Origin of the sequence: Terriglobus sp. 2YAB30_2 (assembly GCF_052114765.1) — a bacterium.
GTDB lineage: Bacteria > Acidobacteriota > Terriglobia > Terriglobales > Acidobacteriaceae > Terriglobus.
Genome location: NZ_JBFRFJ010000010.1, coordinates 1 through 115,343, shown reverse-complemented (window position 1 = coordinate 115,343; position 115,343 = coordinate 1). Strand labels below are relative to the sequence as shown.

The following is a 115,343-nucleotide window of genomic DNA, read 5'->3' as shown; positions in this document are numbered from 1 at the left end:
AGTTACCGATGTAGATCTGGTCGCCACCGGTGTAAGCAACACCCGGCTGCAGGCCGACGAGCTGTTCGTAGTTACGGGTTGAGAGAACCAGCTCACGCATTTGCGTACCGTCCACCACAGACTGCTGGGCTCCGCTCTCCAGATTGATGGCCTGAGCTTCCGCAGCCACGTCAATGCTGACTGCCGCAGCGCCCGGCTTGAGCTCGCGGTTAAAAGTAAGTGTGTCATTCGCGTGCAGGACGATGTCCTTGAGGCTAAGGTCACCGAAACCGGAAGCCGAGATCGCTATTTGATAGCGGCCCAGCGGCAGAGAGGTTGCGGTATAAAAGCCGGCGCTGTTCGTGGTTACGGTACGGACGACCAGCCCCTGGTCGACATAGGTCATGGTGACCTTCGCTCCGCTGACCGCTGCTCCGGTTGGATCGGTCACGGTACCGCTGATACTACCTGTCACGGACTGTGCCAAGGCGGGCATACCGGTCAGCAGCAGTACAGCCGCGACGGTACACAAATACTGCAAAATGCGCTTCATAGTGGAACTGCCTCCTCAAAATGGCGAACAAAAGAGGAATCGCCAAACAACAATTTGGTTGGAAATGGGGGGTGCTGACGCGCCCCTTTAAAAGAGTTGGCTGCGCCGCGTGGATGGCCTTTGTGTTGCAAGCAGTTGAATATGCTGCAACAGGATTGTCAACGAAGATTTTGTGCAGCTGACGGGCAAACGATCATTCCATCTGATCAAAGACGGCGGTTAAGCAGATACCATGCCAGCGCTGCCAGGAACAGGAAAACGAGCCCCATCAGCGCAACCCCGGCCCAACGCAACCGGATCGCGGGGTCGGCTGCCTGGTCAGAGTTCGCCATATTTTCGGTAAATGCGAGCCAGTCGGCGTCATCGTGCTTTAGAGAGCCACTACTGCGATAGCTCTCTATAAAGCGGTCATGCCATTCCTGCTCATCGAGTCCGACGACGCGAGCATAGCTACGCACCATGCCGCGGTTGAATACCCCGCCGGGCAGATCTTTGAAGCGTTCCTCTTCCAGGGATTCCAGATGACGGACAGCAATTTTTGTCCTCTCCGAGATCATCTCCAGCGATATCCCACGCTCCGCACGTGCGCGCCGCAGTTGCTCTCCGAATCCAGCCATGGATCCGTTCACCATGGTCTCCCCGTCACCCGAATATTATTTTCTTGAGCATAGAGACAGAATCCTATCGCGTCAAAGACAAGTACCCCGCTCTATCGACTAGACTAGCAGTAACGTGCGACTCCCCTTCCCAACCAAGTTTCCCCTGTGGGGCGCAATCCTATTTGCCATCGTGCTCTGCCTCTTGGAAGTACTTCAGGGCACATCGACCTTTTTCACGCTGGGCGTATTTGCATACGTCATCGTCTCGACCCTGGCCTTCAATGCAGCGGGTGGCCTGTCGACGCCCAGCGGAGGCTACATCTTCTTCCAGGTCGTCCTGACAGCTTTGCTTGGCTTTGTGATGAAGGCCGTCTTGTGGGAGGCGGCAGACAGCAGGCTGCGCGTACCTGAAACCACCATCCTGGCCAACGTCGGCTTCAGCCTGATCATGCTGATCGCCGTTTATGTGAAGCGGCCGTTGACCAAAAAACCTGCCCTTCTCAGCGGCCTCCTTACACCCGCCAGCACACGACAGGCGACCCTCGGTTGCATCATCATCGCCATCGTCATTGATATTTACGGAGCCATTGAGGGCTTAGGAGAAGGTTCTCTTGCAAGCGCACTGAACCGAGCGAATATCTTTCTTCCTCTCGCCATCCTGATTGGTACGTTCGACACAGTCAGGCGTAGCGGAGGGCGCAAGAATGTGAGCTTAATCGCAGTCTTCGCGGGTGTTTACTCCTTTTTGGTCGTCGGTATCCTGAGGTACTCCAAGGAAGCAATGCTGGCGAGCCTTGTCGCCTGGCTGATCGCTGTGGCCGCCAGTGGCGGCAGGCTCTCTCTCCGGCAGATTGCCTTCATTCTCGTAGCAGGTGCAGGAATCGTGTACTTCCTGGTGCCATATGCGCAGGGAGGCCGGGTTGACAGAGCTACCCCAGGCAATCAGATCGACAAGGCGATAACTAACCTTTCCCGTATCGACGAGTTTCGTGCCCAAATGGCTTCAGAAGCAGCGGACGCGGAGCACCAGCCAAACGAACCGCTGTTCTATGACGCGAAGGTGGGATTTCTCGAGCGTTTCCAGATGATCAGTTGGGATGACGCGTTGATAGAAACGGCCGTTAACCAGAGCAAACTCGGCTACACCCCGCTTGTGACGTACATTTACAACGTAGTGCCCCACTTCCTATGGCCCGATAAACCCGTGACAATTTGGGGGAATTTTTACGCCCATCGCATCGGTCTACTCGCCGACGACGACCTCTTTACAGGCGTCTCGTTTTCGCCAGTAGCAGAGGTATTTCTGATGGACGGCTGGAACAGTCTCTTCTTCGTCTCTCCTTTTGTTTACATCATCGTCTTTGCGGTCATCGATTCGGTAGGGGGCGACGTTCGCTATAGCCCCTGGGGCCTCTTTTTCACAATGATCTCATCCCATAATGCCAATGAAGGCGTACTTGCTACCCCTATCACGATGGCAACATTCCTGGCGCCTCTGCTGATCGGGCTCGCCTATTTCACGGTATATGTACTTCCTCTCATCGGCGCCCTGCTGCTGCCGCGCAGCCGCGCAGCAATCATGCAGGGCCGCACCCAGCCAAGACTCGTCCGTGAAACGCAAAGCTAGAGCGGATGCCCTGCGGGTGTCGTGCAGGGCATCCGCATCTATGGGCGTTTTCCGCAATGAAAACGCCGCTGTACGGCTCTTCCGGAATACCCGGTAACAGGGAAAATGCTCTAAAGCATTTCCCTGCGGGTGTCGTGCAGGGCATCCGCATCTATGGGCGTTTTTCGCAATGAAAACGCCGTTGCACGCCTCTTTTGGGATACCCAGCAACAGGGAAAATGCCCTAAGGCGATACACTGCAAAAGCATGAATAAGCTGGTTATTGGAAACCTCGTCCACCGGCCGCTACGCTCGCTGATCAGCGTCTTCGCCGTGGCCATTGAAGTCATCATGATCTTGTCCATTGCGGCAATCATGTTCGGCATGCTGAACGGACAGAAGGTAAGGACCAGCGGCATCGGCGCTGACATGATCACGCACCCCGGCGCGGCATCGAATCTGATAGGCGTCAGCGGCGCCGCAGCTTCCATCAAAGTTGCAGATGTGCTGCGCCCCCTGCCTCATGTCACCGTGGTATCCCCCGTCAACATCAAGCTCTCGTCAGGCGCCACACTAGAGAACATCTACGGCATCGATTTCAAGAGCTTTCAGGATCTTCGCCCCTTCATATTTATCTCCGGTGGTCCCTTCCAGGCTCCTGACGATGCCATCATCGATGACTATGAAGCGGCTCGGGGGACCGGGAAGAAAGTAGGCGACCCCATTCAGATCCTCAACCATACCTTCCGCATTGCGGGTATCGTTGAGCACGGGCGCGGAGGCCGCAAGTTCATCCCGATCGACACCATGGGACAGTTGATTGGTACCGAGGGAAAGGCCAGCTACTTTTATCTCAAGCTTGACGACATCAAAAACAGTGACGCCGTTCGCGCTGAAATCAAGGCGACTCCGGGCATGGAACAGTATGACGTTCAGACCATGGAAGAACTGCTCTCCAGTCTGACACCCGATAAGATGCCTGGGTTCAATGTAGGCCTCCGTACTGTCATCGGCATCGCCATCATCATCGGCTTCCTCGTGATCTTTCAATCCATGTACACCGCGGTCATGGAACGCACCCGTGAGATCGGCATTCTGAAGTCACTCGGCGCCACCAAAGCCGCCATCGTTGGCGTCGTCCTTCGTGAGAGCGGCCTGCTAGCCGTCTGCGGCATCGCGTTGGGAATTGCTGCGACATTCGGCATTCGCGCCGCCCTGCACGCAAAGTTTCCTACGATGGATTTCGAGCTGACCGGACGTTGGATCGCCATTGCAACCCTTCTGGCTCTTGCCGGAGCTCTCTTCGGTGCGCTCTATCCTGCGCTGAAAGCTGCGGCAAAAGATCCTATCGAAGCACTCGCATACGAATAGAGGCATTTTCCCCTGTAGGTCTAGTGTTGGGCTTCCGCATCGATGAGCGTTTTCCGCAAATGAAAATCCCGCCCTTTCTGGGATACCCAGCAACAGGAAAATGTTCTAGACGTATCGGTTACCCGGACAAAAGGGTTATTCGAGCGAAGCTCGAATAACCCTTTTGCCATTTCATAGGACCGGGGTCCCCGGCCAGCTCGCTGGTTGGGGTGGATCGACCACCAGAAGCGAAGAAATCTGCTTCTTGCGTTTGGTTCCAAGAACCCCACCCAGTTCAGAGGCGATCCGTTACTGATAACTTCTAGAGCATTTTCCCTGTTGCTGGGTATTCCGACGGCGGAAGCCCTACTCTACGCCTACAGGGAAAATGTTCTTATCCCAGAAAACCTAACGTACTCTTCGAGAAGTTACTCAGCTCCGGAAACACATTGCTGAGATCCTTGCTCTGCACCCCCAGCCACTGCGCCAGCGTGGCGGCATATTGCGAGCCGGAGGTTGTCGGAATCCAGAGTCCGTTCGTCGCAAAGTCGTCATCGCCCCCGATGACAAGGCTCGGAAAGGTGCCATACATATCACCGCCTTTGACTGCGCCGCCGACGATGAGGTGATGATTGCCCCAGGCGTGGTCGGTGCCACCGCCGCTGTTCACCAGGTGCGAGCGTGCGAAGTCGGTCATGGTGAAGAGCGTCACCTGATCGAACATGTTGATCTCCTGCATGGCAGCCGCAAAGGCGCCGACTGCGCCATCAAGATCTGCGAGGTTCGATGCCTGCATCGGGAGCTGCAGCGTGTGCGTGTCATAGCCTGACACGCTGGAGAGGAAGATCTGCCGGTTGACATCGAAGCGTGAGCGGCCATTGATCATCTGTGCGATGACCTGCAACTGCTGGCCAATATCCGTGTTGGGAAACTTCGTCTGGATGCTGGAGCCTGTGGAAGCGGCATCCAGAAGCAACTTCGTTGTGGACAGGTGGCCACTCTGCATCTCGGAGATCGCATTCGACAACGAGTTAGAGCCCTGTGTCGAGTCCATCTGATTCAGGGAAGGTGTCAAAGACTGCAACGCATTCAGAACAGCCACAGCCCCGTTGCCGGCGCCGATGGAGGCGAGCTCGGTCGTTGTGCCGCTGCCGAGCAACTGCCATCCGCTGGTAGAGACCACGATGGGCGAGCTCGAAAGATTCTGCTTAGCGAGAAGGTCGGCAAGACGTCCGGCCCATCCATTGCTACTGTCAGCCTGTGTAAGCGCGGACTGCCACTCGGCGGCCTGTGCGGTGTGCGAGAACAAGTTGAGCGGGATTTTGCCCGTGGTCTGTCCCTTCTTATAGGGCGTAGTCAATGGACCCGCATTGCATAGCCATGTAGCGTGACCCTGGTTGTAGAGTGAGGCTACATTCTTCAGGCTGGGATGCAGACCGAACAGACGTCCACCACTGGTAGCCTGCAGGCTGGCAAGGCTGGTTCGATCGAGAGCCAGTGCGCCTCTACCGGTGGCGTACTGCGAATAGTACGAGTCGGCAGGAATGACAGTGTTATTTCCATCGTTGCCGCCATCGAGATACACACAGACGATCGCTCGGTAGCCGCTGTTGCTGCTGGTAGCCTGCGCCAGAAGAGGTGCTGAGATCAACCGCGGAATGAGCGGTGCTGCACTCGCTCCCAGTGCAAATTTTGAAGTGTGTTTAAGAAATTCACGCCGATTCATCGTTTGTCCTCTAACTTGTGTTGTGTACTTTACCTATTGAATGGTCTGGTATGCCGCGCTTGAAACCGCCATAAACATCAGGTCGGGGAGCATGGAATTAATCGATGATCCGGTGTTAGCGGCGATGTAATTGGTCAGTGTTGTGCGAACGCTATCGGGCATCTGGCCGTGATACAGGATGTGATTGACGCGCGAAAGAAAATCATCCGTGGAGGTGCAGTTAGAGAACGGTGATGTTCTCCAATCGACCTGGAAGCCCGGTTGCTTGTTGGTGAAGATACTGTAGATCAGGCCAAGCTTGGTGACACCGTTCGCACTGGTAAGCAATTGCGCTTCAGGAGCATAGGTCCCATTGGGAAGCATGTGATCGGGGCTGTAATAGCTGAAGACCGAGGACGGACTGTAGAGGGGTTGTCCCATGGCGGCGTCGACCTTGCGCACCTGGTCGTCCGTATAGACGCCCTGCACTGAGTTCATAACATTCGCCAGGTAGAGAGCGGGATCCATGAAGTGTCCCGTGGCGGGGTCGGCCTGTGCGGCGTCATCGCCTTTGCGGGCTTCTTTATCGAGCAGGATTGCCTTAACCACCGCACCAAGATTGCCACGGACGCCGTTGCCATCATCCGCGAAGACCGCAGCGACGCGAGTGATGTATGCAGGCGAAGGATTGCTGGTTACCAGATGCTGAATCAAACGACGCGAGAGAAATGGACCGTAGTTCGGATGATTGAAGAGCGTATCGACGACCGCATCGAGATCGACCTCCCCTTTTTGCCCCGCCGGCAGTGTGATACCGGGCAAAATATTCTTGGCGCTCTGGTTGTGCCATCCTTCCGCCATGGTCATAGGGACCTGTACCTGGGGGAGAAGCTCTCCCGCACGGGCGTATTTCCATCCACTCAGTGCATTTGCCATGTCCGCGATGTTCGACTGCGTGTAGGTCGGTACTGGCTGTCCATTCGCATCGAGAACGGCTGTTCCATCCTGGTTGAGCTGCACGGTTCCAATCGTCATCAGCTGCATGAACTCGCGAGCGAAGTTCTGGTTGGGCACGATGCCGTTGTAAGCGGCATTATTGGCATTGTCGAGATACGAGCCCATCAAGGGGTTAACCGCAACATCTTTCAGAAGCGTGTGCGCATTGCCAAAGGCATCGTTCTCCAGCAGTGCTTCCCAGTAAGGTCCGCAATCCGTGGAGACACAGGCGCTGCTGCCACTGGCGACATAGACATGTGAGAGCGCGGATGAGACACGCTGACGCAGTGAGTACTGTAGCGACTGGGTATTGCGATAGTACTGTCCGTACGAGAGCCCGGCAATGCTGGTGTAGTCATAAGCCGGATTCTTCAGTTGCTGATCGATCCAACTACTCATGCCCATCTGCTGTACCTGTTGCACAGCGGCCGGCGTCGCTCCGTAGGCAGCCTGCTGCAGGAAACGCACGGCGGCATCGTAGGAGACCGGTAGTCCTTTGACTGAGAGCTGGAGTGTGCCGGTGCTTCCACCGTCGGAGCCGCTCATGCTTCCCTTGATGGCCAGCGTTCCCGAGTCCCATGCCTGCATGGCGGCCTGCACGGAGATCTGTGTATCGCTGATCTTGGTAAAGGTCTGCGACTTGCCGTTGATGGTCAACTGCGAAAGATTCGAGAGGTGGGTCCCGGTAATCGTAAGTGTGGTGGTGGCCCCGGCATCGATCTGCGAGGGCGTGCTACCGGTAAGTATTGGCAGCGCGCGACCTATGGGGAGAGCCAGTGTCGCGGTGACGGAGGGAGTAGCGATCAGAGATACAGTGATATGCGCGGTGGTGCTCGCGGCAATGTTGCTGCCGGCGGTATAAACTCCGTCCGTCGTGACCGAGCCTGAATCAGTACGCCATGTGACAAGCTGTGTTGTCGAGGTGCCGTTGAGCTGTGCCGTAAGCTGCGTGCTCTCTCCTTCGCGAAGAGAGGTCGCAGCGGTGCTGATGGTCAGTGTCTGCGAAATGCCCTTGCCGGAGGCGGTAACAATCAGCGAGCCGGTGCTGGTGGCGAAGGTGATGCCTCCGGTCAAAGTACCGGACTGATCCGGCGTAAACTGCACCGCCAGCGTGCACTTTTCATTGGCAGCAAGTGTGCCAAGACAGAGAGAAGTATCCGAGTGAAAGCTGCCGCTGACGTTGACGCTCTGTACGGTTGCTGCGGCGGTGCCGGTGTTGCTGAGCGTAATGTTCTGTGCGGCGCTGGTGACGCCTACTGAAGTGTCAGGAAAGGCGAGCTGTGTCCCRCTCAGCGTCAATAGTGGCACACCCGGTGATCCGGAGCCGGATGTCGAAGTCCCGGAGGTCGAACCGGATCCTGAAGATGAGCCCGAAATGGACGTACCCGACGGACTACTGCCGCACCCATACAGAGCGATCGATGCGCCAAGTGCAAGGTGGAGAACTACGTTTCCTGTGTGCTTTCTAAAAATACGATTCCACTGCCGCTCAGCCATCGTTCCGCTCCTTCCCGGCTTATCGGCGGTGAGCAGGAATATCGGTGCGCTGTTGCAAAATCGGGCAGTGCTGGTTGCGGCACATAACGCCAAAAAGCCGACGCCAGGACTGCACTTCTGGAAACCGCTGTGTGGACTGCCGGGATGATCCGTTAAAATCCGATATGTGAACGGAAATTACCGTGTTCTTCGTGGAACCCTGCTGGCAGTCGCGGCAATGTTCTTCGCGTTGCACGCCGTACACCTGACTGCTGACTTCCCCAATCACTCCCCTTGGATGGATTGGGCCAAGTACACGGACGAAGGCTGGTACGGCGATGCCGCTATCCGCTACTTTCTGCGGGGCAACTGGTACGTCTCAGGCGACTTCAATCCTGCCGTCGCGCTCCCCGTCTGGCCGCTCCTGGAAGCCATCGTGTTCTCCATCTTCGGCGTCAGCCTGGCCACGGCACGCGGCCTGGCCATCGGGGTCTTCGGCGGCATTCTGCTCGTGACCTATCTGCTGCTTCGCCGCATGCGCCAGGGCTCGCTGGTGCCTGCCGTAGCGGTTTTGTTATTGGCCGTAAGCCCGTTCATCTACGCATTCACCCGGCTCGCCATCCTGGAGCCATTGCTCATCTTGCTGACCCTGCTCGGCTTATACGCAGGATCCTTTCTGCAACCGGCAGCGACCGGACGCGCGAGATGGCTGCCGGTGATTGCTCTTGGCATCATTCTGCCCCTCATGGTGCTGACTAAGACGACGGCGGTCTTTCTGCTACCCGCCATCTTCTGGATGGTCTTCGCGCAGTCTGAATACAACTGGCGAGCGGCACTGCGGTTTGCCCTGCCGGCAGGCGTGATTGCCGCCGCGATCTGGGGCGGATACTTCCTGCTCTTCGTCCGGCCGCATTACCTGGCTGACTACCGCTACCTGTTCAGCGCAAATTCGTACACCAGCTTCGGCAAAGAGCCTTTATGGAAGGTGATCGCCAATACCTTCCGCGATGGCATGTGGATGGGACGAGCCTCCTACTCCCTGGTTGCCATCGCGCTTGGGGCGGTCGTTTTAACCCATCGGAGGGCCTGGCGCAACCCGCTCTATGTCTCGCTTCTGCTATGGGTAGGCGGCTACTTCTTTTTCCTGGCATATCACAACAATCTTCAGCCCAGGTATTACCTGGTGATCGCGGTTCCGCTGACGATCCTGCTGGCCATCTCGCTGACGTTGCTCTCTGAGGACCGCGCGATGGTGCGCGGCGCGGCTGCTGCGGCATTAACAATCGTCGCAGTGCTGCACGCGGCAGAGACCGTCCACTACGTACGCAATCCGGAGTACACCTACCTGAATGCGGCCCGCCAGATCCGCTCCCTCATCGATGCGGACCCGCGCGGCAATCACCTGGTCCTCTCCATCTCCGGATCGAACCTGGCTCTGATGACCGGACTGCCGGCCATTTGTGACGACTTCGGCACCATGGCTTTGGACCAGCGAGTCGCCGCCTACAAGCCCGGATGGTTCATCACCTGGAACCTGGTGGAAGACGACAAAATGGATGCCCTGGCGCCGCTGTATAAGCTGACGCGGGTCGCCGAATATCCAGCACTCGACGACCCGGAGCGCAATCTGCTTATCGTCTACCGCCTTGACCCGAAGCCTGCTACACCCGCCCCCACGAAAAAGAAAACACGCAGGCGGCCACAGTTCATGGCCACCTCGCTCCGCGATGGAGAGGCAAAGGTCTCGCTCGACGACGAATAACTTAGAGCATTTTCCCTGTTGCTGGGTATCCCGGGAGCAGCGTGCAGCGGCGTTTTCATTGAGGAAAACGCCCATAGATGCACAAGCCCTACACGACACCTACAGGAAAAATGCTCTAGGCCTTTTTCGGCTCCCAGAGGGCAAACATCGCGCCAGTGGGATCAAGCAGGATCGAGAAGGCCCCCATCCCTTCCACCGTATCGCCATGCAGGAGCTTCGCACCGAGAGAGACGGCTTGATCGGTCGACTCTTTCAGATTCTCAACGCCGACGTACGGAGTCCACTGGGTGGGAGCTCCCGGCATCGTGAACATGCCGCCACCCGGGCCGGAGTCGGTCTGGAAGATGGAGTAAACCCCTACGGGCATCTGGTGATCCTGGTAGGTCCATCCGCATAACTCGCCGTAGAAGGCCTTTGCTGCGGCCAGATCCGGCGTCGTCAGTTCAAGGTGTACGAAAGGTAGCTTTGCCATGCGGGAAGAGTGCTCTCGCCCTACCGCCGCGAGCAAGTTAATTCTCGATCAAGCCTTGGGGGCTTTCGCTCTTACCTGCTTCACAGCCTTGGTCGATGTGGATTTCGCCGGCCGCGATTTCACCACCATCGCCGTCTTGATCGCCCTGGCTGGTCTGGCGGTCTTTGCATTCTTCGCGACACGCAGGCGGTGTGCCGTCATAAGCGCCCCACGGACCTGGTCTTCGCTGGCTGCTGCCAGCACCATGTGGGTGGCTCCGTTGCGTCCCCAGCCGCCAGGGACGGGCAGGAAGATCTCCGGCAGCTCTTCCACCAAGGGCTGCTGTGTCTCTGGATCGAGCATCAGGTTGCCATAGCCTTTGGCCTCGGCGGCGAGTGTCGCAAAAATACGTCCACCGACGCGAAAATCGGCCGCACCCATGTGCGAACCCTCTTCGGCGCCGGGAAGTGAGAGTGCGATCCTGCGAAAGTCAGCGGGAGTCATCGGCCAACATTTTAGGACCTATCGAGAAATTCGGTTTGCGTTAATTCGTTTTTGTGGGATTTGGGTATTCCTAACCCACTCTCGCGTTGCGAGCGTTCACCTCAGTGTGCGCCCGCCGGCGGGCCTTTTCCTTTGACCTTCTGGAAGGCCCAGACGATGGCCACAGACGCCAGACATAGCAGCGCTAATAGACGGAAGACATCAACGAATGCCCAGTACAACGACTGCCGGATAAGTTGTTGATAGAGATTGGCGTTCGCTCCGGCGGCGGCATTGGCCGGGCCGAGAAAAGAGCCCGCCAGGTACAGCCGCGTCGTCTGCACGGCCTGCTGGAAGGCGGCACCAGTGATGGGCACGGAGTTCGTGATCTCGTTCTGATGAAGTGCGGCCCGGCGTACCAGCAGGGTCTGCGCGATCGAAATTCCAATGGAGCCGCCAACGTTGCGCATCAGGTTGAAAAGGCCAGAGGCATTGCCGATCTGGTCGTTGCGCAAAGTACCGTAGGCCATGGTACTGATGGGCACAAAAACGAAGGCCAGAGCCACACCGGTGATCACGATGGGCCAGAAGAGGGTCGTCGGCGAGATATCCAGCGTGATGTTGCCGAAATAAAGCGTCGTAAGCCCGAAGACAAGGAAGCCGAGCGCAAGCAGAATGCGGTTGTCAATCTTCGCCGAGACCTGGCCCACCAGAACCGAGCCAAAGATCGCGCCTAGTCCGCGAGGAGCCACCACCAGGCCGGCGGTGAAGGCTGTGTAACCGAGCAACTCCTGGTAGAAGAGCGGAAGGACCGTCACCGTCGAGTAGATAGCCATGCCGAAGAGCAGAATCAGCAGGCAGCCCACACCGAAGTTACGATTCTTCAGGATCTGCAGACAGACCAGTGGATCACGCGATCGCCACGAATGGATGATGAACCAGATCAGCGAGACCACCAGGAACGTCGCAGCCCAGCGAATCCAGGTAGCTCCGAACCAATCATCTTCCTGCCCCTTATCGAGGATGATCTGCAGGCAGCCGGTCCAGACGCAGAGAGTGCCGAAGCCAATCATGTCGAATGCCGGCACCTTCGCTTTGGCGATATAAGGGGGGTCCTTCACGAAACGGCCAATCATGAAGACAGCCAGAAGGCCGACCGGGATGTTGATGTAGAAGGCGTATCGCCAGGAGTAGGTATCGGTTAGCCAGCCGCCAAGCGTAGGGCCGATAACGGGAGCGACGACCACACCGAGCGCAAAGACGGCCATCGCCGCGCCTCGTTTGGCCGGCGGGAATGACTCGAGCAGAATGGCCTGTGACAAGGGCTGCAGCGCTCCTCCGCCGGCGCCCTGGATCACACGAGCCAGAAGCATGAGCGCAAGACTCGGGGCTGCTCCACAGAAGAAGCTGGCAATGGTGAAGATGATCACACAGGAGATAAGAAACCGCTTGCGACCGAAGCGCAGGCTGCACCAATTCGAAGCCGGCAGGACGATCGCATTCGAGACCAGGTAGCTGGTCAGCACCCAGGTTGCTTCATCGTTCGAAGCCGAGAGCGAGCCTGCGATGTATGGCAGCGCGACGGCGGCGATGGAGGTGTCCAAAACCTCCATAAAGGTGGCCAGCATCACCGACGCAGCAATGAGCCACGGGTTTACACCCTGGGTAACGGCGCTGGATTGATCCACCGCGGCGGCGGCTGAAGCCATGCTTCCCTCTCGTTGTGGTTAGGGTGAAAACAGGCGCGTTTGATCTCGTTAGAAGCCAGCCGCGGCGAAGAGGATGCACCTAAAGCATTTTCCCTGTTGCTGGGTACCCCGAAAGGGCGTACAGCGGCGTTTTCATTACGGAAAACGCCCATGGATGCTTCATTTCTCGACCGTCACCAGAAGCAGAGCATTTGGCGCGAGTTGCAGACGAAGGGCGCCGTTTGCCAACCGCAAACGCTCAGGTTCTTCCAGAGCGGTTTTGCTGTTAAGCTCTGCAGCCTGAGCGGCCGTAGGGCTTATGGGACTTCCCATCGCTTTGTAGAAGGGCGCAACGTTGCTATGCGTCTCATCGACACGCTGGATGCGGACCTCGGCGTTTGCGCTGACATTCTGAAGCTGCAGCGTAATGGTGCTATTTTGTGGTTGCGCTTCGGGATCGATCAGATTCCACAGAGCGATGGCCAGCCGTCCGTCCGCGAGCCGAGTCACGATGGCGTTCTTCGATGGGTTGGCGATGCGCTGCTCACCGAGCTTATGCAGCAGAGCAAAGTCATAGAAAGCGGGTTTGTTAATCCCGCCCATCGCGCGGATGCCGAACTGCGTAAAGGGAGCGCGTGCCGGGCCTCCCTCTTCGAAGACCTCTGAGAAGGTCCAGAAGGAAAGATAGTCGACATTGCCATCGCTCTCGCGGATGGTGTTCGCCAGCGCCGGGCCTACATATGGCGTTTCGCGGGCATCGTGAGCGGGATAGACGTTCCATTCGGTCCAGAGCAAGGGAAGATGCGGCGTCGGTGAGGAATCGATCTGACGTCGCACTTTTGCGACAACGGCAGCGACGCGGTCTTCCGGCGCGATCACCTCATCGGTGCCCAGCAGGCGTTTCACGGGCTCGTCGGCGTAGCCGTGGGTCGAGACGAAATCCACCGGAACGTGATTCCGGGCACAGAAGGCGAGGAACCCGGGAATCCAGGCAGCGGCGGCAGTGGCCGGGCCGCCGACACGAAGGCGTGAATTGACGGCTTTCAGAGACCGGGCGGTGTTGGCGTAAAGACCGAAGTAGGTCTCGCCACGGGGAACGCCACCCCAGAAGTCGATGTTCGGCTCGTTCCACACCTCGAAGTACCACTGCGCCACCTCGTCAATGCCGTAACGCTCTACAAGATGCCGGGCGAGCGCCGTCATCAGGTCGTTCCAGAGCTTGATGTCTTTGGGCGGAGAGACGTTCTGCTTGTACCAGAAGGGATGCAGTGCGTCAGGGTTGAAGGCCAGCTTCTTCGGCATGAAGCTAAGCTCGACCACGGGACGAACCCCCGCGGCGCGCAGGCCGTCGTAGACCTGGTCAATGTAGTTGAAGTTATAGACCGGATTGCCCTGCCTGTCCTCGTCGTAGACGCCCAGTTCGTCGTGCAGGATGGCATGGAAGCGGATGTACTTCACCCCGGTCGCAGCGTGGACGGCGGCGAGATCGTCACGGTAGCTCTGGCGAAGCGAAAGAATCGCGCGGCCGGAGCCGAACATCTCTTCCCAGAAGTGAGGAAAGGGCTTGGCCTCGGCATGGGCATCGACACGCACCGTCTCTTCCCGTTGCGCCCCGACGGGAAGTACGGCACACCACAACAGTACGGTGAGAACAACTCTGCGGCTCATATTGCGCGATTAGATGCCAGGGAATGTCCGAGACTTTGCCGGCAAGAACCGGGATGTGGCCATCTGGCTAACCGTTGCAGGATACTGACATGAACCTTGCTATGGCACTTCGCCCCTCCATCCCGGCCGCGATTCCAACCGTGATCGAAGACACCCGCTGGAAGCAGGTGCTCGACCGCGATGCTGCCGCCGGCTTTGTCTACGGCGTGCAGTCGACCGGAATCTTCTGCCGCCCGTCCTGCCCCAGCCGCAGGCCTAACCGCACGCAGGTCCGCTTCTTTGACACCACTGCAGAGGCTGCGGCGGCGGGCTTCCGCGCCTGCAAGCGCTGCCGGCCGACGGAACGTCCTCATGATCGCTTTGCCGAGCCGGTGAGCCGCGCTGCGGCGTATCTTGCCGCCCACAGCGATGAGACGGTCACACTGGACGAACTCGCCCGGATGACCAAAACCAGCCCCTTCTCGCTGCAGAAGAACTTCAAGCGCATCCTCGGGGTAACCCCGAAGGAGTTCGCGGCTGCAAAGAAGCTGGAGCGCCTGCGCAAGCATCTGCCCCAGGGGCGGGTCACAGATGCAACGTATGAAGCAGGCTTCTCTTCGCCGAGCCGCATGTATAAGGCAGCGGAGGCTCTGGGTATGACGCCGGGTGAGGCTGGACGAGGCGCTCATGGGCTAACGATCCGCTTTACCACCAGCGAGTGCTCTCTCGGCCGGGTGCTGGTGGCGGCAACCGACAAGGGCATCTGCTCCATCGCTTTTGGAGATTCGCCATACCAGCTGGAGATCGACCTTCGCGCCCGGTTTCCCCATGCGGAGATTGAGCCGACGGAAGACGATCCACTGTTGACACAGGGCGTTCGCTTTGTACTGGCGCAGCTACGGTCGGCTCCGCATGAGCTCGACCTGCCGCTCGATCTGCGCGCAACCGTCTTTCAGCAGCGTGTGTGGAAGGCGCTACGTGAGATTCCTCGCGGAGAGACACGCACGTATGCCGAGGTGGCGAAGTCGATGGGACAGCCCACAGCGACACGCGCGGTAGCGCGTGCCTGCGCGACCAATCCGGTAGCCGTAGCGATTCCCTGCCATCGCGTGATTGGGAGTGATGGCAAGCTTACTGGTTATCACTGGGGAGTTGAGAGGAAGAAGCGGCTGTTGGAGATGGAAAGCCGGTAAGAGTTAAAGGTTAAAAGTTAAGGCATGGGTGGGGTTGTTGGGTAGAGAAGCAGATTTCTTGCTTTCGCTCCGAAATGACAAACGAAAAGACGGTTCGAGATCCGCTCGAATACCCGAGTCCCTGAGGGGACATGGGCACCCGGTGCATGGGCTAGTCCAGACGCGGTTCGAAGCGGAAGATGTCGGGACGGCTGTAGTGACCGGCGACATCGAGATCGAACTTGCCGCGCTGGATCTCGTCCATATCGAGATCGGCGAAGAGGAGGTCGGGTTCTGCCATTGGCCCTGCGAGCAGTTCGCCGCGTGGGGAGACGATAAGACTTCGGCCGTGGATCTCTCCGCCGATTCCCTGCAAATCTCCAGGCCAGTCGGAGATAGCCAATTGCTGGCAGGCGCTAAGTACGAAACAGCGGCCCTCATAGGCGATGTGTTTCATGCTGGTCTGCCACATCTCGCGCGCATCCACAGTCGGTGCGCACCATAGCTCCACGCTCTGGTTGTAGAGGTGTTGCCGGTAGAGCGGCATGTAGTTCTCCCAGCAGATCGCCATACCGATGCGGCCGATCTCTGTCTGAACCACCTGCATGGTGTCGCCTCCACCGAAGCCCCAGATCAGCCGTTCACTGCCTGTCGGCATAAGCTTTCGGTGTTTCGCCACAACGCCGCCGTTCGGTGTGATGACCAGCGAGATGCAGTAGAGCGTATTGCCGTCGCGTTCGACTGCGCCGGTGACGATATGCAGATTGAGCTCACGCGAGAGAGATTCGAGATGCACGGTCTCCGGCCCGGGACAACGGATCGCAGCTTCCATGTAGCGGCGGAAGAGCTCGCGGCCCTCGTCGGTGCGATTGCCCACGGTGGCTCCGAAGGTGAGACCTTTGGGATAACCGCCGAGCATCGCCTCGGGAAGCACGAGCAATTGTGCGCCTTGCGCGGCTGCCTTGCGGCAGAGCGATTCGACGCGATCGAGAGTGCGAGGTGTATCGAAGAGGATGCTACCGGCTTGAGCAACAGCGACTTTCAGCATGGAGACGACTCCTCAACACCATTCAATCATCCGGTTCGCCGGGGACCTCGGCCTTCAGCGCTTCATCCTCGGCGTTCCCGGACAAATTGCCGATAGTCCAGTCCTGTTTATCAAGTTCGCGACATACATCATTAAGAGCTTTCGGCGTCCGAAGCGCCACAAAAACAGGTCCTTCACTACGTTCAGGATGACAACATTTATTAAGAACGTTCAGAGTGACAACTTTTTGACCAGAACTTTGTCGGGCCGGCGACATCTATTGGATATGCGGGTGTTGATCTTTGGAGCGAGTGGAATGGTGGGGCAGGGCATCCTGCTGGAGTGTTTGCGGGCTGTCGATGTAGCAGAGGTTGTCTCCGTCGGGCGGTCACCGCTACCGCAAAAGCACCCGAAGCTCAAAGAGATTCTGCTGCCGAACCTCTTCGACATCCCTACCGTAACCGACGATCTCACCAACTTCGACGCGGTCTTCTTTCCGTTGGGCGTCTCGTCATTTCGTATGTCTGAAGCGGACTACCGTTACATCACCTACGACCTGACGATGAAGATCGCCTCTCTGGTAGCTAAACAAAGCCCGCAAGCGACCTTCTGCTACGTCTCCGGCCGCGGAACAGACATCAACAGCCGCACCATGTGGGCGCGGGTGAAGGGCGAGCTGGAGGAGGCCCTGCTGCGGCTGCCGTTTGCCGATGCCTTCATGTTCCGCCCCGGGGCGATCCGGCCGATGGACGGCATCAAGACCAAAACCCCTCTCTATAACGCGATCTACCTTCTTTTCAGTCCAATTGTCCCGCTGCTGGCACGGCTGTTTCCAGAACAGATCACCACGACGCGCGAAGTGGGCAATGCCATGCTGGCGGTGGCGCGGAAAGGATATCCCAGCCCGATTCTGGAACCGATCGATATCCGACGTGCCGCGGGAGTCGCCATTTAGAGCATTTTCCCTGTTGCTGGGTATCCCGTAAGAAGTGCGCAGCGGCGTTTTCATTGCGGAAAACGCCCATAGGATGTAGGTGCCCTGGACTACACCGACAGGGAAATGCTCCAGGGGCTGTTTCCCTCGTGGGGGGCCTGTGATACGTTGCCCCCATATGTCCTATACGGAAAGTTACGAATGTGACGTTTGCGGCAATAAGAAGGGAGAGCGCGATCTGTGGTGGCTCTCATTCGCTGACTGTATCCCTGGCTCCTCACCCGACGACACCATCCCGGTCATCAAGTTCTCCCGCTTCGATGTTAGCCATTCCCATGACAAGACGGTGAAGCACCTCTGCGGCGCCCAGTGCGCGGCGACGCTGATGAACCGCTGGATGAGCGATCAGCACGAGGATCCAGACCAGCACTGTGCTCGATAGAGCACAGCCCTGTAAGGCGGCAACACGCTCCGTACAGCGCGCGGCAGAGCATTTCTCCTGTAGGTGTAGTGCAGGGGGTGTGCATCTATGGGCGTTTTCCTCGATGAAAACGCCGCTGCACACTCTCACGGGATACCCAGCAACAGGAGAAAGGCTCTAATCTATAAGGGCGCTTGAATGCGTGGTTTTACCGCTCGCTGCACGGATTCCCCGTTCCCGCAGGTTGCACGAAAAGTGGTGCAATCTGGGTGCTATTCTGAGGCGGGAATTTTTCTATCCCAATTTTTCTAAGAGGTACCTATGTCCACAGCCACTCTGGAACAGACACTGCCCTACAAAGTCGCCGACATCTCGCTGGCCGACTGGGGACGCAAGGAGATCACCATCGCCGAGCAGGAGATGCCCGGCCTGATGTCGATCCGCGCGAAGTATGCCCCGGCTAAGCCGCTGAAGGGCGTGCGCGTTACCGGATCGCTGCACATGACCATCCAGACCGCCGTGCTGATCGAGACGCTGGTAGAGCTGGGTGCCGATGTGCGCTGGGCAAGCTGCAACATCTTCTCCACGCAGGACCACGCCGCCGCTGCCATTGCCGCTGCCGGCGTACCCGTTTTTGCCTGGAAGGGCGAGACGCTGGAAGAGTACTGGTGGTGCACGGACCAGGCGCTAAGCTTCCCCGGCAGCCTGGGACCGCAGCTTGTCGTCGATGACGGCGGCGATGTGACCCTGCTGATCCACAAGGGCTATGACCTGGAGAACGGTGACCGCTCGTTTGTCGACTCCGAGGGCGGCAGCGAAGAAGAGCGCGTGATCAAGGCTCTGCTGAAGAAGGTCCTGGCGCAGAGCCCGAACCGCTGGCATGATGTGGCCAAGGAGTGGCGCGGCGTCTCCGAGGAGACCACCACTGGCGTTCACCGCCTGTACAAGATGCTGGAGCAGGGCAATCTGCTGGTGCCGGCCATCAACGTGAACGACTCCGTCACCAAGTCGAAATTCGACAACCTCTACGGCTGCCGCGAGTCACTGGCTGACGGCATCAAGCGCGCCACCGACGTGATGGTGGCCGGCAAGGTCGCCGTGATCTGCGGCTATGGCGATGTGGGCAAGGGCTCAGCGCATTCGCTGCGCGGTATGGGCGCTCGCGTGATCGTCACCGAGATCGATCCCATCAATGCGCTGCAGGCAGCAATGGAAGGCTTCGAGGTCACAACCCTCGAGGAAACCCTCGGCCGCGGCGATATCTACGTCACCTGCACCGGCAACGTGGACATCATCACCTTCGAGCACATGGAGCAGATGAAGGATCAGGCCATCGTTTGCAACATCGGCCACTTCGATAACGAGATCCAGATGGACCGCCTGAATGGTGCTGCCGGCGTCACCAAGCTGAACATCAAGCCGCAGGTCGACAAGTACACCTTCCCCTCCGGCAGCTCGATCTTCGTACTCGCCGAGGGCCGCCTAGTGAACCTGGGTTGCGCAACCGGCCACCCCAGCTTCGTGATGTCAAACAGTTTCTCCAACCAGACGCTGGCGCAGCTCGACCTCTGGAAGAACAAGGACACCTACGAAGTTGGCGTGTATGTCCTGCCGAAGAAGCTGGACGAAGAAGTCGCCCGCCTGCACCTGGAGAAGATCGGCGTGAAGCTCACGACGCTCTCGCCGAAGCAGGCCGACTACATCGGTGTACCGGTGGAAGGCCCGTTCAAGGCCGAGCACTATCGGTACTAAGTTCGTTGAATGGTTCAATCGTTGAATAGTTGAATGGTGAAAAAGCCCCTCGAATATTGAGGGGCTTTCTGTTTGGGAGATAGATGGGTCTCAAAGACCCAGAATAATCGGGTGCCCCATATCTGGCGGCTTTATCGCCAGATGTGGGTTGAGAGTCACCAAAATCCTGCAAACCCACATCTCGGCGTAGCCGAGATATGGGGCACCCAGTTGTTGTGGGATTAGCAGCTTGAGAGCCGAAGTTTATCTTTCGCTCTTCAGCGCGACATCCGCGTTACTGGGTCGCCGTAGCCGAATCGTAGTCGTTGGCCACAATGACGTTCAGCGCGGGAGTGGTGACGAGCTGGCGATCGAGGATCACGATCGTGCGGGCCGATCCCTGCGGATAAGCCGTCGCTGCGCCGGTATACAGCGTCGTGGTTGTGGTGGTGAGTGCCGTTCCGTTGCTGACGATGTAGAGCGTGTAGGTGCCGACCGGAATGTTCAGATAGCCGGTATTGGTACCGAAGCTGATGTTGCTCTGCAACGATGAGACGGCAGTGACAGCCGTCCCTGACGGAACCATGTAGATATCGATATTGCCGATCGCCGTGGACTGGTCGAGGAAGCGGATGGCGATCTGACCCGAGGGAGCGGGCTGCGACTGATCCGTAAGCACCGTTGCACTCAGGCTGGCGGCGACGTTGCCGACCAGGACGGTGTACTGCTTGCTGTTGGCAAGGGTCGAACGGGCAGTGGCCAGGGCCTGCTTGGTACCGGCGGTGTTCGCGGTAATGACGTAGGTGGCCGGCGTGGCCGGAACGTAGGAAGTAGTCGTGCCGAAACCGAGGTTGTATGCCACGGCAGTGTTGCCCATATACATATCCAGACCGCCGGCATCGATGGAGGCATCAATGAAACGGACCTGCGAGGTGCTGGTGCTGCCGGTGACACCCTGGCAACCACCGAAACCAAGCGTCGCGGCGGCCAGAGCGGTCGCAGCGGCGACTCGCTTAAAGAACTGTGCAACGTCTGCTTTCATTGGCCTGTCTAAGTCGTGTGGACTACTTGCAACAGAGTACCTGATTCCGTGTTATCAACCTAGGGCGAAAGTCGTTACTCCCTGGAACGAAAGTCGTATGGTGAAGCTTCCCGCATATCTGGCATGGCCACTCGCTCTCTCTACCGCCGTCCTGGCGCAACAACAGGAGACGCCGCAGCAACGCGTCATTGCGATTCCCAGCATGCGAGCAAAGCAGGGGACGCAGCCCCTTCCCCAACGCAAATCCTCCTATAGTTTTACGCTCGCCAACACCACATGGCTGGATACCGGCGTGACTGTGGCCGCGGGCGAACACCTGAAACTGAGTGCAAAGGGCAGCTTTCAGCTTGCGGATGGGCGTAAGTCGGGTCCCGCGGGCGTCGACCGCGGATGGCGTGACCTGCTTGCCAGCTTTCCCATGAACGCCGCGCCCGTGGGCTCCCTGATCGGACGAGTGAGCGATGCGGGCGCCTCCATCCCCTTCCCCATCGGCGAAGCTGACACCGTCACCGCGCCCACCACCGGTCATCTTTACCTTGGAGTTAACCTTCCCGACAGCATCTCGGCCTCGGGCAGCTTTACCGTCAAGCTGGAATTTCCCAAGCCGGAGGCAGTCGCGCCGAAGGCCCTGGCAGCGGCGCCGATGCAGGACCTCACCTCGATGATCTCTCCTGATACCTTCGCCGAGGTACCCCGCCGCGTGAGCGACCAGCAAGGCAACGTCGGCGACATGGTGAACTTCGCCCTGGTGGGCACACGCGGACAGGTGGAGCAGGCCTTCAAGGCAGCCGGCTGGGTGCAGGTAGACCAGACCGTCGATGCCGCCATCGTGCACGGCATCATGTCCACGCTGTCACATGAGGCCTACCTGGAGATGCCGATGAGCGCACTGTACCTCTTCGACCGGCCGCAAGACCTGTCGTATGCGCGGGCGGAGGCGATCAGCGTCGTCGCCGTGCGGCATCATCTCCGTGTGTGGAACAGCGGGAAGACGATCAACGGCGTGCCACTGTGGGTCGGATCGGCGACGCATGACAACGGCTTCGAGAAAGACAAGCGCAATGGACAGGTGACCCACCATATCGATCCTGATATCGACCTCGAGCGGAAGTTCATCCTCGACAGCTTTGATGCCGCGGGCGTGTTTTCGTCTGCCGCCTATGTGTTGCCGGATGATCCGTTCTCCAGTGGAAAGACCGCGACAGGTGGAGAGTTCCATTCGGATGGACGGATTCTGGTGATGATGCTGAAGTAGCGAGGAAGAGTTAAAAGTTGAAAGTTAAAAGTTGAAGCGTTAAGGCATGGGCGGGAAGAATTGAAAGTTGAAGATGTACCGCATGGGCGCGGTACGTGATTCTTCACATTCGGCCGCACTATTCAACCATTCAACTATTCCACCATTCAACCAATCAGTTGACTCTCATTACCACCAGAGTCATATCGTCATGTTGCGGAGCGCCGTTGACGAACTCGTCGGCACGGCGATAGAGCGCGCGTAACAGGCCTTCGGCGGTGAGCGCTCCGCGGGCGCGTTCCTGTTGGGTTGCGGCGACCATGCGGCGCTCGCCCCATTCTTCGTCGTCTCCGTCCATCGCTTCGGAGATGCCGTCGGTGAAGAGCAGAAGGATGTCACCGGGTTCGAGATAGATATCGCGCTGTTCGTAGGCAGCGTCTTCAGTAATACCAACAACCATGCCGGTCACTTCGAGCTCAAGTACCTGATCGCCGCGCAGGATTACTGGCGGATTATGCCCGCCATTGGCGTAGCAGAGGCGGCGGGTTGCGGGATCGTACTCGGCATAGAAGAAGGTGGCGTAGCGGTTGGCGGTGCTGCCGTCGTAGACCAGCTTGTTGACGTGCCCCATCAGCTCGCCGAGATCGGAGGAACCGACCAGCGTGAGACCGCGCAGGCTGGCACGGAGACTTGCCATCAGCAACGCAGCCGAGATGCCTTTGCCGGAGACGTCTCCGATGGCCAGGCCGAGCAAACGCGGCTGCGGCGGTCCATCGTCGCTCGCGCGCTTCACTTCCATCACATCGTAGTAGTCGCCGCCGATCTCCTGCGCCGGGCGGCAGTAGCCAGCAACGTCGACGCCCTCGAACTCCGGATAGCTCTGCGGAAAGAGACGCTCCTGCACCTCGCGTGCGATTTCGATGTCGCGGGTGACACGCTCGCGTTGCGCAGCTTCGTGCGCGAGAGACTGGAGCAGCTCAGCGTTTTCAAGAGCGAGGCCGGTCTGCGAGGCGACGCTCTCCAGCAGACGGCGATCCATGCGGGAGTACGGCTCTTCGCTGCGCTTGGGACCGAGAGCCATGACACCGATCAAGCGTCCACGACCGGGCAGAGGCACCAGAAGCTCGGTCTGGAACTCGCTGAGAGCGGCACGCTCGGTATCGCTGGCTTCAAGCAGCCAGTGAGAACTGTCGTCGATGCGCATCGCCGCAGGCCGCTTCTCGCGGGAGAGTGTGTTGACCGTCGCCGAATGCGCCGGTAATAGGACAGGTGAGGTCAGATCCACACCCGTGGCTGTCTGCAGGCGAAAGACATCGCCGCTGCCGCGGAGGAAGACCGCCATGCGCTCAATGTGCAGCGTATCACTGATGCGCTGGGTGATGGTGCTGAGCAGCGGACCTGTTTCGGTGAAGTTGTGCGCCTGCTCTGACAGCTCGCTCAGTACCTGTTCGGTGGAGTACGCTTCGCGGAAGAAACGGCGGTCGATCTCCTGTTGCAGCCTTCCGGAGAGGACCATGCGGAAGCCAAAGAACAGGACAAGAAGAACGAAGATGAGGACAACGTCGACCGGTCTGCGATGGGATTCCGGATCGGCGAAGAAGATCGTAAGCCTCCAGGAGAAGAGAACGCCGAGCAGAGCCCTGATACCGAAGAGGGTGTAGCGCGCGAAGGCGTACCTGGTGCCCTGGCGGACGATCAGGCGAATATCCATGGCGCGCTGTACGACCATGGCATAGGCGAGAGAGAGCGGAAAGATCGCCAGGACGAGGACGATGCCAAAGCTGAGCCACTGCGGGAAGGTTTCGCTGACGTCTTCACCCGTAAGGAGCGTGTAGATCACCATGCCGCCAAAAGGGGTAAGACCGATGAGCGATCCCCAGAAGAGCAGGCGCAGGCGGCGGCCGGAGTCGGCGCCGACCTTTTCGCGGAAGATCTTGTGGCTGAACAGAACGAAGAAGTAGGCGACACAGAGGATGCTGAGAAACCTCTCGATGCGATCGATGGGCAGGAACCACGGGCTCATGGCGCGATCGAGCGACAGGTTCCAGAGGCGTGCATAGCTGTGCAGCAGGTTGAAGGGCAACAGGGCCAGCAGAGAGATGCTCAGCAGCCACTTGATCCACGGAGCCCGGCGATCGAGACCGGCACGCTCCGGAAAGAGAACACCAAACCACATCAGGCAGATAGGCATGGCCATCTGTGCGGTCTCATTCCAGAAAGGGGCAAACCAGATGGTCCAATCTCCCTGCGGATTAGCCGGTGAAAGTAGCGCCTCAAAGTAGGGGAGGATGCCAAGGACCAGCCATGCGCTGAGGTCATGCGGTTTGGCGAGCACCACCCAGAGGCCGACGAGAAGAAAGGCCAAGGGGAGGATGACAAGCAGCAGCAGCGGGCCGATCCAGCCTGCGGGCCTGCCTCCACCACGGCGACGCTGCGGTGTGATGAGCTGCCAGCTTACCGTCTGATGTTTCCCGTCGGGGTGCTGCACCTCCACCTTGATGGTGTCGCCGAGATGCTCGTGGGCGAGCTCCCGCAGCAGAACGGCCTCGCCGGTCAGCTCGTGACCGTTGACGGCGAGCAGGCGGTCGCCGACCTGCAGACCCGTATGACGAAGAAAGGGACTCATCCCCTCCACGACACCGTTGCTGAGGCTGAAAGGCGCTCGGATACCGCGCTCAGCGCCGAAGATGCCTCGCACCATGCGATAGGCAGTATTCCCCCATTGGCCGAGGGCCATGGCGGCGATGAGCAGAAGCAGTAGATATTGCACGACGGCGGGGCGGTACCTGGGCCGTGATGGGGAAAATGTATGCATCCGTGTCGGTGCTCATCCTAGCATCGGAGACGAACGAGCAGACCGAATGGTTTACGAACCAGTTACTGCTGTTTGGAGTGATGCGCGACCAGGCGCTCTTTGATGAGCTCGTACGCGTCCTGCGGCAGAACACCGCGGCTTATCAGCTGATTCTTCGCCGTGTAGGGACGACCCGCGATGACGCGGCGAACGTAGTTCTCGCCCAATCCCAGCGATCTCAGCTGTTCGGGTGTTGCGGCATTGATATCCAGCTTTGCGGGAGCGGTTTCGGTTCCATCGACGTCAATCTGCTGAGCCTGTACGGGGGGTAAAGCGGCATCGGTGAGGCAGACGAAGGCGGATAGCCCGAGCGCCAACAGATATGGCAGCAGTTTCCGGGGAGAGATCATTACTCAACAGTCTCCAAGAATCTAGAGAAGGGTAGCATGAGGGACATGCCTCAGACAGCACCTTTTTTGCGGCAGGTTTTCGCTGTGCCGGCATCCTTTCCCACAGGATGGGGGATATCCGTTCGATCTTCCATGGGTCCAGGGACTGGACCTAACGTTCACCAGCTCGGTGACTTTTCTGGTCGGGAAAACGGGTAACAACCGCATCACATCGGCATGCGGGTGCTGTGAAAAAACACAATCAGCCACTTGCCACCCTGCTTTTCCAATTGAGCTGATTCCAGCCATTTCATTGGAACGGTCTGTCCGTCTTTTCCTGTTCGCGAACCGACGTTCGTATAGGCAATCCACGCGGTGTTGCTGGTACGGTGCACCTCAGGCTCCGTCACCTGCCAGACGTAAACAACACCAGCCTCGTGGGCCTGGCGGATCAACAGGGGAAGCGCATCACCGTCAAAACGCTTGCCGCCATCAAAGGCGTGGAAGCGGGCCGAGACAACGGAGTGGAAAAGATCGAGATCGTCTTTGGTGGCTGCACGGTACATAGTGCGGACAGCATCGACCACGGCGGCATCCTCATCGGCCTGCGGTGCCTGTGCCGGAGAGGAGACATACGGAGGAAGAAGCAGGGCCGCAACACAGCTCGCCATTAAGAACTGCCGAAACCAGCTTTGCCGCACCTGTCCCCCCTCCGATCTACTTGTGATGAGATTTACTTCTTCGCCTGTTTGGCGATGATCTTGTCCTTCACCTTGTCATAGACGCCCTGCGGAAGGATGTTTTTGCTGACGAGCTGCGTCTTGTTGGCATAGGGACGGCCGTCGATGATCTTTTTGGAGTAGACATCGCCGATGCCAGGGATAGCCTTGAGCTGATCGGCGGTTGCGCTGTTGATATCGATCAGGCTGGATGCAGACGCTGCGCTGGAAGCAGCCGCGGCCGGCTTCGCAGGGGTGTTTGCAGCGGGCTTAGCCGTCGCGGCAGCAGCAGGCTTAGCAGGCTTGGCGGCCTGCGCTGGTGCAACGGGGGAATACAACAGAGGGATCAGTGCCAGTAACAGCGCGATGCGATGAAACTTCAACATACTCTTGCCTCCTCCCAAACGGGCCGCCAGAGTAACACAGGGGCAGCGAAACTCGCATTGCGAGTTTCGCGTTGAAAGTTGAAGCGTGGACTGATTATGTCTGGGTGCCCCATATCTGGCAGCTTTATCGCCAGATGTGGGTGTGGTTCCACGACAGGCCGGTCGTACCATCACGTAGGCATGGCGTTCTGCAAACCCACATCTCGGCTTTGCCGAGATATGGGGCACCCAATTGTTCGGGGGTAAAGGAATCCTTGCGAGGGATGGGAATGAGTAGTCAGACAATTCGGTCGCTTCTCTGCTTCTGTATTGGGCTGTTGTGGGTTCTTCCATTGGCGGCAGCGCCGGTGGTGGGATATCGCGTGGTTGCGAGCTATCCGCATGCGACGGACAACTACACCGAGGGCCTCTTCTACCGGGACGGCATGTTCTATGAGGGTACGGGACGTGAAGGCGACTCGCGGCTTGTGGTGACCGATCCCGCAACCGGCAAGGTGCTGCAGCAGACCGCTCTGCCGTCACAATTTTTCGGAGAAGGCATTGTGGACTGGGGTGCGAACCTCTACCAGTGGACCTGGGAGACGCATACCGGCTTCGTCTACGACCGGTTCTCCCTCAGGCCGATACGGCAGTTCACCTACGAGGGAGAGGGATGGGGCATGACCCGGTCCGAGCGGGAGATCATCACCAGCGACGGCTCGGCGATGCTATCCTTTCGCGATCCGGTCACCTTCAAGGTGCGGCACACGATTACGGTCAGGGATGACGGTCACCCGGTGAAGCAGCTTAACGAGCTGGAATACATCAAGGGCGAGATCTATGCCAACGTCTGGCATTCGGATCGCATCGCCCGCCTTTCACCCACGACCGGCCGGGTTCTTGGCTGGATCGACCTGACCGGTATTCTGCCTGCGGATCAGCGACGGGATGGTGAGTCAGTCCTGAACGGTATTGCCTACGATGCGAAGCAGAACCGCATCTTTGTGACCGGCAAAAACTGGCCGAAGATCTTCGAGATTAAAGCCGTTCCCAGGGCGGCTGCGACGGGTGCAAAACACAAGAGAAATTGACAAAACGGAGCCCCCTTCGGTACTTTCGAAGGTAGAGATATGCGCTTTGTGCACCATCATGGCCACCATCACCATCACGCAATCAGCGTGTCGGCGGCGGTGTCAGGTGCGGTAGAGAAGTAAGCACAGAGACACTCAAGAGATTCAAAGCCCGCTGATGCGCAAAGCCAGCGGGCTTTGTTGTGTCTGCGGCTGATGCGCACGGCAAGAAACGGAAAACAGGACATGGCAGAACCCATAAAGCTCGACTTCGCAAAAGAAAACGGACTCGTCCCCGGCATTGTGCAGGACGCGAACACCGGCCAGGTGCTGATGCTTGGCTTTTTGAATGAGACCAGCTACCAGAAGACACTGGAGAGCGGCTTCGTCACCTTCTGGTCGCGCACGCGGCAGAAGCTGTGGATGAAGGGCGAAACCAGCGGTAACCGCCTGCGTATTGTGTCGATCTCGACCGACTGCGACAGCGATGCGCTGCTCTTCAAGGTGACCGTCGACGGCGACGGCCTGGTGTGCCACGAGGGCACGGTAAGCTGCTTCACCAAACCGATTCAGCAGGAGACGAAGTAAGTCATGGCGAACAAACTGAAGCTTGGCATTCCGAAGGGCAGCCTGCAGGACGCAACCATTGCGCTGTTCCAGCGCGCGGGCTGGGAGATTTACGCGAGCGGCCGCTCCTACTTCCCCACCATCAACGACGGAGACATCGAGTGCATGCTGGTGCGTGCGCAGGAGATGGCCCGCTATGTGGAGCATGGCGCCCTCGATGCCGGCCTGACCGGCAATGACTGGGTGCTGGAAAACCTGTCGGATGTAGAGCGTGTCACCTCGCTGACCTACTCCAAGCAGAGCCGCCAGAAGGTGAAGTGGGTGCTCGCGGTTCCGGAGGATTCGCCCTTCCAGAAGCCCGAGGACCTGGCCGGAAAGATCATCGCCACCGAGCTGGTGGAGTTCACCAAGCGCTACTTCGCCGAGAAGAACATCCCCGTCAAGGTGGAGTTCAGCTGGGGCGCCACCGAGGTGAAGCCTCCGATGCTGGCTGACGCCATCGTCGAGGTAACCGAGACCGGAAGCTCGCTGCGCGCCAACCGTCTGCGCATCATCGAGACCCTGATGGAGAGCGAGACCCAGCTCATCGCCAATAAGACCGCGTGGCAGGACGACTGGAAGCGCGAGAAGATCCAGAACATCAGCCTGATGCTCAACGGCGCGATGGCCGCACAGACACAGGTCGGCCTGATGCTGAACGTAAAGAACGAGAGCCTGAAGGATGTACTGGCGGTACTACCGGCGCTGAACTCGCCGACCATCTCGCACCTGTCGAACTCGGAGTGGGTGGCTGTGAATACCATCCTGGATGAGTCGACCGTGCGCGAAGTGATTCCCAAACTCAAGGCCGCGGGCGGCACCGGGATTGTCGAGTATCCGCTGAGCAAGGTGGTCCTGTAATGAAGCTGATCCGCACCTTCGGCAAATCGGCGGCTGAGGCTACGGCTGTTATCCAGGAGATCGCGGCGCGTGGAGCAACCTCCACCGCCTCGGTCGCTCCCGCGGTAAAGAAGATCGTCACCGATGTGAAGCGCAAGGGTGACAAGGCTGTGCGCGAGTTTGCCGAGCAGTTCGACGGCCTGCAGCCGGAGCAGGACATCCTGGTCGATCCCGCCGAGATGGAAGCCGCATGGAACGCCCTGCCGAAGCATCTGAAGGCCGCAATGAAAGAGGCTGCGGCCAACATCCATGCCTTTGCCGAGGCGCAGATGCCCGAGGAGTGGATCATTGAACCCGCAACCGGAGTGCGCACCGGACAGGCCGTGCGCCCGCTTGACGCCGTCGGCTGCTATGTTCCCGGGGGCCGCTATCCTTTGCCCTCCACACTGCTGATGACCACACTTCCGGCGCAAGTCGCAGGCGTGGAGCGCATCGTTGTCTGCTCTCCCAAGCCCGGGCAGGAGACGCTGGCAGCCGCGCACCTCTGCGGTGTAAGTGAGTTCTACCGTGTGGGTGGAGCGCAGGCGATTGCGATGATGGCCTACGGCACCGACTCCACACCGCCGGTCACGCGCATCGTCGGCCCTGGCAATCTGTACGTCACCGCTGCCAAGCAGTTTGTCTCGCAGGATTGCGGCATCGATATGCCTGCCGGCCCGACGGAGATCGTCGTCACCAGCGATCTGGGCGATGCCCTGGGCATTGCAACCGATCTGGTAGCGCAGGCCGAGCACGATCCGGAGACGCTGGCCATCTTCATCACGACCAATGAGCCGCTGGCCAAAGAGGTGTTGAAGCAGGCCAAGGCTCTGGCGCGGAAGAACAAGCTGGCCAAGGAGTCGCTGGAGGCGCGCGGAACCATCTTCGTCTGCGAGACGCCGATGGAGGCCCAGGCGCTGACCAATCTGCTGGCGCCGGAGCACCTGACCGTGGATCGGCCCGAGGATCTGCAGTGGGTCCGCAACGCCGGGTCGGTCTTCATCGGGCCCCATTCCCCGCAGTCGATGGGTGACTACGTCTCCGGTCCGAACCATGTGCTGCCGACAGGCCGCACCGGCAGACTGCGCGGCGGGCTTTCCGTAATGGACTTCGTGAAGCTGATCACAGTGCAGCAGTACACCGCCAAGGGATTGGCCAAGCTTGGTCCGCACGCCATTGCGATGGCAGAGGCCGAAGGTTTGGTTGGTCACGCCGAAAGTGTCCGTGTGAGGTTGAAGCCATGAGTGCAGCCCTCAAGTCGCAGGTAAAGCCGCGTAAGGCCATCGAAGAGATGCCGGAGTATCACCCGCCGCTGGCGGGACGCAACGCGTTGCGCCTGGACTTCAACGAGAACACCTTCGCTCCCTCGCCGAAGGTGCTGGAACGCATCCGCTCGCTCTCGGCAGAGAGCTTCACCATCTATCCCGAGCGCATGCCGGTAGAGCGCAAGCTTGCGAAGCACCTCGGCCTGCCTCCAAATCAAGTCCTTTTGACCAATGCTGTCGATGAGGCGATCCACCTGGTGACCTTCACATTTCTGAACGAAGGTGATGAGGCAGTGGTCGCGGTCCCCAGCTTCTTCATGTACGACGTCAACGTGCTGGCCATGGGCGCGAAGCTGCATCGCATTCAGGCAGACAAGACACTGGCCTTTCCGTATGAGCGGTTTGTCGCCGCTATCAATGAGAAGACCAGGCTGATCATTCTGTGCTCGCCGAACAATCCGACGGGCACGACGATGACGAAGGAACAGATCCGCAACATCGCGAATATGGCTCCGCGGGCGGCTGTGCTGGTGGATGAGGCCTACTACCATTTCTTCGGCGAGACCATTCTGGACGAGCTTGCCTCGCTGCCGAACGTGATCGTCGCGCGCACTTTCTCGAAGGCCTATGGCCTGGCGAATCTGCGCGCCGGAGCGCTGATTACGTCTGCCGAGTTGATGACGCATCTGCGTAAGGCCGCTTCTCCGTACAACGTGAATGGTGTAGCACTGGCGGCGCTGGAGGCATCGCTCGATGACGATGTGTATCTCGACTGGTATGCGGACCAGATCCGCCTTGGCCGCGAGCGTATGGCCAAAGGTTTGGACGAGTTGGGGATTCCGTACTACCCCTCGCACGCCAACTTTATCCTGATGCGGATTGGGCCGCGCCACAAGCAGTTCGTCGCCGACGCACGGGCGCATGGCGTGCTGCTGCGTGACCGGTCGAACGATCCCGGACTCTCCGGATGTGTGCGCATCACCATCGGACCCAACGATCATGTAGAGCGCGGCCTGGCTGCACTGAAACTGGCGATCCACGCCATGAACTGGACGCCGGCCGAGGCCGGCCTGAGCAAAGGAACAACCGGAGAAGAACATGAGTACGAGTAAGACCACGAAGAAGTCCGTTGCAGCCGCCGCCCCGGCGCCTGCCGTAAAGCCGCTGAAGGCCCGCACGGGATCGGTCAAGCGCGATACGACCGAGACGCAGATTGCGCTGAAGCTGAACATCGACGGCACCGGTATCTACAAGGTCACAACCGGCATCCGCTTCTTCGATCACATGCTGGAGCTCTTTACCCGCCACGGCGGCTTCGATTTGACCCTGACCTGCAACGGAGATCTGGATGTCGACCAGCACCACACGGTGGAAGATGTAGGCATCGCTCTGGGTGAGGCGTTCGATAAGGCTCTGGGCAATAAAAAGGGCATCCTGCGCGCCGGCTACTTCGTGATGGCGATGGATGAGACGCTGGCGGTAGCGGCAGTCGATCTTTCGGGTCGTGTGGCTTATGTAGTCGATGACAAGGTGAAGACACGCCTCGTAGGTGACTTCCAGGCTGAACTGCTGGCCGACTTCTTCGACGGCTTCGCTCGCGGAGCGCGCGCGAATGTGCATGTGAAGACCATGTATGGCCGCAGCAACCACCACAAGATCGAGGCGATCTTCAAGGCTTTTGCTCGCGCGCTACGCGGAGCCTGCAGCCGCGATGAGCGCATGGCCGAGATCCTGCCCAGCACGAAGGGATTGCTTTAGGTGGCAGCGTTGTCCCCATGGCGAAGGTACATCTTCAAAGCTGGTATCGGCGTGCTTGCCTGCGACGCTCTTATTCAGCTTGTAGCGTTCCTTCGCTATCTCTCCCTCCATCGCTTTATTGGAGTGATAGAGGGGACGACGTGGCTCGAATACATCACCTCTGCTTGGTTCATAGGCTTCGTCTTAGTTTTGTTCGGCAAAGGAAAGCCGAGACTAGCCGCCCTGGCAATCGGCATAGCGCTCGCAATGCCCTTCACCCTCATCAATTGGTAAAGCCATGATTGCTGTGATTGACTACAAAGCCGGAAACCTCACTAGCGTTGTCAAAGCGCTGAACTACCTTGGCGCACAAACTGAGGTCACGCAATCGCCTGACGTTGTTCGTCGCGCACAAAAGATCGTGCTTCCTGGCGTGGGGCACTTTCAGGCGACCCAACTACTACATGACCTGAAGCTGACGGAAGCAACGCGCGAGGCGGCCACCAAGGGAACTCCCTTCCTCGGCATCTGCGTAGGACTCCAATGGCTCTATGTCGGTTCGACCGAAGCACCGTCGACCGATGGTTTGTGCCATTTCAATGGACGCTGCGAGCGCTTCCCCGCGACGTCGGAAGGCGCGGAGCTGAAGAGCCCGCACGTCGGCTGGAACTCGTTGGAGCAGATTCGACCGGACTCGCGGCTGCTACGCGGTATCCCCGATGGCAGCTTTGTGTACTACACACACTCCTGGCGTGCCCCGCTGAGCGAAGACACGGCTGCGGTGACGAACTATGGCGGAGCCTTCACCGCTGCGGTCGAACGGGACAACGTGATGGGCGTACAGTTCCATCCGGAGAAATCCAGTGAGACTGGCCTGCAGTTGTTGAAGAACTTTCTGGGGATCTAACGATGAATCTTCCGGAAGCCCGAACCATCGAAAGAGCCCATACCCCGGGTGCCCCATATCTGCGTAGCAGATGTGGGATATTCGCGCTCTGCGCGAACCGCTTTCTCTGTGATCTAGCTATCCAGTCGAAGGGCGACGTTCAGACCGCCGGGGTGCCCCACCCTCACGGAGTTAGGGTGGGCAAGGAAGCCACGAAATTCCGAACAGCACGCAGAATCAATTCTTTCGATGTACCTCAATTCTTTGTGAAGACATCATCTACGAACCAGCAACCTCTTACGAAAGCAAACGCATGCTGACCAAACGCATCATCGCCTGCCTCGACGTCCGTGATGGACGCGTCGTCAAAGGCATCCAGTTTGTCGATATCATCGACGCCGGCGATCCGGCGGAACTGGCGCATCGCCACGCCGCTGCCGGAGCGGACGAGATCGTGTTGCTCGACATAACTGCTACGCACGAAGGCCGCGCCACGCTGATCGACACGGTGCGCCGCGCCGCTTCGCAGCTCTTCATTCCCTTCACCGTCGGTGGCGGCATTCGTTCTGCCCAGGAAGCAGAAGCCGTCTTCACCGCGGGCGCGRATAAGATCAGCATCAACTCTGCCGCCATCGCGCGGCCGGAGCTGATCGGCGAGATCGGCGGAGCCTTCGGTGCACAGGCGGTCGTCGTTGCTATCGATGCTCGCCGCGCTGCTGATTCGACCGATCCAGTACGCAATGCCGAGGTCTACGTCGCCGGTGGACGCAAGCCAACGGGACGCAAGGTCGTCGACTGGGCGCGTGAAGCGGAAGACCGCGGCGCGGGTGAGATTCTGCTGACCAGCATGGACTCCGACGGTACTCGCGCGGGCTTTGATTGCGAGCTGACCGCCGCGGTCTCCGAGGCGGTACAGATCCCCGTCATCGCCAGTGGCGGCGCCGGAACCGCGCAGCACTTCGCCGATGTCTTCACACGAGGCAAGGCTGATGCAGCCCTGGCCGCCAGCATCTTCCACTTCGGCGTCACCTCAAGCCGCGCCCTCAAGGAAGAACTGGCCAAGAGCAATATCCCAATGAGACTTCCTTGCTGACGGCAAGAGTTAAAAGTTGAAAGTTAAAAGTTGAAGCGTTAAGGCATGGGAGAGGTTGAGTGTTTGCCCGCTTCAAGCAAAAGACGAGAAGCAGATCCCTCCGCTTACGCTGCGGGATGACAAAAGATTTGAGAAAGATTCAACGTTAGAAAGGTTGTCGTGACGTGCTGATTCCATCCATTGACCTGATGAACGGAAAGATTGTGCAGCTTCGCCAGGGAGCGGAGCTGAAGCTGAGCTTCGATGACTTCGATTACTGGATCAATCGCTTCAGCAAGTATCCGCTGGTGCAGTTGATCGATCTCGATGCCGCTATGCGCAAAGGCGACAACCGCGCGCTCATTCACGACATCGCGAAGCGTCTGCCGGTGCAGGTGGGCGGCGGCATCCGTACCGCCGACGATGCCCGCGCGCTGCTCGACAGCGGAGCCAAGCGTGTGATCTTTGGCAGCTCGCTCTTCAACACCGAGCCTGACGCCAAGCCCGACCAGCTGATCCGCAAGGACTTCGCCGCCTCGCTGCAGAAGGAAGTTGGCGAAGAGAATCTGGTCTTCTCCGTCGATACCAAGAACGGGAAGGTTGCGGTGCGCGGATGGCAGGCCAACGTCGACCTGACTCCGGAAGAGGCCATCACCTGGCTGGAGCCGTACTGCACCGCCTTCCTCTACACCCATGTCGATACCGAAGGCACCATGCAGGGCTTCCCCATCGACACCGCCGCCATTCTGCGCGCCACGACGACGAAGCAGCTGATCGTCGCCGGCGGTATCCGCTCGAAGCAGGAGGTCGATGATCTCGATGCCTTCGGTGTGGACGCAGTGGTCGGTATGGCCGTCTACTCGGGAGCGATGGACGCCTGAGACTCGCGGTGGACCGGCACGCCGGTCTATGATCGAGACACGGTTGTGTCATGAAGAAGCTCTACTCCAGCGTCTTTCAGACTCCGCTCGGACTGATGATCGCGATGGCCGAAGACAACGGCCTCGTGTTGCTGGAGTTCTACGACCGGCCTGCTTTGCCCACCGAAGAGCATGAGTTGCAGAAGCGCTACGGCTACACCATTCTGCCTGGGCGGACACCGCATCACGATGCCATTGAGCGTGAGATAGCGGAGTACTTCGCCTGCACTCTGCAGGAGTTCACCGTCCCTCTGATTACGCCGGGCACTAGCTTTCAGCTTCGTGTGTGGAATGCTCTGCGGCAGGTTCCCTACGGTACAACCGCGAGCTACGGCGAGCTTGCAATCGCTGCCGGTACAACCATTGGCGCCTCGCGCGCGATCGGCGCGGCCAACGGACAGAACCGCCTGGCGGTGGTGATTCCGTGCCATCGGGTGATTGGCGCCGATGGATCGCTTACCGGATACGGCGGCGGGAAGCATCGCAAGGAGGCGCTGTTGAGGCTGGAGCGTGCGACCAGCTTCGATGGTCCTCCGGCAGAACAGGCATCGTTGTTTCCGGAGTAGCGGAAACAAAAGTTGAAAGTTGAAAGTTAAAAGTTGAAGCGTTAAGGCATGGGTGACTTTGAGCGCTTTGCCCCTTCGAACAAAAAGCAGAAGCGATCCCTACGGGATGACGAGCAAAAACGCGGTCGTTCCTAATCCTTCGCAGCTTCGTCGATGGCGTAGTAACCGCGGCGGGCCTGGATCTTCAACCCTTTGCCACAGTCGATCTCCTGCTTGCGGAAGGTGCCGTCGAGCTTCAGGTTGCTAGGCGTATAGCTCATCAGGTATTGCGTACGGAGCTCGTCGCTGATCTGCGTGAAGGCGTCCTTCAACTTTTTGCCGTTGGAGCCGACATCGATCATGCGGCCGCCACTCTCTTCCGCCAGCTTCTTCATGTAGCCGCCGCCACCGCCGCCAAACGCAATGCCGCCGTTGGCGTAGAAGCTGCGGTCTTCCACCAGGATGACGTAGACGATGGCATTGGCCTTCTGTGCTGTCTCAATGGAGGACTTCAGCGTCTCCTGACTGCCCTGGTCGACGCCGTCGGTCAGCATGACGATCACCTTGCGGCCTGCTTCGGGACGCAGCTTATCGTGCGCTGCCAGATATACCGCGTCATAGAGCAGCGTGCCGCGCGGGTTGCTGGTCGGTACCGGGCCGCCGCCGATGCCGGGGATACCGCCGGAGGAGGACGAAGTGTTGATACGGGCTTTGCGGATCTGACGGTCAAGCTCGCGTTGATTGTTGGTGTAGTCCGCCAGCAGGTCGACATTCACATCGAAGGTGATGAGGAAGGCCTCGTCCTTCGGCGTGAGGACATCTTTCAGAAACTCCGCGCCGGCGTCCTGCTCCATCGGCAGCATGCGCTCCATGCTGCCCGAGGTATCGAGCAGGATACCGATCGTCAGCGGAAGGCTCTTTTCCGTGGTGAAGTTCTTGATGGTCTGCGGGTTGCCGTCTTCGCGAACGGTGCAAGCGTCCTTGGTCAGGTCGGTCACGAATCCGCTCTTATCCCGGACGGAGAAGTAGGTGTTGACCAGGTTGACGTTCACCCGAAGAGTGGGCTGGGCGTCAGTGACCTCCTGTGCCGCGTTCGGGGCAGAGCTCATGGGTGGAGCGCCGCCGGGGGACGGGGCCTCCTGGGCGAGCGCCGCGGCGCACGCCAGGCTTAACACTGCTGCAACACACCACTTCGTTCGCTGCATATCATCCTTTTAGACGCCGTTTCCGCCCATTGGTGCACGTTAGGGCGCGTCATCAAACTCCTGACGCCGCAACCCAAAGGACCGGGGCAGGACTTTTGATGACATGCCCCAGCAACCCCAACCATACTCCAGCGTCAAAAACTATAGAAAGCGGTGACTCTGAATCACCGCGCTGGTAGTCTTCTATAGGTAGGAAAGCGAGGCAAGATCTAGTGAAACTGGGACTTATGGCGGGCGTCATGGCAGTTGCCCTGGCGGGGCAACAGTCGACGCAGCAATCGGCACAGCAGCAGGCCATCCCGGACGCTCCTTCGGCCGCGCCCTCACCGATCTTTTCGGGCATTGCGCCCGGCAAAGGTACGGTGCCCGACGCTCCCAAGCCGGCGAACGAAAACCAGATTCCGCAGGCGGCAAAGCCAGCTGTTCCGGACGACAACCCAGGCCCCCCGCCGGATCTTCCGGCGCCGGGTGAGGCTCCGCAGTACGTTCTGCGTACGAACGTCAACTTCGTGCAGGTGCCCTTTACCGTCAAAGACAAAAAGGGAAATCTGGTCTACGGCCTGACCTGGCGCGACGTACGCGTCTATGAAAACAATCTTCGTCAGGACCCGAAGCTCTTTACCGTGGATCCCTTTCCGCTCTCCATCGCCCTGGTCATCGACCAGAGCCTGCCCTACAACGTCATGGAGAAGGTGAACGCATCGCTCGGAGCTCTGCCGGGTGCCTTTACCCCCCAGGACGAGGTGGCGGTCTTTACCTATAACAACGGAACCAAGAAACAGACGGACTTTACCGGATCACAGTCGGCTCGCCTGCCCGCGATTCTGGAACGGTCGAAGTCAAAGGGCCGCGAGGTCGATCTCTACGACAACAGCGGTCCGCTGGCTCAGACCACGACCATCAATGGCCGCCAGTTCGATCCCAATACCTCACCCCGGCGCAACCAGCAGGGCATGACGCTGACCATTCCGAAGGAACAGCACACCCTGAACGACGCGATCTTCGCCGCGGCGCAGGAGCTTTCTACACGTCCGAAAGACCGTCACCGGGTAATTTATGTCATTACTGACGGCAAGGAGTATGGCTCCAACGCCAAGTTCACCGAGGTTCGCCGCTATCTGCAGACTAACCAGATCTCGGTCTGGGGCACGCTGGTAGGCGACTCGGCCGCCTGGGGCCTGGGATGGGTGGAGAAGTTCCACATGCCGCTGATGATGCAGGACAACATCCTACCCAAGTACGTCAATGCCACCGGCGGAACGATGTATTCCGAGTGGAGGCAGCGCGCCATCGAAGACAGCTTTGCCGAGATCGGCCGCACCATGCGCGCCCAATACACCATTGGCTATTACAGCAAGAACTTTATCGATGGAAAGTACCGTTCCATCGATGTGCGTGTGATGCGTCCGAACCTGACCGTCACCGCGAAGGAAGGTTACATTCCGAGCCTCCGCGATGCCCGGGAGAACATCCCGACCCGCGTTCGATAACACCAAAAGGCTCAGTTCCCGGCCACACAATTGGCCATGGGAACTGAGCCTTTTTGTTTGCAGCAACTTACGCACCTCAAGACGGTGCTGCCGCATCAGTATCACTGACGACCCAAATGCAAGCTCTCCTTCACTCGAATGCCATCTTCGGTCTGCTGGCCGCCATCTTCTGGGGTGGCGGAGATTTCTGCGGCGGCCTGGCGTCGAAGCACTCCGGTGGAACGGTGCCCGCAGCCCTGCGGGTGGTGTTGCTGTCGCACACCATCTCCATGACGGCAGTCTGTTTGATCGCCTGGTCCCTGGGCGACCCGATCCCGGGCAGGATGGCCATTCTTTGGGGACTTGTCGCGGGTATAGCCAACGGCTTGGCGTTGGCGGTCTTTTACGTCTCGCTCTCAGGCGGAGCGATGGGCGCTGCGGCCGCGATCAGCGGCTTGCTGGCTGCGGCACTGCCGGCGGTGATTTCGGCCTTTACCGAGGGATCGTCGGGCTGGCGACGCTATCTGGGTTTTCTGCTGGCAGCAGTGGCGATCTGGTTCATTGCCGGAGCGGAAGGCGAACACGAGCTGGCAGAGGCGGCGCATGCCCATGCCAAGCGGTCGACTTGGCTGGCGCTGGCGGCCGGCCTGGGCTTCGGCATCTTTTTTACGGCAATCAAGTGGGCTGGCGAGGGAAGCAAAGGAGTTCTGCTGCCGATGGCCACCACCCGTGTGGGATCGCTGGCAACCTGCGCCATCACCCTTGCCCTGATCAGCGCCGCCGGTCGCCGGAAGGGCGCACCGGCGGGCGAGTTTTCGCTGTCGCGGAAGTCGGTTTACTGGGTACTGGCCGGGTGCGTTGTCGATACCTCCGGCAACCTGTTCTATATCGCGGCAACGCAGGCGGGGCGGCTGGATGTGGCAGCCGTGCTGGGGTCACTCTACCCGGCGTCCACCATCATTCTGGCCAGCCGAATTCTGAAAGAACGCACCACGGCGCGGCAGAATTTCGGCTTCGCACTTGCGGTAGCCGCGGCAGTGCTGATTACGCTGTAACACAGCGTCAATTGCTCCGAGCCGCCTGGCGTGCTACGGTCGAAGATGACGAGGTGACCTGTTTTGCCCCTTTCACAGCCCAGCCGTGTGCATGAGCTCTCTTCCGAAGAGATGGCTATCTACCGCACGCTGGACCCCGCCCGTATTCCTGAGCACGTTGCGATCATCATGGACGGCAATGGACGCTGGGCCGGTAAACGGCTGTTAAAGCGATTCTTCGGCCACAAGCAAGGCGCCGAGTCCGTGCAGTTTGTCGTCGAGACAGCGACGCGTATCAACCTCCCGTGGTTGACGCTCTACGCCTTTTCCATCGAGAACAACCTCCGCCGGCCGAAGTCGGAGGTCAACTTCCTGATGAAGCTGCTGAAGAGCTATCTGGTCTCGAATTTGAAGCGGATGAACGACAACAACGTCCGCATGAACTACATCGGCCGCCTGACCGAGCTTCCTGCCGAAGTGCAGGAGAGCATGCAGTGGGCGCAGGAACAGACAGCGAAGAATACCGGCACCACGCTGACCCTGGCGCTGAACTACGGCTCGCGTTCAGAGATCGTGGATAGCTGCCGCGCCATTCTGCGTGAGGCGATCGCCGCCGGCAAGACTGGCGAAGAGCTGCTCAACGCCATCAATGAAGAGACGATCGGACCGCGGCTGTACACCGGCCAGATGCCTGACCCGGATCTGCTGGTACGCACCTCAGGCGAGATGCGCATCTCGAACTTCCTGCTGTGGCAGATCGCCTACTCTGAGATCTTCGTGACACCACGCCTATGGCCTGACTTCCGCGGAGCGCATCTGCTGGAAGCCATCGCTGCCTATCAGGGACGCGAGCGCCGCTATGGTGGCCTGGGCGATTCCACGACTGATGAAGAAACGCTTGAGGGCACAGCAGCTGAAGCCGAAGCACTTGTTAAATAGTTGAATGGTTGAATTGTTGAATGGTGTGAAGCTGACGCCGTGCGCTGGGCTTTTACTATTCAACGATTCAACTATTCAACCAGCTTTTCTTGCTCCTTACGCCCCGCACCTAGTACCTTCCCTTTAGCACTCATGCAACGGATTCTTACCGCCACAGTTTTAATTCTCGCCGTCGCGGCTTTGCTGTGGTTCGGCAATCACTATCCATGGCTTCTGCTGTTGGCGGGATCACTGGTCGCATTGCTTGCGGGGTTTGAGTACACCAGCCTGGTCAATCTCTCCGGAGCGAAGATTCCCTACTGGTGGACCGGCGTCGCCATCCTCACCTTCTTCGCGGCGACGTTCTTCAGACCCGACCTGCAGTTGCCGGTGCTGACACTACTGGCGTTTTCGCTCTTCGTGATCTCGCTGTTTGCTGAGCCTACGGCGCGTGTATTGAAAGACGCTGCTGCCGGAGCGTTTGGCCTGCTATACATTGCCTGGCCGCTCTCGCTGCTGTATCTGCTGGCCTCCCAGTCGACCGGGCTGCTGATCTTCCTCTTCGTCTGCGTGTGGTCTGGCGATATCGCTGCTCTGTATATCGGGCGGGCGATCGGCGGAAAGAAACTGGCGCCGTCGATCTCACCAGGCAAGACATGGTCGGGATCGATCGCTTCGGTCGTTGCGTCCGTTCTGCTGGGGCTGTTGCTTACGTGGTTCGGACAGTGGCTTGCGGCGCATGGGCAGTCGATTCTGGATGTCGGTCTGAGCCTGCTGCAGGTACCGGTCTTCGCGGCGCTGATCAATGTCGCGGCACAGATCGGCGACCTGTTGGAGTCAGCCATCAAACGCGGTGCCGGTGTAAAAGACTCCGGCAATCTTCTGCCCGGGCACGGCGGTATTCTGGATCGCATCGATGCACTGCTGTTTGCGGCCCCGGTGCTGTACTACGCGCTGCTACTGCAGTCTTTCTAGTTGCTGGTTGCTAGTTCCTGGTTGCTGGATGGAAACATCGACATACTCGTTCTGGCGGTGTTTGGCATTCGAGCGGCGCTCAAATGTGTCGGGTGTTTCCCCGCCGGGGTGCCCGTCCTCGCGGAGCTAGGGCGGGCAAGGAAGCCCAGAATTCCAACAAACCCATACACCGGGTGCCCCACATACGCGAAGCTTATGTGGGATATCGCGCTACGCGCGACCGCTTTTCTCTGTCACACGATTCAGTCTCGAATCACACTCACTGCTACCCTAATCGTGCATGTTGGTGATCGTCGAAATTCCGGATGAATTCGCCTCCCAGATCATTCCTACTGGAATCAGTGGCCCCCGTTTTCTTCTGGAAGAATCTGTGGCCGGTGCTTATCGGGAACATCGGCTGACGATGGAACAAGTCCGTCAGGTGCTTGGCTTCGAAACCCGCCTGCAGGTAGATGGATTCCTGCAGCAACACGGAGTCTTCGACTACACCATTGACGATCTGGACCACGACCTTCGCATTCTGATTTAGCTGCCACCACCGATACTCGATCTTTTTGCCATCCCGTAGGGATCTGCTTCTTCGTCTGATTCTCCCCCCACTCTTGAGGTAGAAAAGCAGATTTCTCCGCTGCGCTGCGAAATGACAAACAAAATGACAAAGTCATAGCCGCAAAACGCTAAACGCTAGAATTGAGGAGCAATGTCCGTAAAGAAGATCGCTATCCTCGGCTCTACCGGATCCATCGGCACCAGCACCCTTTCTATCTGCGAAAGCTTTCCGGATCGATTTCAGCCCGTCTCGCTTGCTGCCGGACGCAACCTCGATGTAGCCGTTGCGCAGTGCAAGCAGTGGCGGCCGCGGCTGGTCTCCGTGGCGACCGAAGAACTGGCTGACCAGCTTGCCGCGCGGCTGCGCGCGGAAGGCGTGACTGGTGTTGATGTATTGCATGGCACCGCCGGGACCATTGCCGTGGCGACGCTGCCAGAGGTCGACTTTGTTGTCTCTGCTATCGTCGGCGTCTCAGGGCTCGAGGCTACATATGAGGCGGTCAAAGCCGGCAAGGACATTGGCCTGGCGAACAAAGAGGCTCTGGTCGCCGCGGGCGAGCTGATCATCGCCGAGGCGCGGCGGAACAACGTTGCTCTGCTGCCGATCGATTCCGAGCACAATGCCATTCATCAGTGCATGCGCGGTGGTGCTCCGGCCGAGGTAAAGCAGATCTGGCTGACGGCCTCCGGCGGCCCTTTCCGAAACACACCTCTGGATCTGTTCGCGTCCATCACGCCGGCGCAGGCGTTGAAGCACCCGACCTGGGTGATGGGTCAGCGGATCACCATCGATTCGGCAACCATGTTGAACAAAGGCCTGGAGATCATTGAGGCCTGCCGGCTCTTCGATCTGCCTGCTGCAAAGGTCCAGGTGACGATTCACCCCCAGTCGACCATTCACTCGTTGGTGGAGTATGTGGATGGCAGCATCCTGGCGCAGCTTTCGGTTACCGACATGCGGCTGCCGATTCTGTACGCCATGGCCTTCCCGGAGCGAATTCCTTCCGACCTGACCTTCGACATGAAGTTATTGAGCCAGTTGGACTTCCAGCAGCCTGACTTTGCCCGGTTCCCCTGTCTGCGGCTGGCTTATGAGGCCGCCGAGGCCGGTCCCGCGCATTGCATCGCCCTGAATGCGGCGGACGAAATCGCGGTCGCAGCATTCCTGGAAGGACGTATTCCCTTCCTTGGGATTCCTCGTACAATAGAATCAGTGCTCCAGCTAACCAAGCCCGGCCATCCCGCGTCCATTCAAGCGGTGCTTACGGCAGACCATGAGGCTCGACAGCTTGCACGCGAGGTAGCCCTGAGCCAGGCTGCCACCCACTGAGGTCACCGACACACTCCCAATGACAACCATTATTTATCTCGCCATCGTGCTGGGCATTATGGTGCTCGTGCATGAGCTCGGCCACTTCCTTGCCGCCAAGTGGTGTGGTGTTCGCGTTGAAACCTTCTCCATCGGCTTTGGCCGCCGACTTATCGGCTTCCGCCGCGGAGACACGGATTACCGGCTCTCTCTGTTGCCCTTTGGTGGCTATGTGAAGATGGCAGGCGATAATCCCGGCGAAGAACCGTCCGGTGATCCCGGTGAGTTCAATGCGCATCCCCGCTGGCAACGCGTGATCATTGCGCTGGCAGGACCGGTTGCGAACTTCATCCTGGCCTTCGCCATCATGACTTTCGTGTTCCACTTCCATAACGAGGTGGATGAGTACATCTCCGGACCGGCGCGTGTGAACTACGTTGTGAAGGGCTCTCCGGCAGACGCCGCAGGCCTGCGTAGCGGTGACACGATTGTCCACTTCGACAACGCCGAGAATCCGGACTGGGAAGGCGTCCTGCGCCGCGCCGCGTTGAACATGAACCAGACCGTGGCGATGAGCTACCTGCATGACGGGCAGCGCGTGAATACCCGCTTCAACGTCAACGTTGGCAAGACTACCGAGTTCAACGCCGAAGCGATGCAGAGCCTGGGCATGGTTCCGACGATGCAGGATGCACCGATCGGCGTCAATGAGGTGGATGGAGGAACTCCGGCGCAGCGTGCCGGTCTGCAGCCGGGCGACAAGATTCTCGCGATTGACGGCCTGCAGCTTCGCTCTGTTCCCGCACTGCTGGCTTATCTGAGCGACCAGGCCGGAAAGACCTCAACGCTGCAGGTCCTGCGCGACGGCAAGACACTGACAACGAACGTCACGCCGGAGATCGGCGACATCGGCAACGGCATCAAGAAGTATCGCCTTGGCTTCCGCCCGGCACAGATGCCTCTCCGTATCTCGCAGTTGCCGTGGGGCGAGGCGGTCGTGCAGTCGGTCCAGGAAAACTGGAAAGACTCAACCATGATCGTCGAGGTGCTGAAGCGGATGTTCACCCACCAGGTCTCGGTCAAGAGCCTCTCCGGGCCGATTGGTATCGGCCAGCAGATCGGCGCGGCCGCGCGCGACTCAGTGTGGACGGTCTTCCGCCTGATGGCGATGATCTCGATCAACCTCGGCATCTTCAACCTGCTGCCGATTCCGATTCTGGATGGCGGCATGATCCTGATGCTGATTGTGGAATCTGTCATCCGCCGCGACCTGAACCAGCAGCTCAAGGAGCGGGTCTACCAGGTAGCTTTCGTCTGCCTGCTGCTCTTCGCGGCCATGGTGATCTTCAATGACATCTCGAAGCTGGGATGGTTTGCGAAGCTGAAACCGTAGTTTGTCTTTATGGCATTGCAAAGCCCGGCGTATAACGCCGGGCTTTTGCTTTTTGGGCGTTGCCAGGGTAAACCTGATTACACAGATTTACTTCTTGAGTGCTACCGCCTCCGCCTCGTAGCAAGCGGCCGGGTCCCCCGAGTACTGCTCGTAAAGTTGGCGCAGTTCACACTCTCCTTCTCCCACCACCTTGAGGAACTGCTGCACCAACTCGATTGCCTCTTCCTTCGAGTCCGCCTTCAACAGAGCAAATCCACCCACCACCTCTTTCGCCTCGGTGAAAGGCCCATCCGTTACGCTGATCTTGTCGTCAGAGCGCCGAATCCGCACACCAAGAGCCGAAGGCAGGCAGCCCTCGGTGGCGAGAAGCCAGCCCTTGGTAAAACCTTCCTCGATCAGCGTGCCCATGGTTGCCATCTCTTCCGGGGAGGGAGGGGTGTTTCGTTCAGGCGCCTTGTAGATGCTTAGAAATTTCATCGTTGTCTCCTTAGAAACGTTCGGGTTGCGAGCTGGGCTATTCGAGGCCATCAGTCTGCGAAGTCCGAGCTCTATCTATGCGTCGAATCAGGGTTCCCTTATTCGACAAAAGAATTAGAAAAATGTTTATTTTTCTTTTGCGATCATCTCGGACAGGTCCCAGTACCGCTCCGTCACCTCAGGCCGAATTTATCGATGCAATCGGTTGCCGGCCCCACCACAGGGCGAACCCTCCTTTGCCGTGCCCCTTACATCGCTCCACGATATTGTTGTCCTGAGGATGGCAACTCGCCTCCTTGCAAGGAGCATCAAAAATCTGTTGGAATTATTTCTCCAAGCGCATCCATTCATCTGCCGGAGCCCCTCTTGAAGAAGACAGTACTGTCTACGGAACTCTTCGGGAAAGAAAGTGTATTTACCGAAACAGGGAAGAATTTTCTTGCTGCCATCATTGCATCGTCGGAGGACGCAATCATCACCAAAGATCTGGATGGAATCATCACAAGCTGGAACGAAGGGGCCCGTCGCATCTTTGGTTACCAAGCAGAAGAGATCGTGGGTCAGTCCATCCGGCGCCTTATCCCCGAAGAGTTGCAGCATGAAGAAGATGCGATTCTGGCCAAACTCCGCGCTGGAGAGCGCATCCGGCATTTCGAAACCACGCGGGTCAGGAAGAATGGGGAGCGATTCCCCATCTCGGTCACGATCTCGCCGGTTAAGGACGACTCTGGAGTCATCATCGGAGCATCCAAAATCGCCCGGGATATCTCGGACCGGCGGCGCGCCGAAGAGAACCGTTTCCGGCTCGCTGCGATTGTCGATTCGGCAGATGATGCCATCATCAGCAAGGACCTGAACGGCATTGTCACCAGCTGGAATAAAGGAGCGCAGCGCCTTTTCGGTTACCTGGAAGAAGAGATGATAGGACAGCCGATCCTGCGTCTGATTCCGGAAGAGCTTCAGTATGAGGAAAAAGAGATCCTGGAGAAGTTACACGCCGGCGAGAAGGTAGAGCATTACGAGACCACTCGTCTCAGCAAGAACGGCGATCTGCGCCAAGTCTCCATCACCATCTCGCCCATCCGCAATGACGCAGGTAAAGTGATTGGGGCCTCCAAGATTGCCCGCGATATCTCTGAACGCAAGAAGATGGAATTTTTACTGGTCCAGGCCGAAAAACTTGCGGCTACGGGCCGCATGGCGGCAGCCATCGCCCACGAGATCAATAACCCGCTCGCCTCGGTGTTGAACCTTATCTTCCTTGCCCGCCAGAGCAGTGCTTCCAGAGCGGAGATCCAGGAGTATCTCGGCACAGCCGAGAGCGAGCTTGAACGCGTCTCTCACATTGCGAGGCAGACACTCGGTTATTACCGCGATAACGCATCGCCCTGCGAGGTCCACCTCCACGATCTGGTCCAGAATGTCCTCTCGGTCTACCGGACCCGGCTCCAGGCGCACAACATTGTGCTGGAAACGACGTTCAACGATCTGAGAAAGATTAAGGTCCGGCCCGGAGAGATGATTCAGGTGTTGTCAAATGTCATTTCTAATGCAATGGACGCGATGCCCCTCGGCGGCTCCATGTCGATTACGGTTGCACCGACCAAGAAGGTAGATCGTAATGGAGTTCAAATCACAGTCCGGGATACGGGCAGTGGTATTCCCCGCGAGCATCTCGACAAGGTCTTTGAACCGTTCTTTACCACGAAGGGAAACCTCGGAACCGGTATTGGTCTATGGGTAGCGAACCAGCTTGTCCAACGTCATCATGGCCAGATCTCCATCTCCAGCAGTACGGAGCGAGGCGACAGCGGAACAACGGTAACAATCTACCTGCCATTTGGCAGTTTTGAAGGGACAACAACGAAACCCAATGGTGCTCAGCGTGATAGCTAACCGGCATGCTATAGAGCGATATTTGCAACCAGTCGTCCGTCTGGCAGACGGTTCAGAGCCTGCTCTCTCTGTTTTTAGCCTGTCGAAATCGGATCAAAAAGGATCTTCGCCGGCAAGGATTCGGGTTCTGGTAGTCGATGACGAGAAACTTCTGGCCGATACGACCGCGGCAATTCTTCGCGGAGCCGGTTTCGACGCAAAGCCGGTATACGGCGGATGGCAGGCTGTGGAGACAGCTCGATCCTTTGAGCCGGACTGCCTTCTTACCGATGTCAAGATGCCGGAGATGAATGGCATCGAACTCGCGCTCGTTATCTCCAAGATGCTTCCCGCCACAACGATTGTGCTTTTTTCCGGGCAAGCAGGAATCACGGATCTCCTCGATGACGCTCGTGACAACGGTTACGAGTTTCCATTGCTGGCCAAACCCGTGCATCCGCTGGCGCTCATAGAAAGGTTGAAGGACCTGACCCGCCAGAAATAATGCTTTCCGCAGAGGATCCAGCCTGGCTGGCTGGCAAAAGGTCCAGGCGCCATTTCCGTCGTGTTAGAGCAATTCTCCTAACGCTGTGTTGCTGGGCATCCCGGTAGAGAAAGTGCAGCGGGGGGGGGTCATTGTGGAAAACGCCGATAGATGCGGAATCCCTACATTACATCTACAGGAAAAATCCTCTAGGCCAGCGGAAGTTCCAGGTGAAAAACGGTCGCAAAGGGCGCGGCATAATTTCCAAGGACAAGACGTCCACCACACCGGATTGCGAGCTCTCTGGCCATCCAAAGACCGACGCCTGTGCCGATGTCCGTTTTGGTGGTGAAGAAGGGCTCGAAGAGATGACTGAGCACCTCGGCCGGGATGCCCGGCCCGTTGTCCAGAATCCGGATACAGGCAACCTCTCCCTGAGAACAGACCTCGACCACGATCTCTCCCATACCTTCTCCTACGGCATCGCAGGAGTTATTCAGGAGGTTGATCAGGATCTGGGTTACATCTTCTTTTGGAGCGCTGGTCCTCGCCGGGCTCTTCTCAACCATCCTGATCTGGCACCCCTTGGATGCGCACCGCGCTGCGAATAAATCGACGGCCTCCTTCGCAATCTCGTGAAGATCGGCGGGGCCTCCCTGAGCGAACGCCCGCTGCGTCGGGAGATGTCTCGCAACCGTGCTCAAGCGTCTGATCTGGGTGTGCGCTACTGCAAGGTATTCGCGAGACTCTTCCGACAAGGCCGGATCAGACAGCGCGAGATAAATCAGGTTCGTCAGCGCCGCCAGCGGATTATTGAGTTCGTGCGCAATGGTGGAAGAAAGGCGGCCGATTGCTGCCAGTTTTTCCGACCGGATCAACGCTTGCTCCGACCGCTTCCTGCTGTCTACGTTGCTTGTGATGCCGATCCAGGTATGCGGTCTTGTGGTCGATGGTTTCCCGCGGGCCTCAAGCCAGTGCATCTCGCCATTGGGCCATAGACACCGGAACTCAATCTCGAAGGGCGCGTTTTTTGCCAGCGCGTCCTGGTACAACTGCGACACGCGATTACGATCGTCCTCATAGACAAGCTCCAATGAGGTCTGAGGAGTGGATGCATCGAGGAGCGATCGCCCAAAGACATCCAGGCCATCCTCTTCCCATGTCATACGGGTGGTCGAAAGATTGTAGGACCACGCTACGGCCTTTGAAGCTCTCTGTGCCTCGGTCAGAACTTCTCTGCGCGCGCTGAGCTCTGATAAAGCAAAGGCCAGGCGATCACGATTCCGTCTCTGCCACTCCCAGCCGGCAGCAAAGGCACAACCAACTCCAAAGGTTACGGTTGCTCGCAGCACAGCTCGCACCGGATGGTCGCCATGATCCAGCTCGATGAATTTCCTCCATGCACCCAAACCCATCGAGAAGGAAGCCACGATCCCGGCAGGGATTCGCTGCCAGAGAGTAATCGCCCCAACAAAGAGCAGGGCCAGCGCAAACGGTACGTGCTTCAGGACCTCAACATGCAGACTGACACGTGTGAGGAGAAAAGGGAAAAAAATAGCCGCGATCAGCCCGCCAATCGTTCGCAGGGAAAGGACCTTACCGCGGGGTATCGAGCCGAAGCGAGAAGACATGCGCATTCAAATTCTCAGATATCGGCGCAAGTTTCTCCGATAAAGAGACAATATATCGATTCAATCAGGCTGAAGTGGTTTAAAGATAGCCTCTTTCTTTCGCGACGATCATTGAATTTATTCGATTCGGGGTTACGGTTTCCCGAAAAGTTATCCGGTTTACTTCCATGCAACATAACAGCATTTCGGATTATTACCTTTGTTTATTCCTCTGGTAATCATGGGGCGGACGATAAACGCACCCAGGAGAGATGACGGAGAGAGGCGGCAGAAAAGTCAGTAGGTCGAGAAGCAGATTTCTCCGCTCCCTTCGGTCACTACGAAATGACAAAAATACAGTCGCGCGAAGCGCAATACCCCACGCTAGAGCATTTCTCCTGTAGGTGTAGTGCGGGGCTGATGCATCTATGGGCGTTTTCCTCAATGAAAACGCCGCTGCACGTTCCTCGCGGGATACCCAGCAACAGGAGAAATGCTCTAGACCCCACCCTTTCGCACCGCGAAAGAATGGGGCAACGGGAGTTTGGGCACTACTAACCGCCAATAACAAGGTGAGGCGACTACGTTATGCGGCGGTCTGAGGCTCACCCCTCATGCGTGGTTTGCAGCTCTTCCACGATCACCTTTGCGGCTTCGCGGGCATCGGACTCTTTGTCGGGCGGAAAGCTGATGGCGCCGACACGGGCGTGGCCGCCGCCTCCGTAACGCTCGCAGATTGCGGCCAGGTTCACCAGTTTCTCCACCGGAACCTTTGTCCATGGGTTCGTGCCCACGGCTACTTTCGTACGGAACGATGATTTGCTAAGGCCGATGTTGTAGACGCCATCGGGGAAGAGATAGTACGGGATGAACTTGTTGTAGCCCTCGGTTGGCTGGTCGGTGATATCGAATGTAATCACACCGCGCTCACAGGTCGCGCGCGATCCGATCAACTCGACCGATGCCTGATGCTTGGCCAGCAATGGCTCCAGCAGATCGGCAACGAACGGCTGCTTCAGAATCTCTTCCAGCGGCATCTCGGTCAGCATCGGGATCAGGCGCGGAATCAGCGTATCGTCCTGCGTGGACTCAATCACCATGGTCAGGCGCATGGCTGCTTCCTTCATGCCGACGGCCGCCTCAGCGCTCTCATACTTGGCGCCGTCCACGATATTGGCCCAATAGATAAGGTCCTTCAAGCCACTGACATCCATCCCGAACTTCGTGCTGGCGATATGCGCGATGAAGCTGGTGCACGAGGTGTAGGTGGGATCGAAGAAGTGCCGCATCGTCTTCGAGCCATCATGCTGGCCCGCCTCAAAGGCAGCTTGATCTTCTTTGGTGAGAAAGGCCGACTGATGGTGGTCAAACCACCAGGTCAGCTTTGGCGAGGGTGAGTACTTGAAATCGACAATGGCATTCTCATCCCCGACGAACTCGTCGCCGTCGAACAAAGCTCCGGCACGATGCACCAGGCCCTGGTACTGATACTCCGTCGCTGTGCCGATGCACTCCCGGTGGAAGCGTGTAAACAGGGACGCGGAGCATGCTCCATCAAAACATCTGTCGTGATAAAAGACGCGGCAGTTCAAATGCGGGCAAGACCTCACTCGATCGCAGCCTGTTTTCACTGCGAAATTCTAAGCATAGAGCATTTTCCCTGTCGGTGTAGTGTAGGGGCTCCGCATCCTATGGGCGTTTTCCGTAATGAAAACGCCACTGCACACCCCTTCCGGAATACCCGGCAACAGGGAAAATGCTCTAGTGATCGGGCGGGAGGTGTCAGGCAAGCTGCATACCGCGGAAGCTGATATTCCTGGTGTGGGTGAAGCCCAGCCGCTCGTAGATCGCAATGGCACGGTGGTTTGCGGCAGCCGCGTGGAGGTAGCTTTCCGCGCCCGCATGGCGGTGTTCGGCCATCACATGACGGATCAACGTAGCGGCATATCCCTTCCCGGTATGTTGCGGATGGGTACATACAGCGCTGATCTCCCGCCAGCCCGGCAGCGAGACCCGCACCCCGGCCATGGCAATCAACTCTCCCTCGACACGAAGGCCGTAATACTGCCCTAGCTTCCAGGTCGCGGGACGGAAATAGCCGGGAAAGGCCACATCGGTCAGGGCAACCATCTCATGCGCCTCTGCTTCGCCCAGGGGAAGAACCTGGTCGCTGAAGGCCGCTACAGAAGCATCGCCGGCGAAGTGCATCTGCACGCCCGGCAGGTGAACACTCTCCACCAGGCCATCCACCGCGGCCAGATCGTCGCCAGTGAGATAGACCCTTTCGCCGGGATGCAGCAGGTCGCGGAAGGCAGCCATGCAGGCAGGGTCACGGACATCCGCAACGCCGCCGAAGGGGATCACCTCAGCCGGGTAGCGGCGCGCGAGATCGCCGCCAATGGCGAGTGGGGCATTCGCGGTAACCAGACCGCTCCAGAAGGGATTGGTAAAGTCAGGGTGACTCATAGTGGTGACTCTCTGCGGGCTTCGCTCAGATCGAGCTCACGCTCGATCTTGCGCTGCACCTCGTCGCTGATGCGTCCCTCGTCGCGCAGACGGAGAAGCGCATTGCGCTCCGTATGGATGGCGGCGAGAGCGACCTCGCGATAGCGATGCGAATGACCTTCGTTGGTCTCCGGCGCGCCGCAGTCGGCTACCGCCTCCAGGCGATGCTCGTATTGATGGATCAGATCCTCATAGGCGTGTCCGGCATGGTTCCCGGCACGATCCCGGCTCTCCTGCAGATAGGCCAGCGCCTCTTCCAGCACAAGCTTGCGGGCCTCGTTCTCTTCACAGTCGGGGCCGCTCTGATTATCGAGACCGAGCGCATGGATGACCTTCGGCAGCGTAAGTCCCTGCAGGACCAGCGTGACAAAGATGACGCAGAAAGTAAGGAAGACGATGAGGTTCTTCTGCTGGATCTGCTCCGGCAGCGAGAGCGCGGCGGCCAGAGCCACGACACCGCGCATGCCCGTCCAGCCCACAACAAACGATGCCTTCATGGCCGGATAAGGAACATGCTGCCTGAGCAGACGCCGGCGGATAAAGTAGGCCACACGCGAACCAGGAGCGACCCAGACCAGCCGAAGGATGATCAGAGCAACAGAGAGAATGATGCCGTTGCGGATCATCTCCATGTGGCTGTAACCCTTGATTCCCGCCAGCACGGTAGGCAGTTGCAGCCCGATGAGAACGAAGACCAGGCCGTTGAGGGTGAACTCCAACGTGCCCCATACCGCATAGGCCTGCATGCGAACCTGCGGCGAGAAGATACGCGCCGACTGCTGGCCGAGGTAGAGACCGCAGGCCACCACGGCGAGAACTCCGGAGGCCTTGACCTCTTCCGCCGCAAGATAGGCGCCATAGGGAACCACGAGCCCGAGAGCGATCTCAACCGGCCCATCGTCGATCCAGTGCTCCAGCCGGGTGAAGACGGCGCCGAGCAGCAGGCCTACTCCCACACCGCCGACCACTAGCCAGAGCAGCCGGAGAAGTCCGCCCGTAACCGTAGGGGTTGTACCGTGCAACATGAGGTCCAGGCCGAACTCAAGGGCTAGAAGGCCGGTGGCGTCATTCAAAAGGCTCTCGCCTTCGAGCACGTCTACGATGCGGCGAGGCAGCCCCAGGCGCTTGGCGATGGCGCTGGCGGCAATAGCGTCGGTCGGCGAGACCACCGCTCCCAGAAGCACACCGGCACGCCAGTCGAACTCCTTCAAAAGCCAACGGTTAGCCACCCAGGCGACGCCAATGACAGTAAATCCGACCAGCCCTACGGCAAGCATGGCAATGCTGGTGAAATTGAAACGGAAGTCGCGCCACGAGGTCTGCCATGCAGCCGAATAGAGTAGCGGTGGCAGGAAAACCAGAAAGACGATATCCGGATTCAGAGGAATTGCCGGAAGGTGCGGTACAAAACTGAGCAGCAGGCCGCCGATCACCAAAACAATGGGATACGGCTTCTGCCACCGCCGGGCCACACCCGCGATCGACGCGACGAAGGCCAGCAGAAGCATCAGCACCAATTCCAACGAGTGCAGATTTCCACCCATCTCAGCAGCATACCGGAGCGTCGGTTAGACTCAAGCTGACCATGGAAGTGACCGACCTCCAGGCTGTTGCGACCTCCCCGGAGCGCACACGCCGGATTTTGAAGTTCGTTGGCATCAGCGCCGGCGTTGTTCTGGTTCTAGTGCTGATCGCCGGCGTCTCATTGCGGCTGTGGCTGTCACATGCTCTCAATGCGAGTCTGCCGCAGGTGGACGGAACTGTGCATACGCGCGGGCTTACCGCGTCCGTCAAGGTAGAACGAACAGCAGAGGGAATGCCTGCGATCCACGCGGGCAATCTGCACGATCTCGCCTTCGCGCAGGGATATGTCACCGCGCAGGACCGCCTGTGGCAGATGGACATGTTGCGGCGTTATGCCGAAGGGCGTCTGTCGGAGATTCTCGGCTCGATGACGCTCGAACACGACCGGACACAGCGCTATTTGCAACTGGGAGCCGCAGCCGATGCCGCCCTGCCGCATGTCGCTCCGGACCAGATGCAGTTGCTGAACGCGTATGCCGATGGTGTGAACGCGTTCATCGCCGAGAGCGAGGGTCATCTGCCGCTGGAGTTCCGGCTGCTGCACTATTCGCCGGCGAAGTGGACACCGCATGATTCGTTGCTGGTGGGTCTGTCGATGAGCCAGGAGCTCTCCACCTCATTCCCCACCAAGCTGGCCCGCGAGACGCTCACGGCGCGGCTGTCGCCTGAGCTGCTTGCCGATCTCTATCCTGTCGGCTCCTGGCGCGATCATCCTCCCGTGGATGGTCATCCGAGCCTCTCCGCACCCAATCAGGACCCTCCTGACGCTCCGCTGGATGAGACGCAGACGAAGCTGACGCTTCCGGCATCTTCCATCGAAGAGCTGCAGCATGTCCTTCATCCCTTCACCTGCGAGGGCTGCGTCTCCGGATCGAACAACTGGGCGGTGAGCGGGGCGCACACGGCAACAGGCAAGCCACTGCTGTCGAACGATATGCACCTGGGGCTCGACATTCCAGGCATCTGGTACGAAAGCTCGCTGGAGTCGCCTGAGCTGCACGCCACCGGCGTCGCCCTGCCCGGCGTGCCCTTCATCATCGTGGGCCACAATCAGCACATCGCCTGGGGCTTCACGGCATCGCTCGCTGACGTGCAGGATCTCTATATCGAAAAGCTGCGGGCCTCCGCCGCCAATCCAAAGCAGCGCGAGTTCCAGACGCATGATGGTAACTGGCTGCCCGTGGCGATCCGTCAGGAAGTGATCCACGTCCGCGGCGGGAAAGATGTGCCGCTGGAGATCAGCCTGACTACCCACGGCGGACATCCTACGCCGATCATTAGCCCGATGATTCCACGGGAGCAGCGGTCGCTGGCGCTGGCATGGACCGTCTATGATCCTGAGGTCACCGCCAGCCTCCCCTTCCAGGCCGTGAATCAGGCAAGCAACTACGAACAGTTCGTCACGGCCTTCCGCACCTTCGGAGGACCATCGCTCTCAGCCGTCTATGCGGACGACCAGGGGCATATCGGCTATCACGCTATCGGCAAGGTGCCGGTGCGTGGCGATGCACAGCATCCTTCCGGCCTGTCTCCGGTCCCGGTGACCGACGGCTCGTATGAGTGGAGCGGCTATATAAGCTACGACCTGATGCCGCAGGCGCTCGATCCAGAGTCCGGTGTACTGGCTACGGCCAATGCCCGCATCACGGCGGACGATGCTCCGTATACGCTGGCGCTCGACTGGGAGAACCCTTATCGCAATGAGCGCATCTGGAAGCAGCTTCTGCCTTCGAAGGGGCTGACCGCAGCCGACATGATAAAGCTGCAACTCGACGTCTACTCTGACGGCGACCGTGTTATCGCACAGAAGCTGGCATATGCCATCGACCACTCGAAGACCAAAGACAAGCGGCTGCACCAGGCCGCGGATCTGCTGCGCGTATGGAACGGCAACATGGAGACCAGCTCCCCGGCAGCAGCAATCGTGAGTGCGACGCGCACAGCGCTGTGGCCCATGCTACTGCGGCCTCTGCTGGGCAACGATTGGAGGCTATACCGTTGGAACTCCCGTTCGTTCGTACAGGAGGAGCTGATTTCGCATGCCCCGGCACGGTGGCTTCCGAGCCAGTACAGTGACTGGAACGATCTGTTGACGGCTGCTGTCCAGGAAGGCCTGCGCGATGCGAATGCTCCCAGAGACCTGTCGCACTGGAGCTATGGCGCCATGCACCGCATCGACCTGCAGCATCCTCTCTACGGAACGAACCGGATCTTCCGCCGCATCTTCCCTGCCGCGGCCGGCCCTGGCAACTTCCCGCTGCCCGGCGACACCATTACCGTGCGTGCAGGTTCTGCGACCTTCGGCTCCAGCGAACGTTTCACCGCCGATCTTGCCGACTGGGAGAACTCGAATCTCAACGTGCCTGTCGGTCAGTCCGGCAATCCGCGCAGCGCAAACTTCCGCGACCAGTGGACTAACTGGTATGACGGTAAGCCTCTGCCGCTTCCCTGGAATACGGTGAAGGCGCAGCACACCCTTACGCTGGAACCATGAGTCCACCGGCGTGGAAACGACAGCTTGCACCCGCAGCCGTAGTCGCGGTGGCGGCATTCCTTGCCGTGCTGCCGCTGGTGCTGCATGGCTGCTCCTGCGGCCATGACTTCGACTTCCACCTGGTGAACTGGCTTGAGGTGCACGCGCAGTTTCAGCGCGGTGTACTGCATCCGCAGTGGGCTTTCACTGCAGCCTGGGGAACGGGAGAACCGCGCTTCGTCTTCTATCCCCCGCTTTCATGGATCATCGGAGGCCTGCTTGGCTTCCTGATGCCGTACACGGCCGCTCCGATTGTCTACACCTGGCTCTGCCTCTTCCTTGCGGGTGTGGCGTGTCTGCGCATGGTGTCGGCAATAGGCGGTGACGCTGTAAGCAGTCATCGCTGGATACCGGCGGCCATTGCCGTAGCGTACCTGGCGAATCCCTATCTTCTGTTCACGGCCTATGAGCGCACTGCCTACGCCGAACTGCTTGCGGCGGCATGGATGCCGCTGCTGCTGACAGCATTGCTGCGCGAGAGACCACGATGGCTGGAGATCGCCATCCCTGTGACTCTGCTGTGGCTGACAAATGCGCCTGCTGCGGTGCTGGGATGCTATGGACTCCTGATGCTTGGCATGCTGCGGCTGGTGCTGTGGCCGCGTGCGCTACGCCGCGAAACGATCGCGCAGTTCACCCTGGGCACCCTCTTCGGTCTGCTGTTCGCGGCACTGTACATTGTGCCGGCGGTCGTCGACCGTAAATGGGTCCAGGCGGCGATGGCGATCGTCGAGGGCGTGCGACCCGAAGACAACTTTCTCTTCGGCCACACAACCGATCCGCTGCACGATGCGGTTCTATGGCAGGCCTCGCGGATCGCGGTTGTGCTGTTCGCCGTAAGTCTCACCCTGGTGCTGTTGCTTCGCCGAGACAAGACAGCCCGCCTGCTGGGCGCCATGACCGCGCTGCTGCTCGTGCTGCTACTGCCCGTCTCCGCTGTCATCTGGCATCACGCGCCGCAGCTCAGTTTCCTGCAGTTCCCCTGGCGGTTCCTTTGCCTGCAGCAGACCATCGCAGCCGCACTACTGACCCTGTGCGTGCCGGCGCTGACGCGGAGCCGGAGTACATGGATCATGCCTGCCGGAGCCGTAGCAGTTCTGGCCGTGACTACCGTCATCGCACATCACTTCTACCTGCAGGAGTGCGACGACGAGGACGCACCCGGGGCACACATTGTTCTGTTTGCCCGTGGCGGCGGCGTGATGCCCACCGATGAGTACACGGTGCGTGACGCCGACAATGACGTGCTGCAACAGGGCAACCCGGTATGGTGGATCGCGGGCAAGCCCGATGCTCCAGCGCCCGTGCTGGGTCCGGGGACAGAGATGCGTGTGCGCGTCCTGGGCCTTCCTCCCCGTCCGGAAGACGTCACCTGGAACACAGAACATACACGGATGCAGGTGCTGTGGCCGCGGTCATTCTGGCTGATCGTAAATCGCCGGGCCTACCCTGCGTGGCAGGTGACCAACAACGGCTCACCGGTCCCCGTGACCGAGCGTGCTGACGGTTTGATGGCGATTCCTCTGCCCGCCGGGCCGAACAATGTGGAGATCCGCTACCACCACACTCCGGCGGAGATGCTGGGCGTGGTGCTCTTCCTAATGGGCATACTGCTGGCAATACTGATGCGTCGAACAGAGCATTTCTCCTAAGGGTGTAGCGGAAAGTTTTGGCTGTATGCGCCGTTTTCCTTCGAAGAAAACGGCATTCGCAGATTTATCCAAAGCTACCGTATTAGGAGAAATGCTCCAGAGACACAGGGGCAGCGGGCGCTGTGACCATTTATTCTTAAACGCGAACGCAATGTCTGTTGAAACCATCCTTACCGAAGCCGTCACGGTGACGGACGCCGCGCTGGAGCGCCTACTGCCCGGCCCCGATGCCCAGCCCCATTCCATTCACCGCGCCATGCGCCATTCGACCTTTGCCGGCGGAAAACGCCTCCGGCCCGCGCTGGTGCTCGAGGCAGCTCGCATGGTTGCCGGCAGTTTGCCTGAGGGGGCGGAAGAGTGCGGCGCAGCCATCGAAATGCTGCACACCTATTCGCTGATCCACGACGATCTTCCGGCGCTGGACAACGATGACCTGCGCCGCGGCAAGCCGACCTGCCATGTCGTCTTCGGCGAAGCGATTGCCATTCTTGCCGGCGACGCCCTGCAGACAACCGCCTTTCAGACACTCGCCCAACTGAAGTGCCCAGCGACATCCGCGGTACAGATTCTTCGCGAGGTTGCCATCGCCGTGAATACAGGCGTTGGGACCGATGGACTTGCTCCCGGCATGATCGGCGGGCAGGTGGTGGATATCGAGAGCGAAGGCAAAAAACCAACGGCAGAGCTGGTGGAGGCGATTCACCGCTCGAAGACTGGGGCTTTGATCACAGTCTCCATCGTTGCCGGCGGCCTGTATGCCGGAGCCTCCGCGGAGGATGTGGCCCGCCTGCGCACCTTCGGCGAAAAGCTGGGTCTGGCCTTCCAGATCGTGGACGATGTGCTGGACCTCACACAGGACTCTGCCCAACTGGGCAAGACGGCAGGCAAGGACGCTGCAACCGACAAGGCTACCTGGCCCGCAGTCTATGGCATTGAGAGGTCGATTGCCGACGCCGACGCCATGATCCGCGAAGCGTATGACGCCATCGCTCCCTGGGGCGAGGCAGCAGAACCGCTGAAGACGATTGCGCGCTTCCTTGTCGAACGGAAACACTAGGAAGAGTTAAAAGTTGGAAGTTGGAAGTTGAAAGTTGAAGCGTTAAGGCATGGGTGTCGGAAGGTATCGGGGCACCTTGCGTTTCAGCGCTTCCCCGTTGAGGCCGGATAAGTTATGACCATCGAGGAGATTCGCCGAGCCCTGCGTGACTGCTTCCATCCTGCACTGAAACTGAATGTGGAGGCTCTGGGCCTGATCGAGAAGATCAGCGTTACTCCAGACAAAGATGCGCCCGGAGCGGGGATTCCCGGCGTTCCGCAGAAGCACATCATCAAGTTGTCGCTGTATCGTCCGACAGAGGATGAGACCGCGACAGCAATGATGATGGAGCTGATTCGCAATCGGCTTTACGGTTTCCCCGAGACCGGAACGGTCGAGATCACCCTGCTGGACGGATGGACACCACAACGCCTGACCGACGAAGCCCGCGAACAGCTTGCGGCACAGTTGCGTCCGCAGCAGTTGGTGCAGATAAAAGTTGAAGACGTACGACGTGGTTGACGGACGCACGCTGGGCACATTATGCAGGTGTGAGTTGCAGGTTCAAGTTGAAAGTTGAAGACGTACAGCATGTGTAACCCATGCACCGGGTGCCTCATCCATCGCATCGCGATGAGTGGGTGACGAAGCAACGGTCCACAAACAAGCCGCAAATCTAAGCGCTGAAGGCGCGCTCTATACCAGCCTGGGGCAACGCCCCAGGTTTGCAAGCGAGAGACGAAAGAGGGCTGAAGGCCCGATCTATAATTCTGCCGCTACTCCGCAAGAAGGCGCTTGATGTTGGCCTCGACATCGTCTTTGCTTACGATCCCGATGTAGGTCGCGGCGATGCGTCCTGATTTGTCGATCAGGTATGTCGCCGGATATGAAGCGAAGCCATACGACTTGATGACCGCATCATTGCCCATCACGATCGGATAGTTGACGTGATTGCTGGAGACAAACGGCCGTACTTTTCCCCACGCCTCATGTTCATTCTTCAATCCTTCATAAGGGATATCCGCCGAGATACCGAGGGCGGTAAAGCCTTTATCCGAGTAGGCATGATGGAGTTCAATGAACGACGGAATCTCCAGAACGCAGCCGCCGCACTCTGTTGCCCAGAAATTCACTAGAACGACCTTTCCACGAAAGTCCGCGATCTGAACTTTTCGTCCATTCGAATTGGCAAGATGGAAGACCGGGGCTGCTTTCCTATTGGCAGTGGCCACAAGAACGGCGTGAACATTTTTCTGCGCGTAAGCAGACGGCAGGAGGGTGAAAGCGAAAGCAAGAACGATTCCAACTCTGCAGCGAACGTTCGGCATGGCGAAGCTTCCTTTTCAGAAGAAGTTGAGGGTTGAAGACGTAATGCGTTGGCTGCGAAATGACAAAGGTCGAACTGAATTGTCGAATTATAGATCGGGCCTTCAGCCCTCTTTCGTTTCTTGTGTGATCAGACCTGGGGCGTTGCCCCAGGCTGATATAGGACGCGCCTTCAGCGCTTGAAATGCATATCGAGCTTCGCTCGATCATCCCACCCATCGCTATTCACCCCAACGAACAAGTTCGTCGGGACCCCGATACGCGATGGATGGGGCACCCGGTGCATGGGCTATCAGCGCGTGGGGGACAGCGAACATCCCTTACACTTCCAGCACGCGCTCTTCTTCCACTAGGATGTGATCCACAGTGCAGGGACCCTTCTTCCCGGTAGCGTGCACGATGGCGGCGATGCTCAGCAGTCCGAGCGCCAGCATGCAGACACCATTCCACTGCCAGTGCACCCAGGCGAAGGTCACCAGGGCAGAGCCGACGGCCGCGCCCGAGAAGTACACCGTCATGTAGACCGTGTTCAGGCGGCTGCGGGCAGAGGCATCGAGACCGAAGATACGGGTCTGGTTCGCGATCTGCGACATTTGCGCACCCATATCGAGAACAATAACGCCAACCACCATAGCGCCCACATGAGCCGCCATCGGCATATGCAACCTGTCCTGCGCCCACAGCCAGATAAAGCTGGCCGCCAGCGTTACCAGAGCCCAGGAGAGGACGTAGCGCGGTCCGTGGCGGTCTGCCATGCGTCCAGCAAGCGGGGCGACGACGGCCCCAGCCGCTCCGACGACACCGAAGGTGCCGGCGGCGCCGGCTCCGAGACCATAGCGGGTACCGAGAAAGAAGGCCAGCGTGGTCCAGAAACAGGAAAACGAAGCAAAGATCAGTGCGCCCATCGCGGCCGACTCGCGCAACAGCCGCTGGCTCGACCACAGCGTCCACAAGGAACGCATCGCCTCGCCATAGCTGAGCTTATGCTTCGGCGGCAGGGCAGGCATGGTGCGCCGCAGCATGGGGACGAAGCTGAGATTGATCACCGCGGCAACAACGAAGACAGTTCGCCAACCCGCAGCGGCGCCGAAGTGGATTCGGCTGACCCAGCCGGAGAAGGTGCGGGCCAGCAGTACACCCAGCAGCAGACCGGTCATCACCGTGCCGATGGCGCGGCCCCGCTCTTCATCGCTGGCGAGGTCTGGGGCAATCGGCAGCACGATGTGCGTTACGGAAGCCAGAAGGCCCACCAGAGCACTGGCAGCGATGAGCCAGGGCAGCGACTGGGCGGCAGCCGTCAGAAGCAGCGCAACGGAGACTGCGGCGTACATGCGGAGCATGAGGCCACGGCGCTCCTTTAGATCTCCCATGGGGACAAAGGCCAGCATGCCCAGCGCATAGCCCACCTGCGTCGCTACGGCGACGTACCCGGTGGCTCCGCTGGTGGCGCCGAAGGTGTGACCCATCTCCACCAGCAATGGCTGGTTGTAGTAAATGCTGGACACGCCCACAGCGCAGGCAAGACCAAGAAATGGCAGTGGGGTGTGCTTTTGGGCCTTACTCATAGTGGTCCTACCACTGATTGTAGGCCCTTTGGAGCCAATTCTCCTAAAGGTGTAAAGCGGAATTCCGGCTGCTTGCGCCGTTTTCCACGAAGAAAACGGCTCTCGCTGATTTATCCAACGACGCAGCATTGGAGCATTTTCACTGCAGGTGTACCGAGAGGATTCCGCAGCTATGGGCGTTTTCCGCAATGAAAACGCCGCTGCACGCCTTTTCCGGAATACCGAGCAACAGTGAAAATGCTCTAAGAGAATTGCTCTGGGAACTATTTGCTTGCGTGACGTTTCACGATAGACAGCTTTTCGCCGGCCAGAATACGCCTGGCCTGGCTGCGCGCGTGAGTGGCCCAGGGACCGATGGGGTCCAGGCGGACGTAGGCGAGCCAGTGCGGCAGCGCCCGGCGGCGCTCTGCGCAGCGCTCGAAGGTCAACGCCAGGTTGTAGTGAGCGTCGGCGTAGGAGGGCGACAGGGCGATGGCGCGTTTGTAAGCTTCAATGGCCTCAGGAAGCCGCTGCAGCTCGTCCAGCACGTTGCCAAGGTCGAAGAAAGCCAATGCGTAGCTGGGGTCGGCAATCGTGGCGCAGCGGTAGAGCTGCTCGGCGCGGCCATAGAGCTTCTGGTTGTAGTAGATGGTTCCCAGGTTGATGCAGCCCGGAGCGTGGTTCGGATCGAGCTCCAGCAGGTCGAGATAGATCTGCTGCGCCTGGCCAATGGTCGCAGTGTGCTCTTCCAGTTGCACCGCCTGCAGGAACATCTCCTGCACCTGCATCGCCTTGTCGATGGCGGCCTCATGCGCGCGCACCACAGCCAGCGGACGGGATGCCTGCGGATCGAAGTCAAAGAGAAGCTGCTGCGCTACAGGATCTACCAGAGCACCGGAGTGACGGAAGACCAGACGGGAGCCGCGGCGGGCAATCGAGGCTGCCTCAACCAGCGGGTTGGTCATTCCGGAAACACGCCGCATGGCATCGATGCCGGCACGGATAGAGCGGGATGAGATACGCGAGGCGCTGAGGTCGCGCAGACGGCGCAACCGTACCAGATCCTCAAAGCTGTAGCTTTCTTTGACGGCGGAGAGGCCGGCACGCTCCCACCCGGCCAATTGCCGGGGATGGAGCCGCAGAATACGAAGCACATCCTGACGGCTGTAGCTATCGCTTGGGGTTATCTCGATCGGCACCGTCTCCTCTTGTGCCGAGTATGCTTCGCAAACAGGCTGTAATCAAGAGGGTTAGCGGGGTCTACGAAAGAAATCAGTGGAATTCGCGTACCAAATCTGGTACTAAAGTTCGCCCGTGTCATCAGTGAAGCCCAGAGCGACGAGACAAGGAGCAACAAGAATAACGAGAAAGAGGATGGCGATGAAGAGATCGTGCATGGTGAACATCCCCGATTCATCGGCGGATTAGAGCTGAACGTGAACGGTGTTTGTTTTTGGGCATACCGCCACAGACCGATTGAAGAGCAGATTTCTCCGCTGACGCTTTACCCGAGCCAGCAAAGCGCTCTGATGCACATACTGCCGATCTCGCTCAAAATTCTGGTTGAATCCTATCGAAATGAACAAAAGGATCGCATAGCAGTGATCTTGGATTGTCGTGGGGATTGTCGCTGGAAGCAGAGTGGAAGTGACTGGAGCCGACGGCCGGACTTGAACCGGCGACCTGCTGATTACGAATCAGCTGCTCTACCAACTGAGCTACGTCGGCGGACTCCTCAGTGATTTTATCGGGGATTGACGCTGCACGCAAAGCCGGTGGAAATGAAAAGGAAGAAGCCGCCCGGCAACAGGGCGGCCTCTTCGTAGGGAGAATAGTTCCAACGGAGGCAAAGCCATCAGAACTTTCTGGCGAAATACTATGGTTCGCCCAAACGGGGTGTCAAGGCAATTTCTGGCCATCCATAAGCCTCTTATTATCAATGAGATAAAGAGTGACCAAACAGTAACCTGAGCCAAAATCTGTTCGCCCTTTATTCTCCTCTGAGGGGGTAACCTTTCCCGGCAAACCTGCCTGAATTCAGCCCGTTAGATATTTCGCTGCACCAGAAACGGGTCAGTTTTCCCGGGCCGGGGGTGGAGCGTCCCGGCGCAGATCCTGACGCAGATCCAGGTGAATGAACTCGGCATCATGCATTGACGAGGCAGGCTTTCCCTGCAATACGCGAATCAATGCACGGCCTCCACCGAAGAACGCACCCAGCACCAATGCAGCGATCCCCATGGCAAAGACACCAAGGATGATGTTGACCAGCAAGCGTGCCGCCTTGCTGGCTTCACTGATGTAACCCTCTGGTTTGTTCCAGGTGACGTTGGTCTCATAGTGCACCTGGTCAAGAAGCTTCTTCGCTTCTTCCGCGGTGAACTGACCATAGGTGATCGCGACGATAGGGCCAGCTCGCCGAACAGAGATGGAGTCTGTTGTCGCTCCTGCGGGCAGATGATCGAGCAGATCTTTCAGCAGCGCACGTGAGCGATCGCCGGCAATCGTTGGCGTGGGATAGTAGATCGCAACGAAGGTGCCATGAGGATATTGCCCTGTGGCGATCTCCGGCGACTTGGAGAAATCTACGATGGATGGATTCAGCTGCCCGCCATCGTGCTGATAGGTCGCGGGACCAACGGCATACTTCACGCTCTCCGCACGAAGACCTGACTTCGGCAGATACGAAAGCAATCCCGGAGCGCGCCCGGCGGCGCCGCCAAGCTTCGGCAGTCCGTTGGTCAATGTCTCCAATGCTTTGTAGTCAGGCTGCGTTTGAAACGAAGCAGAGACCAGTGTTGGTCCGCTCCAGAAGAGCACTTCGTTTCCTTTCACATCAGCCTCATTGCCGATCTTTGCCGGACCGGCGTGTGTGCCCGACTGCCGCAGCGAAGCGAAGGCTGCATAAGCGCCGGTTGCATCCATATACTGCGTCGCGACGATTGAGAGCTGATTCTTTCCGGAGGTGTAAATGCCGGCCTGCGACCGCTTTACGCCTAGCTCTTTGTTGATGACGTCGTTGAGGCCTGTATCGGTGACAGCGGGCTTCTGATCGGTGAGCGTCCACGTGCCGAGCGATTGCGGGAGCAGTGGCGCCGGCGGAAGCTGCACGGTGGTCGAGGGATTTTTCTCCTGCGCCGGCTGCTGGGCAAACACACCTGTCCCCAGGGCAACACTGAGAAGAACCGCGGAGAAACAACGCCTGATCACAATTGTGAGACTACCACCCGACCGCCAATGGAAGCACGCCGCGCCTTGCATGAGGAGATAGACAACGCCGAGATCAATTTAGTTCCCGCGACGGCTTTGGCGCAGAGCGCCTGATGTGTATAACTCAGGTATCCGTTCCATCTTGATGAAGCCGCATGGCTTCCTGGCCGCACGTGTCTGGCAGTCCAACTCTGTTCAAAGGAGTGTGCTGTGACGAGTTCCCGCATCTTTTCTCTTCTTGCGCTTACCTGCAGCGTCGTGTCTTCACTGCCGGCGCAGACCGTTGATGTCAGCAGAGTTCACACCTACGCCGACACGCATCGCCGCGAGATCGTAGAGGAGTATCTCAAGCTGTTGTCGCTGCCGAATATCCACGGCGACGCTAAAGCGCTGCAGGCCAATGCCGATCTACTGGCCGCGATGATGAAGAAGCGCGGCCTGGATACGGCGATATGGCCGACGAGCAGTGGGGTTCCGATGGTCTTCGGAGAGAAGACCACCCCGGGAGCGAAACGGACGATCCTCTTCTATATCCATTACGACGGCCAGCCGGTAGATGCAAAACGGTGGGCGCAGCCCGACCCATTTGTCCCGGTGGTGCGGACCGACAGTATAGAAGCCGGCGGCAAAGTGATGACCGATCTGTCGAGTGCAACCTTTCCCGATGCATGGCGGATCTATGCGCGCGCTGCGGGAGACGACAAAGCCCCGATCGAGGCTTTTCTCTGCGCATTGGACGCGATCGGATCGTCGCAGCGGGAGAACGTAAAGGTCTTCCTCGATGGCGAAGAGGAGGGCGGCGGCAAAGGGCTGGCTGAGGTGATTCAGAAGTATCCGGAGAAGCTTCGTTCCGATCTTCTGGTTATTCTCGATGGACCGCAGCATCCCAGCGGGCCGACCATCTATTACGGCGCGCGTGGCGGAGCCGGCGTCAACGTAACCGTCTACACCGCCAAGCAGGGGATGCACAGCGGCAACTACGGCAACTGGATGCCAGACGCCAATGTGCGCCTGGCGCAACTCATCTCTTCGATGGTGGACAGCACGGGCAAGGTGGTCATTCCGGGTTTCTACAGCGACGTGCTTCCCTTCGCTACCGAGGCAAAGGCGATGATGGACGCGGTGCCTGATCAGAGCGCGCAGATGCAGCGCGACTTCGGTGTGGGATCGCTGGACGGCGCGGCACATTCGCTGCAGGAGGGTCTGAATCTTCCCGCGTTCAGCGTGCACACCATGAAGGGTGGCGAGGTTGGTGGTGTGATTGCCGCCAGCGCGACGGCGGAGATTGCGATGCGGCTGGTGAAAGAGAACCATCCGCAGGTAATGGCGGAACGGGTGATCGACTTCATCCGCGCGCAGGGTTACTACATTGTCGACAAGGATCCGGATGTGGCAACGCTTGCGTCCCATGCGAAGGTGGCCAAAGTGACCTCGCGCGCTCTAACTGCCACAAGCGGTGGAGCATGGAGGACAGACCCGAACGATCCACAGGCGGTGTTTGCGACCGGAGCGCTGAAGGCTGCATGGGGAGACAAGATTGTGCGCATTCGTACGCTGGGCGGCAGCGTGCCGGCTTCACCGTTCATCGATGCGTTTCATGTGCCGACGGTGGGAATATCGATTGCGAATTATGACGATAACCAGCACACGGATAACGAGAATATCCGGTTGGGGAATCTGTTCGATGGTGTGACGACGCTGGCGAGTCTGATGCTGCAGTAGCGGGAATAGAAAGACGTTTCGCGTGTAACGCGAATACCCAGGTCTCCGAGGGACCTGGGGCACCCGGTACATGGGCACACCTGGAGTTACCAGGTCAGAGTCACAGTCTTCAAAACGTACTTAGGCATGGGCTGTGGTGTTCCTTCGAAGGAGACCTGCAATATATCGTCGTGGAGCTCGCCACCATTTACGTGCAACCCGAGCTTCTGCTTGCTGTTCGCATGCGCCTTTAATTGCTGTGTGGTTCCGGCAGGCGCTTCCAGTGTGAGCGTCAGACGGTGGCCCGTCAGTTGCTGATCGACGACTTTGAGCCCCGAGGTCTCTTCGCCTTCATGTGGATTGCTGAGAGGCAGAGCGACTTCCATCGCAGGGAGCGGTAGGCGAAGTACATGATGTGTCGCTGGCTTCTGCGGAGCTGCGGGCGCCCCCGCCCCCGAAACCAGAGCGAGCGTTGTTGGCTTCTCTGAAGCCGCCTCCACCTCCAGCGAACCGTCGACGCGCCGCATCGTGACGGTGTAGAAGTCATCGCCAACGCGAACGTTGTTCAATGTGGCTTCGTTCCAGTCCGCCGGCAATTGGGGATGGACATAGAGGACGTGTTGCTGCGCATCGGTTTCAATTCCAAAGAGACCGCGGATGGCTGGCGCGAGCACCATCGCCGAGGACCACAACTGATGCGAGCTGCTGCGGCCCAGCGGCTGATAGAACTTGCCCGACAATACCTCAGTGACGAAGCCTGGATCCTGCAGCCAGGTAAGCTGCATGTTCTGGCGCAGATGCTCGATGGCAGAGAGCGTATGTCCCGAGCGGAACTCCGCCATGCTGACCCAGCCGGTGTAGAGCGGCCACACCGATCCGTGGTGATAGCTGATGGGATCGTAGATCGCCGCTGAGCTCGCCACCGAACGCGTTCCCCAGTCCGTGCTGAACTGCGATCCTGCCCACGCAGCAAACATCTGGTTCGCATCCGGCAGACTCAGGTGGCCGTTCCACCAGGCAACGCTGGAGAAGATCGACGGCACATGTTCATACGCGCCATCGGTATCGCGGCTGAAGGCATACATGCCGTCGCTCCCGCGGAACTCCTTGAGGAGTGTGGCAATTGACTTTGCCGTGCCGGCTGCGGTCGAAGAGAGTTCCGTATCATTCATCAGCGTTGCCAGCCGCGACATGGCTTCACTGCTCTGCTGGTCGAGAGCCACCAGATAGATCTCCTGGTGTGGCATCTTCGGCAGCCACTCTTCCACCCAGCCTGTCCCCTGCGAGTTGTCGAAGGCGCCAGCGGTCGTGTGAGCGCGGGTAAACGCATAGGCCCGCTTCACGTTGTCCCAGTGTGTCCGCAGAAACGCAACATCACCCGAAGCGCGGACATAGTCTTCCATCTGCATGACGAACAGCGGCGTGGCGTCGGCGGAGGCATAAAGGTATGGCAGTTTTGCCCACTCCACCGCTTCGGCCGTCTGCGAGTACTCATGCATCATCTTGCCGTCTTCTCGCTGATGCGAGATGAGGAACTCGAGTGCCTGGCGGCTGAGGGCGAAGTCTCCATAACTGTTCACCGCATACAGCGTCCACAGCGTGTCGCGACCGAAGAACCAGCCGAAGCCGGGGCGGGCTGAATCACCCGACGTATACCATCCGCCGGCGAGACCCGCACCATCGCTACGAGCAATCTTCGATTGCTCGATCGCGACCTCGGCCCACTGCAGAGCTTCATCAAAATGCTTGTCGGGCGTATGTGCGGTCAGACGCTGATCGAAGAAGTGAGCAAAGTAGTCTGCCGTGGATCGATAAAGATCCTGTACGTGATCACCGGCGGCAAAGGTCTTTTCCAGCAGCGTACGCCTGTCTGGCTGTGTACTACTCGACAGATCTGCGACCGAACACAGCAGCGGAAAGAAATGTCCATCGTCCTTCGCCGGATCGTAGGTGAAGGTAAAGGTTAGAGGCATAGTCTGCGGGCGTTCCTGATACGGACGGATGTCGCCGTGGTTCGCCTGCGGCATCGCAATCGCGCCAAAGAAGGCGGGATTGTCCGTCTCCAACAGATAGGCGCCGCCGGTGCCTGCGGGAATCCAGCTACCGTTCGCGCGGCCGAAGTTAGGCGCGGGCCACTGGCGTTCGAGGCTTGGATCGAGTGAGAGCGTAATGGCCGCAGGGCGCGATGCATGGACCTCAAAGAGCACCACCGCGGTCGCCTGGCCGGCGGGCTGTCCACGCGGAATGAACATGTGCTGCTTTACCGTAATGGCCGCATGCGAGTAAGTAACGGTCGTATGGTCCGGACGGACCTCGATCTCCGCAGCCTGTGCGTTGAGATCGATGAGCGCGGGATATCCCTCAAGCCGGGCCGAGAGCTTTGCGTTGTGAAAGATCTTCACGGGGAGCAGCCACAGCTCAAAGGTGCCATCCTGCTGGCCCAGAATGGCTCCGCGCTCTCCCGTTACAGAAAAGGGCTGATTGGCGCGCGCAGGACGATGGATGACGAGTGGATTTGCATTCAGCGTAAACGCATCGACGGCATGAAACTCACGCTGCAGGTAGGCGCGATCGAGCGGCAACGATTGTGCATGGGCACTCGGCATAGAGAGAAGCTGCAAAGCAGCAAGAACAGGCAGATGCAGGATGCGTGGCATGGCGGAACGCATGAGACCTCAGGTGCTGATGGAAGAGATTCTTATGTTTTCAGGAGGCAGATGCAAGTGGGCGTGAAGACCGGTACCGGTCCTCACGCCCTATGCTTGCAGGTTAGAACTGCAAACGTGCCGCGAACTGCAGACGGCGCATCGTGCTGTTCGGTTCGAGGGAAGTGATGGTGCCGGCTGTCGATTGCGTTGAGGCCGAGCAGTCGACGCAGCGGCCATAGGTTGCAGTGGGAATATCCAGGGCTGCGTGGTTGAAGACGTTGAAGGCCTGGAACTGGAACTGGCCCTTCACCCGCTCAGTGATCGGGAAGTCCTTGATCAGCGAGGCATCCGCGAAGAAGTCGCGGGGCCCAACCATCGAGAGACGACCGATGTTGCCGAACTGTCCGACTTGAGGACGGCTGAACGGACCCGAGACGGCTCCATTGGTTGCAAGCGCGGCCACCGGCGTGAAGTAACGGCGGGAGTGACTCGACGTATCGAAGGAACCGACCGACAGCGGGAAGGCCGACGCATTGCCGTTCGGGCGGCAGAGGCTGGTCGTTCCCGGACTGGCGAAGCCAGTGTCGAGGTCCTGATCCGAGGCGCACTCCGCATAGGTGGGCGTGAACGGCCGTCCGCTCTCCCACGTGCTCTGCCCGGAGAGAGACCAGCCGCCGATCATGTAATCGACAGGCTTGTTCACCTTGGAGAAGAGCATGCGGTTCTTGCCGAAGGGCAGCTCATACACGCCGCTCAGCACAAAGATGTGTTCGCGGTTGGTGTCGTTACGGCCCCACGAGGCGCGTTTGTATTGCGCAAAGGCTGCGTCGTTGGCATAGTTCATTGCCTTCGACCAGGTGTAGTTGGCGTTGAATAACAGACCATTCGACAGATGCTGCGTCACCTTGGTCTGCAGTGCGTTGTAGATAGCGCGGCCGTTCGCCTGAGCGCTGGTCATGCCGCTGGAGCAGCAGGTAACGACCTGCCCCTGATACACACCGGAGAACCGGTTGTAGTACGGACGACGCAAGGTGTTGCCGGCGGCCAGCTGTGCCGCCGAGGTTGGCAGACTTGGGCTGTTCAGATCGTAGCCGTAGGTCTCACCCGGATAGACGCGATCGCCGATGTTGCCGACGTATGCGATCTCAGCCGTGGTCTTGCTGCCGAACTGCTGCTGGATGGCAACGTTGTATTGAAAGACCCGCGGCAATGTGATGCGATCGCCACGGAACTGCTGCGCGTACTTGTCCTGGAATGGAATGATGCCAGTCGTCGGAATGGTAAACGCGGTAGGCCGCGCCGGCGGTGCAGCCAGCGTAGCGGCATATTGATTGGCGGCGTAGTTGCCAGTACGATCGACATCTTCATTGCCCTGCACCGGCAGGTTGTGCGAAAGCACGCTGCCGAAGAGAGTTCCGAAGTAGCCGACCGTGTCATAGGTCATGCCCGCGCCTGCGCGGACAACGGTGTTGGGATGAAGCTGGTAAGCAATGCCGAGGCGACCTGCAACATTGGTGTAGTCCATGCGCTGTCCGCCGTTGGTGCCGATACCGTTCGCACCTGCAACACGGATGCCGCCGGCCTCAAGCGAGGCAAAGCCGCCATGGCCCAGGCCGTTAACCGCTTCGGGAAAGATGAGATCCCAACGCACTCCATAGTTAACGGTGAGCTTTGGTGTGACACGCCAGTTGTCCTGCGCATAGAAAGCAAGACGCTTCTGATAGCTGTACTGATCGTTGATGAAGACATCGAAGCGCTGGAAGCGCGCTGCGTAGCCGACGAGGAACGAAGCGACATCGCTGCCGCCGGAGCCACTGAGACCCGTCGACGAGTTATCGAAGATGAACTGACCGCTGCGGTTGAAGTCGCTGGCGTTACGGACGTTCTTCGCATAACGCAGGTCGGCGCCGAAGCGGATGGTGTGATTGCCGCGGGTCTTGGTCCAGTTGTTCACAAGCTGGAAGACCTGCTCGCTCTGCAGCAGCGGGCAGTTGCAGCCCTGGTTGCCCAGGCCGCTGAAGCCGCCCTGGTTGAAGTTGAAGGTCGGAGCTCCGCCGGTGTCAGCCGCGACATTCAGGTTGGGAATGCCGAGTGTATCGGCAGAAACCTGGCCGGGATACTTGCTCTCGGCAACGTGATAGCTGAGGAAGCCGAAGCGGAGATCGGTTGCAAGTGAAGGCGAGAGCGCCCAGTCGAGACCGGCGGTTGCACTTTGATTCTGCGTGTTGGTGAGGCCGCTGGTGTTCTGCAGACCAAAGCCCTGTCCGCCGGCAGCGCCGAAGACCGGAACGCCGGTCAAGCGGAAGAGAGCGTAATCATAACGGCCGAAGAGGTGCAGGTTTTGCGTGGCCTGATGATCTAGACGAACGTCCGCCTGATCTCCGTTGAGAACGCCGTTGCCGCTGGCAACGTAGTTGTTCGTCGTCGACGTTCCATTGGCATTGGCTGCAGGAATAAGGCGCAGCAGGTTCACCGCCTGGGGAGAGAGCGAGCTTACCGGAATCTGTCCGGGCGTGCTGCTGTACGGGGTCTTCGTGACGGGGTTATAGAGCACCTGACTGGTGTATTGCGAAAGGTTGCAGTTTCCGCTGGATGCAAGGCAGGTGGAGCGCAGCAGTGCCGTGGGTACGTTCTGCTGCAGGGTGCCGCCGAGCCGTTGACGCAGGCCCTGGTAGTCGAGGAAGAAGAATGCCTTGTCCTTAATAATGGGACCGCTGAGGGCTCCGCCGAACTGGCTGTAGAGCTCACTGGGGATAAAGCGGTTGCTGACAGGATCGGCCTGGTACTGCGTGAATGGGTTGCGGGCGTAGAAGTAGTCGCTGTGGCGGAAGAAGAAGGCATCGCCGTGAAGAGCGTTGCCGCCCGACTTGGTGGTGACATTGACGATACCGCCGGCGGCGCCGCCGAACTCTGCATCGTAGTTCTGCGTGATGACCTTGGTCTCGGCAATGGAGTCAAGCGTTGGGTTAATCACGATGATTCCCAGGACGGGGTCACGATTGTCCGTACCGTCGAGGATGAAGCCCTGCTCGCCGTAATTGGAGCCGTTGGAGTTGAGAGCGATGCCGCCCTGCGGGTTCTCCGGACCGGCGATGTTGAAGCTGGAGTGCTGCACGCCCGGGGTCAGCAGCAGGAAGTTGGTAAAGTTCCGGGTGAAGTTGGGGACGTTCGCGATGGTGGTCTGATCGAGCACCGTCGCAACGTCCGCCTTATCCGTCTTCAGGGCGGGAGCTTCGGTGGTGACATTGATGGTCGTGGTCGTAGCCTGCAGGCCGACGGTTAGGTCAACCTTCTGGGCGCTGTCCGCATGGACGTCAACGGGCTGCGATTCTGTCGGGGAGAAGTTGGGAGCCTCGACCTTCACCTTGTAGGTATCGGGGATCAGGCGATCGACCCTCCAGCCACCATCGGGTCCAGAGGTGACGACCTGCTGGGTTCCCTTCTGAGTGTCGGTTACGGTCACTTTGGCTCCAGGAATGGCGGCACCGGTCGCGTCGAGTACGTTGCCGTACAGCGATCCGTAGAGTGCCTGGGCCGAGAGCTGCGTCGCGCTGGCGATCAAAAAGACCAGTGCGAGCAGACAGTAGCCCATTAGGGATACACGTCGTTGCTTCTTCATTGTGTTTACTCCTGCATGGCGCGAAGCCATACGTCGTCTCTGTTGGGACGTCGTGTTGGATGCATCAGCTTTGCACGCGGACTATCCCGTTACACCCGTTGGCGAGGCGCTTTACGGTCAATTCACCGTGCTTCACGGGGAGTAAACTGTTGATTGGAAATGAAGTTCAGTCCGGAAGAGATCGAACAGTACCGGGGCGTTACGGAGCGGGTTTCAAACGGTTCTCAGCTCGCCGCTTCTCCGAAGCTCAGGGAGTTCCTGAACTACATCGTGGACTGCGCTCTGCGCGAGTGCCCGGAAGAGGCCTCAGAACAACAGATTGGAGTGAATGTCTTCGGCCGCAAGCCGGGCTACAACTCCAGCGAAGACTCAATCGTTCGCTCACAGGCTCGATTGTTGCGACAGAAGCTCGCCTCCTTTTTTAAGGAGGAAGGTGCGTCGGAGCCCATCACCATCGAGATTCCCAAGGGCCACTACCTGCCTGTCTTCAAGAAGCGTTTGATCGGCGAGACCGGTCTTCCCGCAGTGGCATCTGCTCTCTCGCTTCCCTCGACCGTCATCGCTCCCGAGAGCCGAGGGCGGATATCGCTCGGCATCATCTTTATTTTGGTAGCTTTGGTTGCGGGCCTGGCGCTTGGTTATGCCCTGCCGCGCCGCGGTGTTGCTTCAGCACAATTGCATGATCCGTTGTGGGCGCCATTTCTCAGCCAGGACCAGCCGCCTCTGGTGATCTACAGCAATCCCATCTTTCGTGGCGCTCCATTAAAGGATGGGCTTCGGCTGCTTCCTCCCGGCACGGTCAGCGATGCGCCAGAAGACGACACCTACACCGGCACCGGAGAGGCGCAGGCTATCTATACCCTGACGCGTTTCTTCGACCGCGCGAATCGCGACTTCGTGTTGAAACGGAGCAGATTGGTGACGTGGGATGACGCGAAGTCGCGCAACCTTGTCTTCCTGGGAGCTGCAACGCAGAACACGGCGTTGGCCGAACTGCCGACTGCGACCCAGTTTGTGATCCGCCTGGACGAAAATGCCCACGGCTATGTGAGCAATGAACATCCGCTTGCCGGGGAGCCGCATGAGTATGCAACCGATGGAACTGATGAGTATGCGATTGTCGCCTTGCTGCCTGGCCTTGAGTCCTCGACACGGATCCTCGCCTTTACAGGATTAACGACGGTTGGCACACAGTCCGCCGTGGAGTTCGCCCTGGATCCGATGCATCGCGCCGATCTGGCGAAACGCGCAGGGCTGGATCACAATCTCGCGCGTCCGTTCGAAGCGCTGCTACGGGTACATGTCCGGCGCAATGTCGGTCTGAATGCAGAGATCGTCGCGTTTCATACGCGGTAGTTGTGGCTCCCACTGGTTCGAGCTTCGCTCGAAGACCCACATAAGCTTCGCGTATGTGGGGCACCCAGAGTCTGGGCTCGACTAATTTCCAGTGGCCTTTGGGCCGCCGCCGTTTGCATCGGCCAGCTTCATGCCACTCAGACCGCTGGTGTAGCGGGCAACACCTTTATAGATGGACTCGGCGATGCGCTCCCGGTAGTCCGACTGGCGGAGCTGTGAGGCATCTCTCGGGTTGGTCACGAACGAGATCTCGGTAAGGATCGAAGGCATATTCGCACCGATGAGTACAACAAACGGAGCCTTCTTGATGCCGCGGTTCTTCAAGCCGTCGTTGCCCTTCTGCAGGCCGCTGTAGAGTGACTGTTCGACATCGAAGGCGAACTCGCGCGACTCTTCGATCTTGTCCTTCAACGTGATCTTCTTCACCAGGTCGCTTAACTGCGAGATCGACTGATTGGAGACTGCGTTCTCACGAGCTGCAACCTCCAGCGCATCGGGCTGTGAGGTGAAGTTCAGATAGTAGGTCTCGACACCGCGGGCGGAGTCGTCGCGAGAGCTATTGGCGTGGATGGATAGAAAGAGATCAGCCTGCGCCTTGTTGGCAATCGCCGTACGTGTCTCCAGCGGGATGAAGGTATCGTCGGAGCGTGTATAGACGATCTCCGCACCCAGGCGCTCGTGCAGCAATTTGCCGAGACGCAGTGCCACGTCGAGCACGACATCCTTCTCCATCAGGCCGTCGACACCGATGGTGCCGGAGTCGTGGCCACCGTGACCGGCATCGATCACGATGCGGCCGATCTTCAGACCGAGCGCACGCACTAGAGAGGTTTCGCCCGCAGTGGTCGGTGTCGCCATATGACCGATGGACTCATCCGCAGCGGCGATCTTCCTTCCTTTGCGCGGTTTCTTGTCCGCAGCGGGAGGAGCAGGCAGGTCGTTCACCGCAACCTCCACCGGGCGCACGCTGGCAGCGATGGGTTGCGTTGTCGGAGCGGAGGTCGCCTTCACCTTGCCGGGCTGGGTGCTGAGGTTCGCGACCTCGCGCGTGCTCGCCTGCTTCGTCGCGATCGTACTGGGCACAGCCGAGACCGGAGCCACACTCTTCTCCGGAGCGGGAGGCAGAGGCTCATCCTCAGTAATGGGATCACTTACCGGACGGGAGACGCCTTCGTGCTCATCGCCGGCAGACTTGGACGGCTTATCTGCGGCCTTTGCTGTTGCGCCATCGCCTGGCTGTTTAACGGCAACGTCGGTGGGCTTGTTCTTCCCTGCACCCTTCGATCCGTGAATATCGATGATGAGCCGGTACGGATTCGGCAACAGGAACGCGGAGTACTCAGTGACATTGTTCACGTCGAGCACGACGCGGGTCACATCGTTCGAGAACTGGGCAATACGGATCTTCTTCAGGAAGCCATCGTCGGTGACGGTAAAGTTCTTGCCGACCAGATCCTGCGCAAGCCGTGTGCCGTGCAGGTCGAAGAAGATGCGTTCGGGATTCGGCACGCGTGCCGCCTCATACTGCACCTCATCGCCGAGATCGATGGCGACACGTGTGTAGTCGGGCGTGGACCAGTGGCGAATGCCGCTAACCTGTGCCAGCGCTCCCTTGTGGCGAGGCATAGGCGCGGTCGAGACCGGCTGCAGCTTCTGTGAAGAAGTATCGACCGGTGCACTCGAAGGCGTTGGATCGATCGCGGAAGCTGACCCCGCTCCCGAGGTAAGAGGCATGGCGGGCAACCGTGCCAAACCGTTCTGGCGCGGCGACGGCGTCTCTACCTGGGGTGCCGGCGCCTCTGCCGGCGGAGCAGTGGCAACGATCGGCTGACGCGGAGCAGGACGGTCACCGTGCTTGAGGGCATCGAGGCCGGCGCGGGCATCCTGTGCTTCCGTCGAATGGGGATAGCGGCGCAGTAGCTCGTCATAGTGCTGGCGGGCGAGCTTCGCATCGCGGAGGTCGTTCTGCGCAATGATGCCTTCGGCCAGAAGCGCCGGAATTCGCAACGACGAACCCGGATACTGCTTGCGCAGGAACTCGAATTGACCAAGCGCGGCCTGGAACGACTTCGGATCGTTCAGGCTGCGGCCCTGCTCGGCGAGCAGCTCTCCCACGGCAAAGATGGAGCCGGGAGAGTGCACGTCTGCCGGGTTGGCGTGATAAATGGCGCGGTAAGCGTCCATGGCGTGGGCATAGGCCGTGCGGGTCCGCTGCTGCTCGGGCGTTGCTTCGAGCTGCTCGCGCAACTGCTCCGCCTGTTGCCAGGGCGAGACTGTAACCGCCTTCTTCCGCACCGCCGCCATCGCCAGCGTCGAGACGCACAGACCGACAACGATTCCAGAGCGAATTGAGGCAAAGACACGCATGCGGCAGCTCCGGCAAAAGCCGAAACGCTTCCAGTTTACCGAGCAGTTAACCCGGAAGACCTGCACAAAAACCGGAGCGTACTTGGGTGGTAAATGGGGTATCGAGGCGGGTCCCGGTTTTGTTATTTCGCATCGACAACCCGTTTTCAACCTTTCCGGTTCAACGTTTTGTCATTTCGCAGCGACCAAAGGGAGCGGAGAAATCTGCTTCTCTACCTATTCCCTACCAAGGAAAAGGAAAACGGTTCGCGCGAAGCGCGAATGCCCAGGTCCCTTCAGGGACCCGGGGCTATGAGAGCAGTGACTTCAGGGTCTCGATTGCCGAGGAGATGGCGCCGTCGAGCGCCGCGACATCCGATCCGCCGGCTTCGGCCAGGTCAGGACGTCCGCCACCCTTGCCGCCGACCTTCGCTGCGAGCGCTCCGACCAACTTGCCGGCGTGTACCTTACTGCCGGCGAGGTCCTTGGTGGCGCCCACGATCAGGGCTACCTTTCCATCTTCGGTCGCAGTACCCAACACCACAACGCCAGAGCCGATCTGGTTACGCAGGTTGTCGACCAGCTCGCGCATCTGATTGCGGTCAAGGCCCGGCACCCGCTGCGCCAGCAGCTTGATGCCGTCAACGTCGACAGCCGCATCGCCCGTAACCGCCGAAGCAGCCGACTTCATGCGCGCCTGGTCGAGCTCGCGCTTCAGCTTCTTCAGCTCCTCTTCCTGCGCAGCAATCTTGTCGCGGAGCGCCACGGCAGGATCAGCCGCCGTCGTCGCGCCGACGATCTGCGAGGCGACACGTGCCACATCGAAGTCCTTGCGGAACTCGCTGAGGGCTCCCGTACCCGAGACGGCTTCGACACGGCGTACGCCGCTCGAGACCGACCCCTCACCGACAAGCTTCAGCAGACCGATCTCGCCAGTGGCTGCGGTGTGGATACCGCCGCAGAGCTCAGTGGAGAAGTCGCCGATCTTGATGACACGCACGCGGTCGCCGTACTTCTCACCGAAGAGCGCCATCGCCTTCAGATCATTGATAGCCTCGTCGATCGGCACGTCTTCGAAGACCTGGACGGTTGTGTTCTTCAGCACCTGTTCGTTGACGATGGACTCGATCTGCTCGAGCTCCTCATCGGCGACCTGCGAGAAGTGTGAGAAGTCGAAGCGCAGGCGCTGCGGATTGACCAGCGAACCGGCCTGCTTCACGTGCGTGCCCAGTACCTCGCGCAGCGCAGCGTGCAGCAGGTGCGTGCCGGTGTGGTTGCGCGTGGAGGCTGCACGGACATCGCCATTGACGACAGTGTCGACGACGTCGCCGACAGCGATGGGCTGACGCGCGACGACCTTGTGCGCAAAAACGCCCTGAACCGGCTTGGTGCATCCGGCGACATCGGCAACAACGGAATTGTGATCGGCCGAGTAGAGCCAGCCGATATCGCCAACCTGGCCGCCGGAGTCGGCGTAGAAGCTGGTGGTATCGAGGACGACCTCGCCGGCATCGCCGGGGTTCAGCACAGCGGCGCCGACGCCATCCTTAACGATGGCCAGCACCTTCGCGCCATCGACGCGCAGCAGCTTGTATCCTTGGAACTCTGTCTTCGCGAGGTCGCGGAAGACCGGAGCGGCCGTTTTCTGGGAACCGCCCTTCCAGGAAGCGCGGGCGCGGGCCTGTTCTTCTTCCTTGGCCTTCTCAAAGCCAACAAGATCGAACTCAATGCCGGCATCGCGGGCGGCGTCCACCATGAAGTCGAGTGGCATGCCGAAGGTCTCGTACAGACGGAAGGCGAGAGCGCCGGATTTCAGTGTTTCTTCGTTCATCTGCGAGAGGCCGAGCTGCAGCGTACGGGCGAACTGCTGTTCTTCGGCGAGAACAACCTTCGCGACACGGTCAGCGGTTTCGTGCAGTTCCGGATACGCCGTTCCCATCTCATCGCGGACGGCATAGACCATTTCGTGCATGAAGGGCTGCTCCTGCCCCAGCAGGCGTCCGTGGCGGATACCACGACGCATGATCTTGCGCAGAACGTAGCCGCGGCCTTCGTTGGCCGGCAGCACACCGTCACTGATCAGGAAGGTAGCAGCGCGGGCGTGGTCGGCGATGATGCGGAGCGAGGCCCGCGAGCGGTCGTCGATATCCGAATCCTTCTCGACCTTGTGATGAGTAAGCTGTTCGGCGCGATTAATCAGCGGTGTGAACAGATCGGTCTCGAAGTTCGAGATCTTGTCCTGCAGCACGCAGGCGATACGCTCCAGACCCATGCCGGTGTCGATCGAAGGCTTGGGCAGTGGGGTCAGTGTGCCGTCGGCGGCGCGGTCGAACTGCATGAAGACCAGGTTCCAGATCTCGACGTAGCGCTGCTCGTCCTGCGGGAAAGGGACGTCCACCCCAGGCTGATCGGCGGCCGCAAGGCCGAGGTCGAAGTAAATCTCGCTGCAGGGACCGCAGGGGCCGGTGTCGCCCATCTGCCAGAAGTTGTCCTTGGCGCCCATCTCGAAGATGCGCTCTTTGGGAACGCCGGCCGCAATCCAGAACTGCTCGGCCTCATCGTCGCGGGGGACGGATCCCTCGCCGGCAAAGATGGTGACGTAGAGCTTGTCCTGCGGGATGCCGTACCATTCCGGGCTGGTGAGCAGCTCCCAGGCATAGGCAATGGCGTCTTTCTTGAAGTAGTCGCCGAAGCTGAAGTTGCCCAGCATCTCGAAGAAGGTATGGTGGCGGCGGGTGAAGCCGACGTTCTCGAGATCGTTATGCTTGCCCCCGGCGCGGACGCACTTCTGGCTGGTGGTGGCGCGCGAATAATCGCGCTTTTCCGCCCCCAGGAAGACGTCCTTGAACTGGTTCATGCCCGCATTGGTGAACAGCAGCGTGGGGTCATTGGCCGGCACCAGCGATGACGAATGGATGCGGCGATGCTGCTTGGTCTCGAAAAAGCGAAGGAAATCCTCGCGAATCTGGCTTCCGGAACGATATTGCATGACCTGTTAAGTCTAGCAGCGCGGCCCGGCCATTTTTGCCGTTGCTTTGCCGCCCGCCGCCTGCAACACTAAGCGAAAGTACCCCAAATGATGTTTTTATCCGTTCCCTGAACGGACTACGGCCCAATGGATATCAATACTCTTTTCTTCGTGGAGTCGAGCCTGTTTTTCCTCTTCGGCCTCACGATGCTCGTAAATTCCCTGGCAAACCCTGGTCTACGGGGAGCGCACTGGTTTGTCGCTTCGAATCTTGCCGGAGGCGTTGCCCTGTCGCTGCAGGGCGCACGCGCACATCTGCCGGTCGTGATCGGCATCGTCTTCTCGAACCTGCTCTTCGTAGCGCAGCTGGTGTGCCTGAACCGCGCCGTCACCGCCTTTCTGGGCCGCATGGAACGGATGTGGATCGCCGTACTCGGCGTCTGCATGGTGGGAATGTGCGGCGTCGCGTATTTTTCGCTGGTGCACACCGATATCGGCGCGCGGGTTGCGGTTATCTCCGCCATGATGGCGATACCCTCCCTTATGACGGCATGGGTGCTCTTTGGGCCGGCGGCTGCCGGGGTACGTACCGCATCGCGCCTGCTGGGCTCAGTCTTCCTGTTCTTTGCCGCAGTCACCTCCGTGCGGGGCTATGCGGTCTATCGCTTTCACGTGCCCAGCTTCTACTTCATCTGGCTGGACCTGATCGTGATTGCGGGCATCGCCTTCGGGTTTATCTGGATGTCGGCAGCGCAGTTGCGCGAGGATCTGGAGCGCCAGGCCATGACCGATCCGCTGACCGGGGTGCTGAACCGCCGCGCCGTCGAACGTGAGGTCGTTGAGCTGCTGCAACGCTCGGCGAAGACCGGTGGAACCATCTCGGCGCTGATGCTGGACATGGACCACTTCAAAGGCATCAACGATCGCTTCGGCCATCATGGCGGGGACCGGGCCCTGTTGGCAGTGACGCATGCGATCCGGCGCTCGGTGCGCGGCACCGACCTGGTGGCGCGCCTGGGCGGGGATGAGTTCATGGTGGTGCTGCCGGATACCCCCATGGAGATGGCTCGCATGATCGCCGAACTGATCCGCGGCGAGGTCTCTTCCCTGCGGGTGCAGACCGAAACCCATCAGTTCCAGGTGCGGGTTTCAGTCGGCATCACCACGCTGGTGGGCCAGATTGTGGGTCTGGAAGATCTGATCAAACAGTCCGATCGCGCGCTGTATGAGGCCAAGGCAGCAGGACGGAATCGAGTATTTCCTTCCGGCGAATTTGAGCCCGCGTTTATGGCGTAACGGATTCCGAGGCTACCGACAGACTCCAGATCTAAAGCCCTTCAAACAACTCCCAGATGCGGGCCAGGTGATGGTCATCGTGTTCCGCGACAAAGAAAAGATGATCTGTCAAAGTCATCGGCTGTTTCAGGCGCGGGTGCACAATACTGCGGTCCCATGCTTCTTCGTCCAGCGAGGCCACACGGCTCAGAAGTTTGCTGCGTGCACTGCGGAAGCCGGAGAGTATCTCTTCCAATGGACGTTCGTTGAATCCACCGTCTGTAGTCGCGCGATTGGCAAGGTCAGTAGGTGTGAGAGTGTTGCTGCCCCGGACGAAGTCTTCTACCCGTGTGAGCCACAGCGGCTCCAGTTGCAGCAGATGGCCGGCATTCTCCTGCGCGGACCAGCCATGTTCGGGCCTGGCGATCAGCCGCTGAGGTGTATGGCATCGCAGCTCTTCCTCCAGCCGCGCCGGCGTGCCGCGCAGCCGCGCCATCAGGTTGGGTAACAGCTCCTTTGGATATCCGAAAGAAAACTTCCGCTCAAACCACACCGCGATCTGTGTCATGCCTACCCCCTCCTAAACTCCGCGAGAGAAGTGTGCGTTACCTTCGCGGTCCAGCGCCATCGTTATAAGTAAAAATGCATTCCCCATAAACGGAGCAATGGGTGCGCAACACCTGCTGCAGCGATTGGTTGCCTTTTCCTGACGAAGTTTATTTTCCTCCTCCGCTGCAACATTCTTAAAACGCGAGGGTATGAGGGAGTGGACCGGCCGCGTGAAGCGGACACAAAAGGTCGCAGGAGTCTCCCCATGTCGCTTCTCACCCAAGGTCGTACACTTCTCGTCGCCGGCGCGATGCTCTTCTCCGCAGCCGTTATCCAGGTGCCGCAGAGCCAGGCCGGTGTGTTTATCTCCGTCAACGTTGCTCCGCCGGCATTGCCGGTTTATACGCAGCCGCCGCTTCCGGCGCCCGGCTACATTTGGACTCCCGGCTACTGGGCCTATGGCCCCGGCGGCTATTACTGGGTCCCCGGCGTCTGGGTTGCGCCTCCGCGTCCGGGCCTGTTGTGGACCCCTGCCTACTGGGGCTGGGAGGGCGGCGCGTATCTCTTCCACCCCGGCTACTGGGGACCGCACGTCGGCTTCTACGGCGGTGTTAACTATGGCTTCGGATACTTCGGCTCCGGCTTTGGAGGAGGCGAGTGGCGTGGAGGCAGCTTCTTCTACAACAGCGCTGCCGCGAACTTCGGCAGCGTTCACGTCACCAATGTCTACGTCAACAAAACGGTGATTGTGAACAACACCACGATCAACCGCGTGAGTTACAACGGCGGTAATGGCGGCATCCAGGCGCGTCCAAGTGCGTTTGAAGCAAACGCCATGCGCGAGAACCATGTCGTCGCAACCAACGAGCAGATGCAGCATCAGACCTTCGCCTCGCAGAACCGCGCGCAGTTCGCCAGCGCGAACGGCGGGCGCCCTGGAGTGATAGCTGCGGCAACTCCTGCCTCGTTCCATGCCAACCCGACGAATGCGGCAGCGGCAGCGCGGTTCAACCCCAACCAGCGTGAAGGCAATCAGGACCAGCGCATCGCCAATGGATTGCATAGCGGACAGATGACCTCCGGTGAGGCGGCCCAGGCGGAACGGACACAGGCCAACATCGACCGGCAGGTCCACAACGACCGTGCCGCGAACGGTGGCGCACTGACGCCGCAGGAGCGGCAACAGGTCAACCATGAGCAGAATGCGGCCAGCCGCCAGATCTATAACGACAATCACAACGCCAATCGCGTCGCACCCAACGCCGTGAACAATCGCGAAGCCTATCAGCAGCAGCGGGTTGCCAACGGACTGCGTGACGGTCAGCTCAACTCTGCGCAGGCCGCGCGCGACAACCGCCAACAGGCTGGAATCGCCCAGCAGGTGCACAACGAGCGTGTCGCGAACGGCGGAGCCATGACACAGCAGCAGCGGCAACAGGTCAATCGTGAACAAAACCACGCCGGACGCCAGATTAACCGCGAGGAAGGGCGGCGGTAGAGCACTTTTCCCGCCTCAACGAAGAAGGGCCGCGGTCGATGTCAGCTGCGGCTCTTTTTCTTTTGTGTCGTTTGCAGGTCGGGCGCCCACGTCCAGCCCTCCATCGCATGCAGCGGATCGCGTGGCTGAACAAGGCGTGGAAACTCGTCACGCCGTTCGACCATTACCATCATGCTGACTAAGGCATCGAAGGCGTCTTCCCCGGCGCGGGCCGACTGCAGCACACCGCGCGGCAGAGCGGCATAGGCAGGATTTTCTTTTCGTTTGCGCAGCAGATACTCCGCACGCTTCTCCGGGTTCGACTTGTGCACCGGCCCGGTGTTGAGCCGCGTATACATCTCCACCACGAGCGGCAGCTTTGGCCGGTCAAAGGGCCAGACCGAGAAGCCTGCTTCGCGCAGTTGCAGCAGCACCGGCATGCCACGCAGCGAAGCCGTACCTACCGAACCGGAGCCACCGATCTGGAAGACGGATTTCGGCGTGATGCCTTTCACGCGCAGCGCGCGCTCTTCTTCCGGAATAAGTGCAACCAGCTTGCAGTCAATATCGGTAGCGCGCAGCATGCGATGCAGCCGATCGCCCGAAAACTCCGCGGGCCGTTTGTGCGGTTTTCCCCAGAAGCGGCGGTCCTCACACTCGCGCGAGAGCCAGCGCTCACCGTGCTGCTCGGTAACCAGCCGCCAGAACTCCGGGGCACTCTCCATCTCCAACTCGCGAAGAAACCATGCGGGGAAGGAAAAGCAGAAATCGAAACCGACGACCAGCGATGGATCATCCTTTGCCAGCGTGATCAACCACTCCGCCGTCTCCTGCCGCGTGCGGCCGTTGGTCAGCGTGACTCTACCGTTGTGCCAGCGGGCGGCGTAGATGTGACGGCGCTGTCCGGCGGTATCGACGCGGCCTGACCAGTCGATCGCGATGACCTGCGTGACGCTCATTCCATCTCGTCCAGAGTTTCGACCTCGGCCAGCACATCGTCGCCGGCCTTCAGCTCCTTGAGCGCCGCGAAGATGGTGCCGGTGGAGAAACCGGCCGCAGCCAGCCGGCGTACGATCCGTGCCGACTCTTTTTCGTTAGTCGGCACCGCAATCCGCTTCTTTCGTAGATGCTCGCGCGCCAGATCGAGCTCTTTCACGTCTTCGAACGCAGCCGTGAGTGTCTTCTCGATCAGAGGAGACGCAATCCCCTTCTGACGTAGGTCATTGGCGATGCGGCGTTTGCCGAAGGCCTGGTTCTCCTGGCGGAGCCGTGTGAAGTCGGCGGCAAAGCGCGGATCGGAGAGGTAGCGCATCTCTTCCAACCGGGCGATTACCCGACCGATCTTTGCTTCGCCCTCCGCGGAGTCTTCCACACGGGCTTTCATCAGCTTCTTCAGTTCGGCCACGGTACGCATGCGGCGGCCCAGGGCGCCTGCGGCATAGTCCAGCAGCTCAGCCTCATTCATCGGTTCGCGCGCTTTGGGTTTACGGAATGGCATCAGTGTTAGGAAATTCTAGAAGAATTGACGGACAGGGTACCGGATCGCCCCCCGGGGCCGCCCCTTTGACCCCTCCGGAGACCCGACCAGTTACACTTGCTGAGGAGAAAGTTCCTTTGCCAAACGAAGAGCAGCAGCCTGCAGAACCAAAGCGCGAAGAGACCCTGCTCGAAAGCATCGCCTCCATCGCCAGTGTTCTGGCCGTGGGTCTCTTCGTCATGACCTTCATCTTCCAGAATTTTGAGATCCCATCGGCCTCCATGGTGAAGACGCTGCTGATCGGCGACCATGTGCTGGTCGACCGTGTCACCCTGGCTCCACAGAGCAAGTGGATGCCGCTAGTGCACTACCGCCAGCCCCACCGCGGCGATGTCTTCGTCTTCCTGAAGCCCGGCTGGCCCGATCTCTTCCTGGTCAAGCGTCTGGTTGGCCTGCCCGGCGACAAGATTCATCTGCGCAACGGCATTCTGTACGTCAATGGCGTTCAACAGAACGAGTCCTACATCTCCAAGCCCGGCGACCGCGACGAGAACGGAAGCATCCGGGAGTATCAGGAGTTCCGCGACGACTTCCCGCTCTATCCTCCGCCGTCCTACATGTCCTCAGAAGACGTTCCCGGTGTCTGGCGTGAAGACCTTCCCGCCCACATCCAGGGAGAGGATCTCGTTGTTCCTCCAGGCAAGGTCTTCGCCATGGGCGACAACCGCCTGGACTCGCTGGACAGCCGCTTCTGGGGTTTCGTTCCCATGGAAAACGTCGTCGGCCGGCCCATGTTCGTCTATTGGTCGTTCGAGACTCCGGCAGACCAGATCAATAAGCAGACGGTCGGCGACCGCATCAGCTTCGCAGCCCACGTAATTCTGCACTTCTTCGACGAGACGCGCTGGAAGCGTACGCTGCACCTGGTGAAGTAGATGTCTGAGATCGGTGCATACCCGAAGCGTTCGCTGCGTCGGCGCATCGCCATGGCTCTTGGCCTGATTGTTCTTGTGCTGGTAGCCATCTTTGCGCTGCCGATGATCAACGTGGGCCGCTATCGCCTGCGGGTCGCGCAGGGCATCAGCGAGGCCATCGGGCGGCCGGTGCACATCGACAACATCACCCTGAGCATGCTCCCCACGCCCGGCTTAACGCTGGAGAACTTCGTCATCAGCGAAGATCCGGAGTTCGGCTCAGAACCGGTGATGCGCGCCAACCAGGTCCACGTGACCCTTCGTTTGAGCTCGCTGTGGCGGCGAAAGCTGGAAGCCTCCTCCATCTCGCTGACAGAGCCCAGCGTGAACCTGGTTCGTGCCGAGAATGGCCGCTGGAACCTGCAGGCAATCCTGATGCACGCCACGCAGGTGGACGCCGCTCCTACAGCGCAGCCGAAGGCCGGTGCCAAACCCCGCTTTCCCTACATCGAAGCCACCAGCGCCCGCGTCAACCTGAAACTTGGCAACGAAAAGACACCGTTCTCTCTCACCGAGGCCGAATTTGCGCTCTGGCTGCCGAATCCAGACGAGTGGCGCATCCGCCTGGAGGCCCATCCGTCACGTACCGACACCGATGCCAGCGATACTGGCGTTCTGCGGGTTGAAGGCACGCTGAAACATGCGGAGAGCTTCAGCCAGGTTCCGATCGACCTGCACGGTGTATGGACCAAAGCCCAGCTCGGCGAGACTAGTAAAGTGCTGATCGGAGCCGATGCCGGTCTGCGCGGAACCCTCGAATGGGGAGCCAACGTCAAGGGCACCTTCGCCGAGTCCAACGTGCAGACCTGGATCAAGCTGGACGGTCTTCGCCGCGCGGAGTTCTTCCCGGCACAGCCGATCTCTGCAGAGATACGTTGCGGACTGCGCGCCACCAACCGTTTCCTGACCCTGGAAGAGGTGAAGTGCGAGGCGCCCGTCGATGCCGGCGCCGTTGCCCTGACCGGGCGGATCGACGACGTTCGCGAGCCGGAAAAGGCGGCAATCCAGCTAGGACTTCGCCAGGTTGCCGCGGATACGCTGTTGAACTGGGGCAAAGTTGCGAGCTCACGCGTATCGCCGCAATGGGCCGCCTCCGGAACCGTCGATGCGGACCTGACCTACGGGGCCGTTAGCGGATGGAAGGGCCACCTCACCGCCAACAAGCTGGGACTCACCGCTAAAAACCACGAGGTCATCAAAGACCGGACGGTCGAGCTGACTGACGCTGCCGTGACCCCAGTGGTATTCAAAGGACGCCCCGGCCTGAAGCCAGAAAATAGCAATCTGCAGGGTGATCTGCGGCGCTATGCCTTCACCTTCGACCGGCTGCCGGTCGAGCTTGGAGGAGAGAACCCCGCCCAGGTCAGCGGCCGATTCGATTCTCACCTGAGCCTGATTCAGATCACGGGCGAGGCAGATGCGACAGAGACACGGGACCTGGCCGCGCTGACTCCACTGGGTGACCAGATCGATCCGCTGCTGCCGAAAGACGGCTCCACCCAGTTGAACCTGAGCTGCGAGCACAGCAACACGGCTCCGCCGTTTACGTGCGCCACCGCTGTGGCGCCTCCTGCGCGCGTAGCGCGCAGGCGTTGAATAGTGATTGGCTGAATAGTTGAATGGTGAAGGCTACAGGCTCAACTCACCCATGACCCCACCATTCAACTATTCAACGATTGAACCATTCAACCGACCGCCCTACTGGGCGGTCTTAAGACTCACATCCAGCACATGCACCGTCGAGCGTAGCTCCGGTGTCGTACCGTCGTTGACTTGGACCTGTTGGGGTGAGTCGTTGAAGACGATGCGGGTGGTGGAACGGGAGCGTGCCGGAATGCGCAGGCGCTCTGTGGTGGTCAGGTTGCCCGAGCGGATCGTCACCGGCACATCGACCGCAGCGTAGCCGGCATTCGAGACTTCGACGGAGATCAGGTAGCCGCCGATGCGCTCGATGGCGCGCGGCGTTACCGAGACAATGGCGAGATCGGGCAAGCCACGGTCGTGGTCGACCCAGTCGTCAAAGAACCAGCCGAGGTCTTTCTGCGATGTCTCTTCGAGCAGGCGACGGAAGGTTGCCGCATTCGGCGAGGGCTGCGTACGAAGCGCCGCCAGCGCCTGTTGCAGGGCGGTATCTCCGGCAATCGATCGCAGCATCCAGAACACATAGGCCGCCTTGGTGCGGTAGATCAGATCGCTGTGTGCCTTCTCCAGGGGCTGGCCCTCACCGGCATCCGGTTGGGAGAGGTCAGGCTCGAGCAGCGTCAGCGCGCTGCGGCCGTCTTCCAACGCCGCAACGGCAGCCTCGCGCCCTTCGCTACGTTCGATCCACAACAGCTCCATAAAGCGCGCCAGGCCTTCGTCCAGCCAGGCGGGCTGGTTGCCGGTGTAAGCGTGCGTGAAGGCATGCACCAGAGCCTCGGCATCTTGGCCGGAGCCGCTCGGGAGCTGCCCCACGAGGAACGGCCCGGACTCAAAAGGTTGCGGGAGGTTAGCTTCCAGCATTGTTAGTGGGACGTTAGGCCGCGCACCCAGCCAGGTGGTGAGCAAAGGAAAGACATTCAATGCCGTCTTGTTCAGGTTGCTTGCCCGCTCGGCATCTTCAGAGATCACGGCCAGATAACCGCCGCCCAGCATCTCCGGCTGGTCTTTGCTGAGAAATAGGCTGAGCGGATGGAATCCCAGAGGGAATGCCGCGAAGCTGGCGGTGGCCACACCGGTGGCAGCAGCGGAGGGCTGGTTCGGATTGTCCTGGTGCGTCTCCAATACGGCCTGGCGGCCGCACAAGAACGCCAGCCGCGGCGGGTCGCCCGCGTACTCGACCGTAAGACGTCCGCTCACGCGGGCCGTCTGCGTCGCCAGACGATTGCGGCCGATGAGGTCGTAGACGCGGTTTCCATCACCCATGAACGCAGGCGGCGCGCTGACGGGATACCAGAGCACATTGCCGAAGCCGCGCACGCCCGTGAAGTCGTCCGTGATGCGATCCCACTCCAAAGAGGACGCAGAGGAAGAGCTCTCCGCTCCAGTGGTCTGTTCGACCTTGCCGGAGTAGAGCACATCGAGGGTCACCGATGCATCGACAGTGAGAGGCTTGGGCAGATGCAGCACGGCCTCGGTCACTGCGGCGGTATGGTCGAGGTCGGTCTTCACCTGGTGCTGAGCCACTGGGAGGGTGACGGTGCGGCCGTCTTCGACCAGGCGGGCGAGGTCCCACATCATGGACGATGAGATCTGGAGCGGAAGATCCTCGATCGGCTTCGTTCCACCATTGCGCACCGTCAGACGCACTCGGGCGGAGAGCGCGCTTTCCGTCGTATTCAGGTGCAGGTCCATGTCATAGGCGGTAAAGATCAGCGATGAGCGGACCTCGTCCGAGACCTGGATCAGCACCGCCGGCTTCTTCTGGGGTGTCTCCGGAGGAGACTGAAAGATGACCTGGGGCTGCTGCTGCGCCCACGCCACACCGGCGGCCAGCAGTACGGCCGCACATCCCAATCGGCTTACAAAAAACATCTAGGAACCTAAACCCTTACGCGGTTTGGACGGCTTTGCCGCCGGAGCGGGAGCGCCGGCACGTTGCCGAACTGCTTCATACATCACCACCGCGCCAGCGACCGAGACGTTCAGTGAGCTGACGGAACCCGCCATCGGGATACGCAGCAGGTGATCGCAGGTGCGCTTGACCAGATCGTGCAGCCCGGCGCCTTCTCGTCCGAGAACCAGCGCTGTGTGCGTTTTGAAGTCGTAATCGCTGTAGTCGGGCGTGCCACGTTCATCCAGACCGACCACCCAGACATTCTCCTCTTTCAGGCGCTCAAGGGCGCGCACCAGGTTGGTGACGCGGGCGATACGAACGTATTCGCTGGCCCCGGCTGAAGACTTGGCGACCACCGCGGTCAGAGGCGCCGAGCGCCGCTCGGGCAGAAGGATGCCATCGACACCGGCTCCATCGGCGGTACGCAGCAGCGCGCCGAGATTGTGGGGATCTTCGACGCCGTCGAGGGCGAGGAAGAAGTAATGCTCCCCGTTCCGGGGCGGAGCGGCCAGCAAGTCTTCGATCGCCAGTAACTTACGCTCTCGTACCTGGGCGACGATGCCCTGGTGCATCTCGGTTTGGGCCAGCCGGGTGAGCTCGTCTTTGGACGCCGGCGAGCACTTAACCCCTGCCTTACGGCAGAGATCGAGCACCGCTTCCAGCCGGGCATCGCGGCGGTCACGGGCGAAACGGACGTGATCCAGCGGGCGGCCACCAGAACGTACTGCCTCCTCTACCGGGTGAATGCCGTACAGAACTTCCATCCAAGCAGTTTATCGTCCTGCCTCCCCCCTGAATCGGTCGTTCCCAATAGCGGGAAAATTGGCGAAAACGCTGGGAAATTCTGCTCCACGGCTACGGCCGGGCGACCTATACTGATCTCGACCCGATTTTTACGAAAAAATCGCCGCCTCCGAGTCTTTCGGCGCGGGGTGCCCGTCAGAGGAAATGTGCCGTCCTTCTCTTTAGTCCGGACTGAAGCCGCCATCGCGGAGCAGGCGCAGGAAAACGCTGCCATCGCGCGCGGGCTGAAGCGGCAGGACCCGGATCTTCTTGACACACTGATCGAGCAGTATCAGCACCGCCTGATGCGGTACCTGACCTTCCTGACCGGACGCCGGGAGATGGCCGAAGACCTGTTCCAGGAGACCTGGATGCGGGTTCTGGTGCGTGGCTCCCAGTACAACGGCAAAGCCCGTTTTGAGACCTGGCTGTTTACGATCGCCCGCAACCTGGTCATCGACAACGCCCGCCGGAAGACCATGGCCAGCCTGGATGAGATGAGCGAAGGTGGAGAAGACGAGCGCCCGTTTGAGATCGCCCTGGACGCACCGTCTCCCTTTGAACAGTTCCAGGAGCGAGAGCACGCCGCCGAGGTAGCCACGGTGCTGCTGACGCTGGAGCCCAGCTACCGCGAAGTACTGACGCTTCGCTTCCATGAAGACATGTCGCTGGAAGAGATTGCGACGGTAACGCGAGCTCCTCTCTCGACCGTGAAATCCCGGCTCTACCGCGGCCTTGCAGCCCTGCGGCCGCAGGTCGAATCTCTTCGCAGGGTACCGGTGGAAGGAACACGGTGATGGCTACAATGACTCCCCCCGCTCCATCCCGCGTCGTCAATCGCACGCACCGGGCGATTCGCGCACAAGCATTGAAACAACAGGCACAGAAGAGGAAAGTACGGAGCCTCTACCTCCCACTGATCTTCGGAGGTGTCCTGCTGATTGCTGCCATGGTCACCACGGCGGTGATCCTTGCCTCGGACTCCGACGTGGAAGACACGTTGCCTTATGCCAGTGAGCAGATCTTCGTGCTGCTCATGTGGCTCATCCCTGTCTCCGCAGCAGCGATCGGCGTGGTTTGGTACAAGCGTGTGAGTGCTGGCCGCGGAGGTCGTTACTAATGGCGGAAGTTCACGAGCGCCGAGATAGAGATACCGGTAACGCCGAATACGATCTGAGCCTGGTTCCCACCTGGTCGATCCTGCTGGCTGCAATCTTCTTTGTCGGGCTGCAGTATCTCTTTCATTTCAAGATGCCTCATCGCCACGGCGAGCTGCTGGCGATGCGCATTGCGATGGGCTTCTTCTGGGGTTCTGCGCTTGCCAGCTACGCCCTGCTGGCCGGTTACGTCAGCCGCGACGTCAAGCGCCGCAATATGTCGGCGCCGCTGTGGATGCTGATGGTTATCCTGATGCCTGCCGGCGTTGGAGCCATTGTCTACTTCCTGGTGCGCCAGCCAGTGGTCTCCCGGTGCCCCCACTGCAGCACCGAGCTGCAGGCCGGCTACAATTTCTGCCCGCAGTGCCGCTTCCAGACCGCACCGGTCTGCGGACAGTGCTTCCGCAGCGTACAGATTACCGATATCTACTGTTCCAACTGCGGGCATGATCTTGCCGCCGATGGATCTCCGAGCCGCCTGCGGGCCTATCACGACGAGTAGCTAGAGTATTTCTCCTGTTGCTGGATATCCCGGAAGGGGAGCGCCGCGGCGTTTTCATTGCGGAAAACGCCCATAGATACGGAATCCCTACACTACACCTACAGGAGAAATGCTCTAGCGCAATTTTGTTCGCGGCACTGCTACCTCGCCCTTTCTTCTATACTGCATTATTGGCATGGCGATGACCGCTCTCATCATCGACGACGAGCCGCTTGCTCGGCAGGAGCTGGAGTACCTGCTGGAGAAAGCCGGCGATGTGGAAGTGCTTGCCCAGGGATCGAATGGGATTGAAGCCGTCGAACTCATCCGTGAACACAAGCCGGATGTTGTCTTTCTCGACGTTCAGATGCCCGGCCTGGATGGGTTTGCCGTTCTGAAGAAGCTGATCGGCAAGGTGACCCGACTGCCGCAGGTGGTCTTCGCAACCGCATACGATCAGTACGCCGTGCGCGCCTTTGAAGTGAACGCGGTTGACTACCTGCTGAAGCCCTTCGACCGCGCACGTGTGGAACAGACAGTGGAGAAGGCGCGCGGCCGCGTCGCGGCCGAAGCTGCAGCTTCTGTGCAAACCTCTACTGATCCGAACAGCGCCAAGCTCGATGCCCTGATGAAGCTGCTGGAAGAACAAGCGCAGCAGGCTACTGCTCCAGCGCGCTCCAGCAGCAAGGTTGTGGTGCGGGCGCAGAACCGGCTGCTTCTGGTCGATCAGAAGCACATCTGCTTTGCCGCGATCGATGAGGGCCAGATCTCCATCGTGACGCAGAACGTTGAGGGAACCTCAAACTGCCGCACACTGGAAGAGTTGATGGACCAGTTGAATCCGGAGATCTTCTGGCGTGCTCACCGCAGCTATGTCGTGAACATCCATCACATCCGCGAAGTGGTGCCATGGTTCAAGTCGAGCTACCAGCTCCGCATGGACGACCGTCAACAGACGGAGATTCCTGTAAGCCGCGCACAGACCAAACGGTTGAAAGAGCTGTTCAACCTCTGACAAGCCCTATTCTGGGTGCCCCATCCATCGCAACGCGATGGGTGGGTAACGAAACCCAGGTTCTTTTGATCTACGTGGCTTCTGAACCCACCCTAACGTTGTGAGGGTGGGGCACCCGGGTGAGATTTGACGGCGAAAATCTTCAGTCGTAACGCTCGAAGACGATCTGCTTACGATCCCATCCGCGATCTTTGAACCACTGCCGCAGCGGAGCCGCAAAGGCATTCAGGCCGACAATGTAAGCCGTTGGCTTTTCGTCTCCGGCCTGAGACAGGATCTCTTCCAGATGCGGAGCCATCTCAACGTCTGGCAGCGGCAGATAATGGAATCCGGCAATCTCGCGCTCAGCCTGCTCAAAGCGGTCGCGATAAAACAGCTCTGATTCCGAAGAAGCCGTGTGCAGCAGATGCAGCGGGCCGGCGATGCGCGGTGCGCGCAGTAAAGCATCCACCATTGCTGCTACAGGCGCAATGCCGACGCCGTCGGCGAGGATGATGCCTGGACCTTCGTGAAGAACAAATCCACCATAGGGACCTTGTACCTGCACGGTCCCGCCGGTCTCCAGATCGCACAGCAGGTTGGAGTACCATCCGGCACGGTTGAGACAGAGCACCATACGATCGCCATCGGGAGCCTGCGTCAGCGAATACGCCCGGACCTCCTGCTTGCCATCACGCTCCGTGACAAACGAGTAGAACTGCCCGGGCTGATAGGTGAGCGGTTCACTGCAGAGGAAGGAAAGCTCCCAGGTCTGAGAAGCTTCACTGAGCAGACGCTTCGAGGCGAGTTTGGCAGCAATCACGCCCGCGTGCTCCGGCAAGCGTCACAGTTGCAGACGCGGCGCAGGTGATCCCAGGAGTAGATGCCGGCTTCGTGCCCATCATTCCACTTGAACTTCAGTGCGTAGTTGCCGATCTTCTCCACGGAGGTCGGCTTGGCGGGCGCCTGGTACATGGCGAAGAGTTCCTTGGGCTTCGGCTTGGGCTCACCCGGTTTGCGGCCGGTGTGCTGGCGCTCTTCGTGGCAGGTGGCGCAGGGGCAGGCATCACGCAACCAGGGGAAGGTCCACTTCGAGTGATGGCCGTCCTTCCACTCGATCTCGACACCTTCGCCGGAGGTCAGATGCACCCGCACCTTGGCCGGGGTGACTGCCTCGCGCGGCAGACGGTTATCCTGCGCGGCGTCGGCCAGCGCCTCTTCCCGGCTTACGAAACGGATGCCTTCGTGACTCATACAACTATTTTAGTGCTCAATTTCAAACGGCATTGCGGTAGAAGAACCAGCCGGCGACGGCACAGCCGATAACAACCACCAGGGCGCGCAGCACGTTGCCGTTCATACGCCGGGCATAACGGGCGCCGAGCCATCCACCCAATCCCGCAAAGATCATTGCCACTAGGCAGAAATGCCATACTACCGCTCCGCGCACGATGAAGGTGACCACGGCAGAGAGATTCGAGACGCAGGCGCCGAGCACTTTGAGCGCGTTCAACTGATTCATCTCTTCCACGCCGAAGAGTGACAGCACCGTCATGATGAGGAATCCCGCGCCCGCGCCGAAGTAGCCGATGTAAAAGGTGACCGGGAGCAGACAGAGCAGCACGTAGAGCGCCGGAACCCGGTGATCGAGGTGGTGATGCTCACTGCGGCTGCGCAGCCAGCGGGAGATGCGTCCGCTGACGCCGAAGAGCAACGATGCCGCCAACAGCATCCACGGCAGCACGTGCAGAAAGGTCTGCTGCTGTGTGTGCAGCAGAATGATCGCTCCGCCGATGCCGCCGATCACCGAGGCGACGATCACGACCCAGACCGCATCGCGCCGCAGATCTTCACGCAGAGCGGCAAGCGAGGTGAGCTGCCCCGGCCAGATAGCCACCGTGTTGGTTGCATTCGCCTGGATGGGAGGCACGCCGACTGCCAGCATCGCCGGGAAGGAGACGAACGAGCCTCCGCCCGCCAGCGCGTTCATCACGCCTGCGATAAAGGATGCAAGGATCAGCCAGAGATAGTGGCCGTGCGTGATGAGATAGGCAGGCATTGTTTTTATTGTAGGTTGTCGAACGATCTGCTAAAAAGCGGGTCCTTCAGCTACGGTTCAGGACAACAGCTCTTTAGGGTTTCGATAAATTCTGTCGGTCTGATATGGGAGACCCCGATGCTCCCACCCGGATTCGCCCAACCGTGCGAATATCCCACCCATCGCATTGCGATGGATGGGGCACCCAGTGTATGGGTGCTTGTCGATAGGCTCTAGGAACTTCAGATGCCACACTCGGGAATGGTTGAAGAAAACAGAAGAGGAGGCCGAGGCCTCCTCTTCTGTTGGGTTGAACTCTGGATTAGATGTCGAGGTTCTTTACATCGAGTGCGTTCTCTTCGATGAACCGGCGGCGGCTTTCGACGTCTTCGCCCATCAGCGTGGTGAAGATCTCTTCTGTGGCGGCGATGTCTTCGAGCTTCACTTCGAGCAGCGTACGGCGATCGGGATCCATGGTGGTCTCCCAGAGCTGTTCGGCGGTCATCTCGCCAAGGCCCTTGTAACGCTGTACGTCGTACTCTTTACGGCCCTGCTCGATGACGAACTCGAAGAGGTCACGCGCGGACTTCTTCTCGACCGGATCCTGCGGCAGCTTGGAGGCACGCTTGGCGCCCTTGTTCTGCACGGCGGTGCCAGGCGCGGAAGCGGCCTCGGCAACACCTTCGGTCTGTTGCTCTTCAACGATGTCGTCCGCATCGGCCTTGGCGCCCTTCTGCACGTACTCGATCATGAACGGCGGCTGGAGCTGTTCCTTGATCTGCGCGTGCTTACCGAAGAGCTGACGGATCTCAGGCGTGGAGGCAAGTGTCCAGTCGAGCTTGCGCTCGGCGCCATTCGAGTCCGTAAAGCTTACCGACCAGGTCTGATGCTCTTCGTCGAGGATAGGATCGGAGACACCCTTGAACTTGGCTTCCTTGCCAATCTCGATCAGAGTCGCACGAAGCTCCTTGATCTTGTCCTGCGTCTCGAAGTCGGCGCGCCTCGACGGATCCTTGCCTTCGTGTGCGAAGAGGTTGGCGAAGGCCGCCGTCACCGCTTCGCTGCGCAAGCGTTTGTTGGCCTTGTCGAAGAAGCCGATATAGTCGTTCAGCTTGCCCATGAAGTCAGTCAGGGCACGGCCTTCCAGCGCGGCAGCATTCTCGCCGTAGCGAATCACCATGCCGTCAGAGGCGCGCTTGACCATCACCTTCACGAACTCGCGGTCGTCTTTGATGTACTGCTCGAACTTGCCCTTCTTGATCTTGTAGAGCGGCGGCTGCGCGATGTAGACGTGGCTGCGCTGGATCAGCTCCGTCATGTGACGGAAGAAGAAGGTCAGCAGCAGCGTACGGATGTGCGATCCGTCGACGTCGGCATCGGTCATCAGGATGATCTTGCCGTAGCGCAGCTTAGCTGCGTCGAAGTCGTCCTTGCCGATACCGGCGCCCAGCGCCGTGATCATGGCACGGATTTCTTCGTGGCCCAGCATCTTGTCGTAGCGGGCCTTCTCGACGTTGAGGATCTTACCCTTCAGCGGAAGAATGGCCTGGAACTTACGATCGCGGCCCTGTTTGGCGGTTCCACCTGCGCTCTCACCCTCGACGAGGTAGAGCTCGCAACGGTCAGGCTGCTTCTCACTGCAGTCGGCCAGCTTACCCGGCAGACCGCCGCCGTCCAACGCTCCCTTACGGCGGGTGAGATCACGAGCCTTACGGGCTGCCTCACGGGCGCGTGCTGCTTCGATAGCCTTGTTGATGATGCGCTTGGCCACCTGCGGATTCTGCTCGAAGAAGGCGCCCAGGCGCTCATTGACGAAGCTCTGCACCTGGCCCGAGATATCGGAGTTCAGCTTGCCCTTGGTCTGACCTTCGAACTGCGGCTGCGGAATCTTGACCGAGATCACGGCGACCAGGCCTTCGCGGACGTCGTCACCCGAGAGTGATTCCTTCAGGTCCTTGAAGAGACCGAGAGACTGACCGGCGGCGTTGATGGTACGCGTCAGCGCCGTACGGAAGCCGGAGAGGTGCGTTCCACCGTCAACCGTGTTGATGTTATTGGCAAACGAGAAGACCGTCTCCGAGTAAGAGTCGTTGTACTGCAGCGCCGCCTCGACGACTAGCGTGCCCTTCTCCGCCTCCATGTAGAACGGCTTGTCATGCAGCACCTGCTTGCCCTTGTTGAGGTGCCTGATGAACTCGGCAATACCGCCGTTGTACTTGAAGGTCGCCGTCTTGGCGTCGCCGGTCTTGGCGTCGCTGGTGCGCTCGTCGGTCAGCGTGATCTCGATGCCCTTGTTCAGAAAGGCGAGCTGACGCAGACGGTTGGCCAGCGTGTCGTAGTTGTACTCGGTGACCGTGAAGATGGTTCTGTCGGGCAGGAAGTGCACCTTGGTGCCGCGCCGTTTGGTCACGCCCGTCTGACGAACAGTGCTGGTGGGGTCGCCCTTGGAGTAGGTCTGCTCGTAGGTCTGGCCATTAAGCCAGATCTCGACATCGAACTCTTCCGAGAGAGCGTTGACGCAGCTTACGCCTACGCCGTGCAGACCGCCGGAGACCTTGTAGGTGCTGGCGTCGAACTTACCGCCGGCGTGCAGCTTGGTAAGCACCACCTGTACGGCGGGCATACGATCGCCGTTGGGCAGTGTCTTCTCGTCCACGGGGATACCACGGCCGTCGTCGATGACGGTGATGGAGTTGTCGACGTGGATCACGACATCGATCTTCGTTGCATAGCCGGCCAGGGCCTCGTCGACCGAGTTGTCGACGACCTCATAAACCAGATGGTGCAGCCCCTGCTCGGAGGTGGAACCGATGTACATGGCAGGACGCAAACGGACGGCCTCAAGGCCTTCCAACACCTTGATATTTTCGCTGGTATATGAGCCGCTCGGCTGGGTAGCCGGCAGTGCTTCGGGGAGAACATTCTGAGTGGACATCAGGCTCCGTAAATTACTGAATTTGAGCGCCTTAGAGTGGCCGTTCGAAACTTCGATGACATGCTTATTTTAGCACGTTTAGGGGGTCTTCTGCTGGTGCGCCCGGGCGCCAAAACATGGCGTTTTTCGCGGAAAATGGCACACTTTTTTCATGGAATACACACTGCGGACGGCACGGGCCGAGGATGTCCCTTACTTGCAACAGTTGCTGGAGATCTCGGTCCGCTCACTACAGGCCGGAGACTACGGTCCGGCGGAGATTAATGCCGCCGTCCGCACCATCTTCACCGTCGATACCCGCCTGGTCGCCGACGGCACCTACTTCGTCGTAGAGGCGCCGGACGGCGCCTTTGCCGCCTGCGGAGGCTGGAGCCGCCGCAAGACCCTCTACGGAGGCGATGCGCAGGTCGAAACCAAAGAACCGGAGCTGCTCGATCCGGCAAAGGATGCGGCCAAGATCCGGGCGATCTTTGTGCATCCGGACCATGCCCGTAAAGGTTTAGGCAGCCTGGTATTGCGTACGGCCGAGGAGGCCGCCGCGGCCGAAGGGTTCCGGGAATTAGAGATGGGTGCGACGCTGACCGGGTATCCGGTATATCTGAAGCACGGGTATGTCGAGGTGGAGCGTCACCAGGCGCCGGTGGGTGACGGGTTGACGGTTGAGGTGGTGAGGATGCGGAAGACGATTTAGCAGGACCACCTTGCATCGACGACTTCATCTCGTCCTTGTCAGGGATTCTGCTCCAGCCAGGGATTCTGCTCCAGCCATGGTGCAGCGCGACGGGAGCGGGCCAGCCCCGGCAAAATCTGGGGTATACTGAAAAACGTCGTTCAATGCAGTAACTCCGTAAGGGAAACCATGCCTAAGCTCAAGACACACTCAGGTGCGGCCAAGCGCTTCAAGAAGACTGGGACCGGCAAGATCAAGCGCGGTCAGTCGAAGATGCGCCACATCCTCACCTCGAAGGAGAAAAAGACGAAGCGCAAGCTCGGCAAGTCGTCTTATGTCTCCGACGGCGACCACGCAAAGGTCAGCCGCATGATTCCCTACGCGTGAGCGTAGGCAGAATCTGAACCATTTCAGGTTGAGCCGCTGGAGACAGCAACGGGCCAAGAAAAGCGTACCGGCCCCTCGGTGAGCACAAGGGTGCAACACCGACACCAGACCTGAAGCAGCAAGCGCGTGAAGAGGTACTCTCACCTCCAGCCGCCAAAACGAAGTACGCAAAAGGAGAAATACGATGCCTCGCGTAAAACGTGGCACAAAACGCAGTGACCGGCGCAAAAAGATTCTTAAGCGCGCAAGTGGTTACTTCCTCACAAAATCGAAGCTCTATCAGGCAGCGCAGGAAGCTGTTGAGCGCGGTCTGAAGTTTGCCTACACCGGCCGTAAGCAGAAGAAGCGTCAGTTCCGCTCTCTGTGGATCGTCCGTATCGGCGCCGCCGCCAAGCTGAATGGCCTGAGCTACTCGCAGTTCATCAGTGGCCTGAAGAAGGCTGGCATTGAGCTGGACCGCAAGGTTCTAGCCGACATCGCCGTGAACGACGCCGCAGGCTTCACCGCCCTGGCCCAGCAGGCCAAGGATGCCAACGCCGCCGCCAAGCAGGCTGCGTAAGTAACTGCTGCAAAGTTTCAAACAAACGGGCGCGACTTCGGTCGCGCCCGTTGAGTTTACGGTGCCCATAGCCTGGGTGCCCCATGTCCGGGGTCCCCAACGAACTTGTTCGTTGGGGGTGGTGTCCCTTGGGGACGTGGGTATGCGCGCTACCGCGCGAACCGTGTGCGTCCGTGACTTCCTGCCCACCCTAACGTTGTGAGGGCGGGGCACCCCGGCAGGACGAACATACTGAACTCGACCGAACCGGAGGGTTTTTGCGATTCCGTAAACTCCATCAGCTATGCTGTCTTCATGGCCACTGCCGCCGGATCCCCTCAAAGAACCTTGAGCGTACCTGACCAGAGCGACGACCAGATGACCGGAAAGCCTCCCTTTGAACCGTGGGGCCGCTATCCGAAGTACAACGCAAATGTAGTTCCCCTGCAGTGGCAGAGTGACTTTCCCGCCATCGTTTCCCGTCATGGCGGCATGCATAACGGCGCACTTGCCGTGGGCATGGGCCGCAGCTACGGTGACGTCTGCCTGCTGAAAGACGGCAATCTGATGGTCACTACCGGGATGAACCGCATCCTGGGCTGGGATCCGGAGACCGGCGTGCTGACCGCGGAGGCCGGCATGACGCTGGCGCAGATTCTGGACTTCTGCGTTCCGCGCGGCTACTTCCTGCCCGTCACCCCCGGCACAAAGTATGTGACCCTGGGCGGAGCGATCGCCAACGACATTCACGGCAAGAACCATCACGTGGCCGGCACCTTCGGCTGCCATGTGCCGGAGTTTGAGTTGGTGCGTTCGGACGGAACCCATCTGCGCTGCTCCGCATCGGAGAACCCTGACTGGTATGCCGCCACGATCGGCGGTCTGGGCCTCACCGGTGTCATCACCTGGGCGAAGCTGAAGATGAAGCCCATCGTCAGCCGCAAGATCGACTACGAGGGAATCCAGTTCCACGGAGTGGACGAGTTTCTCGCGCTGACTGAAGCCAGCAAGCACGTGGAATACACAGTCAGCTGGATCGATTGCTCCTCGACCGGAAAGAACTTTGCCCGTGGCGTCTTTATGCAGGGCGACCACACCCGCAATCCGGGAGAGCTGAAGCCTTCGCCCGAGCCGAAGCTGATCTTCCCCATCGAAGCTCCGAGCTTTATGTTGAACTCGGCTTCGGTTGCCGCCTTCAACACAGTCTTCTTCCATAAGCAGATGAAGAAGCGCGTCACCGCGCTGCAGGACTATGAGCCCTTCTTCTACCCGCTGGATAAGGTGCTGAAGTGGAACCGCATGTATGGCACCAGTGGCCTGCTGCAGTTCCAGTACGCCATTCCATGGGAGCATGCGCGCGAGGGCACCATTGCCATCCTGAACGAAGTTGCGAAGAGTGGTCTCGCCTCCTTCCTGGCTGTACTGAAGGCCTTCGGCGATGTTCCGTCGCCGGGTCTGCTCAGCTTTCCGCAGCCCGGTATTACGCTGGCGCTGGACTTCCCCATCAAACCCGGCAGGAGCTTCCCGCTGTTCGATCGCCTGGCACAGATGACGCTGGAGTTCGGCGGCAAGCTGTACCCGGCCAAAGATGCACGCATGACCGCTGGGCAATACCAGAAGAGTTATCCAGAGTGGCAGCAGTTCCTGCGCTACAAAGACCCGCTGCTCTCCTCCAGCTTCTGGGAGCGCGTGACACGAGAGGAATAGAACAACACCAATGAGCGAACGAGTTCTTGTACTGGGGGCAACCTCCGGCATTGCCGAAGCTACGTGCCGCGTATGGGCGAAACAGGGCGCCAGCCTGGTGCTGGTAGGCCGCAGCGCCGATAAGCTGGCTGCCGTTGCCGCCGATCTGCGCGCGCGCGGAGCCAGGCTTGTGGAGACCGCAGTCGCCGATCTGGATGACACTGCACGGCATCCGCAGCTATTAGCCGACTCCATCAACGCACTGGGCGGTCTGGACGTTGCCTATCTCGCCCACGGCATCATGGGCGAGCAGCAACAGTCGGAAGAAGACTTCAACGCAGCCGCACAGGTGCTGTACACCAACTTCCTGTCGCCGGTCTCGCTGTGCACCTGGCTGTCGAACTACTTCGTCAAGCAGGGCCGTGGCGTGCTGGCAGTGATCTCTTCCGTGGCCGGCGAGCGCGGACGTAAATCCAACTATGTCTATGGCTCTTCAAAGGCCGGCCTGACTGCCTTCCTGGATGGCCTGCGCAACCGCGTGGACCGCCTGGGTGTCACCGTGCTGACCATCAAGCCCGGTCCGGTGAAGACCGCTATGACCATGGGCATGAAGGGCAGCGAGAAGTTCGCCGATCCGGATAAGGTGGCGCAGAGCATCGTCGACGCGATCCACGCGAAGAAAGATGTTCTGTACGTACCTGGCATCTGGAAGATCATCATGTTCGTGATCCGGCACATTCCGGAATCGGTCTTCAAGAAGCTCAATCTGTAGCGACGCTGCCGTCATCACGCAGCAGAAACGTAGAAGCACCCCGCAGGTCCGTACGCTCCGTACGGATCTGTGCTGTTTGCAGCCGTTGCAGGATCTCCATACGCGGATGGCCGAAGCGGTTATGTCTTCCCGCGGAGATGACAGCGTGGCCGGGATGCAGCGCCTGCAACAGCTCAGGCGTTGTGGAGGAGAGACTGCCGTGATGGCCAACCTTCAGCAGCGTGACCGGATGAACCATGCTCGATGAGAGCATCGTGGCTTCGCTCTGCCGCTCTGCGTCGCCTTCCAGCAGCACGGAGGCGCGGCCGTAGTCGATCTCCATCACCAGGGAATCGTTGTTGATTGGCCCAAGGCCATTGGGTGCAGATGCCTGTGGCGCCAGCACCTGCACGTGCAGACCTTCCCAGGCGAGCAAGTCTGGAGCGTGCAGCCAGCGCACCACAGTTCCCTGCTCGCGCGCCTGCTGCACCAGGCGGTGGAACGATGCGGAACCGGCGTCGACACTGACCCAGAGCTCACGCGGATGAAAGTTTCGCAGCACGGCAGCCATGCCACCCATGTGATCGCTGTGCGCATGGGTGAGCGCAACCACATCCAGCCTGCGGATTCCACGCGACCAGAGATACGGGGAGACAACCTCTTCACCGACATCCCAGCCTCCATTGGAAGGCTGCGAGGAACCAACCTGACCTCCCGCGTCGATCAGCATGGTTGCTCCCTGCGGTGCGGCAAGCAGGATGGAGTCTCCCTGGCCGACATCGAGCGCCGTGACTTCGAGTTGCCCTGGATGGAGCGGGGCACGGTAGGGCCAGGTGACCGCAAGCATCGCCATCGGAAGCAGGACGGATGTCAGCCATACCCAACGGCCACGGCGCCGTACCAGCCACAAACAAATCCCCCAGCATGTGAGAGCAAAGAGCATGGCCCACACCGGAGGGGCCGGCATGCGGAGATCGACCGCGGGTACGTGACTGACCCGCCGCGCAATGATGGTCATGGCATGCAGTAGCAGCGATGTCGCCGCAGCCGGCAGGATCGCCAGCCAGGGTGAGATCAGGGATGCAACAAAGGCCACGATTGCCGTCGGCATCAGCATGCCCAGCAGCGGCACGCACAACAGATTGAGCGGAACGGAGAAGAGCGTGAGCCGATGGAAGTAGATGGCCATGGGCAATGCCATCACCATCTCGGCTACAAGACTGACGAAGGCGAGTTCCACGAGGTGTAGTGCGGCACGTACGAACCACGCGGGCAGGCTGCGAGCCCATCTTCCGAAGATCCAGCCCACAGGCCGACCGTACATGCGCAGCAATACGCGGAAGTGCGCGATCCGCGGAGGAAGGCCGGTGTCGAGTTGCAAGAGGCGCAGCCGCTGCGTCGCCCGGAGATACGGCTGCACGGTGCGCTCGAGCAGAGGCACCGCAATGCCTCCGATCGCGATGATGACCAGCAGCGACATCTGCAGACTGGCTTCAAAGATCAGATGTGGGGCTTCTGCTATCACCACAACAGCCGCAAGGCCGAGGGCGTTCAACGTGCTGGGCTCGCGGGAGAGCCAGCGGGTGAGGAGGAAGACAACCGTCATGGTCAACGCGCGCTGCACCGGAGGCTGGAAACCGGTGAGCAGCGCATAGACCGTTGTGAGTCCGATCGTAATCAAGACGCGCCCGCCCTCCGGCAGACGGCGCGGCAGCAGCATGTAGATCATCGCCGCCAATAGCGCCAGATGCATTCCGGCGACGACGAAGACATGGAAAGTGCCGGTGCGCTCAAAGGCAAGACGCATGCGATGATCCAGCAGCGTTCGGTCACCAAAGAGCATGGCGCTGAGCATGCCCGCATCATCGCTCGTGAGCCTCAGTATTGTAGGCAGCATGCGATTTCCGCGCGAATCAGCAACGCGCTGTAAGCGTCCTGCGGACCATGTTGCCCACGCGTGCAATATGCAGGTGAATCCAGCATGAGACGACGGGATCGGCTGCAACACGGTTGCATGAATGCTGGCGGTGGCGGCGATTCCCTGTTGTTCCAGGTAGTCGGCATACTGCCATACGCCCTGATCAAGATAGCGCTCCGGTGTGCGCATCTGCACGGCAAATGCGAGCCTGTCGCCGCAGTGCAATTGCGGAAGCGCGGTCACGTCGGCGGCCTGCACATAAAGACGAAGGCCTCCCTTCACCGGAAGCATGCGCGACGTATCGGGCTTGACCTCTTCCACGCTGTCGACCGCAAGATCCACGGCAAGGAGATTTGCACGCTTCGGTGCGGACTCGTCTTCCAGCGCCTCGGGATCGAAGGTTTCGGGAGCGTAAGCTGCCGCGTTGAGCGGCTGCACGCGGACGACCTGCGCAGTGATCTGGCGGCTAAGACGATCGGCATACTGCGCCAACCCGGCTGCCGACGCGCCCCGAGGTTCCACTTCCAGACACAGCATGCCAGCCAACAGCCAGAGCAGCAACGCAGGCCACAGCGCGACTCGGGGAGCATAGCGCAGCGCAAGCCATGTCACCAGGACACAACACGCGCTGAGCCATAGCAGGCAGCCGACCGGAGTCCAGTTCCATCGCGCCAGAAGAATGCCGGAGACGAAACTTACAGCCGCCAGAAAGACAGGAATACGCCCGAGCCGCAACGGCTCAATCGCCCAGCGAGGCCACAACTTATCGAGAATGGATGTGGCCGCGTGCACAGATGGAGCATTTTCCCTGTAGGTGTACTGTAGAGCCTTCTGCATCTATGGGCGTTTTCCGTAATTAAAACGCCGCTGCGCACCCCTTCCGGGATACCCAGCAACAGGGAAAATGCTCTCGAACACCGCAGGCAAAAGCTATCTCTCGAAGACGGCAACCGTCTCCAGATGAAATGTCTGGGGGAACATATCCACGAGATACAGCTCAGCTAACGTGTAGCCGGATTGTAGCAGTCCGGCTGCATCACGCGAGAAGGTTGCGGGATCGCAGGAGACGTAGACGATACGTGGCGACTGTAATGCCGCGAGCCGCTCAACCACCTCGGTTCCCAGACCGGCACGGGGCGGATCGACAACCACCAAATCTGGCGCCTGCAGTTTGCCGCGGCGCAGAAATTCTGCCGTCGTGGCGCGAAGGGCACGATGAGGCGCAGTCACCAGCGATGAAAGCTCGCGAAAGCTGGCCTCACCGATCTCTACCGCTGTCACCTGCGCGAAGTGCTGCATCAAGGCGGCCGTGAAAAGACCTGCGCCGGCGTAGAGATCCCACGCGTGCTGTCCGCTGCGCTGCGCAGTTACCAGCGAGACCATGGTATCGATAAGGAAGCGGTTTACCTGGAAGAAGCCGCCTGCCTGGACACGATAGCTCTGACCTGCCGCGGTGTATGGCAGAAACGGCTCGCCCCACTGTGCTGCAACATGGCCTTCCACGGACTCATCCGGTTGGCCGCGATGTCCGCGCTGATCACGGTCGGCCTGCACCACACTGGCGCCGATGAGCTGCGGCATCTTCGATTGCAACGCTTCGCATAGCCGGGACAGGCGCGGTGATGCAACAGGCTTTGCCGCAAGCAGGGTGAGTTGCAGTTTGCTTTCGGATGTATCCGTAAACAGCTCTACTTCGGCAATGCCTTCCAACGGGAGTTCCATCAGTGCCTGGGCTGCCTGCCACAACAGGGGCGCGGCGATAGGGCACTCTGCAATCGGGAGAAAGACATGCGATCCGCGGCGGTTATAGCCGAGACGGTTGTTCTCACAGCGCAGGCGAACACGGTTGCGATAGTGCCACGGTTCGGCGGCATGTACAGCGATCTCCGGAAGCTGACGCACGCCTGCGCGCTCCAGCGTCTCGCGCAGGATGCCGCTCTTCATGGCGAGCTGCGTCTCGTAGACAGCGTGCTGATACTGGCATCCGCCGCATACACCGAAGTGGCGGCATAGCGCAGCAACGCGTTCCGGCGCGGGCTCGATCACTGCGAGCAGCTCCGCTTCGGCAAAGCCTTTCTTCGATGCGCGCACGCCTGCATCCACCACTTCGCCGGGAAGAGCGAAGGGGACGAAGACGGCTTTGCCCGCCTGCTCGCCTTCGGTCATGCGGGCGAGACCGTTGCCGCCATAGATGGCCTTCTCGATGCGCAGCTTCATAGGTCGTGAGTCATGTAGAAGAGCGAAAGACGTGGAAGATTACGCGCCTCCAGCATGCGTTTCTGCAGGAACTGCTGCTCCACCTGACGAATCTGCATGGCCTGCATGCGGCTGCGATACGGCGCAAGCTCTCGTGCCGCCTGTTCGCGCAGCGCGGTCAACTCCGCCTCAGGCGCAGCTGTCATTAGACCGGCAAAGAGCTTCTCTTCCAACACAGTCAGCGTGCGGTCCAATTGCTCCATATTCCCGCCAGCCGTTGCCCGCATCTCCGCGGCCAGCGCATGGAGACGTGTTGCCACTTCGGCAGCTACCGCATCGGCAGGCGCAGCCAGCTTCGCACCGGCAAGAATGCCGGCATTCGACTCCAGGTAGCGCGCGACAGACTCGCCCTCGAAGCCGGAGTCCTGGTCTTCTTGTGGTTGTTTGGAGGCGCCGGTCGCGGCTTCCTTCATCTCCTCGGTTGCTTCCATCACGGCCTGCGCGCACCACGCCAGACCGTTCACCTTCCGCACACCGCGAGGCGCTCGCCGCTGGCGCTCATCGTACTTATCGAATGCCTGATCGATGCCGCGCAGCACGGCTTCCAGCGGGATGCCGGCATCGCGCCAGGTCTCAATCAAAGCCCAGTCCAGCGTGGAGAGCATGAGAAGCGATCCGCGCCGCTGCTGAAAACGCTGCTCAATCTCAGTGAAGTAGTTGAAATAATTCAGCACAGCTACGCCTGCAACACCTTTGCAGCTTCGCCCTGCCGGCGGCGCCGCTCCTGGTTGCGGTCGTAGATGATGCGGAGACCTTCAAGGGTAAGCAACTCGTCGACCGTATCGAGATAGCGCGAACCGGGCGCGATCAGCTTGCCGAGACCGCCGGTCACAATTGTCTTCACCGGGGCGGCGAGTTCAGTAATCATCCGCTCCAGGATGCCATCCACGAGGCCGATGTAGCCGTAGTACAGACCGATCTGAATGTTGTCGGTCGTATTGGTGCCGATGATCTTGGAGGGCTTACGGATCTCAACCCGCGACAGACGCGCCGCCAGATTGAAGAGCGCATCGGCAGAGATACCCAGCCCCGGAGCGATAGCTCCACCGAGAAACTCACCCTTGGCCGAGACGACATCGAAGGTTGTGGCCGTGCCCATGTCCACCACGATGCAGGGACCGCCATAGCGCTCAAAGGCCGCGACACAGTTCACAATGCGGTCGGCGCCGACCTCGGTAGGATGATCGACCAGGACGGCGAGACCTGTTCGAATACCCGGCTCTACGAAGAGCGGCCGGATTTTGAATAACGTCTCCGAGACACGGCGCAACACGTGGTCGACGGGCGGGACGACGGAGGAGATAGCGATTCCGGTTACATCTTCAATCTTTAGACTGCGCAGCTCGAAGAGCTCTCGCAGAAGAACACTCATCTCGTCGACGGTGCGGTGGTGAATGGTGGTAACACGCCAGTCGGCGACAAGCTTTGACGGCTGGCCGGCCTCAGGGCGGTCATACACGCCCAGCATGATGTTGGTGTTTCCTACGTCGAGTGCCAGTAGCATTGCACGCTCTCTTAGCCTCTTTCCCTTCGGTCATTCGCAAGGACGCACACCGCCGGAGCGGACCGTGCGCATACCATCACGGGTATTAACCAGCAGAAACCCCTGAGGGTTCAACCCGCACGTCACCCCAGTATAGCCCTCGTCTTCGGCCACGCTCACCTGCTTATTCCGCACCCAGGAGGAAGCTGCGGTGAACCGCTCCAGCACGTCCTCACCCGCCGCTAATACCTTCAGCTCCGCCTCCAGGGCGCGCAACAGAGCGGTTAGAAGAACCTCGCGACTGTGGGGATGCCCGGTCTCCTGGTGCAGCGAAGTCGCAGTCTGGGAAAGCGGCTCAGGAAAGCTCTCGTGATTCACGTTCAGACCAATGCCGATGATTGCGTATCGCATCGCGTCGCCTGCAAAAGCCGACTCTACGAGGATGCCGGCGCACTTCTTCCCATGCAGTAAAACGTCATTGGGCCAGCGGATATCGGCCGCCAGCGCGGTCGTCYGTTCGATGGCCGCTTTCACCGCCATGCCCGCAATCAGCGATAGCCACAGCGCCCGGTCACTGCTCAGCGAGGGACGCACCAGAACGCTGACATAGATGCCGTCCTGCGGGCGCGAGTGCCACTGGTGCCCGCTGCGTCCCCGGCCCGCCGTCTGTTCCCCCGCCAGGTAGACACTGCCATGGGGAGCTCCCCGCTGCGCCTGCGCCAGGGCATAGGTATTGGTCGAGTCGATCGTGGGGAAGTACGCGACCTGGTCCGCAAAGATGGTTCCGCGAAGTTCAGCCTGCAATGCGGCCAGGCCGTACATCAGTACACGTCCGCGGTGATCTTCATGCTGAAATCGACGGCAACGGCGGAGTGCGTCAGCGCGCCGACACTGATGAAATCCACACCGGTCTTGGCATAGCTGCCGATGGTCTTCAGGTTCATGTTGCCGCTGGCCTCAATCGAGACGCCCGGAGCCCGCTTGCGGATTACCTTAACCGCCTTGGCGACCTCGGCGGGGGTCATGTTGTCCAGCAACAATGCCTCCGCCCCGCCCAGCAGTGCCTGGTCCAGCTCCGTAAAGGTGCGAACCTCGACCTGTATCTTCTGGCCGCCGCGACGGTCTTCCAGAGCCTTCTTCAACACCGTGGGGATGCCGCCGCCCAGTGAGATGTGATTGTTCTTGATGAGGACTCCGTCGTGCAGATCCTGCCGATGGTTGGTGCCGCCGCCGCAAGCCACGGCATACTTCTCCAGCAGGCGCATCCCGGGGAGTGTCTTGCGCGTATCCAGCACCTTGACCTTCGTTCCCTGCACCTCGCGCACGTACTGTGCGGTAAGAGTCGCAATTCCGCTCATGCGCTGCATCAGGTTCAGAATCACGCGCTCGCAGGAGAGGATAGACGCGGCGTTGTGGCGGATGACCGCCAGCGCCTGCCCCTTCTTCACCCGCACGCCATCAAAAATCTCCGGGTGGCTGATGACCTCGAAACGCCCGACGGGCTTCTTGCTGAGCCGGGCAAAGATCTCAAGGAATGCGGGAATACACCCCAATCCGGAGACGACACTATCTTCTTTTGCCAGGATCGACGCGGAGGCTCGCAGCGAAGGATCAATCGTCAGCCGGGTGGTCTCATCTTCGGTCGCACGGTCTTCTACCAGCGCGGCTTCCAGCAGGGCAGTCACGCGCTTGCTCTTCCAGTCCATGCGCTTCATTCTACGGCGTTTCTGGTGCCTGCCGAAGACTTGCATATTTCTTCCGGAACCGGGCATCCACCTGCCGGGTGGCCCCATCTCAACACGGATCAAAAGGGGGTGACAGACGATGGTCGAGGCACTCCATCACGAACCCGTCGGATTCACCAACCGCACACGCGGCCTTTCCGGCGAATATGCACATGAACAGGGCTGGCAATTGTTCGAAGACGAACGCCGCATCCCAGCTATTGGCCCCCCCGGCGTGGAAGAGAAATATCCCGGTCACGAGTATGATTGGGGCGCTCCATCCCCACCCGGTGACAAGGCTGCCAGGTCACCGGAAATTGGAGACGAGAGCGAGACAGAAGCAGCGTGATCGCTGCATGGCATAAACCGCGGAAAGGAGAAGAGGATGAGCAATAGGCAATCGACTCCACTCAAACAACACGGGGACATCAAGGAACCCGTGCACAACCGAGGCCACGACCGCAGCTACGCCGCCCATACTAGTGCCGACGGCATGCAACACATGAAACCGCAGGAGGTTTCCGGCAATAACTCCGGTAGCCATGGCAACAGTCTGCGCCAGCCACCTGCAATGCAAAGCCGTAGCGGCAAACAGCATCGCTAGATCTCAGCAAAACACGAAGGCCCGCAACAGAGGTGCGGGCCTTCGTTATATCTGCATATCTGCCACGTGTATCAGCCGGTATTTCTCAGACCTGCTGAGATACCGTTGATGGTCGCCGTGATGGCGCGATTCAGGTCTTCTGTCTCTCCCTCATCGCGCTTACGCCGCATCAGCTCCACCTGGATCAGGCTCATTGGATCGACATACGGATTGCGTAGACGCACCGACCGCGCAAGCACCGGGTTGGTGGCAAGCAACTCTGTCTGTCCTGTTACAGCCAGCACCATCTTCTTTGTGCGCTCGAACTCAGCGAGCAGCTTCGACCAGACGCGCTCACGCAGCTCTTCATCCTTCACCAGGCCGGCATACATACGTGCGATGCCGAAGTCGCTCTTCACCAGCGCCATCTCCACGTTGCGGATCATGTCGATGAAGAGCGGGAACTCGCGCATCATCTGCTGCAGCAGGGCCAGAGCCTCCGGTCCTTTGGCGGCGAAGATCTCCAGCGCATGACCGACGCCGAACCACGCGGGCACGAGGTGACGGCTCTGCATCCATCCGAAGACCCAGGGAATGGCGCGCAGGTCAGCAAAATTGCGCTTGCCGCTGCGGCGCGCAGGCCGGGAACCGATCTTGGCATGCTCCAGCTCAACCACCGGCGTGGCCTGCTCAAAGTAGGTAAAGACTTCGGGGTCTTCGACGATGCTGGAGCGGTAGAAACCATAGGAGGTCTCGCTCAGATCGTTCAGCGCCCCTTCCCACTCCGGCGTAAGCAGACCGGTCAGGCAAGCATCGCACTGCAGCTTGGCGTCGGGACGCGCCAGGGCATCAAGCGAGGCGGCCAGCATCAGCTCCAGGTTGCGCTCGGCGAGCACCACATCGGAGTACTTCCAGTTCATCACCTCACCCTGTTCGGTGATGCGGAACTGACCGTTGAATCCATCGAAGGGCTGCGCATAGATGGCGCGGTGCGTCGGTCCGCCGCCGCGGCCGACAGTTCCTCCACGGCCATGGAACAACCGCAGCTTCACGCCACACTCGCGAGCCACATGGTGCAGCGCGCGATGCGCCTTGTAGATCTCCCAGGTCGAGGTGATCATGCCTCCGTCTTTGTTCGAGTCGGAGTAGCCGAGCATGATCTCCTGTTCCCAGTTCCAGCTCTCGAGCAGCGGCTTGTAGGCCTCGCTGGTCCAGACATCGCGGCAGATACGCGGAGCGTTGCGCAGATCTTCAATCGACTCGAAGAGCGGCACCGGCTTAAGGCCTGGGTCGCCTTCACGGCCTTCCACGGTAACGCCACCCATACGAGCCAGCCATATGACGCGGAGCATGTCTTCTTTTTCGGTAGCTCCGCTGATGACGTACTGGCGAATGGCTCGCGGCGACTTCCGCTTGATCTCGGCAACGGCGCGCACGGTATCGATCAGCTCCAGCGTCTGCGCTGAGAGCTGCTTCGGCAGTGCACCTTCGTTCACGCTCTGCACGTCGCCAAGCTCCGCAACCGCGGTAGCATGAACGCGGGCATGCTGGCGGATGTCGAGCGTGTGCAGATGCAGGCCATAGGTGCGCACCTCCAGCAGCAGCGGATCGAGCAGCAGTTCCGCGAGGCGGTTGCCGCGATTCTCCATCAGGCTGGTGCGCAACACGCACAGGTCATGCTGAAACTCATCGGCGCTGGCATAGTGCGGCAAGGTAGGCAGGCCGGAGAAGGGCACACTACTGCGCGGCGAAGCGCCGAGACGGATCATGATGCAGATCACCAGCAGACGCACCGGCTCATGCGCGAAGCGCTGCTCCAACGTCTCGTGCTCGGTGCCGTGGAACTGTTTGACATAACCGGCCACCAGCTTCGACAGCTCCTTCGAGATCGGCGCCTGCCTGGTGCTGGCGCCGAGCTGTTCAAACAGGCTCTGGAGCCGCGTGCCGTAGTGCTTCAGCAGGAGATTCGATGCCATCGTAATGGCTTCGCGCGTGACATCGGGCGTGACGTAAGGATTACCGTCGCGGTCGCCGCCGATCCAGGAGCCGTAGTCCACAACGATCGGCAGGTCGGCAGGCGCTGGCTTCAGGCCGTATTCGGCAGCCAGTGCTGCGGAGATCTCTCCATAGAGCCGGGGCAGCGTGGCGAAGAGCGAGGCCTCGTAGTAATCCAGGCCGATGCGGATCTCGTCACGAACCGAAGGACGTTCGGTGCGTACATCGTTGGTCTGCCATAGAGCCGTGATCTCAGCCATCAGCTCGCGCTCCAGGGCCTCAAGGCGCTCAGGAGCGGTGGGAATACGGTCCAGCCGCCAGAGGATATAGCTGATGCGGCGCTGTTTGAACATCACCAGGCGGCGCGCCACCTCGGTGGGATGCGCGGTGAAGACCGGTGTCACGCGCAACTGGCTCAAAAAGTCGTAAGCCTGCTCGGCGGTGTAGCCTACCTGTTTCATGCGGCGTAACGTACCGCGGAGCGATCCGCGCTGCTGGATCGCCGCGGGATTCAGCTCGTGCGCCACACGGCGGCGCTTGCGGTGATTCGTCTCCGCCAGATTGATGAGCTCGAAGTAGAAGGCAAACGCACGCGCCAGCTGATAGGCCTGTTTCTCATCCAGGCTGTGAATGCTGAGGATGGTCTGCTGCAGATTGCTGTTCGCCCGGGCGGCATCGCCCTTTGCATCCGCGTCGCGGCGCTCAATGGCGGAGAGGCGCAGCGTCTCCACCAGTTGGAACAGCTCATCGCCGACCTGTTCGCGAAGGACATCGCCCAGCAGCTTGCCCAGCGAACGCACATCGCGCCGTAACGGCGCCTCTTTCAGATCGCCCGTCTGTGCCTCTAATTCGGCCAGACGTTCGCTCCAGTTCTTCGGTTGCCACAACGAAGCCATACTTATGCCTGTGATTCAAGGGTGAGCGAGAGCTCTTCCCATTCTTGCATGAGCGACTGTAGTTGATCGCGGAGCTGCGCCAGCAGCTCGGTCTGCCGCTGCGTCTCATCCGCGGAGACGAAGTTGCAGAGGGCCTGTTCGGTGGTCGCTATCGCCGATTCGGTGCGCGGAATCTCTTCTTCAAGGGAGCCCAGACGGTCTTCCAGTTGACGCAGTTTGATGGGGTTCAGGCGTTTCAAGGTAGATGAACTTTGTGTAGAAGACGATGCCGCGGTCTGGGCGAGCTCGGGAGACTGTGCCTCAGAACCCACCCTAGCGTTGCGAGGGTGGGGCACCCTCGGGGAAGAGTCGGTGTTGGCAAGAGAGTCTACCGGAGCAATTGCTCTCTCCTTGCTGCGCAGGTAATCCTCATAATTTCCCGGATAGACGTGGACGTGGCCGCCTTCTACCTCGAAGACCTTCGTCGCCAGGCCGTCGATGAAGTAGCGATCGTGCGAGACGAAGACCACGGTTCCGGTGAAGTTGCGGATAGCCTCCAGCAGCACATCCTTGGCGCGCAGGTCGAGATGGTTCGTGGGCTCATCCATCAGCAGGAAGTTGGCGGGCGAAACCAGCATCTTGGCCAGAGCATAGCGATTGCGCTCGCCGCCGGAGAGCACTCCAAGCTGTTTGAAGACGTCGTCCCCGGAGAAGAGGAAGCAGCCCAGCAGCCCGCGCAGCTCGACCTCAGGCACCTTTGGCGCAGCAGACGAGATATCGTCCAGCATCTTTGCCTGCGGATCGAGCACCTTGTACTGGTCCTGCGCGAAGTAGTCGGCTGCCACGTTGTGGCCCAGCTTGATCTCACCGGAGGTGGGCGGTTCAAGCTGCGAGAGCAGGCGGATCAGCGTCGATTTGCCGGCTCCATTTGCTCCTACCAGGGCGATACGGTCGCCGCGGTCGATGGTAAAGCTTACGTTCTCCAGAACCTGTTTGGGGCCGTAGGACTTATCGATCCCCTTCGCTTCAAGAACGGTACGTCCGCTGGCCGGCGGCTGCGGGAAGGTGAAGTGGATGGTGGACTCCTCTTCGGGAATCTCGATGCGCTCGATCTTTTCGAGCTCCTTGACGCGCGACTGCACCTGCTTGGCTTTGGTGGCCTGGTAGCGGAAGCGGCCGATGAAGGCCTCGAGCTGCTCAATATGGTCGCGCTGGTTCTTATATGCCGACAGAAGCTGCTGTTTGCGCTCCTGTTTCTGGGTGACGTACTTCTCATAGCCGCCGGTGTAGAAGTGCAGCCGCTTGTTCCATACCTCCGCGATCTTCTCCACGGTGACATCGAGAAAGTAGCGGTCGTGCGAGATGAGGATGAAGCCGTGCGGATAGCCCTTCAGATAGCCTTCAAGCCAGTTGCGTGATTCGAGATCCAGGTGGTTCGTAGGCTCGTCGAGCAGCAGCAGTGACGGCTTCTGCAGCAGCAGCTTGGCGAGGGCGATACGCATCTGCCAGCCGCCCGAGAACTCGCTGGTGTCGCGGCCCCAGTCTTCTTTGCTGAACCCCAGACCACCCAGAACGCTGCCTACCTGAGCATCGAGGGCATAGCCATCGTGGGCATGGAAAAGATCATTGATCTCGGAGAACCGCTCGGCGACCTCGGTGTACTCGACAGATGTGGGGTCGAACTCCGACATGGCGTGGGTGAGCTTTTCGAGCTCCTGCTCCATCTCGCGCTGGGATTGAAAGACCGTGAGGCACTCGTTGAAGACGGTGCGGCCGGTGAGATTGAGACCATCCTGCGGCAGATAGCCCAGGGTCATGCCCTTGGTGCGGTGCAAGGCCCCGTAGTCGAGGGTCTCGATGCCGGCCAGGGTCTTCAGCAGGGTGGATTTGCCGGTGCCATTGCCGCCCACCAGCCCGGTGCGTTCATGGGCGGTGATCAGCCAGTTGGCCTCGTCGAAGAGCAGTTTGGGGCCGAATCGTTTTCCGGCAGCGGCGAGTTGCAACATTACTCTTCTATTTTCGCAGGTGTGGCACCAACCTCCCTCGCTGGCAGCACATCCAGCCTATGCAGCATCTGAAAAGCCAGCACGACGCGCAAGAAAGGCCATTGCAGTGAACGACGAAGAACGCGAGCTTGCCAGCGGTTCCCCCGCCTCCGAGTCCACTCCACCTCCTCCCCGCCCCAAGCGCCGCTTTGGCTGGCTGAAATGGGTCGGTATGGCTGTGAGTCTCGGCGTGCTGGTCTTAGGCGGCGCCACATGGTGGCTTGCCCGACACGCTGAGCCCTTGATGCGCCAGCGCATCATCGACACGCTCTCCGCCCACTTCCAATCGCCGGTCGAGCTGGATGAATTCCACGTCACCGTCGCCAAAGGTCTTGGCGTCGAAGGCAAAGGCCTGCGCATCATGTATCTGACAGAGGTGAATGCGCAGGGGCAGCGGCGTGAAGAACCGATGCTGGCCATCGACGAGTTTTACTTCCGCAGCACGCTGAGCGACCTGCGTAGGTCACCAATGCATGTAAATGAAGTCCACGTCACCGGTCTACATCTCCGCAAGCCCCCCAAAGAAGACCGCAGAGTGACACCGCCGGAACCGAAGAAACCACCGAAGGAGTCGATCGTTGTCGACCGTTTCGTGGTGGACCATGCCGACCTGGTGATGGAGACGCGCAAGGAAAACAAAGTACCGCTCCAATGGGATATCGCACATGTGGTCTTAGTCGACGTCGGCGCAAGGCGCCCCTTCGACTACACCGCTACACTGGTCAATCCCAAGCCCCTGGGTAACATCGCCTCCAAAGGTCACTTCGGCCCCTGGAACATCTTCGTTCCCGGAGACACGCCACTGGACGGAACCTACGAGTTCTCCAATGCCGACCTGAGTACGACGAAAGGTATCGCCGGAATTCTCTCTTCTAAAGGCAGCTTCGGCGGAACGCTGGACGACATCGTTGCCGACGGCGAAACCGACACACCGGACTTTCGTCTGGACGTCAGTGAACATCCCGTACCTCTGCACACGAAGTTTCACGCCATCATCGACGGCACCAATGGGGATGTCCTGCTGCAGCCGGTCGAGGCATGGTTGCTGAAGAGCTACTTCGTCTGCGTCGGACACGTGATCAACAACAAAAACCCCAAAGGCAAAGACATCCGCCTTGATGTCGTAATGCCGAAGGCACGCATCGAAGACATGCTACGTTTGGGAGTCAAAACCTCACCTCCGCTGATGACCGGCGGCTTCAAGATGAAGACCAAGCTGCATATCCCTCCTGGCGATGTCGCCATAGCTAAAAAGCTCGAGCTGACCGACGGCACCTTTGAGATCCGCAACGCCCACTTCACCAGCGACAAGATTCAGGAGAAGATCGATGCCCTGAGCATGCGCGCCCAGGGCCGCCCCAAAGAAGCCAACGCGCAGGGCACCGCAACCTTCGATATCCCCAGTGACATGCGCGGGAGCTTCCAGCTCAAGAACGGCATCATCAACGTTCCCTCACTGCGCTATGACATGCCGGGAGCCCAGGTGCTGATGCTCGGCGAGTACTCAACCGACGGCAACACCTTCGACTTCGTCGGCAAGGTCCGCACCAAGGCGCGGATAAGCCAGATGGTGACGGGATGGAAGGGATGGCTGCTGAAGCCCGCTGACCCGTTCTTCAAGAAACATGGCGCGGGCGCGGAGATTCCGGTGAAGATCAACGGCACCAAGGACGAACCGCACTTCGGTACGGATTTCAAGGATGCCCGTACAAAGAACCTGGGGAAGGATTTGCCGCCACCGCAGTAACGGCTAGTTGCTGGTTGCTAGTTCCTGGTTGCTAGTTGGGCCTAGGCTCACCATGCACCGGGTGCCCCATATATGCGAAGCATATGTGGGACGTTCGAGCGCAAGCTCGAATCGCTTTGCCCTCACTCATGCGACACAGGCATCATAAGCCCTCTGCTACCTTCGTCTGTGTGCGCCCCCTGCAGCAGACAGATGTTCAGGAACTCGCGGCCCTGCTCCAGGGACTTCCGCTTAGTCACCTCTGGCAAGGCTACGGATCGGCGATCTTCGCCGAATTTGGCGACCTGCAACCAGGCCGGATTCGCCGCGATGGCACGTCAGGGAATCCTCAGGGCGCTTGGACGTTACATATGACCGAAGGCTGGAGAATCGAGGGCAAACGGCACATATGGGCTACATGGTCTGACTACCGGGGATGGGGCCGGGCCTTACGAGTCTGTGTGAGTGAGGGATCTTCTCTTTGTTGAGTGGGCCTTAGTTGCTGGATTTCTTTGTGGCGTCTGGAAGGAGTTGTTTTATCGGGTTTTCTGCGGGACATTTTCTTTGTTGTATCGGAAGGAGTTGTTTTAGCGGGGCTTCGT

At 59.6% G+C, this 115,343-nt stretch carries 94 protein-coding genes and 1 tRNA gene (1 of these 95 running past the window's edge); 49 read left to right on the top strand and 46 right to left on the bottom strand.

Annotated features, from left to right (window positions below; all coding sequences use genetic code 11):
• Together AB4Y89_RS15965 and AB4Y89_RS15960 are read right to left on the bottom strand one after the other, a co-directional pair.
• Window positions 1-532, bottom strand: partial view of a TonB-dependent receptor domain-containing protein gene (locus tag AB4Y89_RS15965; protein WP_442301934.1) — the beginning only. The gene continues 3,017 nt to the left of window position 1, outside the view; only the first 532 of its 3,549 coding nucleotides appear in the window; it begins with the start codon at window positions 530-532; the stop codon falls past the left edge of the window.
• A gap of 206 nt (window positions 533-738) precedes the next feature.
• A complete protein-coding gene (locus tag AB4Y89_RS15960; RefSeq protein WP_442301933.1) occupies window positions 739-1,164 on the bottom strand; it encodes a helix-turn-helix domain-containing protein in 426 nt (141 codons plus the stop codon).
• 169 nt (window positions 1,165-1,333) lie between these two features.
• On the opposite strand from AB4Y89_RS15960, the gene AB4Y89_RS15955 reads away from it, so the two are divergent.
• Window positions 1,334-2,758 carry a hypothetical protein gene (locus AB4Y89_RS15955; RefSeq protein WP_442301932.1) on the top strand — a complete coding sequence of 475 codons (1,425 nt, stop codon included), beginning with the start codon at window positions 1,334-1,336 and terminating at the stop codon, window positions 2,756-2,758.
• A 246-nt stretch (window positions 2,759-3,004) separates the two neighbouring features.
• Window positions 3,005-4,108 carry an ABC transporter permease gene (locus AB4Y89_RS15950; RefSeq protein WP_442301931.1) on the top strand — a complete coding sequence of 368 codons (1,104 nt, stop codon included), beginning with the start codon at window positions 3,005-3,007 and terminating at the stop codon, window positions 4,106-4,108.
• Between the two features lie 373 nt (window positions 4,109-4,481).
• On the opposite strand, the gene AB4Y89_RS15945 is transcribed toward AB4Y89_RS15950, so the two are convergent.
• Window positions 4,482-5,813 (bottom strand): DUF1501 domain-containing protein, encoded by a 1,332-nt coding sequence (locus AB4Y89_RS15945; RefSeq protein WP_442301930.1) that lies wholly within the window; start codon window positions 5,811-5,813, stop codon window positions 4,482-4,484.
• A 33-nt stretch (window positions 5,814-5,846) separates the two neighbouring features.
• Complete coding sequence (locus AB4Y89_RS15940) at window positions 5,847-8,096, bottom strand: DUF1800 family protein (protein ID WP_442301929.1); 2,250 nt, start codon at window positions 8,094-8,096, stop codon at window positions 5,847-5,849.
• A gap of 355 nt (window positions 8,097-8,451) precedes the next feature.
• Between AB4Y89_RS15940 and AB4Y89_RS15935 the strand changes: the two genes are divergently transcribed.
• Window positions 8,452-10,026 carry an ArnT family glycosyltransferase gene (locus AB4Y89_RS15935; RefSeq protein ID WP_442301928.1) on the top strand — a complete coding sequence of 525 codons (1,575 nt, stop codon included), beginning with the start codon at window positions 8,452-8,454 and terminating at the stop codon, window positions 10,024-10,026.
• Between the two features lie 115 nt (window positions 10,027-10,141).
• Here AB4Y89_RS15935 and AB4Y89_RS15930 read toward each other — a convergent pair whose 3' ends face one another.
• The 4 genes from AB4Y89_RS15930 to AB4Y89_RS15915 form a co-directional block, all read right to left on the bottom strand.
• Window positions 10,142-10,498 (bottom strand): VOC family protein, encoded by a 357-nt coding sequence (locus AB4Y89_RS15930; RefSeq protein WP_442301927.1) that lies wholly within the window; start codon window positions 10,496-10,498, stop codon window positions 10,142-10,144.
• Between the two features lie 48 nt (window positions 10,499-10,546).
• On the bottom strand, window positions 10,547-10,981 hold the full coding sequence (locus AB4Y89_RS15925; RefSeq protein ID WP_442301926.1) for an MmcQ/YjbR family DNA-binding protein: 435 nt from the start codon (window positions 10,979-10,981) through the stop codon (window positions 10,547-10,549).
• A gap of 101 nt (window positions 10,982-11,082) precedes the next feature.
• Window positions 11,083-12,669, bottom strand: a complete 1,587-nt coding sequence (locus AB4Y89_RS15920; protein ID WP_442301925.1) for a DHA2 family efflux MFS transporter permease subunit — start codon at window positions 12,667-12,669, stop codon at window positions 11,083-11,085.
• Window positions 12,670-12,828: 159 nt separating this feature from the next.
• Complete coding sequence (locus AB4Y89_RS15915; protein WP_442301924.1) at window positions 12,829-14,316, bottom strand: GH39 family glycosyl hydrolase; 1,488 nt, start codon at window positions 14,314-14,316, stop codon at window positions 12,829-12,831.
• Window positions 14,317-14,405: 89 nt separating this feature from the next.
• Between AB4Y89_RS15915 and ada the strand changes: the two genes are divergently transcribed.
• Window positions 14,406-15,488, top strand: coding sequence for a bifunctional DNA-binding transcriptional regulator/O6-methylguanine-DNA methyltransferase Ada (gene ada, locus AB4Y89_RS15910; RefSeq protein ID WP_442301923.1), 1,083 nt, complete (start codon window positions 14,406-14,408; stop codon window positions 15,486-15,488).
• Window positions 15,489-15,639: 151 nt separating this feature from the next.
• Here ada and AB4Y89_RS15905 read toward each other — a convergent pair whose 3' ends face one another.
• On the bottom strand, window positions 15,640-16,515 hold the full coding sequence (locus AB4Y89_RS15905) for a carbon-nitrogen hydrolase family protein (protein WP_442301922.1): 876 nt from the start codon (window positions 16,513-16,515) through the stop codon (window positions 15,640-15,642).
• Between the two features lie 265 nt (window positions 16,516-16,780).
• Here AB4Y89_RS15905 and AB4Y89_RS15900 point away from each other — a divergent pair, with 265 nt between their 5' ends.
• The 3 genes from AB4Y89_RS15900 to ahcY all read left to right on the top strand — a co-directional run bounded on the left by AB4Y89_RS15900 (window position 16,781) and on the right by ahcY (window position 19,601).
• Window positions 16,781-17,449 (top strand): epimerase, encoded by a 669-nt coding sequence (locus AB4Y89_RS15900; protein WP_442301921.1) that lies wholly within the window; start codon window positions 16,781-16,783, stop codon window positions 17,447-17,449.
• Window positions 17,450-17,606: 157 nt separating this feature from the next.
• The gene (locus AB4Y89_RS15895; protein ID WP_442301920.1) at window positions 17,607-17,870 is read left to right on the top strand and encodes a hypothetical protein; all 264 of its coding nucleotides are present in this window, start codon (window positions 17,607-17,609) and stop codon (window positions 17,868-17,870) included.
• A 300-nt stretch (window positions 17,871-18,170) separates the two neighbouring features.
• Entirely contained in the window at window positions 18,171-19,601 is a 1,431-nt protein-coding gene (gene ahcY / locus AB4Y89_RS15890) for an adenosylhomocysteinase (RefSeq protein ID WP_442301919.1), read from the top strand.
• 274 nt (window positions 19,602-19,875) lie between these two features.
• Here ahcY and AB4Y89_RS15885 read toward each other — a convergent pair whose 3' ends face one another.
• Window positions 19,876-20,622 (bottom strand): DUF4397 domain-containing protein, encoded by a 747-nt coding sequence (locus AB4Y89_RS15885; RefSeq protein WP_442301918.1) that lies wholly within the window; start codon window positions 20,620-20,622, stop codon window positions 19,876-19,878.
• Window positions 20,623-20,719: 97 nt separating this feature from the next.
• Between AB4Y89_RS15885 and AB4Y89_RS15880 the strand changes: the two genes are divergently transcribed.
• A complete protein-coding gene (locus AB4Y89_RS15880; protein ID WP_442301917.1) occupies window positions 20,720-21,877 on the top strand; it encodes an LssY C-terminal domain-containing protein in 1,158 nt (385 codons plus the stop codon).
• A 154-nt stretch (window positions 21,878-22,031) separates the two neighbouring features.
• On the opposite strand, the gene AB4Y89_RS15875 is transcribed toward AB4Y89_RS15880, so the two are convergent.
• The 4 genes from AB4Y89_RS15875 to AB4Y89_RS15860 form a co-directional block, all read right to left on the bottom strand.
• Window positions 22,032-24,671 (bottom strand): SpoIIE family protein phosphatase, encoded by a 2,640-nt coding sequence (locus tag AB4Y89_RS15875; protein ID WP_442301916.1) that lies wholly within the window; start codon window positions 24,669-24,671, stop codon window positions 22,032-22,034.
• 62 nt (window positions 24,672-24,733) lie between these two features.
• Window positions 24,734-25,060: a helix-hairpin-helix domain-containing protein gene (locus AB4Y89_RS15870; protein WP_442301915.1), complete on the bottom strand. Its 327-nt coding sequence runs from the start codon at window positions 25,058-25,060 to the stop codon at window positions 24,734-24,736.
• A 206-nt stretch (window positions 25,061-25,266) separates the two neighbouring features.
• Window positions 25,267-25,710: a nuclear transport factor 2 family protein gene (locus AB4Y89_RS15865; protein ID WP_442301914.1), complete on the bottom strand. Its 444-nt coding sequence runs from the start codon at window positions 25,708-25,710 to the stop codon at window positions 25,267-25,269.
• Window positions 25,711-25,772: 62 nt separating this feature from the next.
• Window positions 25,773-26,144: a ComEA family DNA-binding protein gene (locus tag AB4Y89_RS15860; protein WP_442301913.1), complete on the bottom strand. Its 372-nt coding sequence runs from the start codon at window positions 26,142-26,144 to the stop codon at window positions 25,773-25,775.
• A gap of 269 nt (window positions 26,145-26,413) precedes the next feature.
• Here AB4Y89_RS15860 and AB4Y89_RS15855 point away from each other — a divergent pair, with 269 nt between their 5' ends.
• From AB4Y89_RS15855 to AB4Y89_RS15810, 10 genes are all read left to right on the top strand, one after another.
• Window positions 26,414-27,214, top strand: a complete 801-nt coding sequence (locus AB4Y89_RS15855; protein ID WP_442301912.1) for a glutaminyl-peptide cyclotransferase — start codon at window positions 26,414-26,416, stop codon at window positions 27,212-27,214.
• Window positions 27,215-27,439: 225 nt separating this feature from the next.
• Window positions 27,440-27,781: a phosphoribosyl-AMP cyclohydrolase gene (gene hisI / locus AB4Y89_RS15850; RefSeq protein ID WP_442301911.1), complete on the top strand. Its 342-nt coding sequence runs from the start codon at window positions 27,440-27,442 to the stop codon at window positions 27,779-27,781.
• Between the two features lie 3 nt (window positions 27,782-27,784).
• Window positions 27,785-28,660, top strand: coding sequence for an ATP phosphoribosyltransferase (gene hisG, locus AB4Y89_RS15845; RefSeq protein WP_442301910.1), 876 nt, complete (start codon window positions 27,785-27,787; stop codon window positions 28,658-28,660).
• Entirely contained in the window at window positions 28,660-29,922 is a 1,263-nt protein-coding gene (hisD, locus tag AB4Y89_RS15840; RefSeq protein ID WP_442301909.1) for a histidinol dehydrogenase, read from the top strand. The genes hisG and hisD overlap by 1 nt, the downstream gene beginning before the upstream one ends.
• The gene (locus tag AB4Y89_RS15835) at window positions 29,919-31,055 is read left to right on the top strand and encodes a pyridoxal phosphate-dependent aminotransferase (RefSeq protein WP_442301908.1); all 1,137 of its coding nucleotides are present in this window, start codon (window positions 29,919-29,921) and stop codon (window positions 31,053-31,055) included. The genes hisD and AB4Y89_RS15835 overlap by 4 nt, the downstream gene beginning before the upstream one ends.
• Window positions 31,042-31,701: an imidazoleglycerol-phosphate dehydratase HisB gene (gene hisB / locus AB4Y89_RS15830; RefSeq protein WP_442301907.1), complete on the top strand. Its 660-nt coding sequence runs from the start codon at window positions 31,042-31,044 to the stop codon at window positions 31,699-31,701. Before AB4Y89_RS15835 ends, hisB begins: the two co-directional genes overlap by 14 nt.
• 277 nt (window positions 31,702-31,978) lie before the next feature.
• Window positions 31,979-32,587 (top strand): imidazole glycerol phosphate synthase subunit HisH, encoded by a 609-nt coding sequence (hisH, locus tag AB4Y89_RS15825; RefSeq protein WP_442301906.1) that lies wholly within the window; start codon window positions 31,979-31,981, stop codon window positions 32,585-32,587.
• Between the two features lie 292 nt (window positions 32,588-32,879).
• Entirely contained in the window at window positions 32,880-33,659 is a 780-nt protein-coding gene (hisF, locus tag AB4Y89_RS15820; RefSeq protein ID WP_442301905.1) for an imidazole glycerol phosphate synthase subunit HisF, read from the top strand.
• Window positions 33,660-33,823: 164 nt separating this feature from the next.
• Window positions 33,824-34,519, top strand: coding sequence for a HisA/HisF-related TIM barrel protein (locus tag AB4Y89_RS15815; RefSeq protein ID WP_442301904.1), 696 nt, complete (start codon window positions 33,824-33,826; stop codon window positions 34,517-34,519).
• A gap of 50 nt (window positions 34,520-34,569) precedes the next feature.
• Window positions 34,570-35,124 (top strand): methylated-DNA--[protein]-cysteine S-methyltransferase, encoded by a 555-nt coding sequence (locus AB4Y89_RS15810; protein WP_442301903.1) that lies wholly within the window; start codon window positions 34,570-34,572, stop codon window positions 35,122-35,124.
• Between the two features lie 131 nt (window positions 35,125-35,255).
• On the opposite strand, the gene AB4Y89_RS15805 is transcribed toward AB4Y89_RS15810, so the two are convergent.
• On the bottom strand, window positions 35,256-36,308 hold the full coding sequence (locus AB4Y89_RS15805) for a VWA domain-containing protein (protein ID WP_442301902.1): 1,053 nt from the start codon (window positions 36,306-36,308) through the stop codon (window positions 35,256-35,258).
• 212 nt (window positions 36,309-36,520) lie between these two features.
• Here AB4Y89_RS15805 and AB4Y89_RS15800 point away from each other — a divergent pair, with 212 nt between their 5' ends.
• The 7 genes from AB4Y89_RS15800 (at window position 36,521) to rseP (ending at window position 43,955) form a co-directional block, all read left to right on the top strand.
• Window positions 36,521-37,798 (top strand): VWA domain-containing protein, encoded by a 1,278-nt coding sequence (locus tag AB4Y89_RS15800; protein ID WP_442301901.1) that lies wholly within the window; start codon window positions 36,521-36,523, stop codon window positions 37,796-37,798.
• Window positions 37,799-37,914: 116 nt separating this feature from the next.
• Window positions 37,915-38,832: an EamA family transporter gene (locus AB4Y89_RS15795; RefSeq protein WP_442301900.1), complete on the top strand. Its 918-nt coding sequence runs from the start codon at window positions 37,915-37,917 to the stop codon at window positions 38,830-38,832.
• Between the two features lie 111 nt (window positions 38,833-38,943).
• Window positions 38,944-39,750, top strand: a complete 807-nt coding sequence (locus AB4Y89_RS15790) for an isoprenyl transferase (RefSeq protein WP_442302013.1) — start codon at window positions 38,944-38,946, stop codon at window positions 39,748-39,750.
• Window positions 39,751-39,882: 132 nt separating this feature from the next.
• Window positions 39,883-40,704, top strand: coding sequence for a phosphatidate cytidylyltransferase (locus tag AB4Y89_RS15785; protein WP_442301899.1), 822 nt, complete (start codon window positions 39,883-39,885; stop codon window positions 40,702-40,704).
• A gap of 286 nt (window positions 40,705-40,990) precedes the next feature.
• Window positions 40,991-41,233, top strand: coding sequence for a UPF0175 family protein (locus AB4Y89_RS15780; protein WP_442301898.1), 243 nt, complete (start codon window positions 40,991-40,993; stop codon window positions 41,231-41,233).
• 171 nt (window positions 41,234-41,404) lie between these two features.
• Window positions 41,405-42,583 (top strand): 1-deoxy-D-xylulose-5-phosphate reductoisomerase, encoded by a 1,179-nt coding sequence (locus tag AB4Y89_RS15775; protein ID WP_442301897.1) that lies wholly within the window; start codon window positions 41,405-41,407, stop codon window positions 42,581-42,583.
• Between the two features lie 19 nt (window positions 42,584-42,602).
• Window positions 42,603-43,955, top strand: coding sequence for an RIP metalloprotease RseP (gene rseP / locus AB4Y89_RS15770; RefSeq protein WP_442301896.1), 1,353 nt, complete (start codon window positions 42,603-42,605; stop codon window positions 43,953-43,955).
• 87 nt (window positions 43,956-44,042) lie between these two features.
• Here the strand turns inward: rseP and AB4Y89_RS15765 are convergent, their stop codons facing one another.
• A complete protein-coding gene (locus AB4Y89_RS15765; protein WP_442301895.1) occupies window positions 44,043-44,432 on the bottom strand; it encodes a YciI family protein in 390 nt (129 codons plus the stop codon).
• Between the two features lie 366 nt (window positions 44,433-44,798).
• Between AB4Y89_RS15765 and AB4Y89_RS15760 the strand changes: the two genes are divergently transcribed.
• A complete protein-coding gene (locus AB4Y89_RS15760) occupies window positions 44,799-46,328 on the top strand; it encodes a PAS domain S-box protein (RefSeq protein ID WP_442301894.1) in 1,530 nt (509 codons plus the stop codon).
• Between the two features lie 22 nt (window positions 46,329-46,350).
• Window positions 46,351-46,812 carry a response regulator gene (locus AB4Y89_RS15755; protein ID WP_442301893.1) on the top strand — a complete coding sequence of 154 codons (462 nt, stop codon included), beginning with the start codon at window positions 46,351-46,353 and terminating at the stop codon, window positions 46,810-46,812.
• A 188-nt stretch (window positions 46,813-47,000) separates the two neighbouring features.
• Here AB4Y89_RS15755 and AB4Y89_RS15750 read toward each other — a convergent pair whose 3' ends face one another.
• From AB4Y89_RS15750 to AB4Y89_RS15735, 4 genes are all read right to left on the bottom strand, one after another.
• Window positions 47,001-48,422 (bottom strand): ATP-binding protein, encoded by a 1,422-nt coding sequence (locus tag AB4Y89_RS15750; protein ID WP_442301892.1) that lies wholly within the window; start codon window positions 48,420-48,422, stop codon window positions 47,001-47,003.
• 584 nt (window positions 48,423-49,006) lie between these two features.
• Window positions 49,007-49,993, bottom strand: coding sequence for a DHH family phosphoesterase (locus AB4Y89_RS15745; RefSeq protein ID WP_442301891.1), 987 nt, complete (start codon window positions 49,991-49,993; stop codon window positions 49,007-49,009).
• A gap of 190 nt (window positions 49,994-50,183) precedes the next feature.
• A complete protein-coding gene (locus tag AB4Y89_RS15740) occupies window positions 50,184-50,867 on the bottom strand; it encodes a GNAT family N-acetyltransferase (RefSeq protein ID WP_442301890.1) in 684 nt (227 codons plus the stop codon).
• Window positions 50,864-52,414, bottom strand: a complete 1,551-nt coding sequence (locus AB4Y89_RS15735) for a Na+/H+ antiporter (protein WP_442301889.1) — start codon at window positions 52,412-52,414, stop codon at window positions 50,864-50,866. The genes AB4Y89_RS15740 and AB4Y89_RS15735 overlap by 4 nt, the downstream gene beginning before the upstream one ends.
• A 77-nt stretch (window positions 52,415-52,491) precedes the next feature.
• Here AB4Y89_RS15735 and AB4Y89_RS15730 point away from each other — a divergent pair, with 77 nt between their 5' ends.
• The 4 genes from AB4Y89_RS15730 to AB4Y89_RS15715 all read left to right on the top strand — a co-directional run bounded on the left by AB4Y89_RS15730 (window position 52,492) and on the right by AB4Y89_RS15715 (window position 58,233).
• Window positions 52,492-54,984 carry a penicillin acylase family protein gene (locus AB4Y89_RS15730; protein ID WP_442301888.1) on the top strand — a complete coding sequence of 831 codons (2,493 nt, stop codon included), beginning with the start codon at window positions 52,492-52,494 and terminating at the stop codon, window positions 54,982-54,984.
• The gene (locus AB4Y89_RS15725) at window positions 54,981-56,675 is read left to right on the top strand and encodes a hypothetical protein (protein WP_442301887.1); all 1,695 of its coding nucleotides are present in this window, start codon (window positions 54,981-54,983) and stop codon (window positions 56,673-56,675) included. The genes AB4Y89_RS15730 and AB4Y89_RS15725 overlap by 4 nt, the downstream gene beginning before the upstream one ends.
• A 151-nt stretch (window positions 56,676-56,826) precedes the next feature.
• Entirely contained in the window at window positions 56,827-57,732 is a 906-nt protein-coding gene (locus AB4Y89_RS15720; RefSeq protein ID WP_442301886.1) for a polyprenyl synthetase family protein, read from the top strand.
• Between the two features lie 114 nt (window positions 57,733-57,846).
• Window positions 57,847-58,233, top strand: coding sequence for a DUF59 domain-containing protein (locus tag AB4Y89_RS15715; protein ID WP_442301885.1), 387 nt, complete (start codon window positions 57,847-57,849; stop codon window positions 58,231-58,233).
• 254 nt (window positions 58,234-58,487) lie between these two features.
• Here the strand turns inward: AB4Y89_RS15715 and AB4Y89_RS15710 are convergent, their stop codons facing one another.
• The 5 genes from AB4Y89_RS15710 to AB4Y89_RS15690 all read right to left on the bottom strand — a co-directional run bounded on the left by AB4Y89_RS15710 (window position 58,488) and on the right by AB4Y89_RS15690 (window position 63,791).
• On the bottom strand, window positions 58,488-59,039 hold the full coding sequence (locus tag AB4Y89_RS15710; RefSeq protein WP_442301884.1) for a TlpA family protein disulfide reductase: 552 nt from the start codon (window positions 59,037-59,039) through the stop codon (window positions 58,488-58,490).
• A 318-nt stretch (window positions 59,040-59,357) separates the two neighbouring features.
• Window positions 59,358-60,602, bottom strand: coding sequence for an MFS transporter (locus AB4Y89_RS15705; RefSeq protein WP_442301883.1), 1,245 nt, complete (start codon window positions 60,600-60,602; stop codon window positions 59,358-59,360).
• 263 nt (window positions 60,603-60,865) lie between these two features.
• Entirely contained in the window at window positions 60,866-61,780 is a 915-nt protein-coding gene (locus AB4Y89_RS15700) for a tetratricopeptide repeat protein (RefSeq protein ID WP_442301882.1), read from the bottom strand.
• A gap of 453 nt (window positions 61,781-62,233) precedes the next feature.
• A tRNA-Thr gene (locus AB4Y89_RS15695) sits at window positions 62,234-62,309 on the bottom strand.
• Window positions 62,310-62,654: 345 nt separating this feature from the next.
• A complete protein-coding gene (locus AB4Y89_RS15690) occupies window positions 62,655-63,791 on the bottom strand; it encodes a DUF6599 family protein (RefSeq protein WP_442301881.1) in 1,137 nt (378 codons plus the stop codon).
• A 210-nt stretch (window positions 63,792-64,001) separates the two neighbouring features.
• Between AB4Y89_RS15690 and AB4Y89_RS15685 the strand changes: the two genes are divergently transcribed.
• Window positions 64,002-65,513 (top strand): M20/M25/M40 family metallo-hydrolase, encoded by a 1,512-nt coding sequence (locus AB4Y89_RS15685; RefSeq protein ID WP_442301880.1) that lies wholly within the window; start codon window positions 64,002-64,004, stop codon window positions 65,511-65,513.
• An 86-nt stretch (window positions 65,514-65,599) separates the two neighbouring features.
• On the opposite strand, the gene AB4Y89_RS15680 is transcribed toward AB4Y89_RS15685, so the two are convergent.
• Both AB4Y89_RS15680 and AB4Y89_RS15675 read right to left on the bottom strand, forming a co-directional pair.
• Window positions 65,600-68,161, bottom strand: coding sequence for an amylo-alpha-1,6-glucosidase (locus AB4Y89_RS15680; protein WP_442301879.1), 2,562 nt, complete (start codon window positions 68,159-68,161; stop codon window positions 65,600-65,602).
• 100 nt (window positions 68,162-68,261) lie between these two features.
• Window positions 68,262-71,759, bottom strand: coding sequence for a carboxypeptidase regulatory-like domain-containing protein (locus AB4Y89_RS15675; protein WP_442301878.1), 3,498 nt, complete (start codon window positions 71,757-71,759; stop codon window positions 68,262-68,264).
• Window positions 71,760-71,918: 159 nt separating this feature from the next.
• Between AB4Y89_RS15675 and AB4Y89_RS15670 the strand changes: the two genes are divergently transcribed.
• Entirely contained in the window at window positions 71,919-73,115 is a 1,197-nt protein-coding gene (locus AB4Y89_RS15670) for a hypothetical protein (protein WP_442301877.1), read from the top strand.
• 81 nt (window positions 73,116-73,196) lie between these two features.
• On the opposite strand, the gene AB4Y89_RS15665 is transcribed toward AB4Y89_RS15670, so the two are convergent.
• Together AB4Y89_RS15665 and alaS are read right to left on the bottom strand one after the other, a co-directional pair.
• Window positions 73,197-75,482 (bottom strand): N-acetylmuramoyl-L-alanine amidase, encoded by a 2,286-nt coding sequence (locus AB4Y89_RS15665; protein WP_442301876.1) that lies wholly within the window; start codon window positions 75,480-75,482, stop codon window positions 73,197-73,199.
• Between the two features lie 289 nt (window positions 75,483-75,771).
• Window positions 75,772-78,450 carry an alanine--tRNA ligase gene (gene alaS / locus AB4Y89_RS15660; RefSeq protein ID WP_442301875.1) on the bottom strand — a complete coding sequence of 893 codons (2,679 nt, stop codon included), beginning with the start codon at window positions 78,448-78,450 and terminating at the stop codon, window positions 75,772-75,774.
• A gap of 126 nt (window positions 78,451-78,576) precedes the next feature.
• On the opposite strand from alaS, the gene AB4Y89_RS15655 reads away from it, so the two are divergent.
• Window positions 78,577-79,725, top strand: a complete 1,149-nt coding sequence (locus AB4Y89_RS15655; protein WP_442301874.1) for a GGDEF domain-containing protein — start codon at window positions 78,577-78,579, stop codon at window positions 79,723-79,725.
• A 31-nt stretch (window positions 79,726-79,756) separates the two neighbouring features.
• Here AB4Y89_RS15655 and AB4Y89_RS15650 read toward each other — a convergent pair whose 3' ends face one another.
• Complete coding sequence (locus AB4Y89_RS15650; protein WP_442301873.1) at window positions 79,757-80,272, bottom strand: DinB family protein; 516 nt, start codon at window positions 80,270-80,272, stop codon at window positions 79,757-79,759.
• 246 nt (window positions 80,273-80,518) lie between these two features.
• Here AB4Y89_RS15650 and AB4Y89_RS15645 point away from each other — a divergent pair, with 246 nt between their 5' ends.
• The gene (locus AB4Y89_RS15645; protein ID WP_442301872.1) at window positions 80,519-81,751 is read left to right on the top strand and encodes a YXWGXW repeat-containing protein; all 1,233 of its coding nucleotides are present in this window, start codon (window positions 80,519-80,521) and stop codon (window positions 81,749-81,751) included.
• 41 nt (window positions 81,752-81,792) lie between these two features.
• On the opposite strand, the gene AB4Y89_RS15640 is transcribed toward AB4Y89_RS15645, so the two are convergent.
• Complete coding sequence (locus AB4Y89_RS15640; RefSeq protein ID WP_442301871.1) at window positions 81,793-82,689, bottom strand: hypothetical protein; 897 nt, start codon at window positions 82,687-82,689, stop codon at window positions 81,793-81,795.
• On the bottom strand, window positions 82,686-83,228 hold the full coding sequence (locus AB4Y89_RS15635) for a regulatory protein RecX (RefSeq protein ID WP_442301870.1): 543 nt from the start codon (window positions 83,226-83,228) through the stop codon (window positions 82,686-82,688). The genes AB4Y89_RS15640 and AB4Y89_RS15635 overlap by 4 nt, the downstream gene beginning before the upstream one ends.
• A gap of 116 nt (window positions 83,229-83,344) precedes the next feature.
• Here AB4Y89_RS15635 and lepB point away from each other — a divergent pair, with 116 nt between their 5' ends.
• Together lepB and AB4Y89_RS15625 are read left to right on the top strand one after the other, a co-directional pair.
• The gene (gene lepB / locus AB4Y89_RS15630; protein WP_442301869.1) at window positions 83,345-84,142 is read left to right on the top strand and encodes a signal peptidase I; all 798 of its coding nucleotides are present in this window, start codon (window positions 83,345-83,347) and stop codon (window positions 84,140-84,142) included.
• Entirely contained in the window at window positions 84,143-85,777 is a 1,635-nt protein-coding gene (locus tag AB4Y89_RS15625) for an AsmA family protein (RefSeq protein WP_442301868.1), read from the top strand.
• A gap of 102 nt (window positions 85,778-85,879) precedes the next feature.
• Here AB4Y89_RS15625 and AB4Y89_RS15620 read toward each other — a convergent pair whose 3' ends face one another.
• The gene (locus tag AB4Y89_RS15620; protein WP_442301867.1) at window positions 85,880-87,694 is read right to left on the bottom strand and encodes a hypothetical protein; all 1,815 of its coding nucleotides are present in this window, start codon (window positions 87,692-87,694) and stop codon (window positions 85,880-85,882) included.
• On the bottom strand, window positions 87,695-88,480 hold the full coding sequence (gene rlmB / locus AB4Y89_RS15615) for a 23S rRNA (guanosine(2251)-2'-O)-methyltransferase RlmB (RefSeq protein WP_442301866.1): 786 nt from the start codon (window positions 88,478-88,480) through the stop codon (window positions 87,695-87,697). It lies immediately after the preceding gene.
• 186 nt (window positions 88,481-88,666) lie between these two features.
• Between rlmB and AB4Y89_RS15610 the strand changes: the two genes are divergently transcribed.
• From AB4Y89_RS15610 to AB4Y89_RS15595, 4 genes are all read left to right on the top strand, one after another.
• Window positions 88,667-89,296: an RNA polymerase sigma factor gene (locus AB4Y89_RS15610; RefSeq protein ID WP_442301865.1), complete on the top strand. Its 630-nt coding sequence runs from the start codon at window positions 88,667-88,669 to the stop codon at window positions 89,294-89,296.
• Window positions 89,296-89,619, top strand: coding sequence for a hypothetical protein (locus tag AB4Y89_RS15605; RefSeq protein WP_442301864.1), 324 nt, complete (start codon window positions 89,296-89,298; stop codon window positions 89,617-89,619). The genes AB4Y89_RS15610 and AB4Y89_RS15605 overlap by 1 nt, the downstream gene beginning before the upstream one ends.
• Window positions 89,619-90,158, top strand: a complete 540-nt coding sequence (locus tag AB4Y89_RS15600) for a zinc ribbon domain-containing protein (RefSeq protein ID WP_442301863.1) — start codon at window positions 89,619-89,621, stop codon at window positions 90,156-90,158. Before AB4Y89_RS15605 ends, AB4Y89_RS15600 begins: the two co-directional genes overlap by 1 nt.
• A gap of 175 nt (window positions 90,159-90,333) precedes the next feature.
• The gene (locus AB4Y89_RS15595) at window positions 90,334-91,152 is read left to right on the top strand and encodes a LytR/AlgR family response regulator transcription factor (RefSeq protein ID WP_442301862.1); all 819 of its coding nucleotides are present in this window, start codon (window positions 90,334-90,336) and stop codon (window positions 91,150-91,152) included.
• 142 nt (window positions 91,153-91,294) lie between these two features.
• On the opposite strand, the gene AB4Y89_RS15590 is transcribed toward AB4Y89_RS15595, so the two are convergent.
• From AB4Y89_RS15590 to gyrB, 4 genes are all read right to left on the bottom strand, one after another.
• Window positions 91,295-91,954, bottom strand: a complete 660-nt coding sequence (locus AB4Y89_RS15590) for a ferredoxin--NADP reductase (RefSeq protein WP_442301861.1) — start codon at window positions 91,952-91,954, stop codon at window positions 91,295-91,297.
• The gene (locus AB4Y89_RS15585) at window positions 91,951-92,385 is read right to left on the bottom strand and encodes a DUF971 domain-containing protein (RefSeq protein WP_442301860.1); all 435 of its coding nucleotides are present in this window, start codon (window positions 92,383-92,385) and stop codon (window positions 91,951-91,953) included. The genes AB4Y89_RS15590 and AB4Y89_RS15585 overlap by 4 nt, the downstream gene beginning before the upstream one ends.
• Window positions 92,386-92,407: 22 nt before the next feature.
• Entirely contained in the window at window positions 92,408-93,190 is a 783-nt protein-coding gene (locus AB4Y89_RS15580; protein ID WP_442301859.1) for a sulfite exporter TauE/SafE family protein, read from the bottom strand.
• Window positions 93,191-93,491: 301 nt separating this feature from the next.
• The gene (gene gyrB, locus AB4Y89_RS15575; protein ID WP_442301858.1) at window positions 93,492-96,104 is read right to left on the bottom strand and encodes a DNA topoisomerase (ATP-hydrolyzing) subunit B; all 2,613 of its coding nucleotides are present in this window, start codon (window positions 96,102-96,104) and stop codon (window positions 93,492-93,494) included.
• 151 nt (window positions 96,105-96,255) lie between these two features.
• Between gyrB and AB4Y89_RS15570 the strand changes: the two genes are divergently transcribed.
• The 5 genes from AB4Y89_RS15570 to AB4Y89_RS15550 all read left to right on the top strand — a co-directional run bounded on the left by AB4Y89_RS15570 (window position 96,256) and on the right by AB4Y89_RS15550 (window position 100,157).
• Window positions 96,256-96,795 carry a GNAT family N-acetyltransferase gene (locus AB4Y89_RS15570; protein WP_442301857.1) on the top strand — a complete coding sequence of 180 codons (540 nt, stop codon included), beginning with the start codon at window positions 96,256-96,258 and terminating at the stop codon, window positions 96,793-96,795.
• A gap of 168 nt (window positions 96,796-96,963) precedes the next feature.
• Window positions 96,964-97,161 carry a 50S ribosomal protein L35 gene (gene rpmI, locus AB4Y89_RS15565; protein WP_442301856.1) on the top strand — a complete coding sequence of 66 codons (198 nt, stop codon included), beginning with the start codon at window positions 96,964-96,966 and terminating at the stop codon, window positions 97,159-97,161.
• Between the two features lie 184 nt (window positions 97,162-97,345).
• Window positions 97,346-97,720: a 50S ribosomal protein L20 gene (rplT, locus tag AB4Y89_RS15560; RefSeq protein WP_442301855.1), complete on the top strand. Its 375-nt coding sequence runs from the start codon at window positions 97,346-97,348 to the stop codon at window positions 97,718-97,720.
• 357 nt (window positions 97,721-98,077) lie between these two features.
• The gene (locus tag AB4Y89_RS15555) at window positions 98,078-99,406 is read left to right on the top strand and encodes an FAD-binding oxidoreductase (protein WP_442302012.1); all 1,329 of its coding nucleotides are present in this window, start codon (window positions 98,078-98,080) and stop codon (window positions 99,404-99,406) included.
• 10 nt (window positions 99,407-99,416) lie between these two features.
• On the top strand, window positions 99,417-100,157 hold the full coding sequence (locus AB4Y89_RS15550) for an SDR family oxidoreductase (protein ID WP_442301854.1): 741 nt from the start codon (window positions 99,417-99,419) through the stop codon (window positions 100,155-100,157).
• On the opposite strand, the gene AB4Y89_RS15545 is transcribed toward AB4Y89_RS15550, so the two are convergent.
• The 6 genes from AB4Y89_RS15545 to nadC all read right to left on the bottom strand — a co-directional run bounded on the left by AB4Y89_RS15545 (window position 100,147) and on the right by nadC (window position 107,508).
• Entirely contained in the window at window positions 100,147-102,891 is a 2,745-nt protein-coding gene (locus AB4Y89_RS15545) for a DNA internalization-related competence protein ComEC/Rec2 (RefSeq protein ID WP_442301853.1), read from the bottom strand. The two genes, AB4Y89_RS15550 and AB4Y89_RS15545, sit on opposite strands and share 11 nt — an antisense overlap.
• 93 nt (window positions 102,892-102,984) lie before the next feature.
• On the bottom strand, window positions 102,985-104,271 hold the full coding sequence (gene rlmD / locus AB4Y89_RS15540) for a 23S rRNA (uracil(1939)-C(5))-methyltransferase RlmD (RefSeq protein ID WP_442301852.1): 1,287 nt from the start codon (window positions 104,269-104,271) through the stop codon (window positions 102,985-102,987).
• Window positions 104,268-104,984, bottom strand: coding sequence for a hypothetical protein (locus tag AB4Y89_RS15535; protein ID WP_442301851.1), 717 nt, complete (start codon window positions 104,982-104,984; stop codon window positions 104,268-104,270). The genes rlmD and AB4Y89_RS15535 overlap by 4 nt, the downstream gene beginning before the upstream one ends.
• A gap of 2 nt (window positions 104,985-104,986) precedes the next feature.
• Window positions 104,987-105,814: a type III pantothenate kinase gene (locus tag AB4Y89_RS15530; protein WP_442301850.1), complete on the bottom strand. Its 828-nt coding sequence runs from the start codon at window positions 105,812-105,814 to the stop codon at window positions 104,987-104,989.
• Window positions 105,815-105,844: 30 nt separating this feature from the next.
• A complete protein-coding gene (locus tag AB4Y89_RS15525; protein WP_442301849.1) occupies window positions 105,845-106,615 on the bottom strand; it encodes a biotin--[acetyl-CoA-carboxylase] ligase in 771 nt (256 codons plus the stop codon).
• Window positions 106,615-107,508: a carboxylating nicotinate-nucleotide diphosphorylase gene (gene nadC, locus AB4Y89_RS15520; RefSeq protein ID WP_442301848.1), complete on the bottom strand. Its 894-nt coding sequence runs from the start codon at window positions 107,506-107,508 to the stop codon at window positions 106,615-106,617. The genes AB4Y89_RS15525 and nadC overlap by 1 nt, the downstream gene beginning before the upstream one ends.
• Window positions 107,509-107,617: 109 nt before the next feature.
• Between nadC and AB4Y89_RS15515 the strand changes: the two genes are divergently transcribed.
• Complete coding sequence (locus tag AB4Y89_RS15515) at window positions 107,618-107,866, top strand: hypothetical protein (RefSeq protein WP_442301847.1); 249 nt, start codon at window positions 107,618-107,620, stop codon at window positions 107,864-107,866.
• Window positions 107,867-107,902: 36 nt separating this feature from the next.
• Window positions 107,903-108,121 carry a hypothetical protein gene (locus AB4Y89_RS15510; RefSeq protein WP_442301846.1) on the top strand — a complete coding sequence of 73 codons (219 nt, stop codon included), beginning with the start codon at window positions 107,903-107,905 and terminating at the stop codon, window positions 108,119-108,121.
• A gap of 71 nt (window positions 108,122-108,192) precedes the next feature.
• Here the strand turns inward: AB4Y89_RS15510 and AB4Y89_RS15505 are convergent, their stop codons facing one another.
• Both AB4Y89_RS15505 and AB4Y89_RS15500 read right to left on the bottom strand, forming a co-directional pair.
• Window positions 108,193-110,991, bottom strand: a complete 2,799-nt coding sequence (locus AB4Y89_RS15505) for a phosphoenolpyruvate carboxylase (RefSeq protein ID WP_442301845.1) — start codon at window positions 110,989-110,991, stop codon at window positions 108,193-108,195.
• A gap of 2 nt (window positions 110,992-110,993) precedes the next feature.
• Window positions 110,994-112,976 carry an ABC-F family ATP-binding cassette domain-containing protein gene (locus AB4Y89_RS15500; RefSeq protein WP_442301844.1) on the bottom strand — a complete coding sequence of 661 codons (1,983 nt, stop codon included), beginning with the start codon at window positions 112,974-112,976 and terminating at the stop codon, window positions 110,994-110,996.
• 106 nt (window positions 112,977-113,082) lie between these two features.
• Here AB4Y89_RS15500 and AB4Y89_RS15495 point away from each other — a divergent pair, with 106 nt between their 5' ends.
• Window positions 113,083-114,762 (top strand): hypothetical protein, encoded by a 1,680-nt coding sequence (locus tag AB4Y89_RS15495; RefSeq protein ID WP_442301843.1) that lies wholly within the window; start codon window positions 113,083-113,085, stop codon window positions 114,760-114,762.
• Window positions 114,763-115,343 lie beyond the last annotated feature (581 nt).

Bases quoted from the DNA above. Each gene is read 5' to 3' on its own strand.
- AB4Y89_RS15960 (WP_442301933.1), bottom strand. From the start codon at position 1,164: ATGGTGAACGGATCCATGGCTGGATTCGGAGAGCAACTGCGGCGCGCA.
- AB4Y89_RS15950 (WP_442301931.1), top strand. From the start codon at position 3,005: ATGAATAAGCTGGTTATTGGAAACCTCGTCCACCGGCCGCTACGCTCG.
- AB4Y89_RS15945 (WP_442301930.1), bottom strand. From the start codon at position 5,813: ATGAATCGGCGTGAATTTCTTAAACACACTTCAAAATTTGCACTGGGA.
- AB4Y89_RS15930 (WP_442301927.1), bottom strand. From the start codon at position 10,498: ATGGCAAAGCTACCTTTCGTACACCTTGAACTGACGACGCCGGATCTG.
- AB4Y89_RS15925 (WP_442301926.1), bottom strand. From the start codon at position 10,981: ATGACTCCCGCTGACTTTCGCAGGATCGCACTCTCACTTCCCGGCGCC.
- AB4Y89_RS15920 (WP_442301925.1), bottom strand. From the start codon at position 12,669: ATGGCTTCAGCCGCCGCCGCGGTGGATCAATCCAGCGCCGTTACCCAG.
- AB4Y89_RS15915 (WP_442301924.1), bottom strand. From the start codon at position 14,316: ATGAGCCGCAGAGTTGTTCTCACCGTACTGTTGTGGTGTGCCGTACTT.
- ada (WP_442301923.1), top strand. From the start codon at position 14,406: ATGAACCTTGCTATGGCACTTCGCCCCTCCATCCCGGCCGCGATTCCA.
- AB4Y89_RS15905 (WP_442301922.1), bottom strand. From the start codon at position 16,515: ATGCTGAAAGTCGCTGTTGCTCAAGCCGGTAGCATCCTCTTCGATACA.
- AB4Y89_RS15900 (WP_442301921.1), top strand. From the start codon at position 16,781: ATGCGGGTGTTGATCTTTGGAGCGAGTGGAATGGTGGGGCAGGGCATC.
- AB4Y89_RS15895 (WP_442301920.1), top strand. From the start codon at position 17,607: ATGTCCTATACGGAAAGTTACGAATGTGACGTTTGCGGCAATAAGAAG.
- ahcY (WP_442301919.1), top strand. From the start codon at position 18,171: ATGTCCACAGCCACTCTGGAACAGACACTGCCCTACAAAGTCGCCGAC.
- AB4Y89_RS15885 (WP_442301918.1), bottom strand. From the start codon at position 20,622: ATGAAAGCAGACGTTGCACAGTTCTTTAAGCGAGTCGCCGCTGCGACC.
- AB4Y89_RS15880 (WP_442301917.1), top strand. From the start codon at position 20,720: ATGGTGAAGCTTCCCGCATATCTGGCATGGCCACTCGCTCTCTCTACC.
- AB4Y89_RS15875 (WP_442301916.1), bottom strand. From the start codon at position 24,671: ATGCATACATTTTCCCCATCACGGCCCAGGTACCGCCCCGCCGTCGTG.
- AB4Y89_RS15870 (WP_442301915.1), bottom strand. From the start codon at position 25,060: ATGATCTCTCCCCGGAAACTGCTGCCATATCTGTTGGCGCTCGGGCTA.
- AB4Y89_RS15865 (WP_442301914.1), bottom strand. From the start codon at position 25,710: ATGGCGAGCTGTGTTGCGGCCCTGCTTCTTCCTCCGTATGTCTCCTCT.
- AB4Y89_RS15860 (WP_442301913.1), bottom strand. From the start codon at position 26,144: ATGTTGAAGTTTCATCGCATCGCGCTGTTACTGGCACTGATCCCTCTG.
- AB4Y89_RS15855 (WP_442301912.1), top strand. From the start codon at position 26,414: ATGAGTAGTCAGACAATTCGGTCGCTTCTCTGCTTCTGTATTGGGCTG.
- hisI (WP_442301911.1), top strand. From the start codon at position 27,440: ATGGCAGAACCCATAAAGCTCGACTTCGCAAAAGAAAACGGACTCGTC.
- hisG (WP_442301910.1), top strand. From the start codon at position 27,785: ATGGCGAACAAACTGAAGCTTGGCATTCCGAAGGGCAGCCTGCAGGAC.
- hisD (WP_442301909.1), top strand. From the start codon at position 28,660: ATGAAGCTGATCCGCACCTTCGGCAAATCGGCGGCTGAGGCTACGGCT.
- AB4Y89_RS15835 (WP_442301908.1), top strand. From the start codon at position 29,919: ATGAGTGCAGCCCTCAAGTCGCAGGTAAAGCCGCGTAAGGCCATCGAA.
- hisB (WP_442301907.1), top strand. From the start codon at position 31,042: ATGAGTACGAGTAAGACCACGAAGAAGTCCGTTGCAGCCGCCGCCCCG.
- hisH (WP_442301906.1), top strand. From the start codon at position 31,979: ATGATTGCTGTGATTGACTACAAAGCCGGAAACCTCACTAGCGTTGTC.
- AB4Y89_RS15810 (WP_442301903.1), top strand. From the start codon at position 34,570: ATGAAGAAGCTCTACTCCAGCGTCTTTCAGACTCCGCTCGGACTGATG.
- AB4Y89_RS15805 (WP_442301902.1), bottom strand. From the start codon at position 36,308: ATGCAGCGAACGAAGTGGTGTGTTGCAGCAGTGTTAAGCCTGGCGTGC.
- AB4Y89_RS15795 (WP_442301900.1), top strand. From the start codon at position 37,915: ATGCAAGCTCTCCTTCACTCGAATGCCATCTTCGGTCTGCTGGCCGCC.
- AB4Y89_RS15790 (WP_442302013.1), top strand. From the start codon at position 38,944: ATGGCTATCTACCGCACGCTGGACCCCGCCCGTATTCCTGAGCACGTT.
- AB4Y89_RS15785 (WP_442301899.1), top strand. From the start codon at position 39,883: ATGCAACGGATTCTTACCGCCACAGTTTTAATTCTCGCCGTCGCGGCT.
- AB4Y89_RS15775 (WP_442301897.1), top strand. From the start codon at position 41,405: ATGTCCGTAAAGAAGATCGCTATCCTCGGCTCTACCGGATCCATCGGC.
- rseP (WP_442301896.1), top strand. From the start codon at position 42,603: ATGACAACCATTATTTATCTCGCCATCGTGCTGGGCATTATGGTGCTC.
- AB4Y89_RS15765 (WP_442301895.1), bottom strand. From the start codon at position 44,432: ATGAAATTTCTAAGCATCTACAAGGCGCCTGAACGAAACACCCCTCCC.
- AB4Y89_RS15750 (WP_442301892.1), bottom strand. From the start codon at position 48,422: ATGTCTTCTCGCTTCGGCTCGATACCCCGCGGTAAGGTCCTTTCCCTG.
- AB4Y89_RS15740 (WP_442301890.1), bottom strand. From the start codon at position 50,867: ATGAGTCACCCTGACTTTACCAATCCCTTCTGGAGCGGTCTGGTTACC.
- AB4Y89_RS15735 (WP_442301889.1), bottom strand. From the start codon at position 52,414: ATGCTTCTGCTGGCCTTCGTCGCGTCGATCGCGGGTGTGGCCCGGCGG.
- AB4Y89_RS15730 (WP_442301888.1), top strand. From the start codon at position 52,492: ATGGAAGTGACCGACCTCCAGGCTGTTGCGACCTCCCCGGAGCGCACA.
- AB4Y89_RS15725 (WP_442301887.1), top strand. From the start codon at position 54,981: ATGAGTCCACCGGCGTGGAAACGACAGCTTGCACCCGCAGCCGTAGTC.
- AB4Y89_RS15720 (WP_442301886.1), top strand. From the start codon at position 56,827: ATGTCTGTTGAAACCATCCTTACCGAAGCCGTCACGGTGACGGACGCC.
- AB4Y89_RS15715 (WP_442301885.1), top strand. From the start codon at position 57,847: ATGACCATCGAGGAGATTCGCCGAGCCCTGCGTGACTGCTTCCATCCT.
- AB4Y89_RS15710 (WP_442301884.1), bottom strand. From the start codon at position 59,039: ATGCCGAACGTTCGCTGCAGAGTTGGAATCGTTCTTGCTTTCGCTTTC.
- AB4Y89_RS15705 (WP_442301883.1), bottom strand. From the start codon at position 60,602: ATGAGTAAGGCCCAAAAGCACACCCCACTGCCATTTCTTGGTCTTGCC.
- AB4Y89_RS15680 (WP_442301879.1), bottom strand. From the start codon at position 68,161: ATGCGTTCCGCCATGCCACGCATCCTGCATCTGCCTGTTCTTGCTGCT.
- AB4Y89_RS15675 (WP_442301878.1), bottom strand. From the start codon at position 71,759: ATGAAGAAGCAACGACGTGTATCCCTAATGGGCTACTGTCTGCTCGCA.
- AB4Y89_RS15670 (WP_442301877.1), top strand. From the start codon at position 71,919: ATGAAGTTCAGTCCGGAAGAGATCGAACAGTACCGGGGCGTTACGGAG.
- AB4Y89_RS15665 (WP_442301876.1), bottom strand. From the start codon at position 75,482: ATGCGTGTCTTTGCCTCAATTCGCTCTGGAATCGTTGTCGGTCTGTGC.
- alaS (WP_442301875.1), bottom strand. From the start codon at position 78,450: ATGCAATATCGTTCCGGAAGCCAGATTCGCGAGGATTTCCTTCGCTTT.
- AB4Y89_RS15655 (WP_442301874.1), top strand. From the start codon at position 78,577: ATGGATATCAATACTCTTTTCTTCGTGGAGTCGAGCCTGTTTTTCCTC.
- AB4Y89_RS15650 (WP_442301873.1), bottom strand. From the start codon at position 80,272: ATGACACAGATCGCGGTGTGGTTTGAGCGGAAGTTTTCTTTCGGATAT.
- AB4Y89_RS15645 (WP_442301872.1), top strand. From the start codon at position 80,519: ATGTCGCTTCTCACCCAAGGTCGTACACTTCTCGTCGCCGGCGCGATG.
- AB4Y89_RS15640 (WP_442301871.1), bottom strand. From the start codon at position 82,689: ATGAGCGTCACGCAGGTCATCGCGATCGACTGGTCAGGCCGCGTCGAT.
- AB4Y89_RS15635 (WP_442301870.1), bottom strand. From the start codon at position 83,228: ATGCCATTCCGTAAACCCAAAGCGCGCGAACCGATGAATGAGGCTGAG.
- AB4Y89_RS15625 (WP_442301868.1), top strand. From the start codon at position 84,143: ATGTCTGAGATCGGTGCATACCCGAAGCGTTCGCTGCGTCGGCGCATC.
- AB4Y89_RS15620 (WP_442301867.1), bottom strand. From the start codon at position 87,694: ATGTTTTTTGTAAGCCGATTGGGATGTGCGGCCGTACTGCTGGCCGCC.
- rlmB (WP_442301866.1), bottom strand. From the start codon at position 88,480: ATGGAAGTTCTGTACGGCATTCACCCGGTAGAGGAGGCAGTACGTTCT.
- AB4Y89_RS15605 (WP_442301864.1), top strand. From the start codon at position 89,296: ATGGCTACAATGACTCCCCCCGCTCCATCCCGCGTCGTCAATCGCACG.
- AB4Y89_RS15600 (WP_442301863.1), top strand. From the start codon at position 89,619: ATGGCGGAAGTTCACGAGCGCCGAGATAGAGATACCGGTAACGCCGAA.
- AB4Y89_RS15595 (WP_442301862.1), top strand. From the start codon at position 90,334: ATGGCGATGACCGCTCTCATCATCGACGACGAGCCGCTTGCTCGGCAG.
- AB4Y89_RS15585 (WP_442301860.1), bottom strand. From the start codon at position 92,385: ATGAGTCACGAAGGCATCCGTTTCGTAAGCCGGGAAGAGGCGCTGGCC.
- AB4Y89_RS15580 (WP_442301859.1), bottom strand. From the start codon at position 93,190: ATGCCTGCCTATCTCATCACGCACGGCCACTATCTCTGGCTGATCCTT.
- gyrB (WP_442301858.1), bottom strand. From the start codon at position 96,104: ATGTCCACTCAGAATGTTCTCCCCGAAGCACTGCCGGCTACCCAGCCG.
- AB4Y89_RS15570 (WP_442301857.1), top strand. From the start codon at position 96,256: ATGGAATACACACTGCGGACGGCACGGGCCGAGGATGTCCCTTACTTG.
- rpmI (WP_442301856.1), top strand. From the start codon at position 96,964: ATGCCTAAGCTCAAGACACACTCAGGTGCGGCCAAGCGCTTCAAGAAG.
- rplT (WP_442301855.1), top strand. From the start codon at position 97,346: ATGCCTCGCGTAAAACGTGGCACAAAACGCAGTGACCGGCGCAAAAAG.
- AB4Y89_RS15555 (WP_442302012.1), top strand. From the start codon at position 98,078: ATGACCGGAAAGCCTCCCTTTGAACCGTGGGGCCGCTATCCGAAGTAC.
- AB4Y89_RS15550 (WP_442301854.1), top strand. From the start codon at position 99,417: ATGAGCGAACGAGTTCTTGTACTGGGGGCAACCTCCGGCATTGCCGAA.
- AB4Y89_RS15545 (WP_442301853.1), bottom strand. From the start codon at position 102,891: ATGCAGAAGGCTCTACAGTACACCTACAGGGAAAATGCTCCATCTGTG.
- rlmD (WP_442301852.1), bottom strand. From the start codon at position 104,271: ATGAAGCTGCGCATCGAGAAGGCCATCTATGGCGGCAACGGTCTCGCC.
- AB4Y89_RS15530 (WP_442301850.1), bottom strand. From the start codon at position 105,814: ATGCTACTGGCACTCGACGTAGGAAACACCAACATCATGCTGGGCGTG.
- nadC (WP_442301848.1), bottom strand. From the start codon at position 107,508: ATGAAGCGCATGGACTGGAAGAGCAAGCGCGTGACTGCCCTGCTGGAA.
- AB4Y89_RS15515 (WP_442301847.1), top strand. From the start codon at position 107,618: ATGGTCGAGGCACTCCATCACGAACCCGTCGGATTCACCAACCGCACA.
- AB4Y89_RS15510 (WP_442301846.1), top strand. From the start codon at position 107,903: ATGAGCAATAGGCAATCGACTCCACTCAAACAACACGGGGACATCAAG.
- AB4Y89_RS15505 (WP_442301845.1), bottom strand. From the start codon at position 110,991: ATGGCTTCGTTGTGGCAACCGAAGAACTGGAGCGAACGTCTGGCCGAA.
- AB4Y89_RS15500 (WP_442301844.1), bottom strand. From the start codon at position 112,976: ATGTTGCAACTCGCCGCTGCCGGAAAACGATTCGGCCCCAAACTGCTC.